We start from the raw sequence: 87,297 nt of genomic DNA, 5'->3' as shown, positions 1-87,297 counted from the left end.
TGGAGCGACACACGAGGTTCGAACTCGTGACCTCAACCTTGGCAAGGTTGCGCTCTACCAACTGAGCTAGTGTCGCAAATGGAGGCGCGTCCCGGAGTCGAACCGAGGTCCACGGATTTGCAATCCGCTGCATAGCCACTCTGCCAACACGCCTTCACAACACCAATCAGAACCGCTATTCGCTGTATTCCTCTTGGGTACGGAATGCATTCTACGGATTCGAACTAATGAGTCAATACTATTTTTTTGTTTTTTGAATCGTTTGTCTATTTAACGTTCAAAATCGCTCAAATAGATGAGTTTTCTAGCAAATAACAGTTGAAAACTGCTGACTTAAGTGAACTATTTGGTTATTGAGATAAAAAAAGCGGACTGTCGTCCGCTTTTTTTTAATGATGTTCTTCGTCGAGCAAATCGTCTTTGGCAGCCATTAAATATTGCGCCATAGACCAGTACGTCAAAATCGTCGCAATATACAACGCCGCATAACCAACCCAAATCATCCAGTCGTCATAACGCCAGATCAGAACCCAAAGCGCAAACATTTGACTGACTGTCTTCACTTTGCCTACCCAAGAAACAGCAACACTCGCACGTTTACCTATCTCAGCCATCCACTCTCTTAAGGCTGAAATGATGATTTCACGCGCGATCATGGTGACTGCTGGGATAGTTACCCAAATGCTGTGGTAGTGCTCAGTAATCAAAATCAGCGCAGTGGCGACTAAGACTTTATCTGCTACAGGGTCAATAAACGCGCCAAAACGGGAGGTTTGACCCAACTTACGAGCCAACATGCCATCTAGCCAATCTGTAAAGCCTGCAACCCAGAAGACCATTGCTGCGGCAAAAGGAGACCAGCTATAAGGAAGATAAAAAACAACGACAAAGACTGGTATCAAGAATAGTCGCAACAAAGACAGTATATTGGGGATATTTAAACGCATATTTTATTAAGGCTCTTTTTGTTTGCGTATTGCTCTATTTGGTACTTCAAACAGGGCCCTTATGGTGCGGGATTTTTATTATTGTTTCAATGCTTGATAGATGTTTTCTGCTAAAGAAAAACTAATTCCTGGCACTTTGGCGATTTCTTCTACACTTGCTCGCTTTAATTCTTGCAAGCCACCCATATATTTTAGGAGTGCTTGCCTGCGCTTTGGCCCTACCCCCTCTATACCCTCTAAAGCACTGGTTCTTCTCGTTTTTCCACGTTTAGCCCTATGCCCTGCAATAGCATGGTTATGACTCTCATCACGAATATGTTGCATCAGGTGAAGCGCTGGAGCGTCACTTGGCAAATTAAATTCGTCTCCTTCGACGGTAATCAAAGTTTCCAAACCCGGTTTACGTGTTACACCCTTTGCAATGCCGATCAAATGCGGGCGTTTTGGCCAATCTCCCCAATATTGGGAGATGATTTCATGAGCTCGATTAAGTTGCCCTTTACCACCATCGATAAAAACAATATCGGGTATTTTTTCCACTTCAAGTTGCTTAGAATAACGGCGCTCTAATGCTTGTCCCATAGCCGCGTAATCATCACCACCGGTAATTCCCGAGATATTGTATCGACGATATTCCTGCTTCACCGGCCCTTCTTGGTTAAACACTACGCACGATGCAATGGTGCTCTCCCCCATGGTATGGGAAATATCAAAACACTCCATACGCGTAATACTTTCCATGTCCAACAGCTCTCTCAACTCTTTAAAGCGCTGAGAAATCGTCATCTTATGGTTGATCTTGGTTGTGATCGCCGTAAGAGCGTTGGTATTAGACAACTTGAGGTATCGACCGCGAGTTCCAGTCGGATTGACATGAAACTGCACGCGACGCCCAGCAATCTCAGACAAGGCTTCTTCCAGTGATTTGGTTTCATCCACCAGCCCGCTATTGAGAATGATTCGGGTCGGAACCGTGCGCGCCTCATTGTGGCTGAGATAGTATTGGCTCAAGAAGGAGTAAAACACCTCTTGCGAAGTAGTACTGTTTGGGATCTTAGGGAAATGACTGCGGCTGCCAAGTACTTTGCCCTGGCGAATCATCAAGATATGAATACAAGCTATGCCGTTTTCTTGCGCAAAACCTAATACGTCCATATCGTCCATTGAGTCTTCCGAAACAAACTGCTGCTCTTGCACTCGGCGAATAGCCTGAATTTGATCACGGAACTTAGCGGCTTGTTCAAAACGCAATGACTGGCTCGCTTGCTCCATTTTCTCAACCAAGGTGCTCAGCACTTGCTGATCTTTGCCCTGCAAGAAAAGTCGAACCATATCGACCAGCTCTGCATACTCTTGTTCGGAAATGACGCTACTGACACAAGGCGCAGCGCAGCGGCCAATTTGATACATCAAACATGGACGCGTTCGATTGCTGTAGACCGTATCTTCACACTGTCTGACGGGAAAGATTTTTTGCAGCAAATGGAGTGTTTCTCTTACCGCACCCGAGTCAGGATAAGGACCAAAATACTCACCTTTGCGCTTTTTTGCCCCGCGGTGCATAGAAAGTCGTGGATGCTTGTGTCCACTGACGAAAATATAAGGATAGGACTTATCGTCACGCAGCAATACGTTGTATTTCGGCAGATACTGCTTGATGTAGTTGTGTTCTAGAATGAGCGCTTCTGTCTCAGTATGGGTGACTGTGACATCAATCTTATCGATGTTTCTGACTAACGCGCGCGTTTTCTCGCTATCGACTTTGACGCGAAAATAGCTAGAAAGGCGTTTTTTGAGATCTTTTGCTTTACCGACATAAATAACAACAGCCTCGGCGTTATACATACGATAAACGCCAGGCTGGTTAGTCACGGTTTTTAGAAAAGAAGCCGAATCAAATTGGCTCATACCAACTCCGTGAATTGGCTGAATAGAGTTGCAATGATAATGATGCCTTATAAGGTTTCGGTATCAATCATGCCATGGCGAATAGCCAAGTGAGTCAATTCGACATCACCACTAATATCCAGTTTATTGAATAATCGGTAGCGGTAACTGTTCACTGTTTTCGGGCTAAGATTTAGCTGCTCCGAAATATCAGTGACTTTCTGGCCCTTGGTAATCATCATCATGATTTGCAATTCACGCTCAGACAAATCAGCGAACGGGTTTTCCGATGCCGGAGAGATTTGACTTAATGCCATCTGCTGAGCGATTTCAGGTGAAATATAGCGTTGTCCACTATTCACCATGCGAATTGCGTTGACCATTTCATCTGGACCAGCGCCTTTTGTTAGGTAGCCTGCGGCTCCTGCTTGCATCACTTTCGTTGGAAACGGATTTTCCGTATGAACAGTTAAAACGATGATTTTCACATCAGGATTAAAACGCAGGATCTTCTTGGTTGCTTCAAGACCACCAATACCCGGCATATTCATATCCATTAAAACGACGTCAGCATGATTGCTACGACACCATTTTACTGCTTCTTCACCGCTTTCAGCTTCCCCTGCTACGTTCATTCCACGGACGTCTTCAATAATACGTCGTATCCCTGTGCGAACCAGCTCGTGATCATCTACAAGGAAAACATTTATCAAACTTGTATCTCCACACTTTTACATTCGCTATGTACCCACAAATTGTGAGTAACATCATAGATGTTTAGTTTAACCTAAAACACAAAATTTACTTAGTCTGAATATGTGCTGAAATGGAAAGATTAGCAAGTACTTATTTTCATATCTGCAGCTCCTGTAGCAATTAACCTATTAATCAATGAGTTATAGGTAGTTTACTGGCGCTTATTCAATCAGCGTCTATAAAATTCAGTATGCTGAGGGGTTCTATTTATGTGGCTTCACATGTGGTAATCTATCGCTGCGGGTCAGGCTCCGCATCACCTCACTTATCGTCAGTATCATGGTTATTCAAAACGGTTTCTTACTCACTCGCCAAGCTCGCGACATCAATGGTCAGACGCAAATTGATCTTTGGCTATCGACCCCTAATGGGCCTGCGCAACTGCTTATTCATGGTGAAAAGTCAGTCTTTTTTATCCATCAAGCAGACTTATCAAACGCAGAAGGCATCGCTAAGCAGCATGGAATTAACGCCCTGTGGAAACTCCTACCACTTAAAAGTTTCGCTTTAGAATCGCTTGCCGCCTGCTACTGTCAGTTAAGTAAGCAATCGCAACAATTGAGTCAATTACTTAAACAGCAAGATATTACCGTGCTTGAGGATGACATTCGCCTTGCCGACCGCTATTTGATGGAGCGTTTTATCAAAGGCAGTGTTGAATTTACTGGCAACGAGCAAAACAGAACCCACTTTACGCGCTATAGCGATGTGAAATGCCGCCAAGGTGACTATACGCCAAGCCTGAAAGTCGTCTCACTGGATATTGAGTGTTCCGAGAAAGGCATCCTTTACTCTATCGGCCTCAATAGCCCCATGGATAGCCGCGTGATCATGATTGGTTCGCCACAAGAGTCTGAAACGCCAATTGAATGGGTAGCGGATGAAAAAGCCTTGCTGCTGGCGATGGTTCAATGGTTCCAACAGTTTGACCCTGATGTCATCATCGGCTGGAATGTGATCGATTTCGACTTTAGATTGCTCCACAAACGAGCCGATTGGAACAAGGTCAAGTTGGCGATTGGTCGCGGCCAGCAAAACAGCTATTTCCGAACGTCTAATACGACCCAACAAGCATTTATCTCGATCCCTGGCCGTGTGGTGATGGACGGTATTGATACCCTTAAAACCGCGACCTATCACTTCCGTAGTTGGTCGTTAGAGTCGGTATCGCAAGAGCTCCTTGGTGAAGGCAAACAGATCCACAACGTCCATGACCGCATGGATGAGATCAATCAGATGTTTCGCTCCGATAAACCTTCGCTAGCCAAATACAACTTGCAAGACTGTGTGCTGGTCAACAAGATATTCGCCCATACCCACCTATTAGAATTTGCCATTGAACGGTCAAAACTGACTGGCGTTGAGCTGGATCGCGTTGGTGGCTCGGTCGCCGCCTTCACTAACTTGTACCTTCCTCAGATCCATCGCGCAGGCTATGTTGCCCCTAACCTACATCCTGAGAATTGGATTGCCAGCCCGGGCGGCTACGTGATGGACTCGATTCCTGATCTTTATGACTCGGTATTAGTGCTCGATTTCAAGAGCCTTTATCCATCTATCATCCGCAGCTTTTTGATCGATCCAATGGGGCTAATTGAAGGGTTGCAGCTCGATATTGGTAAAAAAGATACCCAAGCAGTACCCGGCTTTCGTGGCGGCCAATTCCACCGTTCACGCCATTTTTTACCTGAGATGATCGAACATCTGTGGGCTGCTCGTGATGTGGCGAAAAAGAACAATGAAAAGGCGTTCTCTCAGGCGATTAAGATCATCATGAACTCTTTCTATGGCGTACTAGGTTCGTCTGGCTGTCGCTTCTTCGATACACGCCTCGCCTCGAGTATTACTATGCGCGGTCATGAGATCATGAAGCAGACCAAACTGCTGATTGAGGAAAAAGGCTATCAAGTGATATACGGCGATACCGACTCCACCTTTGTATCGTTAAATGGCGAATACTCGCAACAACAAGCGGATGAGATAGGCAATGAACTGGTTGCTTATATTAACGCGTGGTGGACCAAGCATCTGAGTGAAGAATACAGCCTCAATTCAATACTTGAGCTTGAATACGAAACCCACTACCGCAAATTCTTGATGCCGACCATCCGCGGCCAAGAGACAGGGTCGAAAAAGCGCTATGCCGGGCTGATTGGTGAACGCGACAATGAACGGATTATCTTCAAAGGTCTGGAAAGTGCCCGCACAGACTGGACACCCCTTGCGCAAGAGTTTCAACAGTCACTCTACTCTATGGTCTTCAAAGGAGAAAACCCAAGCGACTATGTGCGTACCTTTGTCGAGCAAACCAAAGCTGGCGAGCACGATGGTAAGCTCACCTACCAAAAACGACTGCGTCGCAAGTTACATGAGTATCAGAAAAATGTGCCGCCCCAAGTGCGTGCCGCGCGAATGGCAGATGAAATAAATACCCAGCTTGGTAGACCGTTGCAGTATCAAAACAAGGGCCGTATTGAGTATGTTATTACCCTAGGTGGGCCTGAGCCAAAAGAGTATCAGCAAAACCCGATTGATTATCAGCACTACATTGATAAGCAGCTTAAACCGGTTGCTGAGGCTATTTTGCCTTTTATCGGTATCGACTTCGCGTCACTAAGTGAACCTCAACTTGGATTATTTTGATGCGTAATCAATAAAGCGGCTCAAAGTTAAAGATTTAGCATAAAGCCAACCTTGAACTGAAATATCCGAATCATTGGGAATATGTGCAAGCTGTTCGGTGGTCTCTACACCTTCAACAATCACTTTCAGATCCAATTGTTTGGCAATCGACACGATACTGCCGAACACCTTTTTACCTTTTGGTGTGTCTAGCGCTAAAACAAACGAGCGATCGATCTTTAGATAATCAAGCTCAAACTTGTTGAGATAACTGAGCGACGAATAGCCGGTACCAAAATCATCAATGTGAATCTTAGCCCCTAGCTTATGCAAGCGATTAAACGCAATGGCGAGCGCTTGCTCATCTTCAAGTAACGACTCTTCCGTAATTTCAATATGAATATATTGTGCGTAAGAGTGGATAATTTTTTCTAACTGGCTAATGTATTCTGGGTCAACAAGTGTCTGCGGCGTAATATTCACACTGACCGGCACTAACACCCCCGCTTTGTGCATCTGCTTAATGTCTTTTATCACCTGTCGAAATACCCAAAGGTCAACATCTTTCATTAGTCCCGCCTGCTCTAACCAAGGGATAAATGCGACGGGGTATTGGAGTCTCCCGTGTTTATCAACCGAACGAATCAAAGCTTCACAACCAACGGTTTCTGCGCCATTTGCTGATACTTGTGGTTGATATTCAATGCAGAAATCACGTGAACTGAGCTGTTCAAGTTCATGCTCAATTAACATCGTACTTTTCTCATGCTCGATCGCTTGTGCAATCGGGTCGTCCATGAGAGTTCTCGCCTCTTCTTCACGCCGTGCATAGGAGGTATCAAAAATGGGCAGTGCAATTCTCTTCTGACTCTTACTTTGATTGAGCACTTTCACTGCTGGCAGATAAATCGCAATACCTATAACGATGTTGAGTAACTGAAGCCCTACTGCAGCCCAATCCCCTTGGGTCGCCATCCAAGCATTGATAAATATCGGACTATTAAACGGCACCGAAACTGATGGCGTGGCCACCAAACCGCTCGACACCGCCAGCATACTGACAACAACATTGATAACCGGTGCTAAAAGAAATGGAAAGAAGAGTCGTGGATTGAAAATGATCGGCAAGCCAAACAGTAAGATTTCATTAATATTGAGCACCCCAATTGGAATACTGGCGAGGGCGATCAATTTTAGACTGCGCTGCTTGGAAAAAACCAACAACGCGATGACCAGTGATAAGGTTGCCCCACTACCGCCAATAAAGACAAAAGCGCCCATGAAAGATAGATTCATTGGGTAATGGGCTTCACCACCCGCCAACACCGTCGAATAGTTAAGGTTACTCGCCTCTTGCAAAAACTCAACCAGCGGGAGTAGTGCGTAATAACCATGAATACCCATAAACCACAGCACAGAATTAAGGGTGGCAAATATCACCCCAAACAGAGTCGGTTCATTCGCATAATCGGTGGCAAATATCGATGACAAGGCAATGTTCGATAAGCTCATGACAAAGGTATAGTTAATTGCCAAGACCAATAAGGACGTGATGAACGCCGGAATGACCATATTGAGGGATTCTTTGACGATTTGACCCGCAGATTCCGTCTCGGTCAGCTTGAGGAAGTCAAAACGAAGCAGGTAAGCAAGCAGAGGAACCGCATAAAGAGGCGTGATGATGGCTAAGATTATATGGAACGTAAGCAATGTACTGCCTTCAGGCAAAACCCCTTCAATAATCACAAGAAAGGTGATCATCAACAGCGCCGTAGGTGGACGAGGTAAACGCCACTGCATCGCGAGGATGTAGGAAATGGTGGCTGTCATTAGAAATGGGAAAAACTGAGCGATGGCATCGTGTAAGCTGTAGAGATGAGTAATCCACGCTTCACGGCTATCCAAAAAAAATTCACCAATACTGGCAAAAAAAAGAGCGAAAGAAGATAGCATTAGACATGGAATCAGCCACACCATTCCTTCTCGAATCGCTTGCAGCGAAGGAACAAAAAGCCGATGAACAATAGATCGGTTCGAGATACCAATTAAATGGCGACTATCAGTCCCTTCGTGCATACTAACCTCTGGATGGGTATACCTATAAAAGTTAGCACAATTAATAAGATAGTGAGGAGTTTCTCAATAAACTGTTAACCTATCCTAAATTCCGTTTTTTTGTATTGCTTGACCAACCAATCACCAAAGCTATCTAGGATGCCAATCACCGAACGCTTGGCAATGACTCGCCCAGACAACAAGATTCCTAAACGTTCAATTTCGATCTTCTTCTCTGGGTAGTAAGTGAGGAATTGCTTGCCGCACTCTATCGGATCATCAAACCACTGTTTATCTTTGTACATCACTAGTGAGTAACTCGCTCGCAGCAGTTTCTTAGCAATGATCTTTTGCGCCTTCACTTGGTCTTCATCTTTGTCAGTTCTTGCGATGCGATTACGGTAGACCGCGACCCAATCCTCAACGTCCATATTCCAATGTTTGGCAATCTCCCAGCTCGGCTCATAATCACCAAAACATTCTGAAAGATCTTCCCCGTGAACACACACAGAGCAATGACGAAGTAAGAATCCCCACGAAAGGATACCTTCAAGGCTCGCCACATCATCCACCAGCGCCGTTTTAAATGAGACTTCCGTTACGAATGGATAGGTTTTTTGAAAACGCCATTTGATCGAGTTAAAGAGCGTGGTACGCATATCGCCAAAGCTGCGGTGCGTCACCACAATAACATCAATGTTGGAATGGCCTGGTCTAGCCGTCTTACGCGCCACACTGCCATACAAATACAGGCTATGCAGATTTTCGCCTAAGCCATTTTTCAGATAGCTCACGAGATCATCAATTGCTGGTTGGTAATTAGGCTGAAAGGCTTGGTTAGGATCAATCGTGGTAAGATGCATCTGATTATGAACAAAAAAATGAACGGACTGTCTCTTATGTTCGCCTACAGCGATAGATGAATCAAGATATTCCTTCCTTAATTAGCTCGGTATATAATGCCGCTACTACCTAACACACGAAGGAAAATGTTCATGCCAAAGGCAAGTGAGCTTAAAAAAGGTTTTGCTATCGAATCTAATGGTAAAACACTACTAATCAAAGACATCGAAGTAACCACTCCTGGTGGTCGTGGCGGCGCAAAAATTTACAAACTGCGTTGTACTGACCTAAATACAGGTGCTCGCGTTGATGAACGCTACAAATCTGACGATGTGCTTGAAACAGTAGATATGTTCAAGCGCGCATCTTCTTTCTCTTACGTTGATGGCGACGAGTACATCTTCATGGATAACGAAGATTACACTCAATACACGTTCAAGAAAGACGAAATCGAAGAAGATCTTCAGTTCATCACTGAAGAAATCAAAGGTCTTCACATCATTCTTGTTAACGGCAGCGCAGTAGGCATTGAACTACCAGCGACAGTAGAGCTAGTTATCGAAGAAACAGACCCATCAATCAAAGGTGCTTCTGCTTCAGCGCGTACTAAACCTGCTCGTTTCTCAACAGGTCTAACGGTGCAAGTACCTGAGTACATCGCTACTGGCGACCGCATCGTGATCAACACGACTGAACGCAAATACATGAGCCGCGCATAGTGATGACTGAGTTAATGTCATACGACGACGCGATTGATACCGCTTACGATATCTTTCTAGAAATGGCGCCTGATAATCTTGAGCCTGCAGACGTGATTTTGTTCACTGCGCAGTTCGATGAGCGCGGTGCAGCCGAGCTTGTAGAAACTGGTGATGACTGGGTTGGACATGTTGGCTTCGAAGTAGACAAAGAAATCTATGCTGAAGTGCGTGTTGGTCTAGTGAACGAAGAAAATGACGTCCTTGATGACGTGTTTGCGAGACTGCTGATCAGCCGTGACCCAGAGCATAAGTTCTGTCACGCATTGTGGAAGCGCGATTAATTCGTTATCAAACGCTAAATACTAAAACACCCTAGCCTGAGCTGGGGTGTTTTTTTATCAGGGTATCACCGTGTTCATCACATATGCGCTAGCAAGCAACATCGCGACTTACCAACATCGGAAACCAGGCTTAGTCATCGATCTTAATGTTTTCGACACGGGCTTTTAGTTTTTGCCCAGGACGGAAGGTCACTACGCGACGTGCACTGATTGGAATGTCTTCACCTGTCTTCGGGTTTCGACCTGGTCGTTCATTCTTATCACGCAGATCAAAATTCCCAAAACCAGACAGTTTTACCTGTTCGCCACTTTCAAGTGCCTTACGAATCTCTTCGAAAAACGCCTCAACCGTTTCCTTGGCATCCCGTTTACTGTATCCAAGCTTCTCAAACAGGTTCTCAGCCAAATCGGCCTTTGTGAGCGCCATAAAACTTTCCTCAAAGCTGTGTTAAACATTGCCACCAATAGGCGGCGCCTAAACATTTCGCCAAGCCAATCAACAACATATCGGCTTTACTTTGGAAAGTGTATGCCAAGCTTATGATTTTCGCCAACTTTTTTATTAAAAGAGCAGAGTTTAACCACTTAAAACAACAACATAGATGCTATTTACAACAGTATTATCTAAAATTTCTGAGTAAATACCCTTTAAATATCAGAAGATTAAGCCATTAGTAACACTTAACTCAGTAGCAAAAACTAAATCCATTAACTTTTACAATTAAGCTGTTGATGTAGAAAGAGAAACAAAATACCCCTATTGGGTATGTGCCATTCTTAAGCAAGTGGCAGAATGACTCGATAATAATTGCATGTCGAATTGAGTCGCAAATTGCCTCTCAATCGATTTTAGCGTTCAAATTACCGCCCTGTGGCAAGGATCGTCAATTTCCTTACTCTAGATTGTTCACCTTTATCCGCTTAAATTCATCCACTTAACCCCAGCTGATCGTAAATGGCATTGAATATGCTTTTTAACAAGGCAAGAAGTAATACGGCAAAGTTTCGACACTGCCAGACGTTAAGGGGTACATTATGGAAGTTCAACGTCATACCTACTACCGACTCATTCACCATGGAATTAAGAGTCTACTCGTCGACCGCATTGGCCATTTTACCGAGTTGGAATATCACGAATATTTAAATGGCATGACGGGTAAATCCTGTTGTTTTGCCATGAGCGATGACGAACTCAGATTTACTGTTGATAGCCTACGTAGTGAGGGATACTTGGAGGATTTAAAGCACGTTATTTAACGTCAAGTTCCTAGAGTATTGTTAGAGTTACGTGAAGCGCTTTGTCAATGACGCATATTTCGTTAGACTGAGCGCAATTTCGTCTCATAAAAATTAACGCAATGAAACAACTGCTTGACTTTATCCCTCTGATTATCTTTTTTGCCTTATACAAGCTGCAAGATATCTATGTCGCAACCGGTGCACTGATCATTGCGTCTGCGATCCAAATCGCTATCACCTATGTCATCTATAAAAAAGTCGAAAAGATGCAACTTATCACTTTTCTAATGGTAGCCATTTTTGGTGGTATGACGATATTCCTGCACGATGACAACTTCATTAAATGGAAAGTCACCATTATCTACACTCTATTCGCATTTGGCCTCGCGATAAGCCATCTAATGGGTAAGTCGGCAATAAAAGGAATGCTGGGTAAAGAAATGAGTCTACCAGAGCGTGTCTGGGCCAAAATAACTTGGGCTTGGGTGATTTTCTTCTCATTGTGTGCGGGCCTTAATATTTACGTCGCCTTCCAGCTCCCACTTGATGTCTGGGTTAACTTCAAAGTGTTTGGTTTGCTCGCCGCTACGTTCGGTTTCACTCTATTGACGGGTATTTACATCTATAAGTACCTGCCAAAAGATGACAATAAGGCAAGCCCTAGCGAATAGCGCGCCTGTTTTGCTACAATGCCCTTTTTCCAGCGACCTCTTTGGTCGCTGTTTTGTTTGTACCGGATGTCACAAAGAGCCACGCAATGAATACACCTAAAGGCCAACTTCTTCTAAGAACTCTCGCAATGCCCGCTGATACTAACGCTAATGGCGATATCTTCGGCGGATGGATCATGTCACAACTCGATTTAGCTGGCGGTATACTGGCCAAAGAAATTTCTTCCGGTCGTATCGTTACTGTGTCTGTTTCAAGCATTACCTTTAAAAAGCCAGTACGTGTGGGTGATGTTGTATGTTGCTATGGCGAATGTACCCGCATCGGTCGTACATCAATGAGTATTGATCTAGAGGTTTGGGTTAAGCCCGTGAAAGAACATGGCTTAGAAGACCGCTTTATGGTCTGTGATGCCACTTTCAATTACGTTGCGATTGATTCTGACGGTAAACCTCGTCCAATCAAGTAAGCAATGGCAGAAGTCTAATTATGTCTATTTCAAGGCTTTAAATTAGCTTGATTTCAGGTAGAGTAATTGAACTCTGTTACATTCTTCATATAAGGACATCTGAACATGTGGTACGTCATCTTTTCACAAGACGTTGAAAACTCATTAGAAAAGCGCCTAAGCGTTCGCCCTGCACACTTAGAGCGTCTGCAAGCACTGCAAAATGAGGGACGACTGTTAACCGCTGGACCAATGCCTGCTATCGACTCAGATAACCCGGGAGAAGCTGGCTTTACTGGCTCTACGGTTATTGCTGAGTTTGACTCTCTTGAACAAGCGCAAACTTGGGCCGATGCCGACCCATATATTGAAGCGGGTGTTTACGAAAAAGTCATCGTTAAACCATTTAAGAAAGTATTTTAATCACTATGATACGAGTAAAATCGCTTATTTTGCTGACTCTTGCTGGCATTCTAGCTGGCTGTTCATCTGCAACCGCAGAGAAGCAAAGACACCTTGAAATGCTCGCCGACAGTCGAGCAAACCTGCTGGCATCAGAGTTACCTTTGGAACACGGGCCGCTTTCTATCATGAGAGCAAGCGCTAAGGGGACGACCATTGAGATGATGATGGTGTACAACCAAGACGCTCCAGGTGCGAAGCCAACAGCGCAAGTGCTAAAGCAAAGCGTTCACACCTATTGCACCAACCCAGCGACAAAGAATAACCTTGAAGTTGGGTTAAGCTATCGAATTAAGATTCGTAATAGCCGCGGCCAACTAATGGCGGATGAATTGATCACGCACGAGCGCTGCACCAATTCAGCAAACTAATCGTTTTACCTTCACATTATTCAAAGCCTCGCTATGCGAGGTTTTTTTATTCCCCCACCCCGAGACAACGACTTGCTCTACCTTACAAGTCGGCATATGATAAAACCATCACCCATATCTAAGACCTTGACTATAATTGCAATGTCTCTGCCTATGGGTGAGTAATGACTCTCAAACGGGTAAACGGAAAAATCCTCGGAGCTATAACTATGAAAAAAATTCTTACTGCAGTGGCTATTGCAACAGCCTTCGCATCTTCAGTCGCTGTTGCTTCAACGCCGGTTATGTTTTCTTCTATTAATAATTTCAACGCACCTGATAACTCAGCGGTAGGCGGTGTTCGTCTTGCAGCCCTACACGGTAAAGTGAATACGTTAAAAGGTGTCGATTTTGCGATTGTTGGCATGTCAGAATCAGACGTGACAACAGGTGTTAACTTTGGTCTTTTCCTTGGTGCATCAAAAATCAATCAAGAAATGACCGGTGCGTCGCTCGGCCTATTCAACTGGAACGAAGGCCAAACCACAGGGGTTAACCTAGGCGCGGTAAACGTGACAAACGATGTGAAAGGCGCAAACGTCAGCTTTGTGAACTACTCAGAAGGTAACACTATGGTGGATGTAGGTGCAGTTAACCTTTCAAGTGAATCAACCGTTCAAGTTGGCTTCTTCAACAAAACAGCCAAAATTGAAGGTGTGCAGGTTGGCCTTATCAACTGTGCTGACAATGGCTTTCTGCCATGCTTCCCTATTGTAAACTTTGCTAAGTAATACTTGGTTTAAGTCTCCAATACTAAGGTCTCGCAATGCGGGGCCTTTTTGTATCTGCGCTCTCACCCAGTGAGTGTTAACTTTTTCGGTATTCAGCAAAGTATCTATGAATTTTTTATTTCAACAGCTTTGCTGCCTTAACTAACAAGAAAGCCGTTGAATCAAGCACCTACCCAACCTAACAAATCAATGCCATCGCAAATGAATTCTTTCCTGACTATTTTCTGACCATTTTTTAACCAAGATCAATTGACGTAGGTCACATAGACTTCTAACTTTTCATATTAGTGTCATAGCCAAGGAGGTCCACCAAATGAAACGTGCTAGCAATTCATACCGTCTGCAGTTAATTAAGGAAGTCGCCACTCGTCAGCAGCGGCTTAAAGGTGGCGATCCCATGGCAAGTCATATCCAACATCTGTTGGATGATAAAGGGCACGATGACTCAAAAAGTGAATTGAACCACCGCTTTTCCGGCACTCACTTTGATGAACACGCCGGTGGTTGGGTCAGTGATCACTGGGGCCCTAAATAAGCTAGCGCGGATCAACAATGATTGAGAGAGAGTCGCTATCAAGTCTAGTCAGTATCTCTCTCTGTTCTACTTCAGATAGCTGATACCAACGGTACCTTTCTTGGCGCGTTCTTCCGCAGCCAATACAAAGGCCATTGCTGTCAGCTTGGCATAGACCGACACAAGGGTTCGCCGGTTGACATCTCACATCCATATAACACCTCAATATACAATGCGACATAGTTATTGTATGGGATATAAATACTGAAATGTCAAGGAGTTAACTCTAAAACAAGTCTTGTTGCGGATCTGAATCAGGTGCATTTACACCTATGTCCCCAGGCGATCTGCGGTGTTTACGGATATATCGTTGGCGGCAAAGCTTAATCACATGTAGTTGTTGGGCAGGCGTCATATTGAGCCAATTGAAGCGCTCCTCGCGTTTGCGCATACAGCCCTGACAGTAGCCTTTTTCGTCTACTGTACAAACGCCCACGCACGGGCTAGGGACAATGAAAAACTCTAGTTGCTCCAAAAGATGACTCACCTATTAATGTGCCACTCATCTACTTTATGTGAACTATAAGTAGATGTTTATCAATAAGTTCCAATATGTGATTTAGTCCAAACTATGACTTAGAGCTGACAAAAACAGTGTTTTATTATCTATACTGCTCTCATCAGGCCTAGCAACAGGCTTACCTATCTACTTATTGGAGTTGATCTATTATGAAGCTTAGTCCAAAAACGTTACTTGCAGCAATTGCCCTTCCTTTTGTTGTAACAGCATGTGCAAGCAATGGTGACGATGTGAAACAAATTACAGCTCAAGATCTACAGCACCACAACTGGGAGCTTGTGAGCATCGATGGTAAAGACATTGTTCTTGAAGGCCGTCAGACTGCCCCTCGCCTAGAAGTTGGTGAAAAAATGACAGCGAATGGTAACGCTGGTTGTAACAACTTCTTTGGCCAAGCAGAGCTAAAAGACAACCAATTCCGCATTGAAAAAATGGGTATGACGATGAAAATGTGTGTCGGCGACGTAATGGACGTTGAACAAGCTTTCTCTCAAACTCTGTCAGATTGGAGTGATATGACTCTAACTAAAGACGCAATGGTTCTTAAGAATGACGTTCATACGCTAACGTTCAAACTTAATGACTGGAAGAACTAATCGGTTCTCCCTTTGATTTGAAAAAAGCAGCTCTCGAGCTGCTTTTTTTGTTTTTGAGGCCTAATTTTCATACAACCCATCAACAAACATATCAAATAGTTAATAAATCAGACTTTTTTCAGTCATAATGAATGAATAATTGGATTGCTCCGGTCTATCACACTGACCGTCACAACTATTCAACGAACAGGGACTATTATGACAAGGTTGATCACGCTACTCTCTACTTTACTCCTTTCTATTAGCGCTTACGCTAGTGAAGAGTGGCAACAAACACTAGAAGAAGCAAAAGAACAAACTGTCTATTTTCACGCATGGGGTGGCAGTCAAGAAATTAATCAATATATTCAATGGGCAGGTGCCAACCTAAAAGCCAATTACGATGTCACACTTAAACACGTCAAAGTTACTGACATTGCGGAAACCACGGCGAGACTCATTGCTGAAAAAGCCGCAGGCAAAAACAGTGGTGGCAGCGTTGATATGGTTTGGATCAATGGTGAAAACTTTAAGTCGATGAAAGACAATCAACTTTTGTTTGGCCCTTTCACGCAAGCACTGCCAAACTGGCAATACGTTGATCAGTCACTCCCTGTAGACGTTGATTTCTCTGAACCAACAGAAGGTTTAGAAGCACCTTGGGGTGTCGGTCAATTGGTATTCATTCATGATAAATTGGCCCTCAACAACCCGCCGCGTTCGTTTAGCGAATTTATCAGTTACGCCAAAGCGTTTCCGAATCGCTTGAGCTACCCTCGCCCACCTGAGTTTCATGGCACCAGTTTCTTGAAAGCCTTGTTGATTGAGCTAACCAACAACGATGCATCTCTAATGAAACCAGTTGACGAAGCGAGCTTCCAACTAGTGACTGCACCGCTATGGAAATACCTAGATGAATTCCATACGGTTGCATGGCGTGGTGGCAAACAATTCCCAGCGGGCACGGCTGAATCTATCCAGTTACTTGATGATGGACAAATCGACCTCGCGATTACTTTTAACCCAAATGCGGTCTATTCAGCGCAGGCTAATGGCAAGTTAGCAGAATCAACCCAAGCTTATGCGATGGACCAAGGCGCGTTGTCTAACATCCATTTCTTAGCGATTCCTTGGAATGCCAATGCGACGGCAGGTGCTCAGGTTGCCATCAACTACCTATTAAGCCCAGAGGCGCAATCGCGTAAAGGGGACACGAGCATTTGGGGCGATCCATCTGTGCTAAATAGTCAGTACCTGACAGGCACAGCGAAAAATACCCAGCAATTTAAAGCCGTGGCTGAGCCGCACCCAAGCTGGCAAAGCGCCCTTGAACAAGAGTGGCTAAAGCGTTACGGAAACTAAGCTTGTGATATTGCCTGCGTTATACCTACTACTTATTGTCATATGTATTTTGCCTACCATCCCGGGATTGCTCGGGGTGGGGTTGGCAGCATTTGGTTATATCCCACCCGTCGGGTTAACCAATATTGGCTTAGATGGATTTACGCAGGTATTCAATTGGAGTGGGGTTAGCACATCGATAACCCTAACCCTCTACTCAACAATTGTGAGCAGCTACCTCGCCTGTTTTATCACCTTCATGATCCTACAATCTTGTTGGAATAAACGTTTTTGGCGAGTGATAGAATCGACGCTCTCGCCTTTACTCGCTATGCCTCACGTCGCTTTCGCTATTGGCTTCGCGTTTCTTTTCTCTCCAACCGGCATTGGTGCACGTTCGCTGTTTCATCTATTTGGTTATGACCCTAATGACCAATCAGTGTCTGACCTTGCTCTGCTGATCAAAGACCCATACGCAATTGGGCTAATCGTTATGCTCACATTAAAAGAGATCCCTTTTTTACTGCTAATGAGCATTCCGATTATTCAGCAATTAAAAGTTGAGCGCATTGAACAAGTCAGTGCTTCTTTAGGCTATAGCCGAGCTCAAACATGGTGGAAATGTGTGTTACCGCAATGGTTGTCTAAAATGCGTTTTCCAATGTTTGCGGTGATTGCCTATAGCTTATCTGTGGTCGATGTCGCGCTGATTATTGGCCCGACAAACCCGCCGACATTCGCCGTTCTCGTCTGGCAATGGTTCAACGACCCAGACTTGGCCTTGTTGCCGAGAGCATCAGCAGGCGCAGTAGTGCTATTTATCATCGCGACCTTACTTATCGGCTTTGCCAGAGCGGTTGAGTGGCTACTGATTTGCCAATGGCGCAGCTGGCAGACGTCAGGCCGTTTTGGCGTGCAATTGCCTGGCCGAGGGCTATTTGGCGGCTTAGTAATATTAACGGGTCTGATGATCCCGCTCACTGTAGTATGGAGCTTCGCTCAGCGTTGGCGCTTCCCAGACCTTCTTCCGAGTCAATACAACGGTCGATTTTGGCAGTACGAATGGTCCAATATTTTGAGTACTCTTAGCCAAAGTCTGTCTATTGCCGTTATTTGCGCCTCTGTGGCGCTGATACTGGCTGTAATTGCTCATGAATACCGCTTGCGTCATCGATGGACACTCCCCCACTATCTGATCGCGATACCTATGCTGATCCCGCAGCTATCGATTTTATTTGGCATTCAAGTAACCACGCTCTATATCGACAGTAGCGCTTATCTGTTGTGGGTTTGCTGGGCGCATGTGTTCTTTATCTTTCCTTATGTTTACCTCTCGCTGGATGGACCATGGAAGAGCTACGATTCAGGCTTAACTCGTGTGGGACTTAGTTTAGGTAAGTCTCCTATCCATGTGTGGCTAAAAATCAAACTGCCGATATTACTTCCTGCGGTGCTGTTCGCTTGGGCAATTGGTGTCAGTGTTAGCCTGGCACAATATCTCCCAACCCTAGTATTAGGGGCTGGCCGAATAAGCACCATCACCACTGAGGCGGTTGCGCTTTCAAGTGGTTTCGATCGCAGAGTCACCGCCATCTACGCCTTGTGGCAAGCACTGTTACCGCTACTGTTTTTCTCTATTGCTATCTTACTTGGCCACTTCCACGCCAAGCATCGTAGGTTGTCTATAAAGGGATTGTTACCCAATGAGTCTTTGTCTCGAAAACCTCACCGTCTGTAAAAATGATGGCGAGCCTCTGTTTACCAATTTTTCTCTCGAAATTAATAGCGGAGAAATAGTCACCATCATGGGTCCTAGCGGTTGTGGTAAATCAACACTGCTTAGTGCTATAGCCGGTCATCTTGCCGCTGATTTTACACTCACGGGAGCAATTCAGCTCAATGAGCGCAATATTGGCCAGCAGCCGGCCCATAAAAGACAAGTAGGTATTCTTTTTCAAGATGACTTGCTGTTTCCGCACCTGACCATTGCTGAAAACCTCGTATTTGCTTTACCTGAGTCAATAAAAGGCGCCGAGCGAAAACAGCACGCAAACGATGCATTGAAAAGTATTTCGCTGAGCAAGTTGGCGGACGTATTTCCCGACCAAGTTTCAGGAGGACAACGAGCGCGAATTAGCCTGACTCGTATGTTACTAGCCAAGCCTCAAGCGGTACTTCTTGATGAGCCATTTAGTAAACTCGACAAAACCCTGAGGGCGCAGTTTCGTGATTGGGTTATTGAGCAACTCGCCAGAGAAAATATCCCGACTTTAATGGTTACGCATGACGAAGAAGACATTCCGCCGAACAGCCGCTGTATTACTTGGCCTTGGGAGGGAGTAACATGCTAGATAGATTTAGTATCAAGGTTATTCGTTGGCCTTTATCCCAATGTGCAGCCCTAATTGATAAAACCGGAGTGAGCGCAAATCAAGTAACCATATTTGGCTTTGTGCTTGGCTTTATGACGTTTCCATCACTCATTGCTGAGCAATATACGCTGGCTTTAGTTTTTATCGTCCTCAACCGCGTTTGTGATGGGTTAGATGGCGCGCTTGCACGGATACAAGGCATCACCGATGCAGGCGGCTTCTTAGATATTAGCCTCGACTTTCTGTTCTACTCGCTGATCCCGTTTGGCTTTGTGCTCGCCAATCCGGAACAAAATGCCATTGCCGGCGCCTTCTTGATTTTTTCGTTTATTGGCACGGGTTCAAGCTTTCTCGCTTTTGCCACCATGGCGGGAAAACGAGGTATCGATAACCCTGTCTATAAACACAAATCACTCTATTACATGAGCGGCTTAACTGAGGGGACTGAAACCATTGGCTGCTTTATCGCTTTCTGCCTTTTCCCGCAACATTTTGCGATCATCGCCTATGTGTTTGGTGCAGCGTGTTGGTTTACTACATTTACTCGGATTTATTCTGGTTTTCACACCTTGCACGATGAGCCACTAAAACACGATAAAGAGTAACAATGACGCTACCACACCCGCACTAAAGCTTGGGGTATGGAATCGACTGCCGCGAGCTCGAACATACTCTTTGGCCAACTCTTCTTGGTAGGTTTTGATGCTTAGTTCTTTGATGTAATTGTTGTACATAATCTTGTCCTCCTGACTAACTGTTAAGCCAAGCTTAAAACCTCAAGTTAAGTTGAGATCAAGAGCGAACTACAAAAAAAGCGCCATTTGGCGCTTTAGTCGTAAGAGATTATTTAAATCTAAGTACTTTAAGTGAAGCCTCAGGATCCGTGTCTTCGAATTCTGGCGGGTTATCTAAACGCTCAATAAAGCTTAACTCCGGCGCTTCTTCCTTCATGCCATCAATCAAGAACTGGCTCGTCACCTGCGGTGAGTTAACACACGCGATCACTTCCCCACCCTCGGCAAGAAGTTCAGGAAGCTTTCGCAAAATACGTTTGTAGTCTTTGGTTAACGCAAAGCTGCCTTTTTGGAATGATGGCGGATCGATCACGATAAGATCATAACGGCCCATCTTTTTGATTTTTCCCCAAGAACGGAAAATATCGTAACCTAAGAACTTAACCTGATTAATGTTGTGCTCGTTAAGTTTATGGTTTTCGCGACCTTTCGCCAGCGAGCCTTTCGACATATCCACATTGACCACTTGATCAGCCCCACCAGCGATTGCTACGACTGAAAATCCACACGTGTACGCGAATAGGTTAAGTACATTCTTGTGTTTTGAGTTCTCTTTTACCCAGTCACGCCCATAACGCATATCGAGAAACAGGCCGAAGTTCTGGTTACGACCAATATTCAGCTGGTATTTCAGCCCCGATTCATGCACGACAGGCTGGCTTTCTAGTTCACCCAATACCACTTCAGAAGGTGCACCGTCTGCGTAGCGATGCTGAACAACAATCGACTTACCCTGCTTGTGTTGCCACAAATCAGATTCAGACAAGGTTGCTAAGCCCTGCTTAAGCGTTTCAATAAACAACTCATCCACTTGCTTGAATATCGCAACAATTAATTGGCCTTGAACCCAATCACAGGTTAACTGCTCTAGACCTTCAAAACGACGACCACGACCATGAAAAAGTCGGCGAACCTCGTTTGGCGCCTCAGTTAACTGCAGGTTTAGCTGCTCAAAGAACGTTGGTAGTTTGTCAGCCTGCATAGGCGCAGGAATTACTTGTTGATCTTCGGCCATGATAACTCCCATGGGGTAAGCCAAGCCTCGACACCTTGGCATGTGATATCGGTGTTCCATTTACTCCCCAAAACACTGTGGTTTCTTGGGTCGCAAACAAATTCAAAATCTTGATGTTGATAAGTGAAGCACAGCGCAAAAGCGTGCAGATAACCACGATCCGACTCAGAGCCTGCATTGTAAATAGGATCGCCGACGATCCCTGAACCAACAGATTTGAGCGCCACCCTGATTTGGTGCGTTTTTCCGGTATGTGGCTTACATAAGAACAATCTCTCCCCCGGCTCTGCGGCCTGTGAGAAAAACTGAGTAATAGCAGGATTAGTTTGAGAGTTAAGCAGCTTCCACGAAGCGCGGCGTGAGCGCTCCATATCTCCACTCACCAGCCCTTGTTTCTTTTTCGGCTTCTTACTACCAATCGCAAGATAGTACTTTTCTAAACTGCGCTGGGCAAACATTTGAGAGAGTTCACTGGCTGCAGAAGAACTTCGACCCAATAGCAAAATACCTGAGGTCATTTTATCTAGACGATGGATAAGATAGAGCTTTGCGTCGCCGGTTTGTTTGGCAACTTCTTGCAGTAACATGGTATCGCCATCATCCTTATGTACAGAAACATTCGGGTGTTTACTGATGACAATAAAATCAGTGTGGGTGTGTAAGATATCGAACATTAAAACTGGCTCCACTTTGGACGCACGAGTATACCCGTAATCCCAGTGAAAGCCAGTTTCAAGTGTGGGGAACTAAACCCGTTAGGCCTTAGCTCAGCTTGAACTTGCCGACCAACTGCTCTAACTCTGCAACTTTCGAGTTCAAGCCTTCTACATTCTGTGAGCTACTGTTTGCCAGTTGCAAAGAACGCTCAGAAATATCGCTGATCGCAGTAATATCTGCTGCAATTTCTTTAGTCACGGCAGTCTGCTCTTCTGCTGCGGTAGCAATTGAGTTAACCATCGCCTGCACGTTGGCGGCTCCAGAAACGATTTCTTCTAGCGCATTCACGGCTCCAGAGCTACGTTCAACACCGATTTCAACCAGCTGGCAGTTCTCAACGGTATAGGTCACCGCTTCTTGAGTGCCAGATTGGATCTGTTGAATAATGCCGCCCACTTCCTGGGTCGCTTTGGTTGTTCTTTCAGCCAGCGCTCGCACTTCATCAGCAACCACAGCAAAACCACGACCAAACTCACCTGCGCGAGCTGCCTCAATCGCTGCATTAAGTGCAAGTAGATTGGTTTGCTCAGCGATTTCTTCAATCACTCGAATCACTGAACCTATTTGCTCACTGTGCTGACCTAGGCCATTCATCTGCTTTGACATCTCTGTCATTTGCAAACTCACCTGCTGAATTGAGTCGACCATCTCAGTAATCACTTGGCGACCAGACTCGGCACTTCCTTCTGAGCGCTGAGCCTCTTCAAACGTAGCAGAGCCTTGCTGCGCTACCTCAGCGATCGTTAAGCTGAGCTCTTCCGCTGCGGTTGCAATCAAATTAGCTTTATCTGCCTGAGACGAGGCACCTTGAACAATGTCTTGGCTAACGTTAGACAACTCTCCCGTGACACTTTTCACTTCGGTAGCGACAGATGAAATACTACCAATCAAAGTGGTCAGTGACGCCTGCATCTTATTAATCGACACCGCTAAGTTTGCCAGTTCATCGCCTGAATTATCAGTAATATCTTCAGCTGTCAGATCGCCGCTCGCCACTTTTTGTGCCACCGAATCTAACTTGGTGAGTCGCGTGGTAATCGAGTTAGAAAGCAAGTACGCAATGGTACAAGTCAGGATCAAAGCGATGAAAAACAGAATTAGGAGCGTATTTTCAATTGTGTTAAATGAGTCAGTTAAACCAAGAAGAGAGCTGTCCGTGTCGGCAATCTCTTCCGAAGATGCTGCATCAAGCAGTGCTTCAATTGGCGCTAGGTAAGATTCATACAACTCACGAAGTGCTGAGATTTCTTGCTCTAATGCGTCTTTATTACCCAGTAAAGGCACAATATCTTGCTCAAATCCTTGAGTGAAACCACGCATGAGTTGCTCAATTTCTTCTACACGCTGGTAATCGGATTTCCCCGGAGTCTCCAATGTTTTCACGTGAGCAATCGCGTCTGCAAATTCTTGCTTATTGATTTTGTAATCTTCAAGTGCGCCCGGCACGCCCGTAATGGCTCCCGTCGCGTCACGATACACATCACCTGCCTCATCAATTAGGATCAAGTATCCAACCACTTCAGGGACATCATCTTTTCTGATTTCATCAGCAACGGCATGTGACTTCGTCACTTCCATCCAGATAACACCCGCCATGATAGTCATAATGGTAAGAATACAGCCAAACCCGGCGTACAATTTATTTCTAACAGACCATTTCACTATGTACCTTCCTCTAATCAATGCTCTAGGTAAATTCATGAGCTAAATTAATTATCGGCAGTACATCGTACTTCTTTAACAAAGTTATTATTTTTTAAAAAAAACCTCCCAATTGGGAGGTTTTTGACTATTTCAGATTGTCTGAGCCGCTTTATAGCTTCTTAGAGAACAAACCTGCCAGAGCGATGATACCAATACCTAACAGCATGATTTCACCTTTACCGCTATCAAAGCCAGACTTGATGCCCATAAACGCTACGATTGCGATTGCTACTGGAATTACGTACTTAACTAGGTTGTACCATAGACCGAACAGTGGGAAAGATACTTCACCGTCGTTAGTGATCTCTTTCTCTAGCTCAGCGCGGTTTAGACGCCAGCCAGCGAAGATACATACCAACATACCGCCAACAGCTAGGAAGATCTTATCTGTTAGTAGGTCGAAGATATCGAACGCGCCAGTACCGAATAGTGTTGGACCAACACCACCTAGTGATAGTGATGCGAACACACACAGCGTTGCCATTACTGAACTTGCAGAAATAACCGCTGTTGAACGCTTCATGCCTTTTTCATCGATTAGGTAAGACACAACAACTTCAAGTAGAGATACAGAAGATGTCAGTGCAGCTACCGTTAGACCTAGGAAGAACATTAGAGCGATTAGGAAACCGATCACGCCACCCATTTCAGCAAATAGCTGAGGTACAACTACGAATACTAGACCAGGACCTGCCGCTGGTTCCATACCGAATGCAAACATTGCAGGGAACATTGCCACACCAGCAAGAATCGCAACGCCTGTATCCATTGCAGTAACCATACCTGTTGTTTGAACAAGGTTCTCTTTCTTCTTCAGGTAAGAACCGTATGTCAACATACAACCCATACCTAGTGATAGAGAGAAGAACGCCTGACCAAGAGCTGCAAGTACTACGTTACTGTCTACTTTCGAGAAGTCTGGCATGAATAGGAACTCTAGACCCGCCATTGCACCTGGAAGCATTAGGCCTTTAACAGATACAAAGATAAGGATCAGGAATAGAAGTGGCATTAATACCTTACCTGCTTTCTCGATACCGCCAGAAATACCTTTCATTACGATAGCGATGTTTAGCACTAGGTAAATACCCATCCACATTAGTGGCTGTACTGGGTCAGAGATGAAACCACCGAAGCTATCACCGATTGCTTCAGGCGTGTTTAGTAGACCACCACCCACTTTGAAGATATAAGCAAGCGCCCAACCACCTACTACAGGGTAGAAACCCATGATTAATAGGCCACTAAGCACACCCATAACACCAGTAAACGTCCAACGACGGTCAGTCGATTTAAACGCACCTACTGCTGATAGACCTGTCTTACGACCAATAGCGAATTCTGTAAGCATTACGCTAAAGCCGATAAAAATTACAAAAATTAGGTAGATAGCAACGAATGCACCACCACCACTTTCACCCGCTGTATAAGGAAACTTCCAAATGTTGCCAAGACCTACAGCTGAACCTGCTGCAGCCATTACGAAGCCTAATTTAGACCCCCATGTATCACGGGGCTGTGCACTTGAACTAGTAGCCACGATTTACTCCATTAAAATCATTTTATAAGTTGTGTTTGCTTCTGTTAGGCGTCTAGAAAAGTGATTGTAAATATATTTTTACACTTATTAGAATTTTGAGTGACGCTAACGTTGTAGCAAGTAAACCAGTTTAAGAATAAAATTGGAAGCCCAAAAAGTATATTTTCCCACCACAAATGTAATTAATATGTTTAAATGCTGTTTTTTTAGCCTTTAACATGTATTACACACCAGTTTTAACATTCACCTAACAGATTTGTCCTATTTATTAATCTGTCGCCATGATTAGCTGATTTGCGAAAATCCTGCTTGTCGTCGTTCTTCATGAGTTCTACTATTGAGAGTGCCATACACTTCTAGGTTATTGAATGGAAAAGTTTTATCACTTTCTTACACTTGCTGGGATCGCCTTTTACTGGATTTTAGTTGCGGGTGTGACGATACGCGTTGTTCTTAAGCGACGTGCTGTCAGTGTTTCTCTAGCTTGGTTGATGATCATCTATATCATCCCAATTGTCGGTGTTGCGTGTTACTTCATGTTTGGAGAACTCAATTTAGGCCGCAAACGCGCTGAACGTGCCAAAGAGATGCTTGCACCGTTTGCTAAGTGGTTCTCTAGCCTCAATAACTGCCACGCACACTCTCCAGAAAGCTTTGGCCGCCACATCTACCGAATTGATGAACTTTGTAACAATCGCTTAGGTTTACCTGCTCTTTCGGGCAACTCACTCTCTTTGCAAAGCTCACCTGATAAAATCCTTCATTCGATCATTGAAGATATTGAGAGTGCGCAAACTAGCATTCGTCTCGTCTTTTATATCTGGCACCCTGGCGGATTGGCAGATTCCGTTGCCTCGGCACTTATCCGCGCGTCAAAAAGAGGCGTAGATGTTAAATTATTGCTTGATTCAGCGGGCAGCCCGCGCTTTTTCCGCAGTCAGTGGGCACAAATGATGCGTAATGCGGGTATCCATGTAGTACAAGCGCTTGAGGTTAGCCCATGGCGTATTTTCCTCAGACGCCTCGATTTGCGACAACATCGTAAAATAATTGTTATCGACGAGAAGATTGCCTATACAGGTTCAATGAACTTGGTCGACCCTGCCTACTTCAAACAAAATTCCGGTGTCGGCCAGTGGATTGATATTATGGTGCGTATTACTGGGCCAACAGTGAATGTCCTTTCAGCTATCCACTGCTGGGACTGGGAAGTAGAAACCGGATCACGCGCATTCCCGCAATCACCGGAATGTTCTATCAATCCAAATGAACCTCAGCACCCTGTTCAAGTAGTGCCGTCAGGCCCTGGTATGCCTGAGCATTTGATTTCTCAAGTGCTGACGCTGGCGATTAACCAAGCAAATCAATCTGTACGCATTACTACCCCTTACTTTGTGCCAAGTTCCGATCTGCTGGAAACACTGAAAATGACCGCACAGAGGGGAATCAATGTTGAGCTGATCATTCCACATAAAAATGACTCGGTGATGGTTCAATGGGCGTCTCGCGCTTTTTACAGTGAGTTATTATCCGCAGGGGTTAAGATCTTCGAATTCTACGGTGGACTATTGCACACCAAGTCAGTTGTGATTGATGAACAGTTCTGTTTGGTGGGTACGGTCAATATGGATATGCGCAGTTTGTGGCTCAATTTCGAACTGACTTTGGCGATCGACGACGAAGCGTTCACTAAAGAGATGTTTTGGCTACAGCAAAGCTATATCGACAATTCACACCAAGTCGACTTTGAACAGTGGAAAAAACGTACCCTATCCTCTCGCTTTTTAGAGCGCACTTTCTATCTATTCAATCCGCTACTTTAATCGGGCTTGCTATTCACGCTTTGCCATGGTTTAAATATGGCAATACGTGATTAGATAAGGACTTCCAATGTCAGAGAGCAAGCAGACCAAATACGTTACCGCAGGTCGAGATAAAAAGTGGACCAACGGCGTTGTAAACCCTCCGGTACAGCGCGCGTCAACCATCGTATTTGATACTGTAGCGGAAAAGCAGCAGGCAACAATTAACCGAGCTAATAAGACGCTTTTCTATGGCCGCCGTGGTACTAATACCCACTTTGCCTTCCAAGACGCAATGACAGAAATCGAAGGCGGCGCTGGATGTGCTCTTTACCCTTGTGGTACTGCGGCCATCGCCAATGCAATTCTTTCGTTTGTTGAAACTGGCGACCATATTTTGATGGTTGATACTTGCTATGAGCCAACACGCGACTTCTGTGACACCATCATGAAAAAGATGGGCGTCGAAACCACTTATTACCAGCCGACCATTGGCGAAGGCATCCGCGATCTGATCAGACCCAATACCAAGGTTCTGTTTTTGGAGTCACCTGGTTCAGTCACGATGGAAGTTCAAGACGTTCCTACGCTATCAAGAATCGCGCACGAACAAGACATCATCGTAATGCTCGACAACACTTGGGCTGCCGGTGTTAATTTCTCACCTTTCGATCATGGTGTTGATATCTCAATCCAAGCCGCGACTAAATACATTGTTGGTCACTCAGATGTGATGCTGGGTACAGCAGTCGCCAGCGAGAAGTATTGGGATCAGCTACGCGAACAAAGCTACCTGATGGGTCAATGTGTTTCTCCAGATGATGCATACTTAGGCCTACGCGGTATTCGTACGCTGGACGTACGCCTGCGCCAACACGCAGAAAACAGTTTAAAAGTGGCTAAGTGGCTACAATCTCGCCCGGAAGTGGATCATGTTCGCCACCCTGCCCTTGAAACCTGCCCTGGTCATGAATTCTTCAAGCGTGACTTTACCGGTGGTAATGGCCTGTTTTCATTTGTCCTGAAGACGACTTACCCTAAGGCGACCACAGCACTGCTAGATGGTATGAAGCACTTCAGCATGGGTTACTCTTGGGGCGGTTACGAGAGCCTTATCCTAGCTAACGAGCCTAAGAGCTTTAATAGCCTGCGTACCGTGGCTAACCCAAACTTTGAAGGTACCTTAGTTCGCCTGCATATTGGCTTAGAAAATGTCGATGACCTAATCGCCGACTTGGAAGCTGGACTCTCTCGCTACAATGCGCTGATCTTAGAGAAAGAAACGACAGCGTAGAGCTTATAGACCTAAGCACGACTACCAATAAGCCTCGTTCACGAGGCTTTTTAATACCCTGATTTCATTGATAAAAACACTCTCGGTTATCTGCCTCATTTGCTCACTAATTAAAACTGTTGTTTTCTAACTAAATATCACAGTTTAACATTTCACTCGCCAGCCAAATTTGTATCAGTTGGTTTTTCTTCTACGTTTAAATATCTCATCAGAGGTCATACCAGAAGGAGCTGACTTTGAAACCATTCTACTCACTTGTCCTAACTTGCGCTTTGGCACTGGGACAACCAATATTCACTAATGCTGCCCATGCGAGTGGCTACACTCAGACTCAATACCCCATTGTCTTAGTTCATGGACTGTTTGGCTTTGATACCCTTGCTGGCGTCGACTATTTCTATGGCATTCCCCATTCATTAACCAGAGATGGAGCCACGGTCTATGTCGCGCAGGTATCCGCCTCTAACAGCACTGAAGTTAGAGGCGAACAACTCCTCGCCCAAGTAGAGACCTTACTAGCAGCCACTGGCACAACGAAAGTTAACCTAATTGGCCATAGCCATGGCGGGCCAACTGCTCGTTATGTTGCTTCAGTGAGACCTGATCTTATCGCATCAGTTACCAGTATTGGCGGTGTAAACAAAGGTTCTAAAGTTGCCGATCTGGTTAGAGGTAATGTTCCTGAAGGCTCTGGTTTAGAAGGGTTAGCGGTCAAGCTTGCTGGCGGACTCACGACGCTGATTAACCTGCTTTCTGGGGGCACAGACCTCGATCAAGACCCACTAGCCTCTCTCGAAGCGTTAACCACCGAAGGCTCTTTAGCTTTTAACCAACATCACCCATACGGAATCCCTAACACTGAGTGTGGTGAAGGCGACCTGCTCGCGAGCAATGGGGTGTATTACTACTCTTGGACAGGTTCTTCCACTTTCACCAACCTTTTTGACCCAACTGATGGTGCTTTGGTAGTACTCGGGTGGGCCTTTGATGAACCTAATGATGGATTAGTCAGTGCATGTAGTACCCACTTAGGCAAAGTAATTCGTGATGATTACAAGATGAACCACTTAGATGAGATTAATGGACTGTTAGGTATTCACCATCTGTTTGAAACTGACCCTGTTACCCTCTATCGCCAACACGCGAATCGTCTAAAACAGCAAGGACTATAAGGATTACACCATGAAAAAGGCCGCTCTCATTTTCGTTTCTCTTATGACATCTGTTGGGATAGGAGCGGTCTTATTTTTCTCCGATCAACAGCCACCTTCAGCCCCAGTCGCGCAATCCCAGGCGGATGTGGAGGTTGATACAGCAACCACAAAGCACTTTTTCGATTTTTCATTGAGCAGCTTGGGTGAGCAAAATCTTGACGAGATTAAACAGAAAATCAGTCAGCACACATCGTCTGACATAGACCTCAACGACGACGAAGCGCTCTTTGCGGCCTATTTACAGTACAAACAAGCACTGACCGAATTAGAGCCCTTACAAACAAACCAACTCTCTGCACTCGATTTAGAGCAGCTTCACTTACGCATTTTAGATCTGCAATTTGAATACTTTTCCGTCCAACAAATCGAGCAATTATTTGCAGAGGAGAACCAGCTGCGCCAATTAGCCATCGAAAAAATGAAAATAGTGCAGAATGATTTGGCTAACGAACAGAAACAAGCACTGCTCAATGACCAGCTTGTCGATATGCCTGAATACGTTCAGCAAGCGGAAAAGAACAATCAACTAGTGGTTAATCTCACCTCTCTATCGACGCTCGATGGTCAACAGAAACATCTCGCAGCAGTCGAATTGGTTGGAGAAGCAGGCGCAGAGCGACTGGAAGCCCTCGATCAACAAAGAGCTTCGTTCCAAGCCAAGATGGACTCTTACTTACAGCATCGTGACGAGTTACTGACATCAGACTTTCTGTCCGAGCAGGACAAACTTATACAAGTCACTCAGCTTAGAGAGGAGAGCTTTGACACCAACCAAATAAGGCGTGTCGAAGCCCTTGAGCGAATTCATGATAAAAGCCGCTAGGCATGCAGCCATTTGGCAGCGCAATACCGACTGCCAATTCGCACTAACTTGCCTTTTTAGGACAGTCAACTAAATGGTCATCGACCATGCCTACTGCCTGCATAAAAGCATAGCAAATCGTCTCACCAACAAATTTAAAGCCCCTTTTCTTTAAGAACTTACTCATTGCCTTTGACTGCTCAGTCGAAGCTGGTACATCGCTCATTTCCGTCCAGTTGTTGATGATGGGTTTACCATCAACAAACTGCCAAAGCGCATTAGACAAGCTGCCATACTCTTCTTTTAGAGCCAGCGCTGCACGCGCGTTACTGAACACGGAATTAATTTTTCCTCGATGCCTAACCACATCGAAGTTTTCAATGATCCGCTCGACTCGTGACTCATCATAATTGGCAAGAATGTTTAAATCATAGCCTTCAAATGCCGCGCGATATCCTTCTCTCTTCTTAAGAATGGTTATCCAGCTAAGACCAGCTTGCGCCCCCTCTAAAGTGATGAACTCAAACAGGACAGTATCATCATAAACAGGCACGCCCCACTCAGCGTCATGATACTTGCGCTCTAGTTCATGGTTCATTGCCCATGCACAGGTTGTATCCTTGCTCATCTATTATCTCCTTTAAAAACAAACGCCCCTAACTTAGTCAGGGGCGCTTGATTCGTTGTTACTCTTTAGCTTGGCACTTTGACTTTGTGAAATAGACGATATAACACAGGTACGACAATAAGTGTCAGTACAGTAGCAAAGCCTAAACCAAACATGATAGTCACCGCCATCGGTTTGAAGAAGATATCAGGCAATAGTGGGATCATACCTAAGATAGTCGTGATTGCCGCCATACATACCGGACGTACACGACTAAGCGATGCATCAACGACCGCTAGATATGGGTCTTTACCTGACTTCATTTCAATTTCAATCTGATCCAGCAGTACGATACCGTTTTTCAGTAACATACCTGACAAACTCAAGAAACCGAGCAGCGCCATAAAGCCAAACGGGGTGTTCAGAGCGAGCAGACCCGTGGTTACACCAATGATAGCGAGTGGTACCGTTAACCATACAATCAACGGCTCTTTGACCGAGTTGAATAGGAACACGGTCACTAGGAACATAAACAAGTAACCCATCGGCATAGTGGTAAACAGTGAAGCCTGCGCATCACCTGAGGATTCGTATTCTCCCCCCCACTCTAGCGAGTAACCTGGCGGCATTTCAATCGCTTCGATTTGCGGCATTAAACGTTTTTGTAATGTCGAAGCCGTCTCTTCACCAAGAAGATCCGGGTCCGCCATAACCGTTAGCATACGTTTACGGTTCTTACGCACGATGATTGGATCTTCCCAACGTAGGTCATAGCCCATTGTAATTTGCTGCAGTGGGATGTATTCACTCAGCGCTGGGCTCCAAATCTTCATACCTTCGATATTGCGAATATCGACACGCTCATCTTCCGGCAAACGAGCCACAATCGGCATCAAGGTTGTACCGTCACGATACACACCGATCGCATTGCCTGAGAACGACATCGCTAAGAACTCATCCACATCAGACTTAGTGATACCGTAACGACGAGCTTGGCTTTCGTTGAACTGCGGCTCTAGCACCTTAGTACGCTCACGCCAGTCATGTCGAACGTTGGTCGCACCTGGGTCAGCGTGCATGATCTCTTCAACTTGTTTGGCAATACCGCGCAATACCGTTGGATCAGAGCCAATAATACGAGCTTCAATCTTAGCGCCGCCACCTGGACCTAATTCGATCTGCTTCAACTTGTAGTTGATCTCTGGGAAGTTTTTCTCAAGATGCTGTCTGAAATTCGCCATCAAATCGGCAAGCTTTTCATAGTCCGTCACGCGAGTCGTGATCTCACCATAGGCTGCATAGCTCTTTTCTGGAGCGTAAGTCAGCATAAAGCGCTGCAGACCTTTACCGGCAGTGGTGGTGATGTGATCAACGCCATCCTGCTCCGAAATCCATGACTCTAACGCCTTTAATTTAGTGTTAGTTGCACGAATGTCAGTCCCTTCTGGTAGCCAAATATCCGCCTGGAAGATTGGCGTTGTTGATGAAGGGAAGAATGACTGTTTGACTTGCGTAAAGCCGGCAATGCTGGCAGCAAGACCCACAATCAAGACAATGACCGTCAACCATGCACGCTTCATACAGAACTCTAAGAAGCCCTTATACAGCACGAAAATCATACCGTTATATGGGTCACTATTTTCGCCATCTTGCTTGAACTTCTGACCTTTAAAGAAGATGTCAGCAAAAAACGGCGTCAGCGAGATAGCGGTAAACCAACTCAGCATTAACGAGATCAACAGTACAGTGAATAGAGTGCCACAGTACTCACCGGTCGCGTCTTCAGACAAACCGATTGGCGCGAACGCGGTAACAGCAATAACCGTTGCCCCTAATAAAGGCCACTTGGTTTGCGTCACAATATCGGTCGCCGCTTGCATCCTCGTTCGGCCTTTCTGCGTCCCTATCAATATCCCTTCGACGACCACGATGGCATTGTCCACCAGCATACCCAGCGCAATAACCAACGCGCCTAGCGAGATACGCTGTAAGTCGATGGCAAAGTACTTCATGAAGATAAAGGTACCCAGTACCGTCAACAGAAGAATCAAACCAATCAACAGACCAGAGCGTAAGCCCATAAAGAACAGCAGAACAATGATTACAATCGCAACCGCCTGACCAAGACTGACAACAAAGCCGCTAACGGATTTATCCACCTCTTTTGGCTGGCTGTAGATTTCAGAAATATCAACACCAACAGGTTGTTGGAACTTCAATTCAGCTAAGCGGCGATCAAAGCGCTTACCTACTTCAACAACGTTTACCCCTTGGGCGAATGAGACGCCAAGGTTCAGCGCAAGGTCACCATTGAATGTGATAATGTTGGTTGGCACTTCAACATAGCCGCGCTTAATCTCAGCCACGTCTTTCAAGTAAATGAGTCCCTGGGCACCACTTTCAGTAATGATCAAATCGCCTAACTGGTCGACATTTTGGAACTCACCGGTTGGGTGAATACGAACATATTCGTCACCAATTCGAATCGCGCCGGCATCAGAGACAACGTTCTGGGTCGAGAGTAGATTAAATACGGTATTTGGCGAGAGGCCTAAGCTACTTAGGCGCTTCATCGAAATCTCGATAAAGACTTGCTCTTGCTGCTGACCGGATACCGAAACTTTACTCACCCCATCAATCAGCTCTAGCTCACGCCTTAAGTAATCCACGTAATCAAGCAGCTCTTTAAAGCTATAACCATCACCTGTGACCGCTAATAAGATCCCATAAACATCGCCGAAGTCATCAATCACCTGAGGATCGTTTACCCCCGGAGGCAATTGCCCTTTCAAGTCATTAACTTTACGGCGCAGTTCATCCCAGATTTGAGGCAAGTCATCTGGACCATAGTTATTTTTCATGGTCACTGTGATCTGAGATAAACCACGGCTAGAAATGGAGTTCACTTCGTCAACATAAGTCAGCTGTTGAATCGCTTTCTCAAGCGGGTAAGTCACCTCTTCTTCCACTTGCTGAGGCGTTGCCCCTGGGTAAGAGGTCACTACCATGGCATCTTTAATGGTAAACGCCGGATCTTCTAATCGGCCTAAGCCAAAGAAAGCCGCGGCACCACCAATAAGGAAGATCAGTGAAATCATCCAACTGATCACTCGGTTGCGAATAAAATACGCCGCGATCCCCGTGATATCATCATCGCTTTGAGGCGAGTTCACTTTATTATCACTCATTACCAGCCTCCTGCTCGATCACTTCAACTTCTAGTCCTTCGGTTAATCGCGACACTCCCGCAATCACAACGACTTGCTCATTGGTCAAACCTTCTAAAATCTGCACGGCATCTTTACTCGCTTTACCTGTTTTCACTAATTGCTTAGTTACCGTGTTATCTGAGTTGAGAGTCCAAACGTATTTATTGTCTCGCCCAAGTTCATCACCATCGCCATTGAAGATCGCTTCAATCGGGATTCGTACCCCCGCATTGAGATCAAGGCCAATGTCTTCACCTTTTGATGTCACTGATACCGCCATGCCATCAAGGATGTATTCATTTTCTGGCATTGGCAGTGATAACGTCACGGTAAAAGTCCCTGTGGCAGGGTCTGGCTCTGTGGTGAATTCCTTAATTCGCGCGCTGTATTCATTACCACTCGGGACCTTCACATACGCGTTAACCTTCTCAAGTGCCGTTTGGCTTGGTTGATTCACGTATAAACGGTCGGGTAGCTGAATCAATACTTCAACGTCTTCAACACTATGAATATTCACCACTTGTTGGCCCACTTGGATATTCTCAAACTGATCCGCACTAACGCGGGAAATAATTCCGTCAACGGGTGCCTTCAACTGGGTAAACGATAGACGCAGTTTTGAGAGTTCTAGCTCTGCATAAGCTATCTGCCTGTTAGCGGCAATTTCATCAAATTGAGATTTCGCCAGCAGCCCTTTTTCGACTAGAGGTTTCGAACGTTTGTACTGACTATTCACCACGCTATAGCGAGCGGTGGCATTATCTACATCCAATTGATAGTCGGTTGGATCCAACTCGGCAATCAAATCGCCTTTTTTCAGTTGGTCACCCTCTTTGACATAGATCTTGCTGATTTCCCCTGCAACGCGAAAACTCAAATGTGAACGTTCTGCTGCGTTCGCTACCGCAGGAAAATAGAGTCGGTCTTCTTGTACGTCACTACCGGAAAGTTCAAACACTTTCACTTTAGGCGCACCAAAATCAACATACTGTTGTTCACCGCCACAGCCAGCCAAAAGCGCTGCCGTCGACAATGCGCATAGATTTATCCATTGCTTCATCTTATAGGCCTCGTTCTTTAACCCATTCACGAACCTTAATTCCCGGTTCGATCCCTGCCACACCAGAAGTAATGATCTGGTCACCTTCATTTAAGCCGCTTTCAACTTGGCGCTTGTCATTGAGCTCGACTTGAGCCTTAGCGACAATACCTTGTTCATCAACGCGCCATACGTACATTTGGCCACTTTCATCCATCAGCGCCGACTCTGGTATTCTCGTTGCACCTGTCGCTTCAACCGCAACATGAACTGCTCCAGCCATGCCCGGTAAAATACCGACATCACTTGGCCTTTCCATCACCATGGTCACCTTATACGAGCCCGTTTTAGGATCCGCTTCAGTGTCGACTTCTTGGAAAATTAATTCGTATTGATTTTGTGGAAACGCATCAAACGTCATGGTCGCGGTTAAGTTCACGCCACTGGCAAATCGATTCAACAAATGATCCGGCAATTGAAAGATCACCTTCATCAGTTGGTTGGTTTGAATGTTCATCACACCTTGTTTCGCTGCAATGTACTCATGGGTTTCGGCAGGAATAAGGGAGATGGTTCCATCATAAGGAGCAACAAGCTGTGTGTAGCGTAGATTAGCTTTCGCTTGCTCTAACGTTGCTTTCGCTGAGTTATGATTCGCTTTCGCCTGGTCAAAGTCTTGTTCAGAGACGACTTTATCTTTACGTAGCTTTTTATAACGCTGATATTGAACATCCGCTAAACGAAATTGTGCTTCGGCCTGTTTAGCCAACAAGGTGTATTCGTCTGGGTTTAAGGACGCGAGGACATCACCTTTTTTAACGGGCTGTCCAGCTAATACATCTATTGATTGCATTTGGCCGGGTACGCGGAATGCGAGGACAGCTTTATCGCCAGCTTCAGAAGTTGCAGGAAAAGTTCGTTCAAACTGGGCATTACCAACGGAAACTGTAAATAATTTTGCGGGCCTAGAATCAGGCTCAGGAACAGGTGGAAGCTCCTTGCCACAGCCACTCAAAGCGGCCGTTATTGCAAGAAGCAAAACAGATTTATGCATAGTCAATCATCCATTTGTATCTATTAGGTACAAAGATAGATGAATGCTACCGTGACTTCCATAGGGATGGCAGTAAATTATTATGAAAATTAATAATTTGCTTGTGTATGGCTACAATGTCGCAAAAGCGAGCAAAAGAATAAATATGAAAAAAGCACTCTTAGCTTAGAGTGCCTTATAAATTGGAGTTACAGCGATTTAAACTCTCGATTGACTTTAAATGCATCTGAGGTCACATACGCCTCTATGTCTCGTACTTGAGTTTCCAACTGTGAAAAATCTTTTTCGATCGTATTCAGCAACAGCTCTGGTGTCTGACCTTGCTTCCACGGTTTATTTTTCAGCTTGTGCTCTTGTTCCGTTTTCATCGCTTCGACATAATTTTTCGGCTGTTTTTCAATCATTAGCGTCATGGCAATATAAGCGAGCAATACTAGGAAGCTTCCCCCTAATAATGCCGCAGAAATAACCAGTATTCTCACTAGCCACACTTCTAATGAAAAGTAATTTGCAAGACCTGCGCAAACCCCAGTGATCTTGCCGTTAACCGTATCTCTATATAGCTCTCGTTTAGTCATAACGGCGTCTCCAACTTGGTGACTCCGCATCAAGAATTCGCTCTAACGTATCAACACGCTTTTGCATGTTTTCCGCTCTCTCAGATAGCGACTCTAGACGCTGTAAGTCTTCTTGTGATAACCCAGTGCTAGCGTTCTTTTTACTTCTATAGTGTAAAAACAACCATAGCGGAGCAACGAAAATGAGAAAGACAATTAACGGACCAGCGATTAGAAATGACGACATATATAACTCCTTAAATGGGGAAGATGAGTGGGTTTAACACCCATCTACCTAGCTAAACTAACAAAAACAAACAGGAATTACTTTTTATCTTCCATTTGCTGCTTCAATTTCTCTAGCTCTTTTTCAATCTCATCTTGCGCTTGAAGCTCGGCAAATTCCTGATCAAGAGATTTTGCATTGCCGGTTTTCGCGTACAAGTCAGCTTCCGCTTCCATTTCATCAATTTTACGCGAGTACTGCTCAAACTTAGCCATGGCTTCGCTTGTTCTTGCCGTGTGGAGATGCTTTTGTACGTCACGACGATTTGATGCAGTTTGGCTACGAATTGCTAATGCTTGTTGCTTAGCACGAGTCTCAGTGATCTTGGTTTCTAATTTACCAATTTCACCTGTTAGCTTTTCGATGGTTTCTTCTACCAAAGTTTGCTCAGTATGAAGGCCCTTAAGCATATCTTGTAGCTTTTGCTTTTCAATCAGCGCGGCGCGAGCTAAATCTTCGCGCTGTTTCGCCAATGCCAACGTCGCTTTGTTTTGCCACTCTTCAATAGTCGCTTCAATAGATTCCACTTTACGTGCTAACTCTTTTTTATCCGCGATAGCTTTCGCAGAGTTAGTACGTACTTCTACCAGTGTGTCTTCCATTTCTTGGATGATGAGACGAATCATCTTTTCTGGATCTTCAGCTTTATCTAATAGAGCACTGATGTTTGAATTAACGATGTCTGCAAATCGAGAGAAAATACCCATAGCGAGGCTCCTTATGTTGATAATATTGGAACACAGTCAACTGTACTCCGTATAAATTCGTTTGGTGTTATCTAATGCTATGTAATATTCCAATTAACGTGCCAACTTTTAAATCAATAAAAATCAGCAGCTTAACAAATAACACATTGCAATCCCGCGCTTCCTGTGATGAATTTAACCAACAGTAGGTAAATTTCGCCACGGAGTCAGTCATGCAACAAAACTTGATTGGAGAGTCGCCCGCTTTCCTATCGGTACTGGATAAAGTATCTAAATTGGCAGCAATCGAACGCCCTGTACTCATTATTGGTGAGCGCGGCACAGGTAAAGAACTGATTGCTCAGCGACTCCATTACTTATCCAAGCGCTGGGATCAGCCACTTATCTCGCTAAACTGCTCGACCTTAAGCGAAGGGTTGATTGACTCCGAATTATTTGGCCACGAACAGGGCTCATTTACCGGTTCAAAAGGTCGCCATAAAGGTCGCTTCGAGCGTGCAGAAAACGGCACCTTGTTTCTCGATGAGCTCGCAACGGCACCTTTACTCGTGCAAGAAAAATTACTTCGCGTGATTGAATACGGTCAATATGAACGTGTCGGTGGGCACCAACTGCTCAACGCCAATGTACGCCTTGTCTGCGCCACCAATGCCGACTTGCCCCAAATGGCAGCACAGGGCGGTTTTCGCGCGGATTTACTCGATCGACTGGCTTTTGATGTGATTCACCTTCCGCCTCTTAGAGAGCGCCAAGAAGATATCTTGCTGCTCGCGGAATACTACGCCATCAAAATGTGTCGTGAACTCGGCTTTGAATACTTTGTTGGATTCACTTCCTCTGCAGAGCAAGACTTACTCGATTACCCATGGCCCGGCAACGTGCGAGAGCTAAAAAACGTGATAGAACGCGCTGTCTATCAACATGGTATGCAAGATACCCCAATCGACGAATTGGTCTTTGATCCTTTCCAATCAAGTTGGCAAGAACCCGAAGACGCCAATAGCCAACAACCAGAACTAACCGCAGCACAATCATTCCAATTTCCACTCAGCTATAAGCAGTGGCAAGAAGACCAAGACCAACTCATACTTAAAGCAGCATTGGTTCAGAGTCAGTACAACCAGAAGAAAGCAGCAGAGCTTTTGGAGCTGAGCTATCACCAATTGCGAGGAATGGTACGTAAGTACGACATCAACAACGACAGTTAACCCACCAAATTTGTGGTTTTACTATCGTTCCAAGCGGCAAATAGTGGTAAATTATTAGGATCTTAAGGCATAATGGCCAGTTCCATTGCGCTTTGTCTCAGACAAGTTCTTTCTATGAAAGTATTCATACAGTTTACATTAGGTTTATTTAGTCTCGGTCTATTAGCAGGCTGTGGCGAAGAGATTGATCATGACAAAATCCGTCAGAAGGGTTTTGTCTATTGTGGTCAAGGTGGACCAGACACATTCAACCCTCAATTGGTTGATAGCGGTATTACACCTGAGACGCTCAGTCCTCAGCTATTCAACACGTTGTTGACGTTAGACAATGAGACGTATCAGCCAAAACCTAGCTTGGCGAGTTCGTGGCAAGTCAATCAACACGGTACCGAGTACATTTTTGAGCTACGTAAAAACGTTCAGTTTCAAACCACCGCTTGGTTTACCCCATCTCGTGCAATGAACGCTGACGACGTTGTGTTCAGTTTCCGCCGCATCATCGACAGCACCAACCCATTCCACTATGTGGGCAGCGGTTTATACCCTTGGTTTAGTGGTATCGATTTTCAGAACCTCGTTGTGGATGTTGTCGCTCTGTCAAAACATCGAGTCAAGTTTACTCTTAGTCGCCCCGACAATAGTTTCTTATCAAATATTGCCACCAGCCATGCAGTGATTCTCTCGAAAGAATATGCAGGGCAACTCGAAATAAGTGACGAAAAAGGCATGCTCGACAGTCACCCTGTTGGTACTGGGCCATTTTATCTTGCGGAATACCAATTTAACGATTTGATACGTCTAAAACGCCATAGTGGTTACTGGGGTGGTTCACCGAAGATGGATCAAGTGGTGTTCGATATTTCACAGCGTGGTACTGGTACCTTAGCTAAGCTGCTGAGAAAAGAGTGTGATGTGCTGAACTCACCTCTTTCTAGCCAACTGCCGATCATCGAGAAGAATGAACACGTTGAGTTGACGGCAAAACCTGCGATGAATATTTCTTTCGTGGCCGTAAATACTTCTCACCCTGCGCTCAATGATGCGCGGGTTCGCAAAGCACTCAATTACGCTATCAACCGCCAAAACATCCTTGATTCGGTTTACTACGGAACCGGTAGTCAGGCCTATTCAGTACTACCACCATCCTCGTGGGCGTACCATAAAGATGCGGTACATATTCGCTATGACCGTAACTACGCCATCGCACTGCTTCGCGAAGCAGGTTACAGCAAAGGGCTAGAGCTGACGATGTCAGTCCCCCTTGAACCAAAAGCCTACAACCCAAGCCCGAGAAAGACCGCAGAGCTCATCCAAGCCAACCTTGCAGATGTGGGCATTAAGCTTAAGTTGATGACGGACGATCGTTTCGATCGCAGTAACCTTAACGAAAATACCTATATAGACCTCTATCTGACGGGTTGGAGCGCGCATACTGGCGATCCTGATAACTTTTTCAGACCGCTACTTTCGTGTGACTCGAAACGGGCTGGGCTGAACGTGTCAAGTTGGTGTAACCCAGATTTCGACTTCCTGCTCGACCTTGCGCTAGAAGTCGACAAGCCTCGCTATAGGCTCAACCTGTATAAACAAGCGCAAAACATTTTGAACGAAGAGTTCCCTGTCATCCCGCTCAACCACGGAATGCAGATGCAAGCTCATGATCGTTCTTTACAAGGATTTAAAGTGAGCCCATTTAATGCTCAGCCGTTTGATACCGTCGAGAGGGTTCAGTAATGCTGTTATACACTGTTCGACGTTTGAACCTGTTTATCATCACCTTGCTTATTTTGACTATGGTAGGTTTTAGTCTACTGCGACTGGAACCTCAATCACCTTGGGCCATTCAAGACTTCTGGAGTGGTTGGTCAACCTACTTAGGTGAGTTGATGCAGCTGAACTTTGGGGTTAATAAAGCGGGAATTCCAATTATTGACGAGCTGCAGATTGTCTTCCCGGCAACGCTAGAGCTGTGTTTTATCGCCTTTGTTCTTTCCTTGCTGATCGGTATCCCGATTGGCACGGTTGCGGGAATGAAGCAAGGTAAGTGGATTGATACCGCAATCTCATTTACCTCAATGTCAGGCTACTCTGCACCGCTGTTTTGGATTGCGCTATTGATGATCATGGTGTTCTCCCTGCATTGGGAGTTCTTCCCTGTCGCAGGCCGTTATGACTTACTCTACCAGATTGAACACGTGACTGGATTTGCCCTCATTGACGCCTTCTTTGCTGATGGCAAATACCGCGCTCACGCATTACAAAGTGTCATTGAACACTTAATCCTGCCGTGTTTGGTGCTGGCATTGGCCCCGACGACACAAGTTATCGGTTTGATGCGTACCTCTGTCGCTGAAGTGATGGGACAGAACTACATTCGAGCGGCGCGAATCAAGGGTCTCTCTACTCGCGAGATCGTCACTCAGCACGTCCTTAGAAATGCCATTCCACCCATCATTCCAAAAATTGGCGTACAGCTTTCAAGCATGTTAACCCTAGCGATTATCACCGAGTCTATCTTTAACTGGCCGGGCATTGGCCGCTGGTTGCTTGATGCCCTCTCTAATCAAGATTACGTTGCAATTCAAGCTGGCGTTATCGTCGTTGCGACGTTCGTGCTCACCGCTAACATCCTGTCTGATTTGATTGGTGCTATGATTAACCCGTTGGTAAGGAAAGAGTGGTATGCTAACCGATAACGTATATCAAGAAGAGCGCATCCCTACTCAGTTCGAGCGTTTTTGGCGTAGCTTCCGTGCGAACAATCTCGCGATGTTTGGCTTATGGTGTTTATCACTCATCGTGCTACTCACACTGGTATCACCGTGGATAACGCCGCACGATCCACAAGCGCAAACGGGCGAACTGCTTATTCCACCATCGTGGAATCCGGCAGGAACGGTCGAGTACTTCCTTGGTACTGATGATTTAGGCCGCGATATTCTCTCTCGCCTGATTGAAGGCACGCAGCTCACGTTTGGCGCTGCAGTGATCATCACACTGATCGCGTCGTTTATTGGGTGCATTATTGGCGTATTAGCGGGGATGACTAAAGGCTTGTTATCTAGCACGCTTAACCACTTACTCGATACTGTTATGTCGATTCCGTCGTTACTACTGGCAATTATCTTTGTCGCGTTTCTCGGCTTTGGCGAATTCAATATCTTACTCGCGATCTGTTTAGCGCTAATTCCGCGCTTTATTCGCTCTGTCTACATTGCGGTGCACACCGAAGTAGAGAAAGACTACATCATGGCAGCACGCCTAGATGGTGCGAACGACTTTTATTTACTGTGGAACTCTATCCTGCCCAACATCTTGGTTGTGATCGCCTCTGAAATCACTTTAGCGCTATCTATTGCGATTCTAGACATCACCGCACTGGGGTTTTTAGGCTTAGGAGCACAAGCGCCGAGCACTGAATGGGGTGCGATTTTGGGTGATTCTGTAGAGCTCATCTACTTAGCACCTTGGACAGTGACGCTACCGGGTCTGGCTATCATGTTTACCGTTATTGTCATTAACCTTGTTGGTGAAGGTGTTCGCCAAGCACTGAATGCGGGGATCGAATAATGCCATTACTTGATATTCGACATCTGACGATTGAGATTGAAACTCCGCAGGGCATGATGAAAGCCGTTGATCGTATGAGTCTGACACTTAACGAAGGCGAAATACGTGGTCTTGTAGGCGAGTCTGGCTCAGGTAAGAGTTTAGTTGCAAAAGCGATCGTTGGCGTTTGTAAAGATAACTGGAAAGTAACTGCTGACCGAATGCGCTTGGGTAATATTGACCTTCTGCAACTGACACCAAAAGAGCGTCGACGCGTTATCGCCCGTGATATCGCGATGATTTTCCAAGAACCGTCGACCTGTTTAGACCCGTCAGAAGAAGTGGGTAGCCAGCTCATTGAAGCCATTCCTTCACGTTCATTTGAAGGTAAATGGTGGGAGCGCTTTAAGTGGCGTAAAAAGCAAGCTATTGCCCTACTGCACAAGGTTGGTATTAAAGACCATAAGCAAATTATGGGCAGCTACCCATACGAGTTAACCGATGGGGAATGTCAAAAGATCATGATTGCGATGGCTATCGCGGCTAAACCTAAATTGCTGATTGCCGACGAGCCAACCAACGACTTAGACCCAATCACGCAATCGCAGATCTTACGACTGTTGAGTCGTATGAACCAAGTGCACAACACCTCAATCATGCTGATTGGCCACGATTTAACCACGATTACCCAGTGGGCAAACCGTATTACCGTGATGTATTGCGGTCAATCGGTTGAATCGGCCGATACCAAGAAAATCCTTGAGAAACCTAAGCACCCATATACGGTTGCACTACTGAAAGCGATGCCTGACTTTAGTGATTGGATCCCTCACAAAGAGAAACTTCAATCATTACCTGGTACCATCCCGCCACTTCAGCACCTTCCGATTGGTTGCCGACTTGGTCCTCGCTGCCCGTATGCTCAGCGCCAATGTGTCGAGATACCAATGACTCGCCGTATTAAGAACCATAAATTTGCTTGTCACTTCCCATTGAACCATTCGCCTAAAGAGCGGGAGAAGAAAAAAGTATGAGCGCACTATTAGAAGTAACCGATCTTTCTAAGTCGTTTATCACTCGTTCTGGTCTGTTTCGCAAAAAAGTTCAAGAGGCGGTCAAACCTGTCAGCTTTAGCCTTGAAGCGGGACAAACCATTGGATTTATTGGCCAAAATGGTTCGGGTAAGTCGACCCTTGCGCGTATGCTCTCTGGCGTGGTTGAGCCAACTTCAGGTGAGATTCGCGTTAATGGCGAGCTGTTAGAGCACGAAGATTACTCAACGCGTTGTAAATTGATTCGGATGATTTTCCAAGATCCAAACACCTCTTTGAATCCACGTATTCAAATTGGCCGTATCTTAGAAGGCCCGCTCAAACGAAATACCAGCATGCCCCCTGAAGCACGTATTAAACGTGTCAAAGAAACCTTGCTGCGTGTTGGCTTGCTTCCAGAACATGCCTATTTCTATCCGCAAATGCTGGCAACGGGTCAAAAGCAGCGTGTCTGCCTTGCTAGAGCGTTGATTCTACAACCCTCTGTGATTGTTGCCGATGAAGCACTGAACGGCTTAGACATGGCTATGCGTTCACAGATCATCAACCTATTTCTGGAACTTCAAGAAGAAATGGGCGTATCCTTTGTTTATGTATCGCAGCATATCGGGGTGGTGAAACATATCACCGATAAAATCATGGTAATGCACGAAGGCGTAGTGGTTGAAAGTGGAGAAACCCATCAAGTTCTCTCATGCCCTGAGCACCCTATCACTCAGCGACTGGTTGAAAGTCATTTTAATAAGGCAACATGCTTTAAATAGGAGAAACATGCTAAGGACAGCTGCCACATTATTGGGCCTATTCTCCCTTTTCTTTCCCACTTCTGGATTCGCTTACTCTTCCCAGCAAACTTGGCTTGAGCCTGACTTTGTTGCCCGAGCCTTTATCGATGTCGCCTTAAGGAATGAATACTCTTCCGGCCAAAAACCGCTTGTTAAGTGGCAAGTGCCAATCCGAGTCTGGGTCAAACATGACGTTGCCGATCGAGAACTTCATGATGAACTCACCAACGCTCACCTTAGACACCTAAGTAGTATTACCGGTCTGCCAATCAAACGGGTTTCATCACGAAAAGAGGCCAATATTGTTTGGATCTATTCCAATGATGCAAAATGGGAGAAAGAGATTGAGCGAGAGATGGGCAAGTCATCTCTAAAGCATGTCAGAGATGCGATTTGCAAAGCTGGTTATCGGATTGGCAGCAATAACGCGATAGTCTCAGCGTCGATAGTTATTCCTGTCGACCGCGCCAGAATGCATGGAAAGCTGATCGCTTGTGTGGTGGAGGAGATAACCCAAACTCTTGGCTTACCTAACGACTCCGACAGTGCTTTTCCTTCTATCTTTAATGACAATACGCCAGAGGACCTACTTTCACCTCTTGATGTAGTGCTGCTTAAACTGCTCTATGAACCAGAGCTAAAGGTTGGAATGACCGAGCGACAAGTCACGCCTATCATCAAACGCTTACTCAAACGCTATCAGCAAGACGGGACACTAAACAAAGCGGTCTCTGTTGCCAAAAATGGTGAACTTTTTCAGTTAATCGGTTACTGAGTCAGGAAAAGTGATGCCCAATAGTACGGGCATCACCAAATGAAACCAACGGCTATTTAGCACGCTTTTTCAATTCAAATTCGAACTCATCAGGGTAAAGTACCACACCCTCTTCGTTGTCATTCGGGAATACGACTACTGACAGTTCGTCGTCTTCCAAACCGTGAGTCCAACGGCTGAACCACTTAGCGGTTGAGATTGCTTCTGCTTTACAGTGCTCCCACTCGCCAGTCGCCCACTGAGCGGCGAACTCTTCATGTGGCCACACTGGCACGCAGTCTTCATCTTCAGTGTTGAGCATCACACAGCCATGTTCGTCAGTAAGAATCCACACTTTACGATGCTGAGCAATTTCTTTAACGCAGTAGTTAAAACGCTCGTCAGGGCGCATTTTGTTAACCGACTCTAACTGATCTTTAGATAGTGACATTTTGTATCCTCCAAATAAAACGCCCACGGCTAAGCCATGGGCGTTTAAAATTCATTGAGCTATGGAAATTAAGCCAGTTCAGTTTGAAGCCAAGGCCAGCCTTGCTTCTTACGGCTTAGAGTGTTTTCCATCATCAGCATGCCGTTTTCTTCATGCTTAACCAGTTTCTCTGCCCACTCACCTTTGTAAAGTAGACGAGTTTGAGCTGTAGTGATATCAGTTAGCATCACTGCTGCAAACGCTAGGCCTTGCTCAGCGCAACGACGCTCAAGATCCGCTTCTAGCGCATCGATCATGCCGTCTACTTGCTCAAGAGTTGCAAGCTCAACCTGACCAACAACCACATCGCGGCCATTGAACGGGTAACCTTTCAGGTCTTTCTCAACAAGCTCAGCTGCTGATAGGCCTTCAATATTTGTCTTAGCAATCAGTAGATCTTTAATAAATGCGTCTACATCACATACGTCAGCGATAGCCGCTAGTTCTTCAACGGCGTCTTTATCTTTCTGAGTACATGTTGGTGATGCAAAACCAACTGTGTCAGATAGAATAGCTGACATCATTAGTTTAGCGATCTGAGGAGTGATTGCATGACCTTCAATCTTGAACATGTTGAATAGTACAGTATTAGTACAACCAACAGGCCAGATCCAAGCTTCCATTGGGTTAATAGTCATCACATCACCTAGACGGTGGTGGTCAACAATACCTAGGATTTCAGCTTCAGCTACGTCATCTGGTGCTTGTGCAAGATCTGAGTAGTCTACTAGCCAGATTGTTTCACCAGCTACTGAAGTACGTAGTTCAGGAACTTCTGCACCCGCGACTTCTAGAATGTGCTGAGTTTCACGGTTGATTTCACCTTGGCGAATTGGCATAGCTTCAACGCCGCGCGCCTTTAGTAGCTCAGTTGCTACTAGTGCACTACAGATACTATCGCTATCAGGGTTCTTGTGACCTACTACTAGAATCATCTTTTTTCCTATCTGACTATATTTCTACCCAACAGAGGGCTATTACTCACAAACCCAACATTTTACCTTATTTTGATAATTTGTCATCGGATCGAAAAAGAATATTTCGCTATAAGGCATGACAGACCTTAACAATGCGATCTACTCTCCCTATAAGTTTAGCACTAACCCCTCAATTTCGTGGTTCATGTTCCACCATCACGAGTCAGTAAATCTGCATAGTTAGCACTCTTAAAAATTATTTATTGCAAATAATTCTCATTAGCATATAGTCGATAATAATTCGTATTCACACTATGTTAGCTTATGGATTCTTTACGACTTTCTCAATCATTGCCTAGCTGGTTATCCTTAACCCAGTTTAGACCTGCGTATAAGCGCCTCATTTTACCTATTTCACTGATTGCTCTTGTGACAAGTGGCATCACGCGCGAAGTGACCGTAAACACTTTATCTGACGCCTTTTGGGCCGTATCGAGCTATGTCGCATTTACCCTCGCGATCTATCACTACGTGTCCGGTTTCATTAACAAAGAGAATCGGATTGCTAATCTCTACCGTACCTCCCGTGATCACCAAGTTTTTTTCGCCGCGTTATTAGGTGCGCTTCCTGGATGTGGCGGTGCGATCATCGTCACCACACAGTTTGTCAGCGGGCGTGTTGGCTTTGGCGCCATTGTTGCCGTATTAACATCAACCATGGGTGATGCCGCATTCTTGTTGCTTGCGAGCAAACCTGATGTTGGATTGGCCATTGTTGCTCTTGGTGTATTCGTCGGCGCCCTTTCTGGTTGGGTGGTCAATGCGATTCATTCCGATAACTTTCTACGCCCTCAAGTATCGGCGCTCGCGGAGCGATTTAGCTGCGGAAAGCATGAAAAAAGTGGTATTGAACAAAAAGCGATCAATCTTCAAGGCGCGTTTTGGAAGTGGTTACTTGTCCCTGCGACTGTTATCGCTGCTCTTGGCTCATTCCAAGTCGATATTAACCAACTCCTTCAACTACCAGAAATGACGATTGAGTGGATTGGCGCAGTGCTCATCATTGTCAGCATGCTGCTTTGGTCATTAACCAAAGAGATTAAAGACTACGAATCGACTGTCGCTGAAGATACCAAACAAGTTTCTTCTCACCCGATACAAAAAGCGGCGCAAGATACTAACTTTGTCACTGCCTGGGTTATTCTCGCCTTTATGGCTTTCGAGCTCATCACCTTCTTTGGCCACATCGACCTTGCCGCGACTTTCTCTGGCTGGGGAGTCTGGATGCCGTTAATGGGCTTGGCCGTTGGTTTACTGCCAGGGTGTGGCCCTCAGATCCTAGTGACCAGTTTGTACATCTCAGGCGCAGCTCCGCTGTCTGCCCAATTGGCTAATGCGATCTCCAATGACGGTGATGCTTTATTCCCTGCGATTGCTCTAGCGCCGAAAGCGGCCCTTGTTGCAACGGTGTATTCGGCAATACCCGCTTTCATCGTAGGCTACGGTTACTACTTCATGTTCGAAATATAACGCTAATAACTCTAACGGCTAGGTTCAAGAAGCAAAAAACGCCCTCAATTCTGAGGGCGTTTTTATTGGATTAAATCGTCGTTATTTGTGACGCTCTTTGAGCTTATTCACCACATCATTCATCGATAGGCCTTGGTCTTGAAGCAGAACCATCAAGTGATAAATCAAATCTGCCGATTCACACACTAACTCCGCCTTATCGCCCGACGTCGCCGCAAGCGCGACTTCAACGCCTTCTTCGCCCACTTTTTGCGAAATACGTTTGGTACCACGCGAATATAGGTGTGCTGTATAAGAAGATTCTGGGTCGGCGTCCTTGCGGGCAGCCAGTAGCTGCTCAAGTTGATGAAGCCACACCATTTGGCTCTCTTCTTGAGGGTCGCCATCCCAGCAAGTTGTCGTCCCTGTGTGGCACGTAGGGCCAATAGGATCCACTTTAACTAACAGAGTATCATTGTCACAATCGAGCGCGATATTCTTTAGCTGAAGTACATTTCCAGAGGTTTCTCCTTTAGTCCAAAGGCGCTCTTTAGTGCGTGAGAAAAATGTCACTTGACCCGTTTCACCTGTTTTGGCTAACGCATCTTGGTTCATGTAGCCCATCATCAGTACTTGGCTTGATTGGAAATCTTGAACAATCGCAGGTACAAGGCCATCCACTTTGTCCCAATCAATACGTTCAGCCAGCGTGTTTACTTCTGTCGCTGCAAAACTCATAGACGTACCTCTACACCTTGTTGTTTTAAATACTGCTTTAGTTCACCAATATTGATGACTTGCTTGTGGAATACCGAGGCTGCTAATGCGCCATCAACATTGGTCTGCTTATAAGCTTGGGCAAAGTGCTCCATTGCACCAGCACCACCAGAAGCGATCAGCGGCACATTACACACTTCACGAACCATGTTGAGCTGCTCTAAGTCGTAGCCGTTACGCACGCCATCTTGGTTCATCATGTTCAATACGATTTCACCCGCGCCGCGCTTTTGCACTTCTTGAACCCAATCTCGTGTTTCCCATTTGGTTGCTTTCGTGCGCGCTTCATCACCAGTAAATTGATAAACCTGATATTTGCCCGTCTCTTTGTCAAAGTAAGAATCGATACCCACCACAATACACTGCACACCAAACTTGTCAGCAAGCTGGGTGATCAGCTCTGGGTTAGCAAGCGCAGGTGAGTTGATAGACACTTTGTCAGCACCAAACTCTAAAATGCGTGCGGCATCTTCTGCTGACTTAATACCACCAGCAACACAGAAAGGAATATCAATCACTTCAGCAACACGTTGAACCCAGCTCTTGTTGACCACTCGGCCATCGCTCGACGCGGTAATATCATAAAACACCAGCTCATCAGCGCCTTCTTCAGCGTAACGCTGAGCCAGAGGGACAATATCGCCAATGATTTCGTGGTTGCGAAACTGAACACCTTTTACAACTTGTCCATCACGAACATCAAGACAAGGAATTATTCGCTTTGCCAGCATGCAAACGCCTCCTCTGCGGTAAACTTACCATCCAATAGCGCTCGGCCAACAATCACGCCTGCGACACCACTACCTTTTAGAGCTTCGATATCCGCTAATGAACCGATACCACCTGAAGACTGAAATTGCACCTGTGGATACTGTTTGCATAGGTCAACGTAGAGTTCTACGTTCGAGCCTTCCAGCGTACCGTCACGAGAAATATCGGTACAAAGCACATGCTTAAGACCAACAGTTAGGTAGTCATTGATCAAGGCTTCAATCGTCACACCAGAGTCTTCTTGCCAGCCTGAAATCGCGACTTTACGCGTGCCGCTTTCATCAATATTGATATCGAGCGCTAAGACGATTTTCTCGGCGCCGTATTTCTCCATCCAACCTTTGACTAGCTCTGGTTGTTTTACCGCTGTAGAGCCGACAACAACGCGCTGCGCGCCAGCTTCCAGAAGGTCTACAACATCTTGTTCACTGCGAACGCCGCCACCAATTTGAATATTGGCCGGGGTACTTGCCAGCAGCTTAGCAATCAGGTCTAGCTGACGAGCCGTGGTATCTTTCGCGCCAGTTAGGTCAACAAGGTGCAACCAACCCGCACCTGCTTGGTGATAGAGATTAAACTGCTCTGCTGGATCAACTTTATATTCGGTTACTTGCCCGTAGTCACCTTGGTATAAGCGAACTACCTGACCTTCAATTAAATCTAATGCTGGAATAATCACTGAATTACTTCCCTTTGATTCTTTAAAATTACAGCTCTAAAAAGTTCTGTATAAGCTTTGAGCCAGCTTTCGAAGAGCGCTCTGGGTGAAATTGCACCCCATAGTAGTTGTCGCTCTGAACAGCCGCTGTAAATGGTTGGCCGTATTCACATTGAGCAATAGTGTAATCACCAACTGGCATACCGAAGCTGTGTACAAAGTAGAAGTACTCTCCCTCTTCGATATCTATAAACAGTGGATGCTCTGGTGTTGATTTAACGGTATTCCAACCCATATGTGGCAAAGGAAGTTCGCCTGTTTCTAACAGTTTTACTTCACCGTCACATAAGCCAAGGCACTCAACCAACTCATCAGCCTTTTGTCCCTTCTCTTGCGACACTTTGCCAAGTAACTGCATACCCAGACAAATACCAAGCAGAGGTTTTTCTACTTGCTTCACGAGTTCAATCAGATCGCGCTGCTGGAGGTTTTTCATCGCCTCACTCGCTGTTCCTACGCCAGGTAGAAATAGCTTATCGGCGGCAAGAACAACGTCAGGCTGTTTTGAAATCGTCACGGCATAACCAAGACGCTCGATAGCAAACTTGACTGAAGAGACGTTGGCGCAGCCAGTATCAATAATCACTACTTTTTGATCAGTCATAACCTGCCCTTCTTAAAGTACGCCTTTACTACTTGGTAGCTCGTTGCCTTCTACTTTAATTGCTTGGCGCAGCGTGCGGCCAAACGCTTTAAAGAGAGACTCAATGATGTGGTGATCATTATCACCAGCAGAAGATAGGTGCAGCGTACACGCTAGGGTATCGGTTAACGAACGGAAGAAGTGCACTACCATCTCCGTTGATAAGTCGCCCACTTGTTCGCGGCTAAATTCTGCATCGAATTTAAGATAAGGACGACCTGACAAGTCAAGCGCACACTGAGCGAGACACTCATCCATGGGCAGACTAAAACCGAAGCGGCCAATACCACGTTTATCGCCCAGAGCATCTTTCAATGCCTGACCAAGCGCTAAAGCGGTATCTTCGATTGTGTGGTGATCATCAATGTGCAAATCGCCTTCGACGTTACACACCATTTGGAATCCACCGTGAGTCGCAATTTGATCCAGCATGTGATCAAAGAAACCAAGGCCTGTTGAGATTTGATTGCCACCCTGCTCGTCAAGGTTAACCTTAACCTTAATATCGGTTTCTTTGGTGGTACGAACCACTTCAGCAACGCGCGCTTTTACCGTAAGGTCTTTTAAGATTTGCTTCCAGCCCATTGTTTGTGGGTTGTACTGAATGCCTTGAATCGCCATGTTTTCAGCAAGCTGAAGATCAGTTGCTCGATCGCCAATCACAACTGAGTTTTGGAAATCGACTTTGCCACCTTGCAGATACTCTTTGACCATGCCTAGCTTTGGTTTGCGGCACGAACAGTTATCTTCTTCGAAGTGTGGACAGATAAGTACATCATCAAACTTAACACCCTGAGACTCAAAAATTTCCATCATCATATTGTGTGGGGCATCAAATTCGTCTTGCGGGTAGCTATCAGTGCCTAGACCGTCTTGGTTAGTTACCATCACTAGGCGGTAGCCCGCGTCTTGCAGTGATAGCAGACTTGGAATAACGAACGGCTCTAGCTTTAGTTTATCTAAGCGGTCCACTTGGAAATCAACCGGCGGCTCAACAATAAGGGTGCCATCTCGGTCAATAAATAGGATTTTTTGTTGCTTGCTCACACGAACTTCCTTATTTCTAAAATTGGATGGCTCTTGCAAAGGGCAGGAACCAATAAATCATTAGTTGTAATAATTTCTAACAAAACCAAGTGTTTTTTCACACTCATCTCGGCTGCCAATACTAATACGAACGCAGTTGTCGATTGGCGAGTTACGCAGAATAATTCCGTTATCCCAAGCTGCTTTAAATATTGCGTCACCATCAGGGAATTTAACTAGTAGGTAGTTGCCCCACCCTTCAAATATCTCTAGACCTTGAATCATCGACAAACCAACTTGAAGGTAAGCGCGATTGGCATTAAGGTCTAGCACTTGGTATTTAGCCCGAGCTAAACCTGCTTCTGACAAGGCTTGCGTCGCAATCTCAGCCACAGGGATTGGCACTGGATACGGTGCAATCACCTTAAGCAAAACATTGATTAGCTCTTCATTCGCGAGTGTGAAACCGCAGCGAAGGCCTGCTAATGCGAAGGCTTTCGAAAGCGTACGTAGAATCGCGAGATTTGGATATTCCGCTAACAAGTCAACTGTCGATGCCTCCGGGCAGAAATCGATATACGCTTCATCCATCACGACAATCGCTTTGTCTTTAGTCATCTCCAGTAGAGAAACAATATCTTCACGCTTAACTAAGTTACCTGTTGGGTTATTTGGACTGCAAACAAAGACTAACTTAACGCTATCTAGGTTTTGCGCAATGCCCTCAAGGTCTAACTGCCAATCAGCAGTCAGTGGAACCGTCTTACGTTCAACACCAATCGTTTCCGCACTGATTGAATACATTCCATAAGTTGGAGGGCAGTATAAGATCGCATCTTCGCCCGGCTCACAAAACGCTCGGATAAGCAGTTCGATACCTTCATCAGCGCCGCGTGAAGTGAGTGTTTGCTCAGGTTTAACCCCCGCGTATGCCGCGTATGCTTCAATTAACGCTTTAGGCTGACACTCGCTATAACGATTCAAACGTGAGAAGTCAGTTTTGTATTCGTTATCGAACGGAGATTCATTAGCGTTGAGCCAAACATCACCCGTACCACCGATACGTCTTGCTGAAAGATAAGGCGTCAGTTTTTGAACTTGTTTACGTGCTAGCTTTTCCATCTCAAACTTCCTTATGCTTTCGACGCTAACTTTTCAACGCGAATCGTTACGGCGCGTTTGTGTGCATCTAAACCTTCCGCTTCAGCCATAGTCACAACCGTTGGTGCAAGAATCTGTAGACCTTCTGCGCTTAACTCTTGCACCGTCATGCGCTTAGAAAAATCAGCAAGACCAAGACTTGAGTAAGTACGCGTATAACCGTAAGTCGGCAGAACGTGGTTCGTACCTGATGCGTAATCACCAGCAGATTCTGGCGACCAGTCACCCAAAAAGATTGAGCCCGCGTTATCTAACAGAGGCAAGAGCTCACGTGGGTTCTTGGTCTGTACAATCAAGTGCTCAGGGCCGTAGTAATTCGAGATAGAGACCGCTTGCGTCAGTGACTCTGAAATAATGATTAGGCTTGACGCTAGCGCTTTCTCGGCGATATCTGCGCGTGACAGCTCTTTCAGTTGACGTTGAACCGCATCGGTTACCTGATCGGCAATCACTGGAGAAGGCGTAACCAACACAACTTGTGAATCGGGGCCGTGCTCTGCTTGACTAAGGAGGTCAGCCGCAATAAAGTCCGCATCGGCAGTATCATCCGCCAGAACAAGTACTTCTGAAGGACCAGCAGGCATATCAATCGCAGCACCGCGAAAATCATTACTTACCTGACGCTTTGCTTCGGTCACATAAGCGTTACCCGGACCGAAAATCTTATCTACTTTAGAAACCGACTCAGTGCCGTAAGCCATGGCAGCGACTGCTTGGCCACCGCCTACGTTGTACACCTCATCAATACCACACAGTTTTGCCACATAAAGGATCTCATCAGCAATCGGTGGCGGCGAACAAAGAACAACCTTACGACACCCTGCAATCTTTGCAGGTACACCTAGCATAAGCACGGTTGACGGTAGTGGCGCACTGCCACCTGGAATATATAAGCCCACTTTTTGAATTGGGCGAGTCACTTGCTCACACATTACGCCCGGCTGAGTCTCAACCTTAATTGGCTGCGGCTTTTGCGCCTTGTGAAACTTTGCGATATTGGCATAAGCTTGCTCTAATGCCTGCTTCATCTTGTCTGATAAGCGGCCGCATGCCTCATCCACTTCTTGTTGAGATACTCGAATAGACGCAGGTTTTACACCATCAAATTTTTCAGTTAACTCTTGAAGGGCCGCATCGCCTTCTTTACGTACTTTAGCGATAACTTCAGAAACCGCTGCGGTAATGTTTGCGCCTTCTGTGATCGCTGGACGTTCAAGAATCGAATCTTGCTGCGTCTCACTTAATGATTGCCAAACGACTGTTCTCATCGCGACTACCCCATCATCTTTTCGATTGGAAGAACCAGAATCGAACTTGCACCGAGTTCTTTAAGCTGTTCCATGGTTTCCCAGAACAGATTTTCAGTACTCACAAGGTGTACCGCCACTTTGTCTTTGTCTGATGACAGAGGCAGCACTGTTGGGTCTTCAGCGCCTGGAAGTAGAGATTTAATTTGCTCTAGTTTATCTGTTGGTGCGTGCAGCATGATGTACTTAGACTCTTTCGCTTGCTGTACACCTTGCATACGAGTCAGCAGCTTCTCGATTAGCGCTGTTTTATCTGCATCAAACTCACCAGTACGTTGAATAAGCGTCGCTTTCGATTTGAAGATAATTTCCGCTTCTTTTAGACCATTCGCTTCAAGCGTTGCACCTGTTGAAACAAGGTCAGCAATCGCATCAGCAAGACCAGCGCGTGGCGCAACTTCTACAGAACCGGTTAGCATACACGTTGAGAACGGCACACCTTGCTCATCCATGTACGCTTTCAGTAGCTGTGGGTAGGTCGTAGCAATACGCTTACCAGCAAGGTCTTGTGGGCCGTTGTACTGCTCATCTTTATCAATCGCAATTGAAAGACGGCAACCACCAAAATCTAAACGACGTAGTGGAACAAAGTCACATGGCTCGCCTAACGCTTTGCGATCAAGGCGCACTTCTTCCAGTTCGTTCTCACCAATGAAGCCTAGGTCAACCACGCCATCCATGATTAAACCAGGAATGTCGTCATCACGAACAAGTAGAAGATCAATTGGCATATTTAGTGAGTGCACAACCAGACGCTCACCCATGATGTTAAATTTCACGCCGCACTTTTTAAGCAGAGTTTGGCACTCTTTACTTAGACGACCTTTCTTTTGAATTGCGATTCTTAGGCGTTGTGTTTGCATTGCTGTATCCCTGTGCAAGATTTTGTAATTCGTAAACTTTTTAAAACTGTAAAACTAAAAAACCCTCGGAAGAGTGTGTCTCCCGAGGGTTCTAAATCTTGTAGTTTGCGATTATAGCCTCCGGGAGTTTGCTGTCTCCCGGGTATGCGTGCATCTCCCGAAAGACTAGACTGGGTGATGGTGATGATGAATATTCATGACTAATTTACGCATACTTAATAAGCTCTTCTGTTTCGCTTTGTTGATATCCACACTAACCAAGGTGTAAACATTTTTCAACCATTTATTTAAACTTTTTTCATTTTGTCATATACAAATAAAAAGGGAGCCGAAGCTCCCTTTAACATTACGATTTATTTAATGTCGTTATGCGTTCTGACAGCTCGCCATTTTTGACTTTGACAGTACCGAAAGCAGTACACAAACAGCAATAAATGCAGCCATTGACGCGGCGAATGAAATACCGATCGACGCTGTCATACCTAGCGTTACGAAACCAATACAAGAAACCGCAGCTACAGAAAGCGCGTATGGCAACTGTGTCGCAACGTGGTCAATATGGTTACAACGCGCACCTGTTGAAGAGAGAATCGTTGTATCTGAGATAGGTGAACAGTGGTCACCAAATACTGAACCTGCTAGTACTGCACTTAGCATAGGAAGCATTAACGCTAAATCTGTCGCACCTGCCATATCACCCGCAATCGGTAGCATGATACCAAACGTACCCCATGATGTACCCGTTGAGAATGCCATAAGACCAGACAATAGGAACAAGATAACAGGAAGCCAATGTGGGTTAATGTTGCCTTGTGCAAGCGTCGATAGGTATTTACCTGTGTTCATATCACCGATCACAGAACCAATCGTCCAAGCAAACACAAGAATCAAGATTGCGCCAAACATCGATTTAGCACCAATCCAAAGTGTACGTGTAATCTCAGTTGCTGCGATACCTTGTTTAAGCACAGTAAATAGAGCAACGGATAAACCAACAAGGCCACCATAGATTAGCGATGTACCTACATCAGTATTCTCAAACGCGCCCAATAGGTTAAATTCGACACCGTCCGCCGCAAGTGCTTGGCCGCCGGTGTACATCATAGAAGCGATCGTCGCGATGATTAGGAATACGATAGGCAAAATAAGATCAGATACCTTACCGCCTTCGCTTTCTTGAATATCCAGTTCTTCATTTAGCTCATGAGCTTCTTCTGAATCTTCCGCTTGCTCTTTAGCAAAACCATGGCCACGTGATGCTGCGATTTCATGCTCGCGCATTTTACCAATATCTAAACCAAACCACGCAACGGCAAATACCATCAGTAGTGCAAAGATTGCGTAGAAGTTCATTGGGATAAGGCGAACGTAAGCACCTAAAGCTGAATACTCAGTAATACCATGAGAAACTAAGATGCCACCAATAATCGTCATGATGTATGCCCCCCAGCTTGACGCTGGCATGATCACACACATAGGTGCAGCAGTAGAGTCCAGAATATAAGCCAGCTTAGCACGTGAGACATAAAAACGGTCAGTAACAGGGCGTGAAATCGCACCTACTGCAAGGCTATTAAAGTAATCGTCAACAAAGATGAACACACCTAGAAAAGCAGCCAGAAGTTTAGAACCTCGTTTGCTCTTAACTCGTGTTTGAGCCCACTCAGCGAATGCACGTGTACCACCTGACAGTGTCAGCAGCGCGGTCATCATACCAAGTAGTAATAGGAAGCCAACGATACTCATATTCCAAGTGTTGATACCACCATCTTCAACAAATACGCTAGATACCGTTGAAGCGACGTAGCCAAGTGCGCTACCGAATGAGTAGTCATTCAGTAAAATAGCGCCAAGAACAATACCAACACCGAGTGAAACAAGTACACGGCGTGTAAGGATAGCAAGACTCAAAGCCACAATAGGCGGCAATAGAGACAAAGGAGATGATGCAAAATCAATTAAATTCATGATCTTCAAAAACCAGTAATAAATGGTTAGAGATCTACTGCAGACTCATTGAAGGAACTCATTTCCTAACAAATAAGCAAAAAAAAGCGACGGGAAAGCGATTGCTTATCCCAGCCCTACAGTAGCGCTCCATAGTTTTACAAATTATAGACTATGGCAGTGTTACCCCTTTCGAGTGTAACCCCAGCGAACGTCTTTGATACGAACATTCACTTCGGCGAAATACCCTTTCCTGCTTACTCATTGGCATCACCCCAGTAAACATTACTTATTTATTCCGCGCCTCTACCGCGAGTGATGGAATTTTAAACTATTGAAAAATCATTTTAACAACAATTTAACCAACACTACGCATTAGGTTCCGCCCATTGTACTTATCTAGGTTACCATTTCAACATATCATTCCATTTTTATTGTTAAAGTTATAGCTAATGGCTCATGCTTAAGGTTGCACTGCTAATGAATAGTCATCCTAGCGCGGAAAGAGAGTTCATCGGCAAAAATAATTACCCCATCGAATATCATTCCATATAACGATACTCATACATTCATTACTAGACATGCAAGAAAGGCAGCGTTGGATGTAACTGACTTTGAAAACGATATCCACACAAAGCATATTGTTAGACATATAAGTTATACGCATTTGATAAATATTGATCACGATTTATATGAAACTAAAGTGACAATGTGCATCTTAGCTCCTTATCGTTTACTCATTAATCCAAATTAGATTTTAAATAACGGCGTTAAACGAATTAAATAATACAAAAATAGTTATTTAAATCTATTTCTCTGATTGTATTATTTAATTCCACAGTTTATGATTCGTATATCGGCAACTTATATATGAAGAGATGAATAAATGTCGGAACTAACAAAGACACTGTTAAACATTCGTAGTCTACGTGCATTTTCACGTGAACTAACTTTAGAGCAACTAGAAGAAGCTTTAGATAAACTGACTATCGTAGTAAGCGAGCGTAAAGAATCTGAAGAAGCTGACCGCGCTGCCGCTGCAGAGCAAGAAGCGAAGCTTGCTGCAATTGCAGAGCAAATCTCTAAAGATGGCATTGATGTAGAAGCTTTGATTTCAGCTTTATCTGGTGAATCAAAAGCTAAGACAAAATCAAAGCGTGCTCCTCGCCCAGCTAAATACAAATATGTAGATACAACTGGTGAAGAGAAAACTTGGACTGGTCAAGGTCGTACGCCTTCAGCAATCCAAGAACAATTAGATGCTGGCAAATCGCTAGAAGATTTCCTAATCTAATCGTACTAATGTATTGATAATAAAAGGCGCCTATATGGCGCTTTTTTGTTGCCTGCAAATTCAGAAAAGCCCCACAAAAGTGAGGCTCTAATTATTGTAACGTTATTGAATTAACGTTCCCAATATGCTTCTTCTAAGCTATCTTCACGCTCTGGTAGGCCACGCGATAAACGAGGTGAGTGCTGTACCAACACTTCATAACTTGCACGGTTTGAATATTTACATACTTGGGAGAAAGAAGAGTAAGTGAGGTAAGTATGAGCATGCTTACTTGAATTTGGCACATTCTCTCTGTGGTATTTATTCGCAGCCATGTCATGCAACAACGCTGATAGAGCCGCATCACCCGCACCATTAGTATTTTTAATTTTCTCCGGTCCACCCATATAAGGTGCAATATGTGAATACACTTTAATTGGGTTGTCACATAGTTCTTTAGAAGCTGGGCGACTAAATTCGTAACGATTAAACTCAGCAATACTACCCGGCAGTAACGGCAAAGAGGTTTCGCGTTTGGCAGAATCTTCAGTATAACCTGCCATGAACAGGCCTACTGGCCCTGCAGTACAAAGCACAAGGTCAACCCACTCTAGCGCTTTATCTGATGCAGCCAATGGCTCTGACTCACCAGTCAGTGCTTCCGCTTCATCTTCATTCATCGCAACAACAGAAACGTGGTCACGTAAGAAATCCTGCCAGAATTTAGGGTCGTCTTGAATAACGAACTTAGTACCTAAAGTCAGTACAACTGGTACATCATGCTTTTTCGCGTACTCAATCGCTTTCATTGTCGCTTCTGGCATTGGGTCGCCTTCTTTACAACGAACCAAATAAGCCGTCAGCACCAATGCAGACGCATTTTTGAAAATTTTCTCTGGGATACTTTCTGGCTTCAGTTGGTTCATTTGACCTTCACTGATAGCAAAAGTACGCTCGCCATCTTCCGTAATCAGTGCGAAACAGCGGCCAATCGCCCCTTCTACGCCTTGAAGATGGTTAAGGTCCATACGGCTAGATGTATTACATAGGTAACGGTAGCCATAGCTGCCAATTTTAATATCTTGGCTCATTACACCCAGTAACGTTGAGCGATCATCTGCAAGCACCGAGTAGTTATGAAGTGTATTACCAATCGTACCACCAGCGTATTCATTGGTGATCAGCGCACTCTCTTTTAATTCGTTGTAAAGCGCTTCAGCTGTTGTGTCATCAATTACTAGAGAGTGTCCCTTACTCAGATTGTATTTTTCGATCAATTCACTGCTTACCTTCGCTTCAATATCAACCAAAGTCTGATCGATACCGATAATATGCGTACGTGACATTTTTTTGCTTTCTTGCGATTGGCTTACAAGCGGATCGCGGGCATGAACCGGAAAATAATGCTTAGATTTACGTTGACCAGGAAATTTCATAACTGTTTTTCTGCCGTAAAGGATTCTGAATAAGGGATGAAAAGAAGCCGGATTCTACCTTGCGGACGTGGGTGCGGCAATAAGCGCAAGTATAGCAAACGTTTGCAAGGCTAATAATTTTACTGGTGACTCAAGGTGTAATAAATAAGAGGGGAAAGTATTCGTGAGCAAATGCCATTACCCACTCACGAATTAAGAGTTATTCGCCTTCCATAAAGCTAAGGTCTGGTAACGAATCCAAATTCTCAGAATAACGCTTTAAGTCAAACTCACTGTCATTTTTCATCACATCAAAGATTTCAATCGCTACGGCACAAGCCATCATCGCTACCGCATCTTCACGTGGCGTACCTGTCATCATCAGACGCATTAGTGTTTCTTTGGTTTTCATTGGATTGCCATCAGCTAGCTGGTTTTCGATCACTTCAACTAACTGCTCTTCACCCATCATCTGATTTTCATCAGTCATATTATTTTCTCGTAGTGACTTGAATTCCGCTTACTATGCCATATATAGGCACTCTATACTTGTAAAACCGCAGATATAGTGAAAATAGCAAGTGTGATTTCCGTCTCGGATCTGTCCCACTGCTACGCTTTCTGATAAAATCTGCGTCCAGTTAATTTAAGTGGTGTTTAGTAATGTCTGACAACTGTACTGATAACAGTCAAAAGAAAGTCATCGTTGGCATGTCCGGCGGTGTTGATTCATCGGTTTCTGCTTACCTTCTCAAGCAACAGGGCTACCAAGTAGAAGGCCTGTTCATGAAGAACTGGGAAGAAGATGACAATGAAGAGTACTGTACAGCAGCAGAAGATCTTGCCGATGCGCAAGCAGTGTGTGACAAGCTAGGCATTCACCTACATACAATTAACTTTGCTGCAGAATACTGGGATAACGTATTTGAGTATTTCTTAGCGGAATACAAAGCGGGACGTACACCTAACCCTGATATCCTTTGCAACAAAGAGATCAAATTCAAAGCATTCCTAGAATTCGCTGACGAAGTTCTCGACGCTGACTATATTGCAATGGGCCACTATGTTCGTCGTACTTTCCCTACGGCTGAAGAGCTAGCGGCAGGCGAAAAACCTAAGATGCTACGTGGCCTTGACGGTAACAAAGACCAAAGCTACTTCTTATACACACTGAGCAGTGATCAAGTTGCGCGCAGCCTGTTCCCTGTTGGTGAGCTAGAAAAGCCAGAAGTTCGTCGCATCGCGGAAGAGCAAGATCTGATCACTGCGAAGAAAAAAGACTCAACAGGTATCTGTTTTATTGGTGAGCGCAAGTTTACCGACTTCCTTGGTCGTTACCTACCCGCTCAACCTGGTAACATTGAAACACCTGAAGGTAACGTGATTGGTAAGCACAACGGCCTGATGTACCACACGCTAGGTCAGCGTAAAGGCTTACACATTGGCGGCCAAAAAGGCGGCGGTGGTAACGAAGACCCATGGTTCGTTGGTGACAAAGATCTTAAGCGTAATGTTCTGATTGCCGTACAAGGTAAAGAGCACCCTATGCTTAAGTCTCAAGGTCTTGTTGCCTCTCAGTTGCACTGGGTCGATCGTGAAGCGATTAAAGAACCGTTACAATGCACTGTAAAAACTCGCTACCGTCAAACGGATATCCCATGTACTATCATCCCTATTGATGATGAGAACATCAAAGTTATCTTTGACGAACCGCAAGTTGCTGTTACGCCGGGACAATCTGCTGTTTTCTATAAAGATGAAATCTGCCTTGGTGGCGGTATCATCGAAGAGCGTATCTAATTTAATCGTAACCATCAGGAGTAGAATTACGTGGCTAACACACTTTACGACCGCACTATTGCATTTGCTGGAATTTGCCAAGCTGTCGCTTTGGTTCAACAAGTCGCTAAAAACGGTCAATGTGACTCTGACGCGTTTGAAACTTCTTTAAAAGCGATCCTAAACACCAATCCAAGCAACACGGTGGGGGTTTATGGTCGTGAAGTCGATTTGAAGTTAGGCCTAGAATGTCTGGTGAAAGGCATTGATAGCACACCGTCTGGCAGTGAGATTACTCGTTATATTATCAGTTTGATGGCACTTGAGCGTAAATTGCAGACACGCAATGACGCTATGTCACAACTTGGTGATCGCATTCAAATGCTGGAGCGTCAGCTTGAGCACTTTGAACTACTTGACGAGCAAATGCTCAGCAACCTAGCGAGTGTATACTTAGATGTCATCAGCCCTGTTGGTCCACGTATTCAAGTAACTGGCACACCAGCAGTACTGCAACAAACATCAAATCAACATAAAGTTCGCGCTCTGCTGCTGTCAGGTATCCGCAGCGCGGTATTGTGGCGTCAAGTTGGTGGTAAACGCCGCCACCTGATTTTCGGCCGTAAGAAGATGGTCGAGCAAGCTCAGATTCTACTCGCTAGAATGTCATAATCTCTACAAGCTCGCACATGGATGCGAGCTTGTTGCTTATGCCAGTACAACACTTTTCTTATACCAGCACATCACCCACGCAAACGTTTGCGCAATGTTCGTGACAAATGGCTCAGATACTGGTATAAAGCTCTCAAAATTTCGAAACTCAATTTTTCAGGAGAACATCATGGAACTGTCAGCATTGACTGCTGTTTCACCAGTAGACGGTCGTTACGGAAGTAAAACTATTGCACTTCGCAGCATCTTTAGTGAGTTTGGTCTACTAAAGTACCGCTCTATCGTTGAAATTCGTTGGTTACAAAAGCTTGCAGCAACAGATGCAATCAAAGAAGTTCCTGCATTCAGCGCAGAAGCAAACGCGTTCCTAGATGAGCTAGCGGCAAACTTCTCTGAAGAAGACGCAGCTCGCATCAAAGAGATCGAACGTACCACTAACCACGACGTTAAGGCTGTTGAATACTTCCTTAAAGAGAAAGTGGCTGGCGTTCCTGAACTGCACGCTGTTAATGAGTTCATCCACTTTGCATGTACTTCAGAAGACATTAACAATACTTCTCACGCACTCATGCTTAAAGAAGCTCGTGATGAAGTTATTCTTCCTGAAATCCAAAACATCATCGACGCAATCAAAGCGCTAGCTGTTGAATACCGCGACATTCCTTTGCTTTCTCGTACACACGGCCAGCCAGCTTCTCCATCAACAATGGGTAAAGAGATGGCAAACGTTGCGTACCGTATGGAACGTCAATACAAGCAAATTGCTAACGTTGAGATCTTAGGCAAAGTTAACGGCGCTGTAGGTAACTACAACGCTCACCTTTCTGCATACCCTGAAGTTGATTGGCACCAGTTCTCTGAAGAGTTTATTACTGAGTCTCTAGGCGTAATTTGGAACCCGTACACAACTCAAATTGAGCCGCACGATTACATCGCTGAGCTATTCGATGCTGTTGCACGTTTCAACACCATCCTAATCGACTTCGATCGTGACGTTTGGGGTTACATCGCTCTAGGTCACTTCAAGCAGAAGACTGTTGCAGGTGAAATTGGTTCATCAACAATGCCACACAAAGTTAACCCAATCGACTTTGAAAACTCTGAAGGTAACCTAGGCCTAGCAAACGCAGTATTCGGCCACCTAGCGCAGAAACTGCCTGTTTCTCGTTGGCAACGTGACCTAACTGACTCGACAGTTCTACGTAACCTAGGTGTTGGTGTTGGCTACGCAATCATCGCTTACACGTCTACGCTAAAAGGCATCAGCAAGCTTGAAGTTAACCGCGAAGCACTGCTAGCTGAACTAGACAAGAACTGGGAAGTACTAGCTGAACCAGTACAAACAGTAATGCGTCGTTACGGCATCGAGAAGCCATACGAGAAGCTAAAAGAGCTAACTCGTGGTAAGCGCGTTGACGGTGAAGCAATGCGCAGCTTTATCGACGGTCTTGAGCTTCCTGAGCACGAGAAAGCGCGTCTGAAAGAGATGACGCCAGCAAACTACATCGGTCAAGCAATTGAGCTAACTGACAAGCTGTAACAGCTGCGAGTTACGAGTTACGAGAAACTAAAAGGGTTGATGTGAAAGCATCAGCCCTTTTGTTTTTTGTGTTTCATATCCGATGGTAAGTAGATAACCGATTTAGATTCCATACTCCTTCCTGCGTCAGTCTATGGAATGACACGCCATATACCCCCAGTCTTTCTGTCATCCCCGAGAACGAGGAACGAGAGAGTTGGGGATCTCTCAACACTTGTCGAAAACTTAAAGAGATTCCTTACTCGCAACTTCGTTGCTCTAAGGAATGACTGCAAGTTGTAGCCGTAGGGTTATATCTCCAATGAAATTAGCTCTCTACTGTTTCTGAAAAAACAGTGTTATCTGCCCTACTTCAATGCCGAATTTTTTAATTTTGGTTAAGTTGAAGACATGCTTTTCGTCCTGTCGGTACATCCAGTCATCAAAAGAAACAACCAGACTGGAATCATCCATCACGAGCTCGAAATCGTATTGCCACTGCAAAGCGTTACCCACCTCTTTACCCATAGCAACGCCAATGATGTCGTCTGCTCTACCTATATATTCACCGTTGTCTAATCGCTCTATAACCCAAATTCTCTGAGTTATCTCTCCATCAGCAAACACGAAGTCTTCCACCAAGGTTAACGTGTTGTCTTCTACACGGCCTTCTATCTTCACTTCAAACCTTCTCGTTTGTTGCTCAGAATAATCTTGGACCATACCCCAAGCCATCGTCTTGCCTTCAAAGTATTCAAACAAATTAAACGCCGGAGAAGCCTGCTGATAATCATCAAGGTCGCTTGAGCAGCCCGTAACAAAGATAAGCAGCAACACAGCAAGAAACTGTTTAAGCATTATTGTTCTCCTATAAGATTTTGGCGTAACTGGGGATAGTCAGTGTCAGGCGACAGCCAAATGGCTAAGAAAGCATCATTCATCAACTCTTCTTCGACTGTGCCAATACTTTTCATTGAGGCTAGATCACTGGTATAAAAAAACTCACCTTGGCTTCCATCGGTGACATAAGTGAGATTATGTCCCTCACTGATATCTGGGAAAATCGCTTCTAATTGCCCCACCCAGGCTTGAGTCGTATTATCGGTATAGCCTAGCTTCTGCCATTGCTCTTGGGTCGCCTCAAGCAGTTGACTACGAGAAATGTCTCTTTGATAGGTAATAGAAAGAGCTAATGGGTGAGGTGTAATATCTTGACCAACTGCGTATGAGCCTGTCGGGGTCAGAAGTTGAGATTGGTAAATATCGAAGAAAAGCATAGTAAGCTGAGCTTGCCCTACAGTGTTCCACTTACGCCAATCTCCCTCAGTATCTTCATCAGGGCTAGAAGCAAAAGCATTACTTGCTAGTATCAAACACCCCGTTATCAGTATCGCTCTCATATCCATATACCTTTAGAATTACCGCTATCACTATTACCCACTCGACAAATAGGATGATTGCTGTGGTTGATAGCGATAAACCAAAAGAAACCGCGCCTAATTTGCTTCCAGCGACATAACTAAGGGAACCTGCTATGCCTCCAACAACTACTACGATAGTGGCTGGATATTGGTTCACATATGGATAAAGAAAATAGGCATACCAAGCGAAGATAGCCCAAAGTGCAACAAGCCAGTAAGGTATCCCAGTTTGATCAAATTCAAACCAGCCCATAGCGATATTGAAGTAATCAAGCAGAGAGCCAAATACCACTATGCCCACCAACTTCCTCCACTCAATATTGGTATTAATTGCGGTAGCAATCATGGTTACTATAACGAGCGACATCGTCAAGTATTGCCATTGCGCTTGCCCCATTACCGCCAAGAACCATAACAGTTGAAACCACGTCGACATTAAAATAAGGCGCTTCATACTGATTACCTGTAATGCGCACTCAACTATGGGCGCTGGAATGTCATATGTACGGTACTGATGCACTTCGCTCTAAAGCCGCCCTCACAGTAACAAAAGTAATAGTTCCACATTCGAATAAATCGCTGATCAAACCCTAACTGTTCTACTTGTTGAAGGTGATGATTGAACTTTATATACCAGTGATTCAATGTTTGAGCATAATCTTGCCCTATATCATAAAGATCTCTTAGGACCAGATCGCTGCTATTTGTCGTCGCTTGTGTCAGCGCTGTAATTGAAGGTAGAAAGCCACCCGGGAAAATGTATTTCTGTATAAAGTCGACACTATTGCTGTAGTAGTCATAACGTTGATCGGCAATGGTTATTGCTTGAATCGCCATTAACCCACCAGGCTTTAATAAAGATTGGCATTTTTGAATATACGACGTTAAGAATTGCTTTCCGACCGCTTCTATCATTTCAATAGAAACCAGTTTATCGAACTGGCCATTAAGATTACGATAATCTTCTTTTAGGAGAGTAATTCGGTCCTCTAAGCCTTTTTGATCGATTTTCTGTTTGGCGTATTGGTACTGTTGTTCTGAAATTGTCGTCGTTGTAACGCGGCATCCATACTGCTCTGCCATATAGATTGCCATTGCTCCCCAACCTGTCCCGATCTCAATAACATGATCGGTTTCAGACAGTTTCAGTTGCTCGCACAAACGTTGCATCTTGTTTATTTGTGCCTGCTCTAGATTGTCACTTGTAGAGTTGAATAGGCCCGATGAGTACAGCATCCGCTCGTCGAGAAATGTTTCATAAAGCTCATTACTCAAATCATAATGGGCTTCGATGTTTTTCGCCGAATTGCTCACTGTATTGCGGTTTAACCAATGGCTCACTTGGTTCATTAGCTTAGACAATAGTGTTGAGCGACTTTCAATCGAATCGAGTGCAGATAAGTTTAGAGCCATGAGTTCCATCAATTTGGTCAGGTCGGGACTCTCCCACCACCCATCCATATAAGCTTCCCCCGCGGCAATACTGCCTCCCTTGAGCAATCGTGAATAGAAAGCTGGGTTTTTCACTTCTATCAACGCATTAGGCTCGCTACTATTTGGCCGCCCAAACACTTCTCTTAATCTCTGGGAAGAGCCCTGCTGGAAAGATTCAACAATCGTTAAGCTACCGACCTGAAGTTTGTTCAAGCAAGAGAATGCAATATTACGAGCACTCTTTTGAACCGTTGTGAGCTTGCGGGGTAATGGCAGCGTCTCTGAACTCATCATCTTTTATTCCCTTTATTATTTTTTGATATCAGTACTAGGTTGGTCACTACTGTCACTTTGATATTTAGGGTGAGAATAGAATGGCGCCCCTTTCACCCATAGCTTTAGCGCATGCCAATAAATACCTATGGTTACTTTTACTGCCATTACCGGCGTAGAGATCAAATGTTTAACTAATACTTTAGAGTTAAACGGATATTTGTGCATTTTCAAGGTAGCGTCGAACTCTTTCGATTCTCGGTGACACTCTAAGTGGATAGAAAGTTGTCGCTCTAACGGTTTCAGCTTCCATTGATATTGTTGAGCGATCGGATTGAATGGAGAAACGTGAAACTGCTTTTTGTGCCGCCAAGTCAACTCGTCTTTGGCGTTTAAGGCGTAGTAGTGGCGTTCATTCCACGGAGTGTTACTCACTTCAGCTAAAAGATAACGCCACTGATTGTTTTCATCGTAGATGTAATAGAAGTTCACCGGGCTAAAATAGATACCGAGATAACGAAGATGGATAACTGCCTCAACACGACCTGAGATACGTTCTCCTGTCAGCTCCCAGACTTTCTCAAGCACCGCCTGTTTCAAGTCCCCTTCACCTAGATAATCTTGGCGTTTAAATCGAGCCCAATGCCACCACCTTGACCCAAAGCCCCAAACACTTTTTTCAAGCTGGGGGATTTCATCTAAGTCAAGACATGGCATGAATAAGGGATAACTCAAACTGTGTTTTACAGGTGTAAAACGTCGGTGCCTAACCATGCCAACCAATAACGCGCTATTCATTTATGCGACACCCTTTGAGCTGTGCTCCAAGCTGTCGATCCCTCGAACAACATCCAAAGCGCTGCGAACGCCATCTTCATGAAAGCCGTTGTACCAATAAGCGCCACAAAACCACGTTTTGCTTACTCCATTGATCTCACCGCGCCTAGCCTGAGCATTGATTGTTTCCTGATTAAATACGGGATGATGATAAACAAATCGCTTGAGAATTTTGTCAGGGTCTATCTGAGCGCTGCTATTGAGCGAGACACAAAATGTACAGGGTGACTGTATATGCTGCAGGATGTTCATATTATAAGTCAGTGTCGGTGCTCGAGATTGCTCTGAAGAAGAGCCATCGAGCCAATAGTTCCAAGAAGCCCAGGCCGCTTTTCGTTTCGGTAGCAATTGCTCATCAGTATGGAGGACAACCTCATTAGCCTGATAAGCGAGCCCTTTTAAAATGTTATTTTCTACTGTGCTCGCGTCATGCAAAAGTTTTTTCGCTTGGTCACTATGACAAGCAAAAATGACTTGGTCAAAACGCTCAACTTCTCCATTAGCGCGTACGATGACGCCTGCAGAGTCACGATGGACAGACTCAACCGAAGTGTTAAGCCTGATTCGGTCTGAAAAGCCTTTCGTGAGCGCTGGAATATACTCTCTTGAACCACCTTTAATCACATACCATTGTGGTCTGTTGGTGATGTCCAACAAACCATGATTGAGGAAGAATCGAGCAAAAAACTGTAGCGGGAAGGTACGCATGTCCGCCAGAGTGGAAGACCAAATAGCCGCTCCCATCGGCAAGATGTAGTTATCACAAAAATAGTCGCTGAACTTATGTTGGGCTAAGAAATCTCCAAGTGTCGACTTCCCTTGCTTGTCTTCACTCGCTATCTCTTTGACCATTCTGTTAAAGCGTAAGATCTCGAGAATAAAAGAGTAAAATTTGGGATTAAGCCAATTTCTGCGCTGAGCGAAAAGCGTCGAAATTGTATGACCATTGTATTCGAGTCCATTACTGTCATTCCTAACGCTGAAACTCATTTGACTCGGTCGGCCTTCTACACCAATTTCATCCATTAATGCGATGAAATTTGGGTAAGTCCTATCGTTGTATACGATAAAGCCAGTATCAACCGCGTAGTTTTTACCCTCTACCTCAACGTCAACCGTCGCCGTGTGACCACCAATATAATCATTGGCTTCGTATAAAGTAATATCGTGATGACGATGTAAGTAGTAACCACACGTTAATCCAGAAATTCCGGTACCAATTATTGCTATTTTCATGAAACCTCCTCTAACCCTGAACTAAGAACTTGGACGTGATGGCATTTTGCCAACGATAAGGCAGTAAACCGATGACTCTTAGCAGGGAGGTGAATTTTTTCGGGAAGTAAATATGAGCCTGTTTCTTTTCAAGGCCCCGACGAATTTCACGAGACGCGCGCTCTACTGAAATCAGCATAGGCATCTCAAACGTGTTTTTATCTGTAAGCGGCGTTTTGACAAAACCAGGATAAATAACAGACACATCAATATTCTTAGGTTTTAAATCGACCTGTAGCGTACGCGCGAGATAACTGACTGCCGCTTTGGAAGCGCCATAGGCCTCAGCTCTAGGTAGCGCTACTTCACTGGCTATAGAGCCTACAATGCCAATATGGTGACCCGCTTGATAATACTTTTGGCTCGCTTGGATAACGTTGGATAGACCAATAACATTGATATCAAATACCCGCTTCATCAATCCCGCATCCACATTTCCATCCTCCATATACTCACAATCACCGGCGTTGAAAATCCATAATGGTGGGATGAAAGGAAGAGAATTAAGAGCACTATCAGTTTGCTCTCGGTCAGTCAGGTCAAACACAAGAGGTGTTAAGCTAACGTAATCCGAAGAGAGTTGTTCAAGAACCGATTGGTTGCGACCACATGCTAGCACTGCGACACCCGATGACGCATAATCCTTAGCTAATTGCAGACCGATCCCTGACGTGGCACCGGTGATCAAAACGCCATTCATTGACCGAGCCTCTGCTTGATGGTTTTTATAACCGAGCCAAGCAGCGGTAAGTTCTCATACAACATCTCACCTAAATCGAAGTAATCGCGATGGTATATGACCCTACCTTGACTGAACTTTAAGTGACTGACCCCATTGACGTAGATGACGTTACCTTTAGAAAGTTTCGGGTGCTCTAAGCACATTACCCAGGTCAAAAAACCCGTATCACCTGATTGCTGGTGATCCTGAATTTCAAAATCGCATCTCTTAACATTGGCATACAAAGTTTCAAAATAATTTTCTAGTGCAGGCCAACCTTCCAACCTATGTGCAGCATCTTCAAATATCACCTCTTGGTGGTACACATCTGAAAGAATGTGCAAGTTGGTTTTATTAAGCTGTTGGTACACTTGCCCTACTGTTTGAACATCCATCTATTCTCCCTCAGCGCGATTTGAGCTAAAAGCACCTTTCTACCTATAGCTATTACTTTTCATTTAGCTTGTATTACGAAGGTATTGAAAGAATAGATCAAAAAAGGCTTAGTTATAAACTAAGCCTTTTCAATAAAATAGAGAGTTTTCGTTACGAATTACGCAGTGCAGTAATGCGTTTATCCAACGGTGGGTGACTCATCAACAGCTCAGTCAGTGACTGCTTACCGTTAATACCAAATGCCATCATTGAACCCTCAAGCTGAGATTCTTGACTCATTTTTAAGCGCTCTAACGCGGCAATCATCTTATGCTTACCCACCAGTTGTGCTGCGCCAGCATCAGCATGAAACTCACGATGACGGCTGTACCACATGGTGATAAAGCTTGCGAGGAAGCCAAACACCAACTCAAGTACCATACTGACACCAAAGTAAACCATCATGTTGCTACCACCCTCTTCCTCATCACTGTTTGACGAAACAATGTTGGCGATAAAACGAGATAGGAAGATAACAAAGGTATTCACCACACCTTGCATCAAGGTCATGGTTACCATGTCTCCATTGGCGATATGACTCACTTCATGCGCCAGAACCGCCTCTGCCTCATCACGTGTCATATTGTGTAGTAGACCCGTCGATACTGCGACAAGAGAGTCATTACGCTTTGCACCAGTCGCAAACGCGTTGATGTCCGCTGAGTCATAAATAGCAACGGTCGGCATACCAATACCAACTTGCTCTGATTGACGACGAACCGTCTCTAGTAGCCAATGCTCAGTTTCATTACGTGGGCTTTCAATAACCATACCGCCCACAGAACGCAGCGCCATACCCTTTGACATCATCAAAGAGATAAATGAACCACCAAAACCAAACACAGCAGCCATTACTAACAAACCTGATAAGCTACCCGGTTGCATGCCTGTCATTGCGTAAACAATATTCAGCACAACGCTTAGTACCAGAACAACAGCTAAGTTGGTTGCAAGAAATAACATTACTCGCTTCATTACTTTTCTCCAAAAAAACGGAAGCATCTTATTATTGCTAGAGATTTGCTCTCTAGCTTGTTCTTAACCCTATAGATATAGTCTATTCCTTTTAATTACAAGGTTAAGCAGCAAATTGAAACATTTGATTTCGATATTCATTATTTTTATTAAATAAACAAATCCATTCACTCGGCCTTATTCCAACCTAACACTCAAAGATAGGGTGTTAGACTTTGGTAGTATTGCCGATCAATTCAGACATGTTAGATTTAGGGAAGATGAGAAAATCCATGGAACAAAGGAAACGAATCATGGTTGAAACTAACGACTATCAAATGGCTATTGATCTGTTGTGCTGTCACTTAGGGCTTTCTGAAGAAGAAGCGAAAAAGCAGTTAGGTATTTCTTCGGAAGATAAAACGCAAAAGCGAATCATTGAAACGCAATCTGCGTTAATGGGTCTTAACCACGACAAGTAATTTGCACAGTTAATTAAAAACGGCTGCCCATGTGGCAGCCGTTTTACTTTATACTAGTCTCTATTGAGTAGCGGAGAGACATCGATGTATTTCGCGAGCCCTTGGCGTTTCACTGAAGGCACATAAGGGATTTCACCAATCTTCGGCGCATCAATCTTCTGCTCAAGCATTTCGATAATGTCCGCATAATGCTCAGTACCTGGGTTGACACGGTTTGCTACCCAGCCAACCACCTCAAGTCCATCGGCTTTAATCGCATCCAATGTCAACATAGCATGGCTTAAACAGCCCAACTTGATGCCAACAACAAGCACCACTGGTAGCTTTTCTTGCTGGACCCAAGTTGAGAGGCAATCTGTACTTGAAACAGGCACGCGCCAACCGCCAGCACCTTCCACTAACACAATGTCAGAGTTTTGCTTATGCTGCGCCAGTTTGTCACTCAAGATTGAGTACTCAATTTCAACATTCTCACGCACAGCGGCAATATGCGGTGACGCAGGCAGCTCTAATGCATATGGGTTGACATCATCGTACGCAACTTCAACCGTCGCTGCTTTCTGTAAATAGAGCGCGTCTGAGTTTCTAAAACCTTCGGCAGTTTTCTCGCTGCCAGCTGCAACTGGCTTGTAGCCAATTGTCTTTAATCCTTGCTCTGCTAACGCGTTTAAGATCGCTTTCGAAGCAACTGTTTTTCCAACATCGGTATCCGTACCCGCAATAAAAAATGCATCAATCATAGATGAATAACCCCTAAACAGACCTGATATGTTGCAGGTAGAAGACCCTGATGATTTCGATAGGCTTGATACTCTTGCTCTACTCGCATTAAAGCTCTCCGACTGGTAAGGCCGCTTGCCCTACCATCGACATGCGTTGCACCAATGCCTTTTAAACCGCGCATCAGAGCAAAAGCTGTGTCGTACCACACCGTAATGGCCGCCAAGTCTAGTTGATGCTCAGGGCAATCAGATTGCGCTAACGCAATTTTTACCTGATTGGTTGAGATAAACTCATTGACGTGTTGATATGAATCAATTTTGGCCCACGATTGTTTAAGCTCATAGAGTGACCCATCTAGCAAAGTGGAAAGATAAGCACGACCTTGCGGTTTAAGCACGCGCTTTATCTCACGAAGTGGCACTGATAAATCCAGACACCACTGAAGCGCCAAACTTGAAAATACATAGTCAATACTATTGTTCTCAAATGGGAGTTGCTCTGCATCGCCTTGTCGATAGGTGACGCCATCACTTCCGCAGCGCATATGGGCCGCTTCAAGCATCTGCTCGGACAAATCAAAACAGATAACATGCGCGCCACGTTTCAATAGCTCTAAAGAAAAATAACCGGTGCCACAGCCCACATCCAGTACAGTTTTACCTGTTAGATCCAGCGGCATTTTGGCTAGTAGGCGCTCACCGACATCACGTTGAAAGGCAGCATGTTTATCGTAGCTTGTTGCCGCACGACCAAACGCTTCCGCAATTGCCTCTTTATTAACCTCAGCAGGTGAATCCATCAATATCGCTTGTTCCATTTACTCACCCTTTACCGCTTGCTTTAGCTGTTGAGCCAACTTATCTATATGGTGGAATTGGTGCTGCGCAGTAAGCGTAATCCTTAGCCTAGCGCTACCGCTTGGTACAGTAGGAGGACGAATTGCCGTCAACCAAATGCCTGCTGATTTTAATTGCTCGGCCACTGCAACGGCTTTATCAGCGCTGCCAATAATGAAGGGCTTAATGGGGGTATCCGTCGTTTGGTAGCCTTCAATATCGGAAAGTAGATGATGATAGTACTCACCAAGCTCTGCCAACTTGTCCCTACGCCATTGCTGAGTTTGAATCATTGACGCCGCGTGAGACAAAGCAACCGCTTGAGAAGGTGGTATTGCAGTCGAGTAAACGTGATGACGGGCGAACTGTGTCAGATAGTCACCAACTTGCTCGCTACACATAATGGCGGCGCCAGATAGACCAAACGCCTTACCAAACGTTACCACCAGAATTTCAGGCTGAATGCCGGCGGCAGCGCAACTTCCCTGCCCTCGATTACCCAATACGCCAATACCGTGGGCGTCATCCACTGCGAGCCAGCCTTTGCCTTCAGTGACAGAAGCGATATCGGCAAGCGGAGCCATATCCCCATCCATGCTAAACACGCCTTCAGTCACCACCAAGGCGTTGTCACTCATCAAACTGGCTAGATGATTAACGTCGTTGTGACGAAACCGTTTCATTACTGCTGGAGAGAGCATTCCCGCTTCCATCAGCGAGGCATGATTAAGCTTGTCTTGCAGCAATAGATCGTCTTTTTCAAGCAAAGAAAAAAGTAACGCTTGGTTGGCAGAAAATCCGGAACTGAATAGTATCGCGCGCTCAAAGCCCAGCCAGTCACAAAGCGTCTCTTCAAGTTGCTGATGAGCCGATGAGAAGCCAGTAACAAGTGGCGAAGCCCCACTGCCATTACCATACTTGTCCAACCCTTGCTGCCACGCGTTGGTCAAACTCTTATCAGATGCCAACCCAAGATAGTCGTTGCTAGAGAAATTGATATATTCCGCAGCGCCGTTTTTCAGCTGCGCTGAGTTACCGTCATCAATAATACGAATTGAGCGGCTAAGCCCTTGCTCACTTCTTTGGTCAAGGGCTTGCTGGATACGAGTATTAAACGCTGGCATCGTAGAACAGGTCATCTTTAGCTGGCCTTGCTGCGACACGCTCTACTACACGGTCAAGCAGTTCATTTTCTTCTATCTCGTCAGGTTTTTGGGAAACTTCTTGGCTGTTGATACCCAACTTATTAAATAGCTGCATATCTTTATCTTCAGATGGGTTTGGTGTGGTTAGTAGCTTGCAGCCGTAAAAGACAGAGTTTGCGCCTGCCATAAAGCACAACGCCTGCATCTGCTCATTCATGTCTTCACGACCAGCAGACAGACGCACAGCCGACATTGGCATCATGATACGAGCCACGGCGATCAGACGAATAAAGTCGAACGGTTCAACATCATCCACTTCTTCAAGTGGCGTACCTTTCACTTTAACCAGCATATTAATTGGCACACTTTCAGGGTGAGTTGGTAAGTTGGCCAATTCAACAAACAGTCCAGCGCGATCATTGGTGCTTTCGCCCATGCCAATGATACCGCCAGAACAGATCTTCATACCCGCATCACGAACGTGAGATAAGGTATCTAGTCGGTCTTGGTAAGTACGAGTTGTAATGATGCTGCCGTAGAATTCTGGCGACGTATCTAGGTTATGGTTGTAGTAGTCCAAACCTGCGTCCGCCAAAGAGTTAGCCTGCTCTGGAGTCAACATGCCGAGTGTCATACATGTTTCCAAGCCCATGCCTTTCACACCTTTGATCATATCGGTTAGGTGCGGCATATCGCGCTCTTTCGGATTCTTCCACGCTGCACCCATACAGAAACGTGTTGAGCCTGCATTTTTGGCCTTTTGCGCCGCATCGAGAACACGCTCGACTTCCATTAAACGCTCTTTTTCAATATCGGTGGTGTAACGTGCGCTCTGAGGACAATATTTGCAATCCTCAGGACAAGCACCCGTTTTGATGGAGAGTAACGTACTCACTTGTACATGGTTGTGTTGCTGGTATTGACGATGAACCATTTGCGCTTCGAATAGAAGATCCATAAATGGTTTCTCCATAAGCTCTCGAACTTCGGCAACAGTCCAGTTGTGACGTACTTCCACGTGCTTTCCTTTCATTTATTGTTGGTTTGATTACTTGGCTAGTCTACTGACACAATGTAGACTGTCAACACAACAAAAAATCAAAAGTTTACATCTGGTTATTTATTAATCATTTTAATTTTAGGAATTGAACATGGATCTCGCTTTCGATCGCCGTCATATATGGCATCCTTACACATCTACGTTAACACCTCTGACCTGCTATCCAGTAAGCTCGGCTAAAGGAGTAATGCTTGAGTTGGAAGATGGTAAACAGCTTATCGATGGGATGTCCTCATGGTGGTCAGCGATTCATGGTTACAACCACCCACACCTCAATCAAGCGGCTCACAGTCAAATCGACAAAGTTTCTCATGTAATGTTTGGTGGCATTACTCATGAACCAGCGATTAACTTGTGTAAGAAGCTGCTCTCACTCACACCAAATAATCTTCAACATGTTTTTTTGGCCGACTCAGGCTCGGTCGCTGTTGAAGTAAGTTTAAAGATGGCCTTGCAATACTGGCATGCTAAAGGGCAATCAAGACCCAAGTTTCTTACCTTGAGAGACGGTTACCACGGCGACACCTTTGCGGCGATGTCGGTCACTGATCCTGACAACTCGATGCACTCTTTATACAAAGGGTTTCTGCCTGAGCATATCTTTGCCCAATCACCTAGGACTGGTTACTGGCAAAAGTGGGATGATTCTGATCTTGATGACTTTAAGCACAAGCTGGCTGAGCATCATACGGAAATAGCCGCAGTGATCTTAGAGCCTATCGTACAAGGCGCTGGCGGTATGCGTATCTACCATCCCAATTTCCTTAAAGGGGTAAGGGATCTGTGCGATCAATATGGGGTGCTATTGATCCTAGATGAAATTGCGACAGGGTTTGGCCGTACAGGTAAGATGTTCGCATGTGAGCATGCTGAGATTCAGCCCGATATATTATGCGTAGGTAAAGCGCTTACCAGTGGGTATATGACGCTATCTGCGACATTAGCCTCTAGTGAAGTCGCGCACACCGTGTGTGGTGGGGACGCAGGCTGCTTTATGCACGGACCAACCTTTATGGGGAACCCATTGGCATGTGCAGTTGCTACAGCGAGTATGGAACTGCTCGAAGAAAATAATTGGCAGACTCAGACTAAACAGATAGAGAGCCTATTTTCAGAATTACTACCAAAGCTAAAACAATATGACTTAGTTGATGATGTACGTTGGCTAGGCGCGATTGGCGTGGTTGAAACTAAATCCCCCGTCAATATGGAAAACATCCAAGCGCACTTTGTCGAACAAGGCGTGTGGATTCGCCCATTTGGTAAACTAATTTACATGATGCCACCGTTTATTAGCGAAGCAGAACATGTAGAGAAGCTAGTGGGCGCTATCGAAACCGCATTGCAAGATCCAAACTGCTTCCAGTAGTAGCAATACAAAAACGCAAAAGGCTTCCATATAGGAAGCCTTTTTTTAATTGCTGTCAGCGATGATTATTCTTGATCAATCATCCAACGGCGGAATTCTTGTTTCTCTTCAGTACTAGCACGCGTATACCAAATTTTGAGCTGCAGCGAAGCTTCACTTTCAGCTTTAACCTCTGCATTAGGTACTTGGTTGCTATCTAGTTGGTCGAGCTCTTTCTTAAGTTCACGAATGGTCCCTGATTCGAATATTAAACCACGCTCTTGGTTATACTCTTTAACTAATTTTTCAATATTCGCATAAGGTAAAAATGTATCATCCGGTGGTAATATCTCTTGAGAAGTTGGCATATCCGCCCCCTCTTGAGTGATTTCAAAGATTGGCAAACCAGATTTAACGCTCTTGGTGATCGTTGAAAGGCGTTTGGAGTTCAACGTTATTTCTGTCTCATTTGCTGAGCTTAAATCCGCGACAACAACATATGGTGGAGCTGAATAATGCTCTTTTTTTCCACCATCAATTAGCTTTCCGCCAAAACTCAATACTAACTGATTTTGCCCTTGAACTAAGTGAATATCTTCTGCGTTCTTCACTTTCTCACCATTAACTGCGTGAATTTCCACCCCCTGCGCTAACTCGACCAAACTGGCATAACTACTAGCCGAAAAAACAGACAAAGCAAGTGCCAGAACTGCGTATTTCATAAACTACTCCTCTAAAAAAAAAGCCAGTGCGATGCACTGGCTTAGATGATAACTTAGTAAAGCTGATTAGAATGCGATGTACATACCAGCGATTACATTAGAGTACTCACCTTGAGTGTCAACGTCTACTGAACCGTATTCAACGTACGTAGTTACGTTTGAGTGTAGTGCGTAGTCAACACCTACGTAGTAGTTAGTAGCTTTAGCGTCTAGCTTGTTACCAGCCATGTCTTTATCAGCATCAATTTGGTGGTAAGCTGTGTAGATACGTGCTTTATCGATAGTGTAAGCAGCAGCTAGACCCATAGAAGTACCTTCGTGGTTACCTAGTTCGATTTCAACGTTATCGTTGTTACCGCCAGATACACCTACGTTACCTTGACCTTCGTAGCTAGTGAAAGTCGCAGCTAGGTATAGGTTTTCAACAACATCTAGAGATGCTGAGATACCGTAAGCTGAACCGCCTTTAACGTAGTCAGCGTCAGAAGCTAGGCCTTGGTCGCCTGAATCCATGTAAGCTACAGCAACAGAGAATGCATCTGTAGAGTAATCAGCAGAAACAGCAAAGTTTGCATCATCATTTTCGTCTGCACGAGTTTGAACGTCAGCAGATAGCGCTAGGTTTTCAGCAACAGTTGTTTCGAAACGGATACCTTTACCTGCAGACTCAGAAGAGTTGTAAACTACGTCAAATTCAGCTTGCTCGTTTGAAACTTCAGCTTTTTCAAGTGCACCGTAAGATGAACCAGTTTCACCGATAGATAGTTTACCAAAGTTACCTTTGAAACCACCAACTACATCATCGAATGCAGCGCTGCTGTTACCGTCGCCTTCAATTTCGAAAGAACCGAAAACAGCTACTGAATCGTTTAGAGCGTGCTCAAAATCAAACTGAGTGTATGCCCAAGTGTATACGTGTGCGTCTTGCTTAGACTTCTCGCCACCTTCAGGTTTAGCTTCGTCGCTCTTAACGTAAAGGTCTACTTCACCTTTAATTGCTACAGAAGTACCGTCTTGGTTGTATAGTTCAAATGCGTTTGCTGAACCTGCTGCTAGAATAGCTAGAGCTACTAGAGTCTTTTTCATAATAATCCACTGCCTTTTCTATAGAATGGGAGATCCTTGCCCGGTTCCCTTTATGTTTTTTGATGATGATTCTGACCTCTTTTGGGTTGGATATCATCGCCACTAAATTTCGAGGTCTAGATTGCAAAAGATTATTCGGACTGTCAAATGTTCTAAAAAACAATACTAAAAAAACATAAAATCATTAAATAACAAAGGTTTACATCAAATTCAGGATAAAATACGAGCAACTTCATAACATTCCAGCGTCCTTGCTTAAGTTAATCCTAAAACACAATTTCAGAACAAAATCCCAATACAACCAATAAAAGTAACCATTGGCAATATTTTAAACTAGAAGGCACCCATATGTAGCGGGATATATTTTTTACATTTAGAATTAATTGTAAGTAATTGAAGGTTCAGTTTTTTTTTGTGAACAAGATCCACATTTGGCTATTAAGGATTCTATTTCGTGAACTGAGTAGTGTTTAGCAAAGTGTGCTATGATGCGTGACCCGCCATATAGGTCACAGTATGATTACCAGTAAAATCCAGCAATCCATTCGCACAAGTTATCAAAACCTACAGTCACAGCTAGAAAACTTTGTACCCCGTCGAGCACAGAATTATCTCGTTGCGGAAATCGCCAAGACACTTTGTGGCGAATATCACAAATCTACCCGCATGATTGTTGCTGAAGCTGGGACCGGAATCGGTAAATCTCTTTCTTATTTAATGGCGGTTATTCCGGTTGCTGTGCTCAATAATCGCAAAGTCGTCATCTCTACTGCAACAGTTGCGCTGCAAGAGCAGTTGGTCAATAAAGATCTCCCTCTATATAGAAGACTAACGGATCGCGAGTTCTCTTTTATATTGGCAAAAGGACGTCAGCGTTATTGCTGCGCTGAAAAACTTGCCTCTGCTAGCGGCGTTGATGGTGGCCAGCTGGCGATGTTTGAAACTAAGCCAAAGAAAAAAGACATTGAGCTACTGGAGACTATGTATAAGTCCTTAACCCAAGGTAAGTGGGATGGTGACAGAGACTCGTGGCCTAAACCTATCAAAGATGAAATATGGCAGCTCATTGTCAGTGATAAGCATAGCTGCAATAACAGTATGCCTGCGCATCGCGACTGTCCTTTTCAAAAAGCACGCTCAGAGCTAGATAAAACAGATGTGATTATTGCAAACCATAGTCTAGTGATGGCAGACGCTGACCTTGGCGGTGGCGTTATACTGCCAGAGCCAGAAAATACGATTTATGTTTTTGATGAAGCGCATCACCTTCCTCATGTGGCACGCGACCACTCATCGGCGGCCGCTAGCTTAAAAGGGGCTGCAACCTGGTTAGAAAGACTCAATCAATCGGTGACCAAGTTTGCCAACATGGCCGATGAAAAGCGCGTCTCTCGTTTTCGTAATGAGTTGCAAGACTCGGTACAACAGTTGATTCCCTCTTTATCTCAGTTAGCAACACGCTTTGACCCGGCACATTTTGAAGAGAACATCTATCGATTCGAAAATGGTAAACTGCCCAGTTGGTTAGAAGAAGAATCGAAAGAACTAAAGAAGCTGTCGCAAAAAGGCGCTCAAGCGGTCGCAAAGATTGCTGACTTGATTGCAGAAAGAGTGAAAGATGGAGAACTAGCGAATAGGTTGGCCGAACCTGCTTTGGCTGAACTTGGCTTCTATATCCAACGTATGGACAACCTCGCACAAGTATGGAATCTAATGGCCGAGCCGACACGAGAGAAAGGTGCGCCCCTAGCGCGCTGGCTTGAAGTCAGCCCAGAGCGAGAAGGTGACTTTATCGTCAATGTTTCCCCACTTGAGGTGGGCTGGCAACTAGACCAACAGCTCTGGAGTCGCTGCGTTGGTGCAGTGCTTACTTCAGCAACAATGAGAGCGTTAAATTCATTCAGCTTTTTCTGTCGTCAAGCCGGGATCAGTGAAAAGCCCGATGATGGTGTACGTTTCTTGGCGCTCGCTTCGCCGTTTGACTATCAAAACCAAGCTGAACTTCATGTTCCGAAAATGAAGTACGAGCCACAAGCACCGCAGTTTACGGAATATCTTATTGAAAGATTGCCTAACCTAATTGAAGACAAGAAGGCCAACTTAGTTTTATTCTCATCCTATTGGCAAATGAATCAAGTTGCAGAAGCGCTCTCAACAGATTTCGTTAAAAAAGGCTGTGCATTACAAGTTCAAGGGCAAAAATCTCGCTCAGAGATCCTAAAAAAACATAAAACCCTTGTTCAATGCCAGAAAACCAGCATCCTTTTTGGAACAGGGAGCTTTTCTGAAGGACTCGACTTGCCAGGTGAACTGCTTGAGAATCTAATCATAACCAAGATTCCTTTCGCAGTTCCTACATCACCAGTTGAGAGAGCTCACGCTGAATATATCGAAAATCGAGGTGGCAACCCTTTCATGCAGATCACGGTTCCGGAAGCGAGCAAAAAGCTCATTCAGTCAGTGGGTCGGTTGCTGCGAAAAGAACGAGATTCTGGTAAAGTCATCATCCTTGATCGCCGTGTGGTGACCAAGCGCTATGGTAGTGCTCTACTCGACTCGCTGCCGCCATTTAAACGAGTAATAGAATAATCTTCGCCCTATATATAAGAAGAATCATTATATGGAATTTTTAGAGCCGACCATGTTGTTGGTGTTGGCACTTGTCGCTTTTCTCGCTGGATTTATCGATGCGGTAGCTGGTGGAGGCGGAATGCTCACTGTCCCTACCCTATTGTCATTAGGCCTACCGCCGCATATTGCCTTAGGTACAAACAAACTTGCAGCAACCTTTGCCTCCTCGACGGCGGCATTCACCTATTATCGCAAGAAGTTGTTTAAACCTGAGTGTTGGGGACGCGCTTTTGTCGCCACCTTAACCGGGGCAATTTTAGGTACCTTGTTTGTCGACCTAATCAGCACCCAGTGGCTAGAAAAGATTTTGCCGCTTGTGATCCTCGCAGCGGCGATCTACACCATTTGGCATAAAACACCAAATCAGGTGAACAACGAAACACCGGATCCATGTCCAACGATTAAGAAAAAACAGTATGCCCAAGGTTTAACCCTTGGCTTTTATGATGGTGTTGCAGGTCCAGGAACCGGAGCATTTTGGACCGTAAGTTCAATGGCACTGTATCGGCTCAATATTTTGCTGGCATCGGGCCTAGCAAAGGCGATGAACTTTACCAGTAACTTTACCTCTTTAGTTACCTTTGCCATTTTAGGCCACATTGATTGGGTGCTAGGCTTAACGATGGGCGTTTGCTTAATGGCAGGAGCGTTTGTCGGCGCTCACTCAGCAATTAAGTTTGGTGCTAAGTTTATTCGCCCAGTCTTTGTTACTGTAGTCAGCATTCTCGCGGTAAAACTTGCTTATGAAGCATGGTTTGTAAACTTGTAAGGCGTCGTCCATGAGCAAAATACACCAGCTTAAATCAACACTAGAAGAGCTTGCAGTTCAAGCCGCTGGCCTCGACAGGCAACGAGGCGAGCACCACCTTGCACTTTTTGACGAGAGACTTTTCCGGTGTAAAGCGAAACTGTTGGTCCCATGTGTGAAAGAGACCCAATCGACTCTACAATCGATCATCAGAGAAGAAGAAGCAGGCAAGCTTACAACCATGCGCGCGGAATATCTCACTGAGCGTCTTTTCGCTCAAGTCAGTGCGATACAACGCGAACTGGCAACTACCAAGATTCGCAAGAACGAACCTAAGCATAAAAGCTACTTTCAAAAACCGATTAACGAGCTTTACCAACACTTGTCCCAACACCAAGATTGGGAGCGCCGCTTAATGGAAATGGTTCGAGACAAAGAGCTGGCATTGCAATATGCTCCGCCATTTCAGCAGCAAGCCGCTCAACAAGACCTTCTGACCACAGAGCAACGTCTCAAGCGCTGCCAAGAAGCCAAGCTTAAAATTGAAAAGCAGATCACCTACCGAGAGAGAAACCAATAATGTCTTCATCTAACTCAGGCTTAGATCAAGCACCTGACGAGATCAAACTCGCCGTTGACCTTATTTATCTATTCGAAAGCAACGAAGTCGATCCAAAAGTCGCGCTAGAAGCATTAAAAATCGTTCAGTCTGATCTTGAGCGTAAGCTGGAGCAACCATGTACCAACTAAGCTTTGATATGAACGCTTTTCTGGCTGAGCATTGGCACAAAAAGCCAACAGTAATCAAAGCTGGATTTACTGACTTTATTGATCCGATTTCGCCAGACGAGCTTGCAGGTCTGGCGATGGAAGAAGAGATCGACTCACGCTTTATTTCGAATAAAGACAATCAGTGGTCAGCGACGCATGGACCACTGCCAGAATCTCACTTCGAATCGTTGGACGAATCCCACTGGCAGCTAATAGTCCAAGCCTGTAACCACTGGCATTTAGGCTCTGCTGAACTGGTTGACGCATTTAAACAACTGCCTCAATGGTTATTTGACGATCTGATGGTCTGCTTTTCGGCCCCGGAAGGTGGCGTCGGCCCGCACATCGATCAATATGATGTGTTTATCATCCAAGGTAGTGGCAAGCGTCGCTGGCGAGTTGGCGACATCGATAAAGGGCAATACAAAGAGTCCATTCAAGCGGGCGCATTAAGACAAATTGAAGGCTTTGAACCTATTATTGATGAAGTACTCGAGCCTGGGGACATTCTTTACATTCCACCAGGTTTTCCTCATGAAGGTAACACGCTAGAACCTAGCATGAGTTACTCAATCGGTTTTCGTTCACCAAAAGAGCAAGAGTTACTGAGCAACTTTGCCGATTACGTACTGGCTCATGATGTTGGTGACGTTCACCTGCATAATCCAGAGCAGTCAACGCAAACAAACAATGGCGAGTTACTCAACCAAGATCTTGCCAAGCTTACCGATATGCTAAAAGCGGCACTGAACTCGGAAAAAGATATTCAAGCGTTTATGGGTTCTATGCTGAGCCAGTCTCGCCACCAGCTTGATATTGTCGAGCCAGAAGAGGAACAGCGCAGCGTTGAAGTGAGCGAATATTTACGTTCAGGCGGGGTGCTAAGAAAAGTATCTGGGTTGCGGGCTCTTTATCATCAAGGCCAACTAAGCACTATTTACATTAATGGGGAAACCTTCGGTGTGCCAAACGCAAACTTAGCGCAAGCTTTGTGTGACCAAGATGTAGTCGCAATCGACTGTTGTAACGACTCTGAGCTTAATGAAGCTATCGCTCTACTCACGAAGCTTGTAAATAAAGGCTACTGGTATTTCGATTAAGTTGCCTCGCTCATTATAAAAACAAACAAGGGCTTCGATATTTCGAAGCCCTTGTCGTATTCGGTAGTCTAACTCACAAGGTCAGACTTTAAACTGATCTACGAGTGATTGCTGCTTAGAAGAGAGTTCACCAATCTGCGAACTGACCATCTCAGACTCTTCCGCTTGGGTTAAAATCTGAGCGCTCAAATCGCGAATATTACTTACATTCTGGTTAACTTCCGCGGAAACAGACTGCTGCTCTTCAGCGGCTTTCACGATTTGCGAGTTCATATCGTTGATTGACGCAATAGCCTCAAAGATCTGGCTTAACTCTGCAGCTGCATTTTGGACCTGCGCTGCCGAGTCATTGGCTAAATCATTACCATCTTGTATTGCTCGAACAACGTCTCGCGTACCATTTTGCACGCTCTCAATCACCTGACGAATCTCACCCACAGATTCCTGAGTACGACTTGCTAAATTACGCACCTCGTCTGCAACCACAGCAAACCCACGTCCTTGCTCACCTGCCCTAGCCGCTTCAATCGCCGCATTTAAGGCTAGTAAGTTGGTCTGCTCAGAAATTCCCTCAATAACAGAGAGAATTTCAGTGATATTAGCATTGTTAGAAGCTAGCTCTTCAACCACAGGTACAGCCGCTGTCATACGATCCACTAGTCGAATCATTTCAGCTTGAGACTGCTCAATCACGTTTTGGCCACTCGCCGCCACTTCATTAGCTTTTTCCGCCGCTCTGACTGCTACTTCTGCATTTTGCACCACAAGGCTTGCGGTTTGAGTCATCTCTTCAGACGCCGTTGCAACCAAATCGACCTCTTTAAATTGCGCGTCGCTACTGCTTCTCGTTTGCTGGGCCGCCACTCTTGATTGCTGGGTTGTAGTCCCAATTTGTAGTGTGGTATCGACCACATCGCTAATGATTGATTGAAGTTTATCTAAGAACTTATTAAAACCTATTGATAGCTGACCGATCTCATCTTGAGATTTAATTTCTAGTCGCTGGGTTAAGTCCCCTTCACCAGATGCAATATCTTCTAAGCGAGCAGCAACTTCACGGATCGGTTTAACCAAACGAGAAGCCGCAAATGCAATCGTCGCTAACCCTAAGAAAACCAAAGCAACACCGGCAATAAGCTCAGTTTGAACGCTTGACTCAACTTGCTGGCTAATAATTGCGTCGAGTTCTTCGGCATCAGATAAAACGCTCGAACGTGGCATATCAAATAGTACACCCCAAGTCTGATTTGCTACCATAATTGGCGCAAAGACACTCAACCACGCATCATCTTTGCTCCATTGAGTTTTCACTTCTTGACCAAAAAGCAGATCCGTCAGTTGATCGTTAGAAATAATGTTACTGCTAAATGGCTGACCAACTTGCTGCGATGCATCGTCGCTTGCGATCAGTGACCCATCTAAGCTGATCAAGTTAATCGCCCCGCTGCCCGAAAATAGCTCTTTATCAGAATTAGCAACAATGCTCGCCAACGGATCGAGCCTTAGATCGATACCGAAGAAACCAATGGCTGTCTCTTCGACCATCAGCGGTACAGAAATTGAGCTAGTCAGGAAGGTGGCGCCGTCTTGAGTAATAACACGTGGTGTAGTGACACACGTATCTCCTGACGCCAGTGGGCAATAAAATCGTTCACTGTTTACTGCATCAGATAGGCTCGCTTCTGAGATAACGTTCGAAATTATGTTTTCGCCATTTTCCGCCGTCATCCAATAAGGTGAAAAGCGCCCTTTATCATTCGAGCCAACATACTCTGCGTCAACATAGTTGTTGTCTTCACCATCCAGCATATCCGGCTTAAACACTAAATACGCCCCTTCGATACTCTCGAAGTCTAATACTGCTCGGCGCACCATTTCATCCAATGCAATTCGAAGTTCTTCACTGTCACCAAAATTCTCTTCACTGAGATTCTTTTGGAACATGGCACTTGATGCCAACATTTCAGCTCGATACAAGGCTTCATTGAGATACTCGGTGACTTCAGTTGCATTAAGCAGCGCGCGAGTTTCAACAATTTGCTCAGACTTGTCGATAACCGATGCCGAGCTTTGTTGTTTGATTTGTTGCTGATTAGAAATCGCGTTGTAAACCGAGAAACCGATCAACGACAGAGAGGTGATAAGCAGGCACGCGCCCGCAAGGAGTGTGATTTTCCACTGCACAGATAACGTTCGCATATTACATCCTTTTAGCAAACTCGGTGATTTCAGACTTTTAGTGAATAAAAGTGGTTATCAATTACACCATAAATGAGTTAGATATCAATCGAAAGATTAAATAATTGTTAACAATAACGATGGACCATTTCTCTTTCGCGACCACAGAACTTTGATGCTAGTATTGCCCTAATAAAAAATAAAGCAGTCATAGTTAAGGAACAGAAATGAAAGTAATTTCTTTCAATATAAATGGCCTTCGTGCCCGCCTTCACCAACTTCAAGCTGTTATTGATAAGCATCAGCCAGATGTGATTGGTCTACAAGAAATTAAAGTTCACGACGAAGCCTTCCCGCTCGAAGACGTTGAGGCAATGGGCTATAAAGTCTATTTTCATGGTCAGAAAGCGCATTACGGCGTGGCTATGCTATGTAAGAAAGAGCCTATCTCTGTTCAAAAAGGTTTCCCTACCGATAACGAAGATCATCAAAAGCGTATGATCATGGTGACCCTTGAAGATGATAACGGTGAGAAAGTGACCGTCCTTAATGGCTACTTCCCACAAGGCGATAACATCAACCATGAGACTAAGTTCCCTTACAAGCGTCAGTTCTATTCAGATCTAATGACCTACCTAAACGATCATCACAGCAGCGATGAACAGTTGATTGTTATGGGTGATATTAACATCAGCCCTATTGATGCCGATATTGGTATCGGTGAACCTAACCGCAAGCGTTGGTTGAAGACAGGTAAGTGTTCTTTCCAACCTGAAGAGCGTCAATGGTTGAAGACACTGCTAGATTGGGGTTTTGTCGATACCTTCCGTCAGATCCATCCAGACGTAAACGATCGTTTCTCGTGGTTTGATTACCGTTCTAAAGGCTTCCCAGACAACCGCGGCCTGCGCATTGACGTAGTACTTGCAACGCCAAAACTGGCAGAGAAGTGTATTGAGTCCGATGTCGACTACGAACTACGTGGTATTGAGAAACCGTCTGACCACGCGCCAATTTGGTCAACGTTTAAGTAATAGATAACGCAAAGTCGATAAAGGCCAGCATTGTTGCTTAATGCCGATCGGTTTAGAGACTTGAATGATCCTCGGGACGTATGATAATCCCCACTAACAAAGTTAGTGGGGATT

88 protein-coding genes, 2 tRNA genes, 1 riboswitch and 1 other annotated feature are annotated in these 87,297 nt (G+C 45.0%); of the genes, 39 read left to right on the top strand and 51 right to left on the bottom strand.

The window, feature by feature from the left end:
• From ACHUFZ_RS18625 to uvrY, 5 genes are all read right to left on the bottom strand, one after another.
• A tRNA-Gly gene (locus tag ACHUFZ_RS18625) sits at positions 1-76 on the bottom strand.
• A 3-nt stretch (positions 77-79) separates the two neighbouring features.
• A tRNA-Cys gene (locus tag ACHUFZ_RS18620) sits at positions 80-153 on the bottom strand.
• A gap of 236 nt (positions 154-389) precedes the next feature.
• Entirely contained in the window at positions 390-947 is a 558-nt protein-coding gene (gene pgsA, locus ACHUFZ_RS18615) for a CDP-diacylglycerol--glycerol-3-phosphate 3-phosphatidyltransferase (RefSeq protein ID WP_004413576.1), read from the bottom strand.
• 78 nt (positions 948-1,025) lie between these two features.
• Positions 1,026-2,855 (bottom strand): excinuclease ABC subunit UvrC, encoded by a 1,830-nt coding sequence (gene uvrC, locus ACHUFZ_RS18610; RefSeq protein ID WP_394128309.1) that lies wholly within the window; start codon positions 2,853-2,855, stop codon positions 1,026-1,028.
• 47 nt (positions 2,856-2,902) lie between these two features.
• Positions 2,903-3,547, bottom strand: coding sequence for a UvrY/SirA/GacA family response regulator transcription factor (gene uvrY, locus ACHUFZ_RS18605; RefSeq protein ID WP_394128308.1), 645 nt, complete (start codon positions 3,545-3,547; stop codon positions 2,903-2,905).
• A gap of 322 nt (positions 3,548-3,869) precedes the next feature.
• On the opposite strand from uvrY, the gene ACHUFZ_RS18600 reads away from it, so the two are divergent.
• Positions 3,870-6,233 (top strand): DNA polymerase II, encoded by a 2,364-nt coding sequence (locus ACHUFZ_RS18600; RefSeq protein WP_394128307.1) that lies wholly within the window; start codon positions 3,870-3,872, stop codon positions 6,231-6,233.
• On the opposite strand, the gene ACHUFZ_RS18595 is transcribed toward ACHUFZ_RS18600, so the two are convergent.
• Positions 6,225-8,288, bottom strand: a complete 2,064-nt coding sequence (locus ACHUFZ_RS18595) for a PTS sugar transporter subunit IIC/EAL domain-containing protein (protein ID WP_394128306.1) — start codon at positions 8,286-8,288, stop codon at positions 6,225-6,227. The genes ACHUFZ_RS18600 and ACHUFZ_RS18595 overlap by 9 nt on opposite strands.
• Positions 8,289-8,362: 74 nt before the next feature.
• Complete coding sequence (locus ACHUFZ_RS18590) at positions 8,363-9,130, bottom strand: nucleotidyltransferase domain-containing protein (RefSeq protein WP_394128305.1); 768 nt, start codon at positions 9,128-9,130, stop codon at positions 8,363-8,365.
• A gap of 132 nt (positions 9,131-9,262) precedes the next feature.
• On the opposite strand from ACHUFZ_RS18590, the gene yeiP reads away from it, so the two are divergent.
• Positions 9,263-9,829 carry an elongation factor P-like protein YeiP gene (yeiP, locus tag ACHUFZ_RS18585; protein ID WP_394128304.1) on the top strand — a complete coding sequence of 189 codons (567 nt, stop codon included), beginning with the start codon at positions 9,263-9,265 and terminating at the stop codon, positions 9,827-9,829.
• Between the two features lie 2 nt (positions 9,830-9,831).
• Positions 9,832-10,152 (top strand): HI1450 family dsDNA-mimic protein, encoded by a 321-nt coding sequence (locus tag ACHUFZ_RS18580; protein WP_394128314.1) that lies wholly within the window; start codon positions 9,832-9,834, stop codon positions 10,150-10,152.
• Positions 10,153-10,282: 130 nt separating this feature from the next.
• Here ACHUFZ_RS18580 and ihfA read toward each other — a convergent pair whose 3' ends face one another.
• A complete protein-coding gene (gene ihfA, locus ACHUFZ_RS18575; RefSeq protein WP_004413569.1) occupies positions 10,283-10,579 on the bottom strand; it encodes an integration host factor subunit alpha in 297 nt (98 codons plus the stop codon).
• Between the two features lie 608 nt (positions 10,580-11,187).
• On the opposite strand from ihfA, the gene ACHUFZ_RS18570 reads away from it, so the two are divergent.
• From ACHUFZ_RS18570 to ACHUFZ_RS18540, 7 genes are all read left to right on the top strand, one after another.
• Positions 11,188-11,409 (top strand): hypothetical protein, encoded by a 222-nt coding sequence (locus tag ACHUFZ_RS18570; RefSeq protein WP_134834344.1) that lies wholly within the window; start codon positions 11,188-11,190, stop codon positions 11,407-11,409.
• A 101-nt stretch (positions 11,410-11,510) separates the two neighbouring features.
• Positions 11,511-12,062, top strand: coding sequence for a septation protein A (locus ACHUFZ_RS18565; RefSeq protein ID WP_134834345.1), 552 nt, complete (start codon positions 11,511-11,513; stop codon positions 12,060-12,062).
• A gap of 86 nt (positions 12,063-12,148) precedes the next feature.
• Positions 12,149-12,529 carry an acyl-CoA thioester hydrolase YciA gene (gene yciA, locus ACHUFZ_RS18560; protein ID WP_134834346.1) on the top strand — a complete coding sequence of 127 codons (381 nt, stop codon included), beginning with the start codon at positions 12,149-12,151 and terminating at the stop codon, positions 12,527-12,529.
• Positions 12,530-12,634: 105 nt separating this feature from the next.
• The gene (locus tag ACHUFZ_RS18555) at positions 12,635-12,931 is read left to right on the top strand and encodes a YciI family protein (RefSeq protein ID WP_004413565.1); all 297 of its coding nucleotides are present in this window, start codon (positions 12,635-12,637) and stop codon (positions 12,929-12,931) included.
• Positions 12,932-12,936: 5 nt separating this feature from the next.
• Complete coding sequence (locus ACHUFZ_RS18550; RefSeq protein WP_394128303.1) at positions 12,937-13,341, top strand: GspS/AspS pilotin family protein; 405 nt, start codon at positions 12,937-12,939, stop codon at positions 13,339-13,341.
• Between the two features lie 209 nt (positions 13,342-13,550).
• Positions 13,551-14,111, top strand: a complete 561-nt coding sequence (locus ACHUFZ_RS18545) for a VC2662 family protein (protein ID WP_134834348.1) — start codon at positions 13,551-13,553, stop codon at positions 14,109-14,111.
• A gap of 313 nt (positions 14,112-14,424) precedes the next feature.
• Positions 14,425-14,646, top strand: coding sequence for a hypothetical protein (locus ACHUFZ_RS18540; protein WP_134834349.1), 222 nt, complete (start codon positions 14,425-14,427; stop codon positions 14,644-14,646).
• A 1-nt stretch (position 14,647) separates the two neighbouring features.
• On the opposite strand, the gene ACHUFZ_RS18535 is transcribed toward ACHUFZ_RS18540, so the two are convergent.
• Both ACHUFZ_RS18535 and ACHUFZ_RS18530 read right to left on the bottom strand, forming a co-directional pair.
• Positions 14,648-14,839: a DUF1289 domain-containing protein gene (locus ACHUFZ_RS18535; protein ID WP_394128302.1), complete on the bottom strand. Its 192-nt coding sequence runs from the start codon at positions 14,837-14,839 to the stop codon at positions 14,648-14,650.
• Between the two features lie 72 nt (positions 14,840-14,911).
• Positions 14,912-15,160, bottom strand: coding sequence for a DUF1289 domain-containing protein (locus tag ACHUFZ_RS18530; RefSeq protein WP_394128313.1), 249 nt, complete (start codon positions 15,158-15,160; stop codon positions 14,912-14,914).
• 194 nt (positions 15,161-15,354) lie between these two features.
• On the opposite strand from ACHUFZ_RS18530, the gene ACHUFZ_RS18525 reads away from it, so the two are divergent.
• The 5 genes from ACHUFZ_RS18525 (at position 15,355) to ACHUFZ_RS18505 (ending at position 20,098) form a co-directional block, all read left to right on the top strand.
• Complete coding sequence (locus tag ACHUFZ_RS18525) at positions 15,355-15,801, top strand: META domain-containing protein (RefSeq protein ID WP_053438628.1); 447 nt, start codon at positions 15,355-15,357, stop codon at positions 15,799-15,801.
• Between the two features lie 198 nt (positions 15,802-15,999).
• Positions 16,000-17,142 carry an ABC transporter substrate-binding protein gene (locus ACHUFZ_RS18520; protein ID WP_394128301.1) on the top strand — a complete coding sequence of 381 codons (1,143 nt, stop codon included), beginning with the start codon at positions 16,000-16,002 and terminating at the stop codon, positions 17,140-17,142.
• Between the two features lie 7 nt (positions 17,143-17,149).
• Positions 17,150-18,859: an ABC transporter permease gene (locus ACHUFZ_RS18515; protein ID WP_394128312.1), complete on the top strand. Its 1,710-nt coding sequence runs from the start codon at positions 17,150-17,152 to the stop codon at positions 18,857-18,859.
• A complete protein-coding gene (locus tag ACHUFZ_RS18510) occupies positions 18,825-19,472 on the top strand; it encodes an ATP-binding cassette domain-containing protein (RefSeq protein ID WP_394128300.1) in 648 nt (215 codons plus the stop codon). The genes ACHUFZ_RS18515 and ACHUFZ_RS18510 overlap by 35 nt, the downstream gene beginning before the upstream one ends.
• On the top strand, positions 19,466-20,098 hold the full coding sequence (locus tag ACHUFZ_RS18505) for a CDP-alcohol phosphatidyltransferase family protein (RefSeq protein ID WP_394128299.1): 633 nt from the start codon (positions 19,466-19,468) through the stop codon (positions 20,096-20,098). The genes ACHUFZ_RS18510 and ACHUFZ_RS18505 overlap by 7 nt, the downstream gene beginning before the upstream one ends.
• On the opposite strand, the gene ACHUFZ_RS18500 is transcribed toward ACHUFZ_RS18505, so the two are convergent.
• From ACHUFZ_RS18500 to ACHUFZ_RS18480, 5 genes are all read right to left on the bottom strand, one after another.
• Complete coding sequence (locus ACHUFZ_RS18500) at positions 20,078-20,227, bottom strand: hypothetical protein (protein WP_167489221.1); 150 nt, start codon at positions 20,225-20,227, stop codon at positions 20,078-20,080. The two genes, ACHUFZ_RS18505 and ACHUFZ_RS18500, sit on opposite strands and share 21 nt — an antisense overlap.
• A 109-nt stretch (positions 20,228-20,336) precedes the next feature.
• The gene (locus ACHUFZ_RS18495) at positions 20,337-21,269 is read right to left on the bottom strand and encodes a class I SAM-dependent methyltransferase (protein WP_394128311.1); all 933 of its coding nucleotides are present in this window, start codon (positions 21,267-21,269) and stop codon (positions 20,337-20,339) included.
• A gap of 11 nt (positions 21,270-21,280) precedes the next feature.
• Entirely contained in the window at positions 21,281-21,976 is a 696-nt protein-coding gene (locus ACHUFZ_RS18490; RefSeq protein ID WP_394128298.1) for a TIGR01621 family pseudouridine synthase, read from the bottom strand.
• Positions 21,977-22,064: 88 nt separating this feature from the next.
• The gene (locus tag ACHUFZ_RS18485; RefSeq protein ID WP_394128297.1) at positions 22,065-23,681 is read right to left on the bottom strand and encodes a methyl-accepting chemotaxis protein; all 1,617 of its coding nucleotides are present in this window, start codon (positions 23,679-23,681) and stop codon (positions 22,065-22,067) included.
• Positions 23,682-23,832: 151 nt separating this feature from the next.
• Entirely contained in the window at positions 23,833-25,263 is a 1,431-nt protein-coding gene (locus ACHUFZ_RS18480; RefSeq protein ID WP_394128296.1) for a sodium-dependent transporter, read from the bottom strand.
• A gap of 368 nt (positions 25,264-25,631) precedes the next feature.
• On the opposite strand from ACHUFZ_RS18480, the gene cls reads away from it, so the two are divergent.
• The 4 genes from cls to ACHUFZ_RS18460 all read left to right on the top strand — a co-directional run bounded on the left by cls (position 25,632) and on the right by ACHUFZ_RS18460 (position 30,396).
• On the top strand, positions 25,632-27,086 hold the full coding sequence (gene cls, locus ACHUFZ_RS18475) for a cardiolipin synthase (protein WP_394128295.1): 1,455 nt from the start codon (positions 25,632-25,634) through the stop codon (positions 27,084-27,086).
• A gap of 67 nt (positions 27,087-27,153) precedes the next feature.
• Complete coding sequence (locus ACHUFZ_RS18470) at positions 27,154-28,359, top strand: cystathionine beta-lyase (RefSeq protein WP_394128294.1); 1,206 nt, start codon at positions 27,154-27,156, stop codon at positions 28,357-28,359.
• 236 nt (positions 28,360-28,595) lie between these two features.
• The gene (locus ACHUFZ_RS18465) at positions 28,596-29,531 is read left to right on the top strand and encodes an esterase/lipase family protein (protein WP_394128293.1); all 936 of its coding nucleotides are present in this window, start codon (positions 28,596-28,598) and stop codon (positions 29,529-29,531) included.
• A gap of 10 nt (positions 29,532-29,541) precedes the next feature.
• Complete coding sequence (locus ACHUFZ_RS18460; protein ID WP_394128292.1) at positions 29,542-30,396, top strand: lipase secretion chaperone; 855 nt, start codon at positions 29,542-29,544, stop codon at positions 30,394-30,396.
• Positions 30,397-30,439: 43 nt separating this feature from the next.
• Here ACHUFZ_RS18460 and ACHUFZ_RS18455 read toward each other — a convergent pair whose 3' ends face one another.
• The 7 genes from ACHUFZ_RS18455 to pspA all read right to left on the bottom strand — a co-directional run bounded on the left by ACHUFZ_RS18455 (position 30,440) and on the right by pspA (position 37,834).
• Positions 30,440-31,003, bottom strand: a complete 564-nt coding sequence (locus tag ACHUFZ_RS18455) for a DNA-3-methyladenine glycosylase I (RefSeq protein ID WP_394128291.1) — start codon at positions 31,001-31,003, stop codon at positions 30,440-30,442.
• 65 nt (positions 31,004-31,068) lie between these two features.
• Positions 31,069-34,170 (bottom strand): efflux RND transporter permease subunit VmeI, encoded by a 3,102-nt coding sequence (gene vmeI, locus ACHUFZ_RS18450; RefSeq protein WP_394128290.1) that lies wholly within the window; start codon positions 34,168-34,170, stop codon positions 31,069-31,071.
• Positions 34,163-35,251, bottom strand: coding sequence for an efflux RND transporter periplasmic adaptor subunit (locus ACHUFZ_RS18445; RefSeq protein ID WP_394128289.1), 1,089 nt, complete (start codon positions 35,249-35,251; stop codon positions 34,163-34,165). The genes vmeI and ACHUFZ_RS18445 overlap by 8 nt, the downstream gene beginning before the upstream one ends.
• Position 35,252: 1 nt before the next feature.
• Positions 35,253-36,284: an efflux RND transporter periplasmic adaptor subunit gene (locus ACHUFZ_RS18440; protein WP_394128288.1), complete on the bottom strand. Its 1,032-nt coding sequence runs from the start codon at positions 36,282-36,284 to the stop codon at positions 35,253-35,255.
• 188 nt (positions 36,285-36,472) lie between these two features.
• Positions 36,473-36,892 (bottom strand): envelope stress response membrane protein PspC, encoded by a 420-nt coding sequence (gene pspC, locus ACHUFZ_RS18435; RefSeq protein ID WP_394128287.1) that lies wholly within the window; start codon positions 36,890-36,892, stop codon positions 36,473-36,475.
• Positions 36,855-37,088: an envelope stress response membrane protein PspB gene (gene pspB / locus ACHUFZ_RS18430; RefSeq protein WP_394128286.1), complete on the bottom strand. Its 234-nt coding sequence runs from the start codon at positions 37,086-37,088 to the stop codon at positions 36,855-36,857. The genes pspC and pspB overlap by 38 nt, the downstream gene beginning before the upstream one ends.
• A 77-nt stretch (positions 37,089-37,165) precedes the next feature.
• The gene (gene pspA, locus ACHUFZ_RS18425; RefSeq protein WP_053438611.1) at positions 37,166-37,834 is read right to left on the bottom strand and encodes a phage shock protein PspA; all 669 of its coding nucleotides are present in this window, start codon (positions 37,832-37,834) and stop codon (positions 37,166-37,168) included.
• A 212-nt stretch (positions 37,835-38,046) separates the two neighbouring features.
• Here pspA and pspF point away from each other — a divergent pair, with 212 nt between their 5' ends.
• The 7 genes from pspF to ACHUFZ_RS18390 all read left to right on the top strand — a co-directional run bounded on the left by pspF (position 38,047) and on the right by ACHUFZ_RS18390 (position 45,203).
• Positions 38,047-39,042 (top strand): phage shock protein operon transcriptional activator, encoded by a 996-nt coding sequence (gene pspF / locus ACHUFZ_RS18420; protein WP_394128285.1) that lies wholly within the window; start codon positions 38,047-38,049, stop codon positions 39,040-39,042.
• Positions 39,043-39,156: 114 nt separating this feature from the next.
• Positions 39,157-40,776 carry an ABC transporter substrate-binding protein SapA gene (gene sapA, locus ACHUFZ_RS18415; RefSeq protein ID WP_394128284.1) on the top strand — a complete coding sequence of 540 codons (1,620 nt, stop codon included), beginning with the start codon at positions 39,157-39,159 and terminating at the stop codon, positions 40,774-40,776.
• Positions 40,776-41,738: an ABC transporter permease gene (locus tag ACHUFZ_RS18410; protein ID WP_394128283.1), complete on the top strand. Its 963-nt coding sequence runs from the start codon at positions 40,776-40,778 to the stop codon at positions 41,736-41,738. Before sapA ends, ACHUFZ_RS18410 begins: the two co-directional genes overlap by 1 nt.
• Complete coding sequence (sapC, locus tag ACHUFZ_RS18405) at positions 41,725-42,612, top strand: putrescine export ABC transporter permease SapC (protein ID WP_053438608.1); 888 nt, start codon at positions 41,725-41,727, stop codon at positions 42,610-42,612. Before ACHUFZ_RS18410 ends, sapC begins: the two co-directional genes overlap by 14 nt.
• Complete coding sequence (locus ACHUFZ_RS18400) at positions 42,612-43,625, top strand: peptide ABC transporter ATP-binding protein (protein WP_394128282.1); 1,014 nt, start codon at positions 42,612-42,614, stop codon at positions 43,623-43,625. Before sapC ends, ACHUFZ_RS18400 begins: the two co-directional genes overlap by 1 nt.
• Positions 43,622-44,407: a peptide ABC transporter ATP-binding protein gene (locus tag ACHUFZ_RS18395; RefSeq protein ID WP_134834371.1), complete on the top strand. Its 786-nt coding sequence runs from the start codon at positions 43,622-43,624 to the stop codon at positions 44,405-44,407. The genes ACHUFZ_RS18400 and ACHUFZ_RS18395 overlap by 4 nt, the downstream gene beginning before the upstream one ends.
• A gap of 7 nt (positions 44,408-44,414) precedes the next feature.
• The gene (locus ACHUFZ_RS18390) at positions 44,415-45,203 is read left to right on the top strand and encodes a DUF2927 domain-containing protein (protein ID WP_394128281.1); all 789 of its coding nucleotides are present in this window, start codon (positions 44,415-44,417) and stop codon (positions 45,201-45,203) included.
• Between the two features lie 52 nt (positions 45,204-45,255).
• Here the strand turns inward: ACHUFZ_RS18390 and ACHUFZ_RS18385 are convergent, their stop codons facing one another.
• On the bottom strand, positions 45,256-45,633 hold the full coding sequence (locus tag ACHUFZ_RS18385) for a DUF2750 domain-containing protein (protein WP_134834373.1): 378 nt from the start codon (positions 45,631-45,633) through the stop codon (positions 45,256-45,258).
• A 68-nt stretch (positions 45,634-45,701) separates the two neighbouring features.
• Positions 45,702-46,607 (bottom strand): manganese-dependent inorganic pyrophosphatase, encoded by a 906-nt coding sequence (locus ACHUFZ_RS18380; protein WP_394128280.1) that lies wholly within the window; start codon positions 46,605-46,607, stop codon positions 45,702-45,704.
• Positions 46,608-46,913: 306 nt separating this feature from the next.
• Here ACHUFZ_RS18380 and ACHUFZ_RS18375 point away from each other — a divergent pair, with 306 nt between their 5' ends.
• Positions 46,914-48,119 (top strand): putative manganese transporter, encoded by a 1,206-nt coding sequence (locus ACHUFZ_RS18375; RefSeq protein WP_394128279.1) that lies wholly within the window; start codon positions 46,914-46,916, stop codon positions 48,117-48,119.
• Positions 48,120-48,200: 81 nt separating this feature from the next.
• Here the strand turns inward: ACHUFZ_RS18375 and hisIE are convergent, their stop codons facing one another.
• The 9 genes from hisIE to ACHUFZ_RS18330 form a co-directional block, all read right to left on the bottom strand.
• Positions 48,201-48,836, bottom strand: coding sequence for a bifunctional phosphoribosyl-AMP cyclohydrolase/phosphoribosyl-ATP diphosphatase HisIE (hisIE, locus tag ACHUFZ_RS18370; RefSeq protein ID WP_053438601.1), 636 nt, complete (start codon positions 48,834-48,836; stop codon positions 48,201-48,203).
• Positions 48,833-49,606, bottom strand: a complete 774-nt coding sequence (gene hisF, locus ACHUFZ_RS18365) for an imidazole glycerol phosphate synthase subunit HisF (RefSeq protein ID WP_394128278.1) — start codon at positions 49,604-49,606, stop codon at positions 48,833-48,835. The genes hisIE and hisF overlap by 4 nt, the downstream gene beginning before the upstream one ends.
• The gene (gene hisA / locus ACHUFZ_RS18360; RefSeq protein ID WP_004413522.1) at positions 49,588-50,325 is read right to left on the bottom strand and encodes a 1-(5-phosphoribosyl)-5-[(5-phosphoribosylamino)methylideneamino]imidazole-4-carboxamide isomerase; all 738 of its coding nucleotides are present in this window, start codon (positions 50,323-50,325) and stop codon (positions 49,588-49,590) included. The genes hisF and hisA overlap by 19 nt, the downstream gene beginning before the upstream one ends.
• 28 nt (positions 50,326-50,353) lie before the next feature.
• Positions 50,354-50,968, bottom strand: coding sequence for an imidazole glycerol phosphate synthase subunit HisH (gene hisH, locus ACHUFZ_RS18355; protein ID WP_394128277.1), 615 nt, complete (start codon positions 50,966-50,968; stop codon positions 50,354-50,356).
• Between the two features lie 12 nt (positions 50,969-50,980).
• Complete coding sequence (gene hisB, locus ACHUFZ_RS18350; protein ID WP_394128276.1) at positions 50,981-52,054, bottom strand: bifunctional histidinol-phosphatase/imidazoleglycerol-phosphate dehydratase HisB; 1,074 nt, start codon at positions 52,052-52,054, stop codon at positions 50,981-50,983.
• 60 nt (positions 52,055-52,114) lie between these two features.
• Positions 52,115-53,155, bottom strand: coding sequence for a histidinol-phosphate transaminase (gene hisC, locus ACHUFZ_RS18345; RefSeq protein ID WP_394128275.1), 1,041 nt, complete (start codon positions 53,153-53,155; stop codon positions 52,115-52,117).
• A gap of 11 nt (positions 53,156-53,166) precedes the next feature.
• Entirely contained in the window at positions 53,167-54,462 is a 1,296-nt protein-coding gene (gene hisD / locus ACHUFZ_RS18340) for a histidinol dehydrogenase (protein ID WP_394128274.1), read from the bottom strand.
• 5 nt (positions 54,463-54,467) lie between these two features.
• Positions 54,468-55,364, bottom strand: coding sequence for an ATP phosphoribosyltransferase (hisG, locus tag ACHUFZ_RS18335; RefSeq protein WP_394128273.1), 897 nt, complete (start codon positions 55,362-55,364; stop codon positions 54,468-54,470).
• A 53-nt stretch (positions 55,365-55,417) separates the two neighbouring features.
• Positions 55,418-55,554: a sequence feature (His leader region), on the bottom strand.
• A gap of 176 nt (positions 55,555-55,730) precedes the next feature.
• The gene (locus ACHUFZ_RS18330) at positions 55,731-57,332 is read right to left on the bottom strand and encodes a Na+/H+ antiporter NhaC family protein (protein ID WP_394128272.1); all 1,602 of its coding nucleotides are present in this window, start codon (positions 57,330-57,332) and stop codon (positions 55,731-55,733) included.
• Positions 57,333-57,446: 114 nt separating this feature from the next.
• A riboswitch (Lysine riboswitch) is annotated at positions 57,447-57,628 on the bottom strand.
• Between the two features lie 569 nt (positions 57,629-58,197).
• Here ACHUFZ_RS18330 and ACHUFZ_RS18325 point away from each other — a divergent pair.
• On the top strand, positions 58,198-58,605 hold the full coding sequence (locus ACHUFZ_RS18325) for an H-NS family histone-like protein (RefSeq protein WP_394128271.1): 408 nt from the start codon (positions 58,198-58,200) through the stop codon (positions 58,603-58,605).
• 110 nt (positions 58,606-58,715) lie between these two features.
• On the opposite strand, the gene ACHUFZ_RS18320 is transcribed toward ACHUFZ_RS18325, so the two are convergent.
• Together ACHUFZ_RS18320 and ACHUFZ_RS18315 are read right to left on the bottom strand one after the other, a co-directional pair.
• The gene (locus ACHUFZ_RS18320) at positions 58,716-60,020 is read right to left on the bottom strand and encodes an inosine/guanosine kinase (protein WP_134834382.1); all 1,305 of its coding nucleotides are present in this window, start codon (positions 60,018-60,020) and stop codon (positions 58,716-58,718) included.
• A 199-nt stretch (positions 60,021-60,219) separates the two neighbouring features.
• Entirely contained in the window at positions 60,220-60,489 is a 270-nt protein-coding gene (locus ACHUFZ_RS18315) for a hypothetical protein (protein ID WP_134834383.1), read from the bottom strand.
• A gap of 173 nt (positions 60,490-60,662) precedes the next feature.
• On the opposite strand from ACHUFZ_RS18315, the gene mnmA reads away from it, so the two are divergent.
• From mnmA to purB, 3 genes are all read left to right on the top strand, one after another.
• Positions 60,663-61,799, top strand: coding sequence for a tRNA 2-thiouridine(34) synthase MnmA (mnmA, locus tag ACHUFZ_RS18310; RefSeq protein WP_394128270.1), 1,137 nt, complete (start codon positions 60,663-60,665; stop codon positions 61,797-61,799).
• Between the two features lie 30 nt (positions 61,800-61,829).
• Positions 61,830-62,450 carry a high frequency lysogenization protein HflD gene (hflD, locus tag ACHUFZ_RS18305; protein WP_394128269.1) on the top strand — a complete coding sequence of 207 codons (621 nt, stop codon included), beginning with the start codon at positions 61,830-61,832 and terminating at the stop codon, positions 62,448-62,450.
• A gap of 169 nt (positions 62,451-62,619) precedes the next feature.
• The gene (purB, locus tag ACHUFZ_RS18300) at positions 62,620-63,990 is read left to right on the top strand and encodes an adenylosuccinate lyase (protein ID WP_394128268.1); all 1,371 of its coding nucleotides are present in this window, start codon (positions 62,620-62,622) and stop codon (positions 63,988-63,990) included.
• A gap of 315 nt (positions 63,991-64,305) precedes the next feature.
• On the opposite strand, the gene ACHUFZ_RS18295 is transcribed toward purB, so the two are convergent.
• From ACHUFZ_RS18295 to htpX, 9 genes are all read right to left on the bottom strand, one after another.
• Positions 64,306-64,827 carry a DUF3833 domain-containing protein gene (locus ACHUFZ_RS18295; RefSeq protein WP_394128267.1) on the bottom strand — a complete coding sequence of 174 codons (522 nt, stop codon included), beginning with the start codon at positions 64,825-64,827 and terminating at the stop codon, positions 64,306-64,308.
• The gene (locus ACHUFZ_RS18290) at positions 64,827-65,369 is read right to left on the bottom strand and encodes a chalcone isomerase family protein (protein WP_394128266.1); all 543 of its coding nucleotides are present in this window, start codon (positions 65,367-65,369) and stop codon (positions 64,827-64,829) included. Before ACHUFZ_RS18290 ends, ACHUFZ_RS18295 begins: the two co-directional genes overlap by 1 nt.
• Positions 65,326-65,844: a DUF2878 domain-containing protein gene (locus tag ACHUFZ_RS18285; protein WP_394128265.1), complete on the bottom strand. Its 519-nt coding sequence runs from the start codon at positions 65,842-65,844 to the stop codon at positions 65,326-65,328. Before ACHUFZ_RS18285 ends, ACHUFZ_RS18290 begins: the two co-directional genes overlap by 44 nt.
• Before the next feature lie 26 nt (positions 65,845-65,870).
• Positions 65,871-67,118, bottom strand: a complete 1,248-nt coding sequence (locus tag ACHUFZ_RS18280; protein WP_394128264.1) for a class I SAM-dependent methyltransferase — start codon at positions 67,116-67,118, stop codon at positions 65,871-65,873.
• 15 nt (positions 67,119-67,133) lie between these two features.
• Positions 67,134-67,895 carry a DUF1365 domain-containing protein gene (locus ACHUFZ_RS18275; protein WP_394128263.1) on the bottom strand — a complete coding sequence of 254 codons (762 nt, stop codon included), beginning with the start codon at positions 67,893-67,895 and terminating at the stop codon, positions 67,134-67,136.
• The gene (locus ACHUFZ_RS18270; protein WP_394128262.1) at positions 67,896-69,170 is read right to left on the bottom strand and encodes an NAD(P)/FAD-dependent oxidoreductase; all 1,275 of its coding nucleotides are present in this window, start codon (positions 69,168-69,170) and stop codon (positions 67,896-67,898) included.
• A 10-nt stretch (positions 69,171-69,180) separates the two neighbouring features.
• On the bottom strand, positions 69,181-69,909 hold the full coding sequence (locus tag ACHUFZ_RS18265) for an SDR family NAD(P)-dependent oxidoreductase (RefSeq protein ID WP_394128261.1): 729 nt from the start codon (positions 69,907-69,909) through the stop codon (positions 69,181-69,183).
• Positions 69,906-70,325: a nuclear transport factor 2 family protein gene (locus tag ACHUFZ_RS18260; protein ID WP_053438580.1), complete on the bottom strand. Its 420-nt coding sequence runs from the start codon at positions 70,323-70,325 to the stop codon at positions 69,906-69,908. The genes ACHUFZ_RS18265 and ACHUFZ_RS18260 overlap by 4 nt, the downstream gene beginning before the upstream one ends.
• Positions 70,326-70,476: 151 nt before the next feature.
• Positions 70,477-71,340 carry a protease HtpX gene (gene htpX, locus ACHUFZ_RS18255; protein ID WP_053438579.1) on the bottom strand — a complete coding sequence of 288 codons (864 nt, stop codon included), beginning with the start codon at positions 71,338-71,340 and terminating at the stop codon, positions 70,477-70,479.
• Positions 71,341-71,612: 272 nt separating this feature from the next.
• On the opposite strand from htpX, the gene ACHUFZ_RS18250 reads away from it, so the two are divergent.
• Positions 71,613-71,801 (top strand): hypothetical protein, encoded by a 189-nt coding sequence (locus tag ACHUFZ_RS18250; RefSeq protein WP_394128315.1) that lies wholly within the window; start codon positions 71,613-71,615, stop codon positions 71,799-71,801.
• Positions 71,802-71,854: 53 nt separating this feature from the next.
• On the opposite strand, the gene bioD is transcribed toward ACHUFZ_RS18250, so the two are convergent.
• From bioD to bioB, 4 genes are read right to left on the bottom strand one after another with little or no spacing between them, the layout of a single operon-like run.
• Entirely contained in the window at positions 71,855-72,541 is a 687-nt protein-coding gene (gene bioD, locus ACHUFZ_RS18245) for a dethiobiotin synthase (RefSeq protein WP_394128260.1), read from the bottom strand.
• Positions 72,538-73,341: a malonyl-ACP O-methyltransferase BioC gene (bioC, locus tag ACHUFZ_RS18240; protein ID WP_394128259.1), complete on the bottom strand. Its 804-nt coding sequence runs from the start codon at positions 73,339-73,341 to the stop codon at positions 72,538-72,540. The genes bioD and bioC overlap by 4 nt, the downstream gene beginning before the upstream one ends.
• A complete protein-coding gene (gene bioF, locus ACHUFZ_RS18235; RefSeq protein WP_394128310.1) occupies positions 73,342-74,484 on the bottom strand; it encodes an 8-amino-7-oxononanoate synthase in 1,143 nt (380 codons plus the stop codon). It abuts the gene before it with no gap.
• Positions 74,471-75,523, bottom strand: a complete 1,053-nt coding sequence (bioB, locus tag ACHUFZ_RS18230; RefSeq protein ID WP_394128258.1) for a biotin synthase BioB — start codon at positions 75,521-75,523, stop codon at positions 74,471-74,473. Before bioB ends, bioF begins: the two co-directional genes overlap by 14 nt.
• A gap of 133 nt (positions 75,524-75,656) precedes the next feature.
• On the opposite strand from bioB, the gene bioA reads away from it, so the two are divergent.
• Complete coding sequence (bioA, locus tag ACHUFZ_RS18225; protein WP_394128257.1) at positions 75,657-76,934, top strand: adenosylmethionine--8-amino-7-oxononanoate transaminase; 1,278 nt, start codon at positions 75,657-75,659, stop codon at positions 76,932-76,934.
• Between the two features lie 65 nt (positions 76,935-76,999).
• On the opposite strand, the gene ACHUFZ_RS18220 is transcribed toward bioA, so the two are convergent.
• Entirely contained in the window at positions 77,000-77,635 is a 636-nt protein-coding gene (locus tag ACHUFZ_RS18220) for a DUF2057 family protein (RefSeq protein WP_394128256.1), read from the bottom strand.
• A 66-nt stretch (positions 77,636-77,701) separates the two neighbouring features.
• Positions 77,702-78,721, bottom strand: a complete 1,020-nt coding sequence (locus ACHUFZ_RS18215; protein ID WP_394128255.1) for a porin — start codon at positions 78,719-78,721, stop codon at positions 77,702-77,704.
• Positions 78,722-79,237: 516 nt separating this feature from the next.
• Between ACHUFZ_RS18215 and dinG the strand changes: the two genes are divergently transcribed.
• Genes dinG through ACHUFZ_RS18190 form a run of 5 tightly spaced genes read left to right on the top strand, consistent with a single transcriptional unit; the run spans position 79,238 to position 83,971 of the window.
• Entirely contained in the window at positions 79,238-81,310 is a 2,073-nt protein-coding gene (gene dinG / locus ACHUFZ_RS18210) for an ATP-dependent DNA helicase DinG (protein ID WP_394128254.1), read from the top strand.
• Between the two features lie 31 nt (positions 81,311-81,341).
• A complete protein-coding gene (locus tag ACHUFZ_RS18205; RefSeq protein WP_134834402.1) occupies positions 81,342-82,121 on the top strand; it encodes a sulfite exporter TauE/SafE family protein in 780 nt (259 codons plus the stop codon).
• Between the two features lie 10 nt (positions 82,122-82,131).
• Positions 82,132-82,680: a primosomal replication protein gene (locus ACHUFZ_RS18200; RefSeq protein WP_394128253.1), complete on the top strand. Its 549-nt coding sequence runs from the start codon at positions 82,132-82,134 to the stop codon at positions 82,678-82,680.
• The gene (rsmS, locus tag ACHUFZ_RS18195; protein ID WP_134834404.1) at positions 82,680-82,850 is read left to right on the top strand and encodes a pleiotropic regulatory protein RsmS; all 171 of its coding nucleotides are present in this window, start codon (positions 82,680-82,682) and stop codon (positions 82,848-82,850) included. Before ACHUFZ_RS18200 ends, rsmS begins: the two co-directional genes overlap by 1 nt.
• Complete coding sequence (locus tag ACHUFZ_RS18190) at positions 82,838-83,971, top strand: ribosomal protein uL16 3-hydroxylase (protein ID WP_394128252.1); 1,134 nt, start codon at positions 82,838-82,840, stop codon at positions 83,969-83,971. The genes rsmS and ACHUFZ_RS18190 overlap by 13 nt, the downstream gene beginning before the upstream one ends.
• 81 nt (positions 83,972-84,052) lie before the next feature.
• On the opposite strand, the gene ACHUFZ_RS18185 is transcribed toward ACHUFZ_RS18190, so the two are convergent.
• Positions 84,053-86,170: a methyl-accepting chemotaxis protein gene (locus ACHUFZ_RS18185; RefSeq protein WP_394128251.1), complete on the bottom strand. Its 2,118-nt coding sequence runs from the start codon at positions 86,168-86,170 to the stop codon at positions 84,053-84,055.
• Positions 86,171-86,376: 206 nt separating this feature from the next.
• Between ACHUFZ_RS18185 and xthA the strand changes: the two genes are divergently transcribed.
• On the top strand, positions 86,377-87,183 hold the full coding sequence (gene xthA, locus ACHUFZ_RS18180) for an exodeoxyribonuclease III (RefSeq protein WP_394128250.1): 807 nt from the start codon (positions 86,377-86,379) through the stop codon (positions 87,181-87,183).
• Positions 87,184-87,297: the final 114 nt, after the last annotated feature.

Source organism: Vibrio hepatarius (genome assembly GCF_043642085.1).
Lineage (GTDB): Bacteria > Pseudomonadota > Gammaproteobacteria > Enterobacterales > Vibrionaceae > Vibrio > Vibrio hepatarius_C.
This window is presented reverse-complemented; position numbering and strand designations above follow the sequence as displayed.

Bases quoted from the DNA above. Each gene is read 5' to 3' on its own strand.
- pgsA (WP_004413576.1), bottom strand. From the start codon at position 947: ATGCGTTTAAATATCCCCAATATACTGTCTTTGTTGCGACTATTCTTG.
- uvrC (WP_394128309.1), bottom strand. From the start codon at position 2,855: ATGAGCCAATTTGATTCGGCTTCTTTTCTAAAAACCGTGACTAACCAG.
- ACHUFZ_RS18600 (WP_394128307.1), top strand. From the start codon at position 3,870: ATGGTTATTCAAAACGGTTTCTTACTCACTCGCCAAGCTCGCGACATC.
- ACHUFZ_RS18595 (WP_394128306.1), bottom strand. From the start codon at position 8,288: ATGCACGAAGGGACTGATAGTCGCCATTTAATTGGTATCTCGAACCGA.
- ACHUFZ_RS18590 (WP_394128305.1), bottom strand. From the start codon at position 9,130: ATGCATCTTACCACGATTGATCCTAACCAAGCCTTTCAGCCTAATTAC.
- yeiP (WP_394128304.1), top strand. From the start codon at position 9,263: ATGCCAAAGGCAAGTGAGCTTAAAAAAGGTTTTGCTATCGAATCTAAT.
- ACHUFZ_RS18580 (WP_394128314.1), top strand. From the start codon at position 9,832: ATGACTGAGTTAATGTCATACGACGACGCGATTGATACCGCTTACGAT.
- ihfA (WP_004413569.1), bottom strand. From the start codon at position 10,579: ATGGCGCTCACAAAGGCCGATTTGGCTGAGAACCTGTTTGAGAAGCTT.
- ACHUFZ_RS18570 (WP_134834344.1), top strand. From the start codon at position 11,188: ATGGAAGTTCAACGTCATACCTACTACCGACTCATTCACCATGGAATT.
- ACHUFZ_RS18565 (WP_134834345.1), top strand. From the start codon at position 11,511: ATGAAACAACTGCTTGACTTTATCCCTCTGATTATCTTTTTTGCCTTA.
- yciA (WP_134834346.1), top strand. From the start codon at position 12,149: ATGAATACACCTAAAGGCCAACTTCTTCTAAGAACTCTCGCAATGCCC.
- ACHUFZ_RS18555 (WP_004413565.1), top strand. From the start codon at position 12,635: ATGTGGTACGTCATCTTTTCACAAGACGTTGAAAACTCATTAGAAAAG.
- ACHUFZ_RS18550 (WP_394128303.1), top strand. From the start codon at position 12,937: ATGATACGAGTAAAATCGCTTATTTTGCTGACTCTTGCTGGCATTCTA.
- ACHUFZ_RS18545 (WP_134834348.1), top strand. From the start codon at position 13,551: ATGAAAAAAATTCTTACTGCAGTGGCTATTGCAACAGCCTTCGCATCT.
- ACHUFZ_RS18540 (WP_134834349.1), top strand. From the start codon at position 14,425: ATGAAACGTGCTAGCAATTCATACCGTCTGCAGTTAATTAAGGAAGTC.
- ACHUFZ_RS18535 (WP_394128302.1), bottom strand. From the start codon at position 14,839: ATGGATGTGAGATGTCAACCGGCGAACCCTTGTGTCGGTCTATGCCAA.
- ACHUFZ_RS18525 (WP_053438628.1), top strand. From the start codon at position 15,355: ATGAAGCTTAGTCCAAAAACGTTACTTGCAGCAATTGCCCTTCCTTTT.
- ACHUFZ_RS18520 (WP_394128301.1), top strand. From the start codon at position 16,000: ATGACAAGGTTGATCACGCTACTCTCTACTTTACTCCTTTCTATTAGC.
- ACHUFZ_RS18510 (WP_394128300.1), top strand. From the start codon at position 18,825: ATGAGTCTTTGTCTCGAAAACCTCACCGTCTGTAAAAATGATGGCGAG.
- ACHUFZ_RS18505 (WP_394128299.1), top strand. From the start codon at position 19,466: ATGCTAGATAGATTTAGTATCAAGGTTATTCGTTGGCCTTTATCCCAA.
- ACHUFZ_RS18500 (WP_167489221.1), bottom strand. From the start codon at position 20,227: ATGTACAACAATTACATCAAAGAACTAAGCATCAAAACCTACCAAGAA.
- ACHUFZ_RS18495 (WP_394128311.1), bottom strand. From the start codon at position 21,269: ATGCAGGCTGACAAACTACCAACGTTCTTTGAGCAGCTAAACCTGCAG.
- ACHUFZ_RS18490 (WP_394128298.1), bottom strand. From the start codon at position 21,976: ATGTTCGATATCTTACACACCCACACTGATTTTATTGTCATCAGTAAA.
- cls (WP_394128295.1), top strand. From the start codon at position 25,632: ATGGAAAAGTTTTATCACTTTCTTACACTTGCTGGGATCGCCTTTTAC.
- ACHUFZ_RS18470 (WP_394128294.1), top strand. From the start codon at position 27,154: ATGTCAGAGAGCAAGCAGACCAAATACGTTACCGCAGGTCGAGATAAA.
- ACHUFZ_RS18460 (WP_394128292.1), top strand. From the start codon at position 29,542: ATGAAAAAGGCCGCTCTCATTTTCGTTTCTCTTATGACATCTGTTGGG.
- ACHUFZ_RS18455 (WP_394128291.1), bottom strand. From the start codon at position 31,003: ATGAGCAAGGATACAACCTGTGCATGGGCAATGAACCATGAACTAGAG.
- vmeI (WP_394128290.1), bottom strand. From the start codon at position 34,170: ATGAGTGATAATAAAGTGAACTCGCCTCAAAGCGATGATGATATCACG.
- ACHUFZ_RS18445 (WP_394128289.1), bottom strand. From the start codon at position 35,251: ATGAAGCAATGGATAAATCTATGCGCATTGTCGACGGCAGCGCTTTTG.
- ACHUFZ_RS18440 (WP_394128288.1), bottom strand. From the start codon at position 36,284: ATGCATAAATCTGTTTTGCTTCTTGCAATAACGGCCGCTTTGAGTGGC.
- pspC (WP_394128287.1), bottom strand. From the start codon at position 36,892: ATGCGGAGTCACCAAGTTGGAGACGCCGTTATGACTAAACGAGAGCTA.
- pspB (WP_394128286.1), bottom strand. From the start codon at position 37,088: ATGTCGTCATTTCTAATCGCTGGTCCGTTAATTGTCTTTCTCATTTTC.
- pspA (WP_053438611.1), bottom strand. From the start codon at position 37,834: ATGGGTATTTTCTCTCGATTTGCAGACATCGTTAATTCAAACATCAGT.
- pspF (WP_394128285.1), top strand. From the start codon at position 38,047: ATGCAACAAAACTTGATTGGAGAGTCGCCCGCTTTCCTATCGGTACTG.
- sapA (WP_394128284.1), top strand. From the start codon at position 39,157: ATGAAAGTATTCATACAGTTTACATTAGGTTTATTTAGTCTCGGTCTA.
- ACHUFZ_RS18410 (WP_394128283.1), top strand. From the start codon at position 40,776: ATGCTGTTATACACTGTTCGACGTTTGAACCTGTTTATCATCACCTTG.
- sapC (WP_053438608.1), top strand. From the start codon at position 41,725: ATGCTAACCGATAACGTATATCAAGAAGAGCGCATCCCTACTCAGTTC.
- ACHUFZ_RS18400 (WP_394128282.1), top strand. From the start codon at position 42,612: ATGCCATTACTTGATATTCGACATCTGACGATTGAGATTGAAACTCCG.
- ACHUFZ_RS18395 (WP_134834371.1), top strand. From the start codon at position 43,622: ATGAGCGCACTATTAGAAGTAACCGATCTTTCTAAGTCGTTTATCACT.
- ACHUFZ_RS18390 (WP_394128281.1), top strand. From the start codon at position 44,415: ATGCTAAGGACAGCTGCCACATTATTGGGCCTATTCTCCCTTTTCTTT.
- ACHUFZ_RS18385 (WP_134834373.1), bottom strand. From the start codon at position 45,633: ATGTCACTATCTAAAGATCAGTTAGAGTCGGTTAACAAAATGCGCCCT.
- ACHUFZ_RS18380 (WP_394128280.1), bottom strand. From the start codon at position 46,607: ATGATTCTAGTAGTAGGTCACAAGAACCCTGATAGCGATAGTATCTGT.
- ACHUFZ_RS18375 (WP_394128279.1), top strand. From the start codon at position 46,914: ATGGATTCTTTACGACTTTCTCAATCATTGCCTAGCTGGTTATCCTTA.
- hisIE (WP_053438601.1), bottom strand. From the start codon at position 48,836: ATGAGTTTTGCAGCGACAGAAGTAAACACGCTGGCTGAACGTATTGAT.
- hisF (WP_394128278.1), bottom strand. From the start codon at position 49,606: ATGCTGGCAAAGCGAATAATTCCTTGTCTTGATGTTCGTGATGGACAA.
- hisH (WP_394128277.1), bottom strand. From the start codon at position 50,968: ATGACTGATCAAAAAGTAGTGATTATTGATACTGGCTGCGCCAACGTC.
- hisC (WP_394128275.1), bottom strand. From the start codon at position 53,155: ATGGAAAAGCTAGCACGTAAACAAGTTCAAAAACTGACGCCTTATCTT.
- hisD (WP_394128274.1), bottom strand. From the start codon at position 54,462: ATGAGAACAGTCGTTTGGCAATCATTAAGTGAGACGCAGCAAGATTCG.
- hisG (WP_394128273.1), bottom strand. From the start codon at position 55,364: ATGCAAACACAACGCCTAAGAATCGCAATTCAAAAGAAAGGTCGTCTA.
- ACHUFZ_RS18330 (WP_394128272.1), bottom strand. From the start codon at position 57,332: ATGAATTTAATTGATTTTGCATCATCTCCTTTGTCTCTATTGCCGCCT.
- ACHUFZ_RS18325 (WP_394128271.1), top strand. From the start codon at position 58,198: ATGTCGGAACTAACAAAGACACTGTTAAACATTCGTAGTCTACGTGCA.
- ACHUFZ_RS18320 (WP_134834382.1), bottom strand. From the start codon at position 60,020: ATGAAATTTCCTGGTCAACGTAAATCTAAGCATTATTTTCCGGTTCAT.
- ACHUFZ_RS18315 (WP_134834383.1), bottom strand. From the start codon at position 60,489: ATGACTGATGAAAATCAGATGATGGGTGAAGAGCAGTTAGTTGAAGTG.
- mnmA (WP_394128270.1), top strand. From the start codon at position 60,663: ATGTCTGACAACTGTACTGATAACAGTCAAAAGAAAGTCATCGTTGGC.
- purB (WP_394128268.1), top strand. From the start codon at position 62,620: ATGGAACTGTCAGCATTGACTGCTGTTTCACCAGTAGACGGTCGTTAC.
- ACHUFZ_RS18295 (WP_394128267.1), bottom strand. From the start codon at position 64,827: ATGCTTAAACAGTTTCTTGCTGTGTTGCTGCTTATCTTTGTTACGGGC.
- ACHUFZ_RS18290 (WP_394128266.1), bottom strand. From the start codon at position 65,369: ATGAGAGCGATACTGATAACGGGGTGTTTGATACTAGCAAGTAATGCT.
- ACHUFZ_RS18285 (WP_394128265.1), bottom strand. From the start codon at position 65,844: ATGAAGCGCCTTATTTTAATGTCGACGTGGTTTCAACTGTTATGGTTC.
- ACHUFZ_RS18280 (WP_394128264.1), bottom strand. From the start codon at position 67,118: ATGATGAGTTCAGAGACGCTGCCATTACCCCGCAAGCTCACAACGGTT.
- ACHUFZ_RS18275 (WP_394128263.1), bottom strand. From the start codon at position 67,895: ATGAATAGCGCGTTATTGGTTGGCATGGTTAGGCACCGACGTTTTACA.
- ACHUFZ_RS18270 (WP_394128262.1), bottom strand. From the start codon at position 69,170: ATGAAAATAGCAATAATTGGTACCGGAATTTCTGGATTAACGTGTGGT.
- ACHUFZ_RS18265 (WP_394128261.1), bottom strand. From the start codon at position 69,909: ATGAATGGCGTTTTGATCACCGGTGCCACGTCAGGGATCGGTCTGCAA.
- ACHUFZ_RS18260 (WP_053438580.1), bottom strand. From the start codon at position 70,325: ATGGATGTTCAAACAGTAGGGCAAGTGTACCAACAGCTTAATAAAACC.
- htpX (WP_053438579.1), bottom strand. From the start codon at position 71,340: ATGAAGCGAGTAATGTTATTTCTTGCAACCAACTTAGCTGTTGTTCTG.
- ACHUFZ_RS18250 (WP_394128315.1), top strand. From the start codon at position 71,613: ATGGAACAAAGGAAACGAATCATGGTTGAAACTAACGACTATCAAATG.
- bioD (WP_394128260.1), bottom strand. From the start codon at position 72,541: ATGATTGATGCATTTTTTATTGCGGGTACGGATACCGATGTTGGAAAA.
- bioC (WP_394128259.1), bottom strand. From the start codon at position 73,341: ATGGAACAAGCGATATTGATGGATTCACCTGCTGAGGTTAATAAAGAG.
- bioF (WP_394128310.1), bottom strand. From the start codon at position 74,484: ATGCCAGCGTTTAATACTCGTATCCAGCAAGCCCTTGACCAAAGAAGT.
- bioA (WP_394128257.1), top strand. From the start codon at position 75,657: ATGGATCTCGCTTTCGATCGCCGTCATATATGGCATCCTTACACATCT.
- ACHUFZ_RS18220 (WP_394128256.1), bottom strand. From the start codon at position 77,635: ATGAAATACGCAGTTCTGGCACTTGCTTTGTCTGTTTTTTCGGCTAGT.
- ACHUFZ_RS18215 (WP_394128255.1), bottom strand. From the start codon at position 78,721: ATGAAAAAGACTCTAGTAGCTCTAGCTATTCTAGCAGCAGGTTCAGCA.
- dinG (WP_394128254.1), top strand. From the start codon at position 79,238: ATGATTACCAGTAAAATCCAGCAATCCATTCGCACAAGTTATCAAAAC.
- ACHUFZ_RS18205 (WP_134834402.1), top strand. From the start codon at position 81,342: ATGGAATTTTTAGAGCCGACCATGTTGTTGGTGTTGGCACTTGTCGCT.
- ACHUFZ_RS18200 (WP_394128253.1), top strand. From the start codon at position 82,132: ATGAGCAAAATACACCAGCTTAAATCAACACTAGAAGAGCTTGCAGTT.
- rsmS (WP_134834404.1), top strand. From the start codon at position 82,680: ATGTCTTCATCTAACTCAGGCTTAGATCAAGCACCTGACGAGATCAAA.
- ACHUFZ_RS18190 (WP_394128252.1), top strand. From the start codon at position 82,838: ATGTACCAACTAAGCTTTGATATGAACGCTTTTCTGGCTGAGCATTGG.
- ACHUFZ_RS18185 (WP_394128251.1), bottom strand. From the start codon at position 86,170: ATGCGAACGTTATCTGTGCAGTGGAAAATCACACTCCTTGCGGGCGCG.
- xthA (WP_394128250.1), top strand. From the start codon at position 86,377: ATGAAAGTAATTTCTTTCAATATAAATGGCCTTCGTGCCCGCCTTCAC.